Here is a 115,022-nt window from a genome sequence, read left to right as displayed (position 1 = left end):
TGGCGGACTCGACGCCGGTCGCGTTGACGACGGGCAGCGAGCCGGGCATGCCGAGGCAGGTCGGGCAGGTCTGCGAGTTGGCGTCCTGCTTGAGTTCGGTGGAACACCCGCAGAACATCTTGGTCTTGGTGCCGAGTTCGACATGGACTTCGAGGCCCATGACGGGGTCGTACGACGCCAGCGCGTCCTCGTACGACACCAACTCGTCGGTCGTGGTGGTCACGGTGAAAACTTCCCTCTCAGCCCAGCAGGACGTCGTCGTCGCCCAGGCGCTTGAGCTCCCGGTAGAGGATGGCGAGGCCAGTGATGATGGCGGCGGCGGACACGGCCGCGTCGATCAGGCGCAGCGTGTCGTGCTCCGTGCGGGCCTTCCTGGCCTGCTTGGCGACGCCGACGGCACCGAACGCGGTGGTCGCGATGGACAGGTACGTACCGGACTTGGACTTCTTGAAGCCCTTGGCCTTGGACAGTGCCTTACTCACAACGACGGAGCCTCCTCGAGCAGCGGGTGCCCCCACTTTTCCACGAAGGCGGCCTCGACGGCGGCGCCGACCTTGTAAAGGCGGTCGTCCTTCATCGCGGGGGCGATGATCTGCAGACCGACCGGCAGGTTGTCCTCCGGCGCGAGACCGCAGGGCAGCGACATGGCGGAGTTGCCCGCCAGGTTGGTCGGGATGGTGCAGAGGTCCGCGAGGTACATCGCCATCGGGTCGTCGGCACGCTCGCCGATCGGGAAGGCGGTGGTGGGCGTGGTCGGCGAGACGATCACATCCACCTGCTCGAACGACTTCTCGAAGTCGCGGGTGATGAGCGTACGGACCTTCTGGGCGCTGCCGTAGTACGCGTCGTAGTAGCCGGAGCTGAGCGCGTACGTGCCGAGCATGATGCGGCGCTTCACCTCGGGGCCGAAGCCGGCCTCGCGGGTGAGGGAGGTGACCTCCTCGGCCGACTTCGTGCCGTCGTCGCCGACGCGGAGGCCGTAGCGCATGGCGTCGAAGCGGGCGAGGTTCGAGGAACACTCGGACGGCGCGATCAGGTAGTACGCCGCGAGCGCCAGGTCGAAGGACGGGCAGTCCAGCTCGACGATCTCGGCGCCCAGCTCCTTGAGGACGGCGACGGCCTCGTCGAAGCGCTGCACGACACCGGCCTGGTAGCCCTCGCCGCGGAACTGCTTGACGACGCCGACGCGCATGCCCGCCACGCTGCCGTTGCGGGCGGCCTCGACGACCGGCGGGACCGGGGCGTCGATGGAGGTCGAGTCGAGCGGGTCGTGCCCGGCGATGACCTCGTGCAGGAGGGCGGCGTCCAGGACCGTACGGGCGCAGGGTCCGCCCTGGTCGAGGGAGCTGGAGAACGCCACCATGCCGTAACGGGAGACCGCGCCGTACGTCGGCTTGACGCCGACCGTGCCGGTGACGGCCGCGGGCTGGCGGATGGAGCCGCCCGTGTCCGTGCCGATCGCGAGGGGCGACTGGAAGGAGGCGAGGGCTGCGGAGGAGCCACCGCCGGAGCCGCCCGGGATACGGGTGAGGTCCCAGGGGTTGCCGGTCGGCCCGTACGCGCTGTTCTCGGTGCTGGACCCCATGGCGAACTCGTCCATGTTGGTCTTGCCGAGGATGACGACGTCGGCGGCCTTCAGCTTCTTGGTGAGGGTCGCGTCGTACGGCGGGATCCAGCCCTCGAGGATCTTCGAACCGACGGTGGTCGGGATCCCCTCGGTGGTGAAGATGTCCTTGAGCGCGAGCGGAACGCCGGCGAGGGGGCCGAGCGTCTCGCCGCGCTCACGCTTGGCGTCGACGGCACGGGCCTGGGCGAGCGCCCCTTCCCTGTCGACGTGCAGGAAGGCGTGCACCTTCTCGTCGACGGCCTCGATACGGGCGAGGTGGGCCTCGGTGACCTGGACGGCCGTGAGCTCGCCGTCCGCGATCTTCTGGGCGATCTCGGCCGCGGTGAGCTTGATGATGTTGACGTTGGTGTCCGTCATGGTGATTAGTCCTCCCCCAGGATCTGCGGCACCTTGAAACGCTGCTGCTCCTGGGCCGGGGCGCCGGAGAGCGCCTGCTCGGGGGTGAGCGACGGACGGACCTCGTCCGCGCGCATGACGTTCGTCAGCGGCAGCGGATGAGAGGTCGGCGGTACGTCTTGGTCGGCGACCTCGCTGACGCGGGCGACCGCGCCGATGATGTCGTCGAGCTGGCCTGCGAAGTGGTCGAGCTCTTCGCCCTTCAGCTCCAGACGCGCCAGCCGTGCGAGGTGGGCGACCTCCTCGCGCGTGATGCCAGGCATGCAGCGATCCTCTGGGGTGAGTGTGTGTGGTTTGGGCCCAATCCTATGGGGCGGGGACCCGTGCCCGTGAAACGGTTTGTCTGCGGGGGGCGTGGACGGATTGTCTGTGGGGGGTGGGGGCGGATTCGGGCGGGCTCCCTGACGGGCTGCGTGCGGGCTGCGTGGATGTTTGTCCGCAGGGGCGCGCGCGGTTTGCCTGCGGGCCGGGCGGGCGGATACGCGCGGGGGCGCGGGCGGATTCACGCGGGCCCCTGACGGGCTGCGTGCGGGCTGCGTGGATGTTTGTCCGCAGGGGCGCGGACGGTTTGCCTGCGGGCCGGGCGGGCGGATTCCCTACGGCCCGCCCGGACCCCCGATGGGCTGCGCGCGGGCTACGCGATTGCCTGGCGCCACTGTCCTGCGCGGGTCTGCACCGCCTCGGCCTCGTCGTCCCTGCCGAGGGCGCGCAGGGTGCGGGTCTGGCCGTCGAGGACATCGAGGAGCTCGAGGCCGTACTCGTGCGGGTTCTGCCGGGCCAGCGGGTCGAGGAGGACGGCGGCCTCCTCGTACGGGATCAGCGCCTGGGCGGGCTGCCCCAGGTGCAGATGGCACAGGGCCGTCTGGGTCTGCGCGGCGACCAGTTCCAGGATGATGTCGAGGTGGGCGCCGCCGAATCCCCGGAAGATGTCCGCGGCCTCGCGCAGCGGGCCCAGCGCCTCGGCGGGCTGCGCGAGGGCGGTCAGGGAGCAGCCCACCAGGTTCAGCACCGAGCCCAGGCCGACGAGCGCCTCCTGCTCGCCCGGCCACTCCCGGTACAGCTCCGCCGCCTCGGACGCCACCGCGACCGTCTCCTCGTACGCGGCCAGGGCGGCCTCCTCCGTCCCGGCCTGGGCGGCCGTGGTGAACCGGTGGACGGCCTGGACGCCGAGGGTCTTGGCGAGGACCAGGCGTACGGAGCGATCGTCGGCCGGCAGACCGCGCAGGAGCGCGACGGCGGCGTCGGCGTGGTCCCCGAAGGGCTCGCCGAGCTGATGACCGCACCGGGCGAGCACCAGGTGCGCGCCGCCCCGGAGCAAGACCTCCGCGGGAGCGTCCCTGGCACCCAGCAGCTCGAGGCCCTTCTCAGCCCCGTCGATCGCGTCCGGCAGCTCGCCGAGGCCCAGCAAGCTCTCCGCCAGCGCGACGAGCGTCCTGGCCCTCGATACCTCGACGGCCGCCGCAACCTCGGGCGGGAGGCTCTCGAACACGCCTGCGGACTCCGCGAACCGCTCTGCCGCCAGGTCGGCGCGGCCGAGCTGAACGTGGCAACTGCCCTGGGTGGAGAGGGTTTCGGCCAGGAACATGGCCTGGTTGACATCGGCGGCGTCCCGCACCAGATGCTCCGCCTGCCCCAGTTCCACCAGCGCCTCCGCGTGTTGCCCCAGTCCGGCGAGGCAGAGTCCGTGGGTGTAGCGGGTCCTGGCGAGGGCATGGCGGACGACCGGATTGTCCGCCGCGTACGGCCGCAGATCCTCCGTGGCCCGTGCCAGCGGGCCGAGCGCCTCTTCCGGGCGGCCGAGGTCGATCCGGCACTGCGCCAGGGTGACCAGCGCCTCCGCACGGTTCACGCCGAACTCGTCGTACGCCTCGCCCCGCTCCTCGAAGCCGTCGTAGACGGCGGATGCCTCGGCCGCCCGGTCTTCCGCCTCGGCCGGGTTCCCGACCAACAGCAGTCCGGCGGCCAGCGTGCCGAGCGCCATGCCGTGCATGAGGCGCAGCACCGGGCCCTCGACGGGCAGCTCGGTCAGGATGCCGACCGCCTCGCGGGCCGCGGCGACGCCGTCCTCGAGGCGGCCCAGACGCAGGGCGCATACGCCGACCAGGCTCAGTCCCCGCGCGAGCGCCTCCCGGCCCTCGTCGCCGCCGTCGGCCACCGCACGGCAGATCGCCACAGCCCGCTCGGCCGGGTCCGCCGCCTGCACCGTCCGGCCCAGGGTGAGGAGCGCGGTGCTCAGGGAAAGGAGCGCGTGGGCCTCGCCGAACGGACGGTCCGGTTCGGCTGCCCCGCGCCCTTCCAGTAGGCCGACCGCCCGTTCGGCGGCGGCGAGGGACCGCGCGGGTCCATCGCCGCCCGCGAAGAGCAGGAGGTCGCTGAGGTTCGTGAAGGCCTCTGCGGCGCGGCCCGTGTACTGCTCGTCCTCCGCGGCCAGCTCACCGAAGACCTCGGCCTCGGTCCGCAGAGCGTCCACCGCTTCGTCGGGCCGGTCGAGCTGGAACTGCAGGTCGGCGAACTCGGCGGCGATCTGCCCGAGGTCCCGCCGGTGCTCGGGATGGTGCTGAGCCAGTTCCGCGTACAGGGCGAACGCCTCACGGCCCGCCTCGACGGCCTCCGGCAGCCGGTCGGCGACGCGCAGCAGATCGGCCAGGTCGCCCAGCGCCCGGGCCAGCGCGGACCCCGGAGCCGGGGCGTCCAGCGCCCCGTGGGAGGCCGTGGCACCGGTCGGCGCGTACGCGACGAAGTCCTCGGGAAGCATCGCGCGACGCTCCGCGACCAGTTCCTGGGCATACCCGAGCGCCTCGTCGGTCCGGTCGGCCGCCCGGCTGTAGTCGACAAGGATGCCGAGGCCCCGGGCGAGCATCCAGCGTTGCGAGGGCTCCCCGGGAACGACGAGACGGCGCAGCAGCTCGACGCTCTCCCCGGCGGGCACGAGGGCTGCGTCGTACCGGTTCTGCAAGGTCATCATCCAGGCCAGTACGCGCAGTTGCTCGGCCTGGTCGAATGCCTGGTAGCGGGCCTGGTTCCCGGCCGCGCGCCGGGACAGCAGCGGTACGAGCGCGTTCCTGAGCCGGTCCGGGGCGCGGGCGCCGAAGCCCTCGACGACGCGCGCGAGCACGCGTTCGAGCGTCAGCGTGAAGCCCGCTTCATTGTGGGGCCAGTCCGGGTCGGAACCGGCGCACGGGCGGTAGCCGCCCGGGTCCGGCGCCAGCGACGGGGCGCCTTCCGGTACGGCGTCGAGGCTGCGGGCGAGATCGACGAGCAGCTCCCGCATGTCGACGATGAAGGACCGCTGCGCGCCGCTGCTCCTGATCGCCCGCGCGAGCGTCCTGGCCGCGTCTCCCTGCCGGCCCGCGTCGGCATGGCAGGCGGCGAGGTTGATCAACGCGTCGGCGCAGGCGTCCCGGTGGCGCGGGTCCTGGGTGGCGAGCTGCTCGTACTGCTCGGCCGCCCGGCCCAGCAGGCCCACCGCGCGGTCGCGGTCGCCGGAGCGCGCCAGGCAGGTGCCCAGGTTGTACGCCGCCCGAGCCCGGGTCGGCGGGTCGGCACTCTCGTTCTCCGTGTACGCCCGCTCGGCGTCCAGGGTCGCCGAGCCCAGGTCGCCTACGGCCTCGCGGTGGGCCACCAGGTCGGTGAGGAGGTCGGCGCGGGTGCGGAGTTCGGCGGGGGTGAGGAGGGGGCGGGCGTCGTATCCGGCCACCGCCAGCGCGGCGACGCGGCAGCGCAGGGAGGCCACCGTGCGGGCGGGGACCGGGCCCGGATGGCACACGGCGGCGGCCGCGGTGGCCAGGGCGCCGTCCGTGTCGAGCGCCGCGCCCCACTCGACGGAGGTCTCCAAAAGACTCGGCAACTGCGACTCCGGCTGGGCGGCGGCCTCTTCGGCCAGCCCGCCGAGCCGGGCCACGAGGAGCCCGCGCAGCGCGGCGCGCACGTGCCGGCGGCCGTCCTGGCGGGCGGCGAGCTGGAGGACTTCGAGCATGCGGACGGTGTGGTCGAGAGTGCGCGCGGGGTGATCGTGGAGGCGACGGACCAGGCGGGCGAGATCCACCCCGGTGTCTTCGAGAAGCTGCTCGGCGAGCAGGTCGGGGGCGAGCGGGGCCAGTTGGTCGCCCGGTCCGGGGAACAACTCCTTGAGCCACTCCGAGGTCCGCACACGGCGGGCGGTTTCGCTGCGGGGGGCTTCGGGGCGGGTGGATTCGGGGCGGGCGGATTCGGGGCGGGTGGATTCGGGGCGGGCGGATTCGGGGCGGGCGGATTCGGGGCGGGCGGATTCGGGGCGGGCGGATTCGGGGCGGGCGGTTTCGCTGCGGGGGGCTTCGGGGCGGGTGGATTCGGGGCGGGCGGTGTCAGGTTGGGCGGTGTCGCTGCGGCGGGTTTCGTTTCGGTCGGACTCGGTACGGCCGGACTCACTGCGATCGGAGTCGGCGCGGCCGGACTCACTGCCACCGATCCCAGTACGACCGTCCCCACCGCCACGGGTCTCAGCACGACCGTCCCCACCGCCACCGGTCCCAGCACGACCGTCCCCACCGCCACGGGTCCCAGCACGACCGTCCCCGCCGCCACCGGGCTCCCTGCCGTCGGACTCGCCGTGGTCATCCAGCTCGCGCAGCGCGGTGAGCAGGGCCTCCGCCTCGGTGCGGGTAGGGGTGGTGAGCGTGGTGAGGACCACCGCCTGGTGGGTGGTGGTCGGGTGGAGGTCCGCGATGCCGTGCGCGCCGAGGCGCCCCTCCCAACGGGTCCGTTCGCGGCCGACGAAGAGCTTCAGGGTGCCGCTCGCTGTCGGGGACGTCTGGCCGCGCAGGGCGAGGAGCACGGCGAGGTGCACCTTGAGCGGGTTGCTGTATCCGGCGTCGCTGAGATCGGGCAGCACCGCGGGCACCGTACCGCCGCCGAAGGCCCCCAGCGCCTTGCGCGCGTGCCGGACCCGGTCCGCCGGTTCCAGGCGCCCCGCCGCGAGGCGGATGAGTTCCCTGGTGCTGTGTTCGACCAGCCCCGAGGTGCTGCGGCGCAGGTCGGCCCACCAGGTGACCGAGTCGGGCAGCGGGAAGCCGACGCGGGGATCGCCGGCGTCCTGACCGGGCGTCCGGTCGAGCAGCAGCAGACGCAGCGGCGCACCGCGGCGGCCGGGGCGGCCGAACCCGGCGAGCAGCCGGCCGACAGAGTCCGTCAGACCGTCCGGATAGTCGATCACCAGCAGGGTGGGCCAGACGAGTTCGACCCGTGTGTCGTGCGCGAGGGTCAGCTCCCTGAGGCTGGCGAACCCGGCCGACCAGCCGTCCGCCACGGCCTCCCGGCACAGTTCCGCGGCCAGCCGGGTCTTGCCCGCGCCTCCGTCGCCGGTCACCACCGCCACGCTGAACCGTTCCGGCGCGGCCCACCAGCGCCGCAGCCGCCCGAGTTCCTCCTCGCGGCCGAGGAAGGGAACGCGGTGGTACTTCGCCTGGAGGAGCAGGAAGTCCGGAGCGCCCACCGGGTCGAGGTCCTCGTACGCCGGAGTCAGGAACCCGTCGGCCCGCGCGTCGAGTTCGGCGACCCGCGGCCACGGATACACCTCCTCGACCTGATGGGCGTACACCCTCACCAGGCCCGCGAACCGACGGTCCTCCAGCAGCCGCGACACGGTGACCGCCTCGAGCCTGCGCCCGCCGAACATCACCGGGTCGGCGACCACGACGCCGAGCAACTCCCGACCGGGGCCCAGCAGTACGGCACCCGACATGCCCTGCCAGGCGGAGGCGCCCGCGCCGAGGGAGACCGGGTGGGCGCTGGTGATGTCGACGTGGTACCGCCCGCCCAGGGCGCCGGTGGTCCTGCTGATCGTTCCTTGCAGGGTCTCCGGTTCGCGGGACCCGTCGGCCCGCCGCTGCGCCTGGGGGAATCCGTGCGCCCAGCACCGTACGCCGCTGTCCTTGACCCGGCCCCAGCGCAGCGCGCCCCGGTCCGGCGCGGTCCGCCAGGGCGCGGAGGGCACGCGCAACAGGGCGGCGTCCAGGGCGCCTTCGGGTTCCCAGGCGAGCCGGGCCTCGACGTCGTCCGCCTCGCCGAACATCCGCAGGCGGTACGGCGGCCCTTCGCGCAGCACATGCCGTGCGGTCAGGACGAGGTCGTCCCCCACCGCGTACCCCGACCCGTAGCTCACCCCGTCCCGGCCACCGGCCCAGACCTCGACCACCCGGTGAGCTCCCCGCCGCCGCTGCTCACTGTCCATGGCCCGACTCCCCCTTGCCGGCCTCGCCTGTCACCAGATCCGCGGTACGGACCCGCAGGGCCTCAGTCGGGCAGGACCACCGGCGGCCGCTGCGCCATCTCGTCCCCCACCTGGACCTTCTGCCCGTCGGGCGCTCCGGCGAGACGCGGCGCCAACGTCAGCGTCAGCCGATGCGTCGACCCCCGGCTCCGCTCCGCCGATGCCCCGGTCGTCACCACGCTCCACAACCCGGCCTTGGCGTTCGCCCCGACCCCCGCGCTGAGCGTGACCTCCAACTCCAGCACCACAGAGTCCAGTTCGAACTTCAGCGGCTGCCCCTCCCCCACCGCCATCGCCGTCTGCAACTCCACCCGCAACTTCGCAATCGCCTCGGCCAACGGGACTTCTGCCATCCACCCACCACCAGAGCCGATTTGAACCGACTTATCGCCACGTGAGGCGAGTCGAGTGTAGGGCGCGGGGCGGGCGCGGGCCCAGGGGTGTGCACGGGGAGGCGAGTTCGGCAGGCGGCGGCGCCGGTGCAGATGGCGCGGCGCTCAAAGGCCGCGGGGCCACGAACCCGCAGGGCCACGAACCCGCAGCCGTCGACGGCGGAACACCCCCAAGGATGGCCGCACTTTCCAACTGAGGAGCACGGACCGCAGAGCGGGCGGTGCCGGAGGTGCCAGCGGTGCCGGCGGGCCCCCTATTCGTCCGCCGCAGCCGCAGGCAACGATGCAGGCAACGAAGCAGCGGGCCGCTGCCACCCCCGCGACCCGCGGGCGCGCAGCCACGCCGTGGCTTCGTCGGCGGGCATGGCGGCAGCGACGAGCCACCCCTGCACCGCGTCGCACCCAAGGTCCCGCAACCGCTCCCACGTCTCGTCGTCCTCGACCCCCTCGGCGACGACGAGCAGCCCGAGCGAATGCGCGAGATCGAGGGTGCAGCGCACGATCTCCGCGTCCTCGTTGTCCACCGCGAGCCGGGCGACGAACGACCGGTCGATCTTCAGCTCGCTGACCGGCAGCCGGCGCAGATGCACGAGCGACGAATACCCCGTACCGAAGTCGTCCAGCGACATCTTCACCCCGTGCCCGGTGAGCGCGGCCAGGGTGTCCGCGGCCCGCTGCGGATCCTCGAGCAGCACATGCTCGGTTATCTCCAGCTGCAACGCCCCCGCGGGAACCCCGTGCCGGGCGAGCCGCGCGGCCACCGCCCCGGCGAACCCGGGAGTGTGGACATCGCGCGGCGAGACATTCACCGCGACCGGCACATACAGCCCCTGCGCCCGCCACCGCGCGACCTGCCCGAGCGCCGTGTCCAGCACGTACTCGGTGAGGTGCGGCATCAGCCCGGACGACTCGGCGATGGCGATGAACTCGTCCGGCGGCACCTTCCCGCGCTCGGGATGCACCCAGCGGACCAGGGCCTCAAGTCCGGCGACCTGCCCGTCGAAACGGACCTTCGGCTGATAGTGCAGCTCCACGTCACCGGCGTCGAGCGCCCGGCGCAGGTCGCCGAGCAGGCCCAGCCGGTCCGGCGTGTTCGAGTCCCGCTTGGACTCGTACACCTCCACCCCGGTCCGGTCCCGCTTGGCCTGGTACATCGCGACGTCCGCGCGCCGCAGCAGCCCCTCCGCGTCCAGCGCGTGATCGGGGAAGACGGCGAGCCCGGCGCTCGCTTCCAGGACGAGGGTGAGCCCGTCGAGGTCGAGCGGCGAGCCGAGCGCGGCGACAAGGTTGCGGGCGACCCGCGTGGCCGACGTCGTGGAGTCGGCGACCGGCAGTAACACGGCGAACTCGTCGCCGCCGAGCCGCGCGGCCTCCGCCCCGCGCGGCAGTGCGAGCCGCAGCCGGTCTGCTATCTGAAGGAGCAGCCGGTCCCCCGCGAGATGCCCCAACGTGTCATTCACGGAACGGAAACGGTCCATGTCGATCAGCAGCAGGGCAGAACGCGCCCCAATGCGCTCGGCATCGTCCAGGGCCGTCCAGGTGCGTTCGAGCAGCCACTGCCGGTTGGGCAACCCGGTCAGCGGATCTAGCAGCTGCTCCTCCGCCCGCGCGCGAGCGATCCACAGCGTGGAGTCGAGCGCGATCAGGGGGATCGAGAACAGCGGCAGCAGCACCGGCAGCGCGACCGCGACCACACAGAGCAGCGGCGCGATCCCGAGCAACGCACCCGCGACGAGCCCCTGTCTGACCAGGGCCGTACGCGCGACGGTGGGCAGACCGCTGGTGCGCGGTGCGTGCAGGTACCAGAGCAGGGCGCGGGTGACCGCGAGATACGCGACCGCGACCAGCACCACCTCGGGTGCGGCGGAGACGCTCCAGGTCTCCGGGTTCCAGGGCGTCTCGACGGACGGGAACCGCCCGAACGCGGCCAGGACCAGCGCTCCGGCGCCGATGCCGAGGATGTCGACCGCGCCGTGCAGCACCCCCTGCCGCCAGCGGTTGCGGCGCGCGACGCCGACCAGGACGACGACGGTCAGGCTGACCATTCCGGCGGGCACCCAGCCGTACAGCAGCAGGACCGCGAGGGTGAGCGCCGCGCCGGATCCGGTGCCGCCCCACCAGCGGGCCCGGCCGAGGGCGACCAGGTGGCCGACGATGATGCCGGTCAGCACAGCCAGCGCCCAGCCGACGGCGCCGGACGGGAAGAGCGCGTGGTCGCCGCTGAACGCCCGGTAGAAACCGGCGCCCAGGACGAACCCGGCCGCCGCGACGACCGCCGCGGGCAGCGCGGGCCAGGAGACGTGCCGCTCGGGATCGTGGCCGGGCAGGCCGGGATCGCGGTCGGCGCCGAGTCCGCCGACACCGGGGCCGGTGCCGTCGGTGAGGTACGTCGAGCCGCGCACGCCCGTGCCGGGCTGCTCCGAGGACCGCACTGTCCGGCGGCCTCCCCCAAGCCATGCGCCGGTCATCCGGCGCAGCCGTGAGTCAGGGGCGGCGCTCTCGGTCGGTTCCATTCCCGTCCCTCTCACAGCCGGCGGTGCCCACGCCACGCGGTCCGATGCCCGACAGACCATCAACGGCACCGCGTCTGAAAACCCTTCCCCAGGCTCTCGAAGAGCAGGGGATGCCCCAACCGCAGCTGGGCACGGCAGGTGCACACCTCAACAGTAGGCCGCAGAAGGCTTCCACGGGCAGCCGTCGTCTACGGTTGCCCGAATGCGACCCGGCCACCCGTATGCATCTGATATGCGCCGAACGGGTGGCCTTCAACCGCTACTCCTCGATCGGAAGCGCGACTTCCGCCGCCGCCTCCGGCCCTTGTTCGAGCAGGACGGCGAAGCCCCCCTCGTTCAGAACCGGCACCTTCAGCTGCATCGCCTTGTCGTACTTCGAACCAGGATTGTCACCTACGACGACGAAAGATGTCTTCTTCGAAACAGAACCGGTGACTTTCGCTCCCCGGCTCTGCAGGGCCTCTTTCGCGCCGTCCCGTGTGTGGTGTTCGAGCGTGCCGGTGACGACGACGATGAGCCCTTCGAGCGGGCGCGGGCCTTCGTCCTCGCCGGAGCCCTCGTCCTCCAACCTGACTCCGGCGGCCTTCCACTTGCGCAGGATCTCGCGGTGCCACTCCTCGGCGAACCACTGCTTGACCGAGGCCGCGATGATCCCGCCGACGCCGTCGACCGCGGCGAGTTCCTCCTCCGTGGCCTGCTCGATGCGGTCGATGGAGCGGAACTCGCGGGCCAGCGCCTCGGCGGCCACCGGGCCGACGTGCCGGATGGAGAGTCCGTTGATGAAGCGGGCGAGCGGACGGTTCCTGGCCTCGGCGATGTTGGCCAGCAGGGCGAGGGTGTTCTTCTTCGGCTCGCCCTTCTGGTTGGCGAAGACCGTGACGACCTTCTCCTCACCGGTCTTGGGGTCCCGCTTGGGCAGCCCGCTGTCCTGGTCGAGGACGTACGCCTTGATGGGGAGGAGCTGTTCGACGGTGAGGTCGAAGAGGTCGCCCTCGTCGACGAGCGGCGGTTCGGCGGGCTCCAGCGGACGGGTCAATGCCGCCGCCGCCACATTGCCGAAGTGCTCGATGTCGAGACACTCCCGGCCCGCGAGATAGGAGACGCGCTCTCTCAACTGGGCCGGGCAGGTACGGCCGTTGGGGCAGCGCAGGTCGATGTCGCCTTCCTTCATGGCACGCAGCGGCGTCCCGCACTCCGGGCACTCGGCCGGCATCACGAACTCCCGCTCGGTGCCATCGCGCAGATCGACGACCGGCCCGAGGATCTCCGGGATGACGTCTCCGGCCTTGCGCAGCACGACCGTGTCCCCGATGAGGACACCCTTCGCCTTCACCACTTCCTGGTTGTGCAGGGTGGCGAACTCGACTTCTGACCCGGCGACCGTGACCGGTTCGACCTGTGCGTACGGCGTGACGCGACCGGTGCGGCCGACACCGACCTTGATGTCGATCAGCTTGGTGTTGACCTCTTCCGGCGCGTACTTCCACGCGATCGCCCAGCGCGGGGCTCGGGCGGTGGAGCCCAGCCAGCCCTGAAGGCGGATCTCGTCGAGCTTGACGACCACGCCGTCGATCTCATGCTCCACGGAGTGACGGTTCTCCCCGTAGTACGCGATGAACTCCCGTACGCCGTCGAGGTCGTCGACCACCTTGGCGTACTGCGTAGTCGGCAGGCCCCACTCACGCAGCAGGTCGTACGCCTGGGAGAGGCGGTCGATGTCGAAGCCCTCGCGGGCGCCGATGCCGTGGACGACCATGTGCAGCGGCCGGGTCGCGGTGACGCGCGGGTCCTTCTGGCGCAGGGAACCCGCCGCCGCGTTGCGCGGGTTGGCGAAGGGCTTGTCGCCGGCCTCCACCAGGCGGGCGTTGAGCTCCTCGAACTTCTCCATCGGGAAGTAGACCTCGCCGCGGATCTCCACGAGGTCCGGGACGCGGTCGCCCTTCAGACGGTCCGGAATCTCCGCGATCGTACGGACATTGGGGGTGATGTCCTCGCCCGTGCGGCCGTCGCCGCGGGTCGCCGCGCGCGTGAGACGGCCGTGCTCGTACGTGAGGTTGACCGCGAGGCCGTCGACCTTCAGCTCGCACAGGAAGTGGTAGTCGGAGGTGCCCACGTCCCTGGCGACGCGCTCGGCCCAGGCCGCGAGCCCCAAGTCGTCGAAGGCGTTGTCGAGCGACAGCATGCGCTCGCGGTGCTGGACGGAGGTGAACCCCGTCTCGTACGCCCCCGCGACCTTCTGGGTCGGCGAGTCGGGCGTGCGCAGCTCGGGGTATTGCTCCTCCAGCTCCTCCAGTGAGCGCAGGAGTTGGTCGAACTCCGCGTCGCTGACGACCGGCTGGTCCTTCACGTAGTACCGGAAGCGGTGCTCCTCGATCTGCTCAGCGAGCTGCGCGTGCTTCTCCCGTGCCTCGGCGGGTACCGATGTGGGCTCTGCGTGCTTTTCGCCGGCCACCGTGTTGTCCTCCCGTTACTCAGGGTTGTCCGCGAGGGATCTCGCCGCCCGGACGCACTGGGCGAGTGCCTTGCGGGCATAGTCGGGGGAAGCCCCCGCGAGCCCGCACGACGGAGTGACCGTGACCGCCTCCGCGAGAAGGCCCGGTTGCAGCCCCAGCCTGCGCCACAGCGTCCTGACACCCATGACGCTACCGGCAGGGTCTGACAATGGGCCGTCCACGCCCGGGACGACACCTGCGAAGAGCCGCGTCCCCCCTTCCACGGCTTCCCCGATCGCGTCGTCGTCACGCTCGGTGAGCAGCGCGAAGTCGAACGAGATCGCCGCGGCGCCCGTCCTGCGCAGGAGGGCGAACGGCACGTCGGGGGCGCACGAGTGCACCACGACGGGGCCGCCGCCGTGTACCCCGATGACGTCCCGCAGCGTCGCCTCGACGACCTGCCGGTCCACGGCCCGGTGGGTCCGGTAGCCGCTGGCGGACTTGACCTGTCCGCGCAGTACGGCGTTGAGCGACGGTTCGTCGAGCTGGAGCACGAGCTGGGCGCCGGGGACGCGCCGCCGCACCTCGTCGAGATGCAGGCGCAGTCCCTCGGCGAGCGATCCGGCGAGATCCCGGCACGCGCCCACGTCGGAGAGGGCCACCTCACCGTTCTTCAACTCCAGCGCGGCGGCGAGGGTCCAGGGACCGACGGCCTGCACCTTCAGCGGCCCCTCGTACCCCTGCGTGAACTCTTCAAGGGCGTCGAGGTCCTCCCCCAGCCATGACCTGGCCCGCTTGGTGTCCCGCCCCGGCCGGTCCCCGAACCGCCAGCCGCTGGGCTCCACGCGCGCGTACAGCTCGACCAGCATCCCGGCGGTCCGCCCGATCATGTCCGCCCCGGGGCCCCGGGCGGGCAGTTCGGGAAGGAAGGGGAAGTCCTCGAAGGATCCGGTGACGGTCTTCGCGGCCTCCCGCGCGTCACCGCCCGGCATGGACCCGACCCCGGTCGCGGAACCGAACCTGAACTCGCTGTTTTCGCTCACCCCGGCAGCCTACGGAATGACCAGGGGGAGGTCAGCGGCCCGGTCGCACCGTCAGGTCGTTGACCTCCGCGTCCCGCGGCAGGTCGATGGCCATCAGGATGGTCGTCGCGACGGACTCCGGGTCGATCCACTTGGCGGCGTCGTACTCCTTGCCCTCCTGCTGGTGGACCTTGGCCTGCATGGGGCTTGCGGTGCGGCCGGGGTAGACGGAGGTGACGCGGACGCCGTTCGTGTGTTCCTCGTGGCGGAGGGAGTCGGCGAGGGCCTTGAGGCCGTGTTTGGAGGCGGCGTACGCGGACCAGTCGGCGTGGGCGTTCAGGCCGGCGCCGGAGTTGACGAACACCACGTGGCCCTGGGCGAGGCGGAGTTGGGGCAGGAAGTGGCGGGTCAGCTCGGCGGGGGCGATCAGGTTGACGTTGAGCTGGTGGCGCCAGGACTTGGGGGTCAGCTCGCCCACCCGGCCCAGGTCGACCACGCCCGCGATGTGCAGCAGCGAGTCGATCCGGTCGGGCAGCGTCTGGTGCGAGAACGCCCAGGAGAGCTTGTCCGGGTCCGCCAGGTCTCCGACGAGGGTCTTCGCTCCCGGGTACTCCCCCGCGAGTTCTTTCGCACGGCCCGCGTCGCGCGCGTGCAGCACGAGTTCGTCCCCGCGCGTGTGGAGGCGGCGGGCGACGGCGGCGCCGATGCCGGAGCCCGCCCCGGTGATCACATGTGTAGCCATGCCCGCCATGCTCGCATCACCGGGTGCCGTGACTCTCCTCCAGGTAGGCCAGTGCGCCCACCGGCTCCTCCGCGAAGAACACCAGGTCGGCGAGCGGGCGCGGCAGGAAACCCTCGCCCTCCATGCGCCGGAACTGCTCCTTGAGGCCGTCGTAGAAGCCCGCCGTGTTGAGCAGGACCACCGGCTTGTCCGTCTTCCCGTGCTTCTTCAGCTCCAGGATCTCGGTCGCCTCGTCGAGCGTCCCCGTGCCGCCGACCATGATCACCACCGCGTCGGCCTTCTCCAGCAGCAGCGCCTTGCGCTCGGCGAGGTCACGGGCGATCACCATCTCGTCGGCGCCCGCGCGGGCCTTGGCCGCCAGGAAGTCCACGGAGACGCCCAGCAGACGCCCGCCCGCCTCCTGCACACCGTCGGCGACCACCTTCATCAGACCGACGTCCGAACCGCCCCACACCAGCGTGTGGCCGCCCTTGCCGAGCAGCTTCGCGAACTCCCGCGCGGGGCGCGTGTAGCGGTCGTCGAGGTCGGCGGCGGAGAGGAAGACGCAGATATTCATGCGCCCACCGTACGGGGGGAAGAACTACGGGCCCACCGGTGCTTTCCCTGTATGGCTGAAGGACACACGATCACCATCGAGCAGGGCACGGACCATGTACGCGTCGTGCACGGCGACCAGGTACTCGCGGAGAGCGACCGCGCCCTGGTGCTGCGCGAGACCGGCTGTCCGGTGCGCTACTACCTCCCGGCCGAGGACGTCCGTCTGGATCTGCTGACGCCCTCCGACACCCACACGTACTGCCCCTTCAAGGGCACGGCGTCCTACTGGTCCCGCCCCGACGCGGCCGACCTCGTCTGGGCCTACCCCGATCCCAAGCCCGACGTCGCCGAGATCAAGGACCACCTCTGCTTCTACGAAGCAGAAGTCAAGAAGTAGAAGTCAAGAAGTAGAGGTCCCGAAGCAGCCGTCACGAAGCAGCTGTGTCGTGACCCGATGAGTTCCGGGATCCCCGGCAGTCTCTACAGACATGGACAAGAAGACCCTCTCGCGCGACGGAACCCCCCTCGCGTACGAACGCTACGGTGACGGCCCGGCGGTCGTCCTGGTCGGCGGAGCCATGTGTACGGGCGCCACGCTGGCGCCCCTGGCCGAGGCCCTCTCGGACCGCTTCGGCGCCGTCACCTACGACCGCCGGGGCCGCGGCGACAGCGGCGACACCGTCCCCTTCGCGGTGGCCCGTGAGATCGAGGACATCGCGGCGCTGATGGAGGCGTCCGGGGGCAGCGCGGCGCTCTACGGCATCTCGTCGGGCGGCGCGCTGGTACTGGAAGCGGCGGCGAGCGGGGTGCTGCCCGTCAGCAAGGTCGCCGTCTACGAAACGCCGTTCGCCGTCTACGAAGGGGGCGGAAAAGAGCGTCTGGAGTACACGGAGCGGCTGACCGAGCTGCTCGGCGAGGACCGACGCGGGGACGCCGTCGAGCTGTTCATGGCACTCGCCGGTACGCCTCCGGAGATGATCGCGGACGCCCGCCGGTCCCCCGGTTGGCCGGACATGGAGGCGATCGCGCCCACACTGGCGTACGACAACGCGGCGATGGGCGACGGCCTGGTGCCCCGGGACCGGCTGGCCTCGGTCAGCGTGCCCGTGCTCTCCGTCGCCGGCGGGGCCAGTCCCGAGTGGATGCGCCAGGCGGCGCGGGCCGTGGCGGACACGGCGCCCGACGGGACGTACCGCACGCTGGACGGCCAGACCCACAGGGTCGATCCCCAGGCCCTGGCACCGCTCCTGAAGGAGTTCTACTCGCAGCCCGGCGCCTAGGCGCCGGCCTCCGCCTGGATCGTCCGCCGATCGGCGATCGGCGACAACCGGCTGATCAGGAAGTTGGGGCCGATCCGGGCCCGGACGGCCCGGAGCAGTGCCTAGACAGCCGCCGTCGCGCGCGTGGTCGTCGCGATCGTCGCCGAGCCGACCACGCGCGTGCCGTCGTACAGGACGATCGCCTGGCCGGGGGCGACGCCTCGGACGGGCTCGGCGAAGCTGACCTCGAGCGAGCCGTCGACGAGCTCGGCGGTGACCGTCGTCTCGCCGCCGTGGGCGCGGAGTTGGGCGGTGTAGGTGCCAGGACCGGTCGGGGCGGCGCCGCACCAGCGGGGCTTGATGGCCGTCAGCGCGTTCACGTCGAGCGCGTCCGCCGGGCCGACCGTCACCGTGTTGTTCACCGGCGAGATGTCCAGGACGTAGCGCGGCTTGCCGTCGGCGGCCGGGGTGCCGATGCGCAGCCCCTTGCGCTGGCCGATCGTGAAGCCGAACGCGCCCTCGTGGGTGCCCAGCTTGGCGCCGGACTCGTCGACGATGTCGCCCTCCGCCTTGCCCAGGCGGTTCGCGAGGAACCCCTGGGTGTCGCCGTCGGCGATGAAGCAGATGTCGTGCGAGTCGGGCTTCTTGGCTACGGCGAGGCCCCGGCGCTCGGCCTCGGCGCGGATCTCGTCCTTCGTGGTGACCGTGTCGCCGAGCGGGAACAGCGCGTGGGCGAGCTGGCGGTCGTCGAGCACCCCGAGGACGTACGACTGGTCCTTGGCCATGTCGGAGGCGCGGTGCAGCTCTCGCGTGCCGTCCTCGGGGACGATGACCTGCGCGTAGTGGCCCGTGCAGACCGCGTCGAAGCCGAGCGCGAGCGCCTTGTCGAGCAGGGCGGCGAACTTGATCTTCTCGTTACAGCGCAGGCACGGGTTCGGGGTGCGCCCCGCCTCGTACTCGGCGATGAAGTCCTCGACCACGTCCTCGCGGAAGCGCTCGGCGAGATCCCACACGTAGAAGGGGATGCCGATGACGTCCGCCGCGCGACGGGCGTCGCGCGAATCCTCGATGGTGCAACAGCCGCGGGCGCCGGTCCGGAACGATTGCGGGTTGGCGGAGAGCGCGAGGTGCACGCCCGTCACGTCGTGGCCTGCTTCCGCCGCGCGGGCTGCGGCTACGGCGGAGTCCACGCCGCCGGACATGGCGGCGAGGACGCGGAGGGGGCGCTGCGAGGTCTCAGTCATAACCCCTCCAGGGTACGGGGCCGTGGGAACCGAAGCCTGCGAGTATCCGTTGAAGATCGCATGGGGGAGAAAACGGGGAAGAAAAAGGCAGAGCCACCGGGCCGCAAGGCCAGGGACGGGGACCGGCGGATCGGGCGCCGGACGCTGCTCATCGGCGGTGCGGCGGCCGCCGTGGGCACGGCGGTGCTGGCTCGGGACGAGCTCGGGCACCTGTGGTGGCGGCTGCCCGGCGTGGACAAGCCGCGGGTGGCGGGTGCGGTCGACTTCCGGGGCGCGCAGTGGGTGGCAGCGTCGGAGGCGAACTGGCGGCGGGCGGACCGGCCCGACGACTACGGGATAGACCGGGTGATCATCCATGTCACCCAGGGCAACTTCCAGAGCGCGGTGAGGGTCTTCCAGGACCCGGGGCACGGCGCCGCCGCGCACTACATCGTCCGCAAGGACGGCCACATCACCCAGATGATCCGCGAGCTGGACGTGGCGTTCCACGCGGGGAACCGGGAGTACAACGAGCGCAGTGTCGGCATAGAGCACGAGGGCTTCGTCGAGCGCGCCTCCTCGTTCACGGACGCGATGTACGCCGCCTCCGCGCGTCTCACGGCCGAGATCTGCGCGCGGTACGGCATAGCCGTCGACCGCGAGCACATCATCGGGCATGTGGAGGTGCCGGGCACGGATCACACCGATCCCGGGCCGTACTGGGACTGGGACCGGTACATACGGCTGGTGCGGGAGGCACATACGGCGAAGTCCTAGCCCCGCGTACGGTGCCGGGCCCCGCGTACGGCGCGAGCGGCGAGGGCGTGCCCGGCCGGGGTGCCTAGCTGAGCCCCGCCGTCCGCGCCCGTTCCACCGCCGGGCCGATCGCGCGAGCCACCGCCTCGACGTCCGCCTCCGTGGAGGTGTGGCCGAGGGAGAAGCGGAGGGTGCCGCGGGCCAGGTCGGGGTCGGTGCCGGTGGCGAGGAGGACGTGGCTGGGCTGGGCGACGCCCGCCGTGCACGCGGAGCCGGTGGAGCACTCGATGCCCTGCGCGTCCAGGAGCAGCAGCAGGGAGTCGCCCTCGCAGCCGGGGAACGTGAAGTGCGCGTTCGCGGGCAGGCGGCCCCCGGTGGCGGGGTCGCCGCCGAGGATCGCGTCGGGCACGGCCTTGCGTACGGCCTCGACCAGGTCGTCGCGCAGGGCGCCGACCTCGCGGGCGAACCACTCACGCTGCTCGGCGGCGAGCCGCCCGGCGACGGCGAACGACGCGATCGCGGGCACGTCGAGCGTGCCGGAGCGCACATGGCGCTCCTGGCCGCCGCCGTGCAGGACGGGTACGGGGCTGTACTCGCGGCCGAGCAGCAGCGCGCCGATGCCGTACGGGCCGCCGATCTTGTGCCCCGAGACGGTCATCGCGGCGAGGCCGGAGGTGCCGAAGTCGACGGGGACCTGGCCGAAGGCCTGGACGGCGTCGGCGTGCAGCGGAATGCCGAACTCGGCGGCGACGTCGGCCAGTTCACGGACCGGCATGACCGTGCCGATCTCGTTGTTGGCCCACATGACCGTGGCGAGGGCGACGTCGTCGGGGTTACGGGCGATGGCCTCGCGCAGGGCGTCCGGGTGGACGCGGCCGTACGAGTCGACGGGGAGGTACTCGACCGTCGCGCCCTCGTGTTCGCCGAGCCAGTGGACGGCGTCGAGGACGGCGTGGTGCTCGACGGGGCTGGCGAGGATGCGGGTGCGGGTCGCTGCCGCGTCTCTGCGGGACCAGTACAGGCCCTTCACCGCGAGGTTGTCGGCCTCGGTGCCGCCGGAGGTGAAGACCACCTCGCTGGGGCGTGCGCCGAGGGCGTCCGCCAGGGTTTCGCGGGCTTCCTCGACCGTCCGCCGGGCGCGGCGGCCGGCGGCGTGGAGGGAGGAGGCGTTGCCCGTGATGCTCAGCTGCGCGGTCAGTGCCTCTGCCGCCTCGGGGAGCATGGGTGTGGTCGCGGCGTGGTCCAGGTAAGCCATGGTGGGCCCGATTCTACGGGCCGCCGCTCCACGGCCTCGGCCCCCACCGTGGGTGGTCGTCGGTCTGGTCGGCGCCCGGGGTTCCCAGTGCGCCTTCCCGGCGCCGGGGCGGGACCCCTCTGCAGCGCACCCGGCGCTGTCAGCTGTGCCCAGCCTCCCCCACTCTCGGCTCAGCTCGAGCGGGGGGACCCCCCTCGCCCTGCGGAACGATTGCCCACAGCGGTACTCAGAAGTTCCAGGACAACGTGCTGTCGAACTGCATGAACGCCGCCAGTACCACCAGGTCGGCGATGCCCAGGCCGAGGCCGAGGAAGGCGCGGCCCCGGCGGGCCGTGCCGCGCCAGAGGGCGACGGAGGCGAGGGCGATGGCGATGGGGCCCAGGAAGACGTTCAGGACCAGGAGGCCGAGGAGGCCGAGGATGAAGGAGGCGACGGCCATGCCGTCGGTGTCCCGCGTACCGGTGCGGTGGGCCTGAGCAGCGGTGAGTTCCATGACGTAAGTCAGCTCCCGACAATCAGTTGGTGGAGGGCTGGCGCCGGCGGGCGTTCCGCTCGCGTACCGCGAAGACGGCCAGCCAGATGCCGATGACGGCAGCGACGACGAGGGTGACGGGCAGCGGCACGTGGGCCACCGAACCCATGACGACACCCAGCAGCAGGAGGGCGGCGACGAGGAACAGCATGAGATGCCTCTCGTGGAAGTCTCGAAGTCCCGTCCCCGGGGCCGGAGCCTCGACGGTGAGGTCCCGAATGTTTCGGGGACTTGACGACTCAGTGAACGGTTGTAGTAACAGTTGTTCACTGACTCTTGAGTCTAGCGCGTCCCCCGGCTTTCCAATTACAGAGAACAGTTGTTAACTGCATGGCATGAGTCACACTCTCGGCATCCGACAGGCCCAGAAGCAGAAGACCCGACAGGCGCTCCTGGACGCGGCGTTGGCACTGCTGGAGGAGCAGAGCCTGAGCAGCCTGGGCCTGCGCGAGGTCACCCGCGCCGTCGGTGTCGCCCCGACCGCCTTCTACCGGCACTTCCGCTCGACGGCGGATCTCGGCGTGGCGCTCGTCGAGGAGGCGCTGGGCAGCCTGCACCCGATGATCGGGGACACGGTGTCCGCGGCCGGGGACAGCGACGAACGCATCACGCGCGCCGTCGATCTGATCGCCCGCCATGTCGAGGCGCACCCGGCGCATGTCCGTTTCATCGCGCGCGAGCGGCACGGCGGCGTCCAGCCGGTCCGGGAGGCGATCACGGAGCAACTGGCCCGGTTCGCCGAGGAGGTGAAGGTCGAACTGGCCAAACACTCCGAGTCGGAGGGGTGGAGCGACGACGATCTGCTGATGCTCGCGGGCCTGTATGTCGACCACATGCTGATGGCGGCCTCCCAGTTCCTGGAGGCACTGGAGGCGTCCGAGGAGGAGCGGGACCGGGTGGCCTGCGTGGCAAGCCGCCAGATGCGGCTGATCGCGATCGGCCGCCGCAACTGGCTGGGGTGACGCGTCCGTCCGCCGGACGCGTCACCCTTGTCGCACGTGTGAGGAAAGCAGCTGTCACACGTGGGGAAAGCGGCCCCGGTCAGCCCTGAGCGGCCTGCTGGCTCTGGCCGCCCTGCTGCCCACCGGGACCGCCGCCGCAGCCACCCTGACCGCCACCCTGGCCACCGCCGGGACCGCCGCTCGGCATCCCCGACGGGGCGCCGGACCCGGCCTTCCCCGTGGGCATGCCCGACGGCGACCCGGTCGGCATGCCCGACGGCATCCCGGAGGGCCCGCCGCTGGGCTGCCCGGACGGACCACCGCTCGGCATGCCTGACGGCCGCTGACAGTTCTGGCCGGAGTTGCCGCTGGTCGAGGAGGACGACGAGTCGTCCGAGCCGCAGGCCGCCAGCAGGGGCGAGAGCGCCAGTAGGGCGACGGCCGGGACGAGTCGTGCACGACGGTTCATGAGGGTAACTCCCAGTCAAGTCACGGGATCCGGTTTATGAATGCCGGATGAGTGCCGGATGAGCGGAGGACAGAGGACCAGACCCACGTGAGGCCGCGCTGTGCCGAACCTGTGGTTTCCTGTGGACCACGCGCTCCGGTCGGGGTCAACCCGCCCCGTACAACGCCGTGATGGATGCCGCCGTCCCGGCCAGCTCCGCCCGCACCTCCGGCGGCGAGACGACCTCCAACCGGTCCGCGAAGGCCAGCAGGGCACGGGCTTCGCGGACAAAGCCGTACGACAGATGAGCGGTTACCCACTCGCTCGCGCCGTCGTCCTCCGGCAACGCCGTGAGCGAGGAGGCGTTGAGGCGCAGGAACATGTCGAGGCGGGAGCGCTGTACCCGAACTGTGACATCGAGTCCGCCGGGCCGCTCCTCCACCTGGCGGCGCAACACCTCCCAGACGTGGGCGAGTTCCACGCCCGGCCGCCGCTTCACCGGATCCGGCAGCAGCGTGGCCGACCGCACCCTGTCGGCCCGGAACTGGCCGAGTTCGCGCTCGCCATCGCCCGTCGCGTCCTGCCCGACGAGCAGCGCGAGGGCGACGACCTGCCCTTCGACTCGGCGGCGCCGGCCCCCGAAGGGGCCGACGCCTACGGGCGGTTGGCGGCCTATCTCGGCCGGCGGCCGCTCAGCTGAGTCGTACCCTCGCGAGCTGCCGGGACTGCGCGACCAGCCGGTCCGCGCTGTCCCACACCTCGGCGTCCTCCTCCAGGAAGCCCCCGGCGAGGTTACGCGTGGTGATCGACACCCGCAGCGGACCGGGCGCCGGACGGGAACGCACGTGCACCGTCAGCTCGACGGTCGGCACCCAGCCGGACAACCCGATCTCGAAGGCGGTCGGCGGCAGCGCGTCGACCGCGAGGAGCAGCGACAAGGGGTCCGCGTCGCGGCCGTCGGCGAGGCCGAACCAGGACCGCATCTCGCCCTTCCCGGACGGCGATCCGAGCGCCCAGCCCAGCGTCGACGGGTCGAGCTTGAGCATCAGCCGGTCGGCGATGGCGGAGCTGCCGGAGACGGGGGCCGGGCCGTCCTGCGGTCCGAAGCACTGGTCCATGGGCGGGATCGCGGGCGGTTTCGCCGTCGTACGGACGTCGTCGGGCAGGGTGTCGAGATCGCCGTACGAGGCGAGGACGCGGATCCGCTCGACCTCGCGGCCCTCGTCGTCGTACTGGAAGAGGGACGCCTGGCCGGTCGACAGCGTCCGCCCCGTGCGCACGACGTCCGTGCGGACGACCGCGGGGCCCGGCTGGGACGCGGTCAGGTAGTGCGCGGAGATCGTGAACGGGTCGGGGTGCGGCAGGGCGTCCGCGAGCGCGCGGCCCAGGACGGCCAGCAGATAGCCGCCGTTGACGGCGCTGATGATCGTCCAGCCGGCGGAGAGGTCGATGTCGTAGACGCCGGGTTCGCGCAGGGTCACCGCGGTGTCCCGGTCGAACTCACTGTCGCCGATCGTGGCCCGTACGGCCTGTACCGAAGCTGCTTCTGGCATGCATGAACGGTACAACAGGAAATTACTAAGCGGTAGCTTTGACTGTTTCGGGCGCGTGACACCTGAACGCAAGCCCAAGGTGAGGAGTCGGCAATTTCTTGGTAAGTGTCCGCACTCGTCCGTAACCTCCGCAGCCGACATCTCCTCTGAAGGGACATGAGCCTCACCGGGACGCCGTTCCTCTTCACCGCGACCGCGCTGTTCGCCCTCGCCCTCGTCCTGCCCCTGGCCCTCTGGTCCCGAGTCCGCGGCCCCGCGCCCGTGCGCAGCGCCGCCCGACTGCTGATGCTGCTGTTCGCCCAGGGCACCGCGGTCACCCTCGTCTTCGTCCTCGTCAACAACGCCAACAGCCTGTACGACAACTGGTCGGACCTGCTCGGCACCGGCAACCACGTCCAGCGGGCCGCCGACCTCGGCAGGGACGGCACCGGTGGCATCGCGCTCGAACAGCTGCCGAAGGTCCGGCAGACGTTCACCCAGGCCGACGGTCCCGGCATGCACCAGGCGGGCGGGGTGCGCGTCACCCAGCTCAAGGGCCTGGTGTCGGGGGTGGACGCGGAGGTCTACGTCTGGCTGCCGCCGCAGTACCACGAACCCGCCTACCGCCACCGGAAGTTCCCCGTCGTGGAGCTGCTGCCGGGCTATCCGGGCTCCGCGAAGGCGTGGTTCGGGTCGCTGAAGGTGCATGAGCAGCTGCTGCCGATGATGCGCTCCGGCCAGGTCGCGCCGTTCATCCTGGTCGCGCCGCGCACCACGCTGCTGGCCCGGGTGGACACGGGCTGCGCGAACATCCCGGGCACGGTGAACGCCGACAGCTGGCTCAGCCTCGACGTGCCGAAGATGGTGACCGACAACTTCCGTGCCGAGGCCGCCCCGGACGGCTGGGCGACCGCCGGCTACTCGGCGGGCGCGCACTGCGCGACGAAGCTCGCCGTCGCGCACCCCGACCGCTACCGGGCCGCGGTGAGCCTGTCCGGCTACAACGACCCGATCGGCGAACGCCATTCGCTCGCCGCGCAGAGCGTGGCGCTGCGTCGCCAGAACAACCCCTACCTGTTGCTGCGCGCCTACCGCACCCCGCCCCGCCTCGCGCTCTACTTCTCCGGCGAGTCCGGCGACGGCTACCAGGCGGGCGCCGCGCTCGAGCAGGTCGCGAAGCCGCCGACGAGCGTGCACGTGGTGCTGCTGCCGCGCAGCGCGGGCGGCCATGACATGGCGCTGTGGCGGCCGCAGGTCCCGGACGTGTTCCGCTGGCTGACCCAGCAGATCGGGACCGGCGCCAAGGGAGCCAAGGGATTTACGAGCTCTACCGGGGCCACCGGGCCCGTCGGGTCCGTCGGGGCCACCGGGGCCACCGGGTCCACGGGGTCTAGGGGGTCTCTCCCTCGGTCGCCGTCGAACGACGGTGCCACGCGCGCGGCGCTCGCCAGTGGAAGCGCATCGCGAGCAGGCGCAGGACAAAAGCGGTGACGACCGCGAGCCCGCTGGTGAACGGGGACAGCACGTCGTAGCGGATGCACAGCGCGACCATCGTGGCACCCACCATCGCGGGCACCGCGTACAGGTCGCGGTCCCAGCGCAGCAGCGAGGGCACCTCGTTGGCGAGGACGTCACGCAGCACACCGCCGCCGACGGCGGTCGCGAGGCCCAGGGCGGCCGACTGGGGCAGGCCGAGCCCGTACTCGTACGCCTTTGTGGTGCCCGCGACAGCGAACAGCCCGAGCCCGGCCGCGTCGAAGACGTTGACGCCGACCTGGATCCGCTCCACCTCCGGGTGGAGGAAGAAGACGAGGAGGGCGGCGAGCAGCGGGGTGCTGAAGTAGCCGAGGTCGGTGAACGCGGCCGGGGGCACGGCCCCGATGATCAGGTCCCGGAACAGCCCTCCGCCCAGTGCGGTGACCTCGGCGAGTACGGCGATGCCGAAGACGTCGAAGTTCTTGCGGACGGCCAGCAGCGCGCCGGAGATCGCGAAGACGAAGATCCCCACGAGGTCGAGCACATGCTGGACGGAGGGGGTGAACAGTTCCTGAAGCACCTGGACATTCTCACCCGCCGACGGGTGTGAACCTTACAAAGCAAGGCTCGCGGCAGGCGCCAATGCCTACACCGTGGGCTTGCCCGTGGTGTAGATCCAGGTCTGGAAGAGATCGTCGAGCCGCTGGCCCGAGATCTTCTCGGCGAGCTTGATGAAGTCGGCCGTGCTCGCGTTGCCGTAGCGGTGCAGCTTCGTCCAGGCGGGCAGCAGCGTGAAGAAGGCGGTGTCGCCGATGCGTTCGCGGAGCATCTGGAGCGTCATCGCACCGCGCTGGTAGACCGCCGAGGCGAACATCGTGTCGCGCTGCGGGTCGGCGACGGTGATCTGCCAGAACGCCGCGTCAGCGGGCCGCGCGTTGTACCCGGCCAGGAACGAATCGTGCGCCGAGCGGATGCCCTTGTGCTCGGACCACAGCCACTGGGCGTAGGTCGCGAAGCCCTCGTTGAGCCAGATGTCCTTCCATCGGTCCACCGAGACGGAGTCGCCGAACCACTGGTGGGCCAGCTCGTGCACGATCGTCGACTCGGAGCGCACGGCGGAGTACGCGGGCTTCGACTGGACCTCCAGCGAGAAGCCGGCCTCCGGCATGTCGTCGACGATCGCGCCGGTCTCCTCGAAGGGGTAGGGACCGAAGACCTGCGACCAGTAGTCGGTGGCCTCGGCCGTGACGCCGTACACGTCGACGCTGTTGCTGTTCGCGAGCACCGGGTCGATGGCGACGTAGATGGGCGTTCCCGCGGGGGTCGTCCCGGTCTTCACGTCGAACTTGCCGATGGTCGCGGTCGCGAGATAGGTCGCCATGGGCCTGGACTCGCGCCAGTGCGTGACGGTGGCGTCGCCCCGGTCGTACGTCGATATGAGGCGTCCGTTGGAGACGGACGTCAGGCCCTTGGGGGCCTTGATGCGGATGTCGTACGTCGCCTTGTCGGACGGATGGTCGCTGGACGGGAACCAGGTGGACGCGGCGTTGGGCTCGCAGGCGACGAAGACGCCGTCCGCCGTCTTCATCCACCCGTAGTCGGAGCCGAAGACGATGGGGCCGTTGAGGGGTTCGGGGACACCGCCGTACGTGACGGTCGCCGTGAAGGTCTTTCCCTTGGGCAGTGTGCCGCGCGGGGTGATGCGGATCTCGTCGCCCGTGCGCGTGAAGTCGGCGCGTCTGCCGTTCACTTCGACCTTCGTGACGTCCAGCTTCTGGAGGTCGAGGTCGAAGGAGGAGAGGTTCTGGGTGGCGCGGGCCGTGAGGGTCGTACGGCCGTCGAGGCGGTCGGAGTCCGGGTTGTACGCCACGTCGAGGTCGTAGTGGCGGGCGTCGAAGCCGCCGTTGCCGAGCTGAGGGAAGTACGGGTCCCCGACGCCGTCGGCGCCCGGGGTCGGGGCGGAGGAGGCGGCGATGACGAGGAAGGAGGCCGCCGCGGTCGCGAGGGCCCCTAAGCGTGCCGAACGGGAGAGTGCCATGAGCGTCCCTTTCGAGCGTGTTCCGAAGTGTCGGACACGCGAGACTCTGCACTCTCCCGTTCGAGCATGTTCATGGCTTTGCCAAGTCGTCACGGCCTACTTGCCGGTTGACTCCTGACGATCAGCGTCCTCGGCCTCGGTTTCCGATCCGGCCGAGGCATCGGCTTCGGCTTCGGCTTCGGCTTCGGCTTCGGCTTCGGCTTCGGTGTCGGTGTCGGTGTCGGTGTCGGTGTCGCCAGAGGCTTCCTCTTCGGCAGACACTTCCGAGACTTCCTCTTCAGCCGGCGCTTCCGAGGCGTCCTCGGACACCGCGGGCTCCTCCGAAGAGACCTCCTCCGAGAGAGCCTCCTGCGAAGCGGCCTCCTCCGAAGGGGCCTCCTTCGAGACCTCGGCCGGAGCCTCCCCCGACACCTCGGCGGCGTCCACCGCGGACACCAGCTCCACCGCTTCCCTCGCCGCCGACAGCAGCACCGTGTCCTGCGGCGCCTGGTCCTCGAAGTTCTCCGGGTGGTGGCATGCGACCTGCTGACCGGGCCTCAGCTCGATGAGCGGGGGCTCGGTCGTCTTGCAGATCTCCGTGGCCTTCCAGCAGCGCGTGTGGAAGCGGCAGCCGCTCGGCGGCGAGATCGGCGAGGGCACGTCGCCGCGGAGCAGGATCCGCTCGCTCTTGGCGCCCCGGCGCTTGGGGTCCGGGACCGGCACGGCCGACATCAGGGCCTTGGTGTACGGGTGCATCGGCGCCTCGTACAGCGAGGTGCGGTCGGCGAGTTCGACGATCTTGCCGAGGTACATCACCGCGATGCGGTCCGAGACATGGCGGACGACGGAGAGGTCGTGCGCGATGATCACGTACGTCAGGCCGAGCTCCTGCTGGAGGTCGTCCATGAGGTTGACGACCTGCGCCTGGATCGACACGTCCAGCGCCGAGACTGGCTCGTCCGCCACGACCAGCTTCGGCTTCAGGGCGAGCGCGCGGGCGATGCCGATGCGCTGGCGCTGGCCGCCGGAGAACTCGTGCGGGTAGCGGTTGTAGTGCTCGGGGCTCAGGCCCACCAGCTCCAGGAGCCGCTGGACCTCCTTCTTCACGCCGCCCTCGGGCTCCACGCCCTGGAGCCGGAAGGGCGCCGAGACGATCGAGCCGATGGTGTGCCGGGGGTTCAGCGACCCGTACGGGTCCTGGAAGATCATCTGGATGTCGCGGCGCAGCGGGCGCATCTTCCCCGCGCTGAGCGAGGTGATGTCCTGGCCCTCGAACTCGATGGTGCCGCCGGTCGGGTCCTGGAGCCGGGTGATGACCCGGCCCATGGTCGACTTGCCGCAGCCGGACTCGCCGACGACGCCGAGGGTCTCGCCCTTGCGGACCTCGAAGTCGATGCCGTCGACCGCCTTCACCGCGGCGACCTGGCGCTGGAGGATGCCCTTCCGGATGGGGAAGTGCTTCTTCAGCCCCTGGACCCGGAGCAGGACCTCGCGGTCCTCCGAGCCCTTCGCGGAATCCGCTCGGTCCTCGGTGGCCGCTGCCTGCTGCGGGATCACCGCGTCGGCGGCGTCCGTCTTCTTTGTCTCACTCACAGCTTCGGCGCAATCTCTTCGGTCCAGATCCGCGTACGGTCCTCCTGCGAGAGGTGGCAGGCGGTGTAGTGCCCGCTGCCGACCAGCTGCAGTTCGGGGCGCACGGTACGGGTGACATCGCCCTTGGGCAGGTCCGCGTACGGGCAGCGCGGGTGGAAGGCGCAGCCCGAGGGGACGTTGATGAGGCTCGGCGGCTGGCCCTTGACCGGGATGAGCCGGTCGGAAGTCTCCCGGTCGATGCGCGGCATCGAGCCGAGCAGACCCCAGGTGTACGGGTGCTGCGGCTGCTCGAAGATCCTGTCGACGGGACCGCGCTCCGCGCACCGGCCGCCGTACATCACCAGGACCTCGTCGGCGATCTCGGCCACCACACCCAGGTCGTGGGTGATGAGGACGACCGCGGAGCCGAACTCCTTCTGCAGATCCCGGATGAGGTCGAGGATCTGCGCCTGGACGGTGACGTCGAGGGCGGTCGTCGGCTCGTCCGCGATGAGCAGCTCGGGGTTGTTGACCAGCGCCATCGCGATCATCGCGCGCTGGCGCATACCGCCGGAGAACTCGTGCGGGTAGCCGTCGACGCGCTTGGCGGGCTCGGGAATGCCGACCCGGTCGAGCATCTCGATGGCCCGCTTGCGCGCGACCTTCTTGCTGACGTTGTTGTGGACGCGGTACGCCTCCACGATCTGGCTGCCGATCGTGTAGTACGGGTGCATCGCCGAGAGCGGGTCCTGGAAGATCATCGCCATCTCGCGGCCGCGGAGCTTGCGCACCTCGTCCGGAGCGGCATTGACCAGTTCCTTGCCGTCCAGCCAGATCTCGCCGGACATCTGGACGTTCTTGCCGCGCGCGCCGAGCCGGTGCAGGCCCATGATCGCCAGCGAGGTGACGGACTTCCCGGAGCCCGACTCGCCCACGATGGAGAGGGTCTTGCCCTTCTCCAGCGAGAAGCTGAGCCCGTCGACGGACTTGACCAGGCCGTCGTCGGTCGGGAAGTGCACCTTGAGGTCGCGCACTTCGAGGAAGGCGCTCGGAGCGTCGGAGGGCGAGGTGACGGGCTCGCCGACCGCGGCGCCGGTCTTGGACAGTTCGGTCACGAGAGCCTCACCCGCGGGTCGGCGGCGGCGTACAACAGGTCCACCAGGAGATTTGCGATCACGACGAAGAAGGCGGCGAGGAGGGTCACGCCGAGGATGGGGGGCAGGTCGTTGTCGGTGATGCCGTCCACCGCGTACTCGCCTACGCCGTGCAGCGAGAACACGGTCTCGGTGATCACGGCACCGCCGAGCAGCAGGCCGAGGTCCATGCCGAAGACCGTGATGATCGGGGTGAGGGCAGCGCGCAGTCCGTGCCGGACCACCACGTTGCGCTCGCGCAGGCCCTTGGCGCGGGCCGTGCGGATGAAGTCCTCGTTCATCGTCTCCAGCATGCCCGAGCGGGTGAGCCGCGCGTAGATGGCGGAGTACAGGAGTGCGAGAGAACACCAGGCGGGGAAGAGGGTGTTGGCCCACTGCGCCGGGTTCTCGGTGAACGGGACGTAGGTGCGGCCGAAGATCGGCCACTGGTAGGTGAAGAGCAGCAGCGCCAGGTTGCCCGTGAAGAACATGGGCAGCGAGACACCGGCGAGCGCGACGCCCATGAAGGTGCGGTCGAAGATCGAGCGCGGCTTCAGCGCGGAGACGACGCCGACCGCCACACCCGAGACAAGCCACAGGACGGCGGCCCCCGCGGCCAGCGAGAGAGTCACCGGAAGGCGGGAGGTGAGCTGCGGCCAGACAGCCTGGTGGGTCTTGAAGGAGTACCCGAAGCAGGGTGCGTCGCAGTGCGCCGTGGTGGGGCCGAGGTCATAGGTGGCGCCGCCCACGATCCCCTTGATGAAGTGCCAGTACTGGACGTAGACGGGCTGGTCCAGACCGAGGTTGTGCTTGACCGCGAGGATGTCGGCCTTCGACGGGCTCTTACCGATGTACTGCTGCGCCAACTGGTCGGCGGTCTGGCCGGCCATCCTTGGCAGCAGGAAGAAGATGGCGAAGGTGACCGCGGAGACGACCAGCAGCAGGATCACTGCCGCTACCGTCCGACGGAGAATGTACGAGATCACGGGGATCGGCGCTGGTGCCCGCGGGCCGCGAAGCCCGCGGGCACCAATGCCTTCACCTGCCTTCCGGGGCTGCTACTTCTTCGTGGTGCCGATGTTGAGGTAGTCGTACTGACCGCTGAAGGCCGCCGTCGACACCAGGTTGGTGTTGGTCGTCGGACGGGCCAGCAGCACCTTGAAGTAGGTCAGCGGGACCAGGACGGCGTCGTCCATCGTCTTCTTGTCGATCTCGGTGTACAGGCTGTTGCGCTCGGTGTCGTCCTGGGTGCCGATCGCCTTCGCCAGGAGGGCGTTGACATCCTTGCTGTCGTACTGCGACAGGTTGGTGTTACCGGACTGGCTGATCGCCTGACCGTTCAGGATCTGCTGCAGGAAGCCGTAGCCGGACGGCCAGTCGGCGCCCCACTGCATCATGATCAGACCGATGTTGTTCTTCACGGTGAACTTCGGGACACCGGCGTAGTCGGTGAAGTACTTGCCCGACGGGTACTGCTTCAGGCTGGCGTTGATGCCGACGCTCTTCAGCGAGTTGATGATCGCGGTGGCCGCGTCGATCTCCTGCGGACGGTCGCTGCGCGCCGAGATGTTCGTCGTGATCGACGACTTGCCGCAGGCCTTCAGCTGCTCCTTGGCCTTGGCCGCGTCACCCTTGTTGCCGGCGGACGCGTAGACGTCCGACTTCGCGTAGCCCGGGATGTCGGGCGGGAGGACGGTGGAGGCGACGTCACCACGGATCGGGCCGCCCTCGGCGGTCTGCACCGAGACCTTGTCGATCGCGTACTGCACGGCCTTGCGGCACTCGACCTTGTTGAACGGCGCGACCTTGGTGTTGATCGCCATGTAGACGAGACGGCCACCGTAGGTGTTGTCCGTGTTGGCCTTCTTGTCGGCCGAGCTGAGCACCTGCGCCTGAGTGGCGGCCTGGACACCCGTACCGCCGAGGTCGATCGCGTCGCCGGCCAGGACGTCCTTGTCGATCGTCTCGGCGTTGACCTTCAGGTTGACGACGATCTTGTCCGGGTACTGCTTGCGCAGCGGGTCGGTCGAGGCGTCCCAGTTCTCGTTGCGCACGAGGACGGCCTGCTTGCCCTCGGAGTAGCTCTGGAACTTGTACGAGCCCGAGGACACGATGTTCTTGACGTAGTCGACGCCCGTGTCCTTCGCCTGCGGCACCGGAGCCGTCTGCGGGGCCGCGACCAGGTAGTCGAACTCCTGGAAGGCCTGCTTCAGGTGGAACACGACCGTGGTGTCGTCGGGGGTCTCGATCGACGACAGGCCCTTGGCGCTCTTGTCCTTGTAGGGACCCTTGTACTTGTCGCCGCCCACGAGGAACTGCTGGAAGTAGTTCGGGCCGAGGGAGAGCACGTCACGCGCGAAGTTGGAGCGCTCGACGGCGTACTTCACGTCCTTCGACGTGATCGCCGAGCCGTCCTGGTACTTCAGGCCCGAACGCAGCTTGTACGTCCAGGTCTTGCCGCCGTCGCTCGGGACACCCTTGCTCGCGGCGAGGTCCGGGACGAGGGTGTTGCCCTTCTCGCCGGCGCCGGGCTCGAACGTCATCAGCGGGCGGGCGTACAGCCGGCTGAAGTTGTACATGTACGCGTAGTACGTGTTGCCCGGGTCGAAGGAGTCCGGGACGTCGGAGTACTCGTAAGTGACCGTCCCGCCCTTCTTCGTGGAGGCGTTGACGACATCCTTGGTCGCTGCGTTGGCCCCAGCTGATTTGGTGGTGTCGTCGTTCTTGTTGTCATCGGCCTTGCTACAGCCTGCGAGAAGCAGGCTCGCGGAGCCGATGGCCGCAACTGCGGCCAGCGCTGACCTTCGCATGATGGTCGGGTTCCCCTCCATAGTCGGAAACTTGTTGGGCTCTCGGTGTGCGGCAGGCTTCAGCGGCTGCGCGGGTCGAGAGCGTCGCGCAGACCGTCGCCGAGCAGGTTGAACGCCAGCACGGTCACGAAGATGGCGAGACCAGGCACGATCATGAACTGCGGGTCGACCTCGTAGAAGGTCACCGCTTCCCTGAGCATGCCGCCCCACGACGCCTGCGGGGGCTGGATACCGACCCCGAGGAAGCTCAGGGACGCCTCGAAGAGGATGTTGGTCGGGATGAGCAGCGTCGAGTAGACGATGATCGGGCCGACCAGGTTGGGCAGCAGCTCCCGGAAGAGGATGTACGGGCCCTTGGCGCCCATGCCCCGGGAGGCGTCCACGAATTCCCGCTCGCGCAGCGCGAGGGTCTGGCCGCGGACGATCCGACCCAGGTAGGGCCAGTTGAAGAAGCCGATGACGAAGATCAGCACGCTCAGGTGGAGCGGGAGCCCTTCGAGGCCGAACGCGCCGCCCTGCAGGGTGGCGGAGATGGCGATGGCGAAGAGCAGGAGGGGGAAGGCGAGGAAGGTGTCCATCAGCCGGCTGATGATCGAGTCGACCCGTCCGCCGTAGTAGCCGGCGACGACGCCCAGGATCGCGCCGATCACGTTGGACAGGACCGTGGCGCCGAAGGCGACCACCAGCGACACCCAGGAGCCCTCCAGGACGCGGGTGGCGATGTCGCGGCCGAACTTCGGGTCCACGCCGAGGGGGTGGTCCCAGCTCATTCCACCGAAGCCGCCCTTGGGCAGCGAGGTGTTGGGGTCGATCAGGTCCTGGTGGAAGGCGTTCGGGTCAAGGCCGAACAGGGCCTGGATGGGCCGGGCGAGCACGGCCAGCAGGATGAGCAGCACGACGATGACACCGCCGGCGACCGCCACTCTGTCGCGCTTGAAGCGCGTCCAGGCGATCTGTCCCAGGGAACGGCCCTCGATCTGCCCCTTGTCGACTCCGGCAAGCACGGCCTCAGGCTGTACTTCCGATGCCGCCCCGGTGGTCTCGATCGGTGCGGTCACAGTGACCCGACCCCTCTGACCGGTGGTGACCGGCCTACGCCCGCCGCTGTCTGCGGCTTGGTTCACTTGCACGCCGGGTGGTGGCCACAGATGGTGCGGCCTGGTGACCCGGCTGATCCGTCGACTTGCATTCGCGCACAGGATCGATGACCCCATGTCTGATGGGCGAGTCTTCAGTGCCGCCACGATCACGTGCCAGGTCTGATGGAGAAAGTATGCGCAACCGTGATGCGGTTAAGGGGATTCCGTTATCCGAACAGTGGGTAACGCGGGCCGGACAGGGGTCAGTTGGGCCGGAAAGGCCCATCAGGCACCCTTTCGGCAGGTGTCATCCCCAAAGGGGACATCCAGCCCTTACGTCTTCTCGCGCGCAGGTCAGAGGCGAGGCCGCGGCAGGTCCGGGGTGTGCGGAACCGGGGTCAGTAGGACCTGGGCTGCGGATAGCCGTACCCATCCGCCATCGGCGCCTGTGCCGGAGCCGCGTGCGCCTCACGGTCGTAGAACGGCCGCGCGTTGGCGCGCAGCCACATCGCCACCGGGTCGAACTCGTCGGACATCGCGACGGTCGAGACGGGCAGTCCGTCCGGCACCGCGCCGATGGACTGCTGCATCATCGCCCGCACCGAGTCGACGGCGGACGGCGAAGTGTCGTACACATCAAGACCGATGGCGAGATACGGCGCCCCGAGCGCGGGCTGTACCCAGGCGCGGCGCAGCGAGCGCACGGCGGGTGTGCGGTGCGCGTTCTGCGTGAGCAGGGCGTAGAACTGGGGAATCTCGATGCCCGGTTCGGACAGCCGCAGCGGACCCGCGGGCTGGCGCTCCAGACCGGCCGCGATGCGGCGCAGGTCCAGCCAGGGGATGCCGACGCCGCCGCCGGGGGCATGCGGGTTCAGCCAGAGGCCGAACTGGTCCGGGTACAGGGTGCGGGCGACGTCGAGGCCGTCCACCACCTCGTACGAGCGGTTCCAGCCGCTGGCGGAGAGCTCCTGAGCGGAGGTCACGCACGGCGCGTACCCGAAGCCCTCCACCTCCATGTTCCCGTACTGCGCGTCAGGGGAGCCGGCCTGGCCGTGCCAGAGCAGCATCCAGACCTGGCCGGCGGACGGGGTCGCCAGCGCGCGAAGGAGCGCCTCGTAGGCGTCATAACGCCCGGGCGTCACCTGGCGCAGCATGTGCTCGACCTGCCCGGCCGCGGTGCCGCTGGCGCTCACCTGTACCGCCCCTTCGAGAAGTTGCCCCGGATATGAAACCAGCTTAAGTGGAGCCGCCGACAGCAACCGCCCAAGAGCTCGGGGCTTCTTGCCCGTCGGCGGGTGCGGGTTGTTCGTGGTTGATCGCGCAGTTCCCCGCGCCCCTTACGGGGCTGCTCAGTGGCCGTGTTGGTAGAAGGGCCGCACGTTTTCCCTCATCCAGTCGCCCACCGGGTCCTGGGCCACGTCGAGGAGGACGAGGTTGACCGGCCACTTCACCGCGACCCTGCCCAGTGCGCGGCCGAGGGCGTCCATGGGCAGCGCTCGCAGGTCGCCCTCCCACTGGGACAGTTCGACGCCGATGAACATCACGGGGTCGCCGCCCTCGATACTGGCGAGGCAGCGGCGGGCGCTCAGGACCACGCCGGTCGCGGCGAACTCGGCGGAGGCCGCGGACAGGAAGTCCACCGGGTCGTCCTGCCAGTCGGGCTCGAACAGCCGCACCCGGCCGCCGCTCGCGGGCCCGTCCAGCGGGGTCCGCCCGGCCTTGCACAGCTCGGCGACCGCGAGGGGCGGCAGCGGTACGCCGACCACGCCGTCCGGATTGACCGCGATGCCGACCTGCGGGGGGAGCCCGCGGGCGAACTCGACGGCGGGCGCGATCGTGTACGCCATGTGGCCGCCGGTGACCTGGCGGAACTGCTCCTCGGAGCTGAAGACAGGGACGTACGCCTGCCCCTCGAGCTCCAGCGTGGGCAGGTCCAGCGGGCCGGTGTGCGGGCCGCCGCCGTTCGGCAGGGGCACCCAGACGAAGCTGCGGCCGAGGACCTCGATGATGCGCGCGCCCGCAGAGGGCACGCCGAGGGACGAGGCGAGCACCTCCTCCAGCTCATTGCCGGGCCATCCGCCGTGCGGGTGGGGGTGCGCCTGTGCCGGGAAGTCGGGGAAGTCCATCTGTCTACCGCCTGCTTTGAACCGCTGTTCCGGTGTTCCGGCTGGCAAGGTTAGTGGGCTCCTACGCGGCTCCGCCGCCGAAGTCGATCCGGCGCAGCACGTCCGCCGCGTCCCGGTCGATGAGCACCGCCGAGCCACAGCCCTCCGGCAGGTCGCCCTGCTCGACGGAGCGCAGCAGCCGGGCCACCGCGCCGCGATGCCGGGCGAACGCGTACCGCGAGACGCCGCGGCCGCGCTCGCGCTGGCCCTCCAGGGCCGTGCCCGGCATGACGTCGAGCAGCAGCAGGTGCAGCGCGCCGCCCCGGCGCCGGGCCTCACGGGCGAGCCAGCGCCGCACCCAGGCCTGCGTGCCGCAGTCGTGCACGACGACTCCGGCGCCGGAGCGCAGCGCGCGGCGCAGACCCGCGTAGTGCGCGAGGCGGACGAGGGGGCGGTAGACGGCGTACGGGAGCCGGCGGGCCAGCAGCCGGCCGTCCCAGCGGTCCCGGGTGTCCTGCGAGTCGACGCGCGCGCCGCTCACGGCGCGGCGCATCAGCGTCGACTTGCCGCTGCCGGGCAGGCCGGTGACCACGACGAGGTCCGATGCCCCGAAGTACAGACCGTGCGGGCTGTGTCCCGCGCGGTCCCTGAGGTCGCGCACGACGGCCGTCGGCAGCGGGCCGCACGCCTCCCGGGCCGGGGCACCGGGCTGCTTGGGCAGCGCGACGGCCGAGGTCGTGGCGTACGCCGTGGTCCTGTTCACCGTGATCGTCCTCCCCTTGGGTGTGGAGTCCCATCCCCGTCGAGTGTAAAGAGAAGGTAATGCGCGGCGCTTCCTGTTTCCGTTCTCGGACTGCCACAGGCCGGTTACAGATGCGGACTGCCGTGATCGGACAGCGCGTGCAATGATGTGCCCGCCAACTGCATACCGGCCGCTTGAATCCGCGCGGGAGAGTTCTCAGTCACGTACGTCGTGTGCTGAGGCGCCGAAGGAGCAAGTCCCTCCCTTGAATCTCTCAGGCCCCGTTACCGCGCGGGCGAGGCACATCTGAAAAGCGGGCCGCTGACCAGTGGCTCCACCCAAGGTGCAAGTCAGGACCACCGCCGTGCGGGGTCGTGATGAACCTCTCAGGTTCCGATGACAGATGGGGAGGAACGACCTCGCCGTCATGCCTTGGGAGCCCTACCGATGAGCAGTAACGCACCCCGTCATACCGCGCTCGATGCCCTGCATCGCTCGCTCGGCGCGACGATGACCGACTTCGCAGGCTGGGACATGCCCCTGCGCTACGGCTCCGAGCGCGACGAGCACCTCGCCGTCCGGACGAAGGCCGGTCTCTTCGACCTCTCGCACATGGGCGAGATCACGGTCACCGGCCCCGAGGCCGCGGCGCTCCTGAACTACGCGCTGGTCGGCAACATCGCCTCCGTCGGCGTCGGCCGCGCCCGCTACACCATGATCTGCCAGGCGGACGGCGGCATCCTCGACGACCTGATCGTGTACCGGCTGGCCGACACCGAAGCCGGCTCTTCTCACTACATGGTCGTCGCCAACGCCTCCAACGCCCAGGTGGTGCTGGACGCGCTCACCGAGCGCGCGGCGGGCTTCGACGCCGTCGTGCGCGACGACCGTGACGCGTACGCGCTGATCGCCGTGCAGGGCCCCGAGTCCCCCGGCATCCTCAAGTCGCTCACCGAGGCCGACCTGAACGGCCTGAAGTACTACGCGGGCCTGCCCGGCACCGTCGCGGGCGTCCCGGCGCTGATCGCGCGCACCGGTTACACCGGCGAGGACGGCTTCGAGCTGTTCGTCGCTCCCGCCGACGCCGAGAAGCTGTGGCTGGCGCTGACCGAGGCGGGCGCCCCCGTCGGGCTCGTCCCCTGCGGCCTTTCCTGCCGCGACACGCTGCGCCTGGAGGCGGGCATGCCGCTGTACGGGCACGAGCTGAGCACCTCGCTCACCCCCTTCGACGCGGGCCTGGGACGGGTCGTGAAGTTCGAGAAGGAGGGCGACTTCGTGGGGCGCGAGGCGCTCACCGAGGCCGCCGCGCGGGCGCTCGCCAACCCGCCGCGGGTGCTCGTCGGCCTGCTCGCCGAGGGCCGTCGCGTCCCGCGCGCCGGGTACCAGGTCGTCGCCGGCGGTCAGGTGATCGGCGAGGTCACCTCGGGCGCGCCGTCCCCGACGCTGGGCAAGCCGATCGCGATGGCGTACGTCGACGCCGCGCACGCCGCGCCGGGCACGGCCGGGGTCGGTGTGGACATCCGGGGCAGCCACGAGCCGTACGAGGTCGTTGCGCTGCCGTTCTATAAGCGCCAGAAGTAACTCCGAGCGCGAGCGCGCCTTACGTTACGAGCGTGCGCGCGCCCTGCGTGACGAGCGCGAGCGCGCCGTGCGTCACGAGCTCGCGGCTTGCGTCACGAGCTCCGGGCCTCGCCTCACGAGTTCGCGGCCTCACCTCACGAGCTCGAGCGCGTCCTACGTGACGTACATCCCTGTGTGACGTCTCGTATCCCAAGACCACCCGTTCATCACCACTCCCCCGCGTACAGGAGAATTCAGGCCATGAGCAACCCCCAGCAGCTGCGCTTCAGCAAGGAGCACGAGTGGCTGTCGGTCGCCGAGGACGGCGTCTCGACGGTCGGCATCACCGAGTTCGCGGCCAACGCGCTCGGCGATGTCGTCTATGCCCAGCTCCCGGAGGTCGGTGACACGGTGACCGCGGGCGAGTCCTGCGGCGAACTGGAGTCGACCAAGTCCGTGAGCGACCTGTACGCGCCGGTCACCGGCGAGATCGTCGAGACCAACCAGGACGTCGTGGACGACCCGTCCCTGGTGAACTCCGCCCCCTTCGAGGGTGGCTGGCTGTTCAAGGTACGCGTCGCGGACGAGCCGGAGGACCTGCTCACCGCTGACGAGTACACCGCCTTCACCGCCGGCTGAGGAGTCACCGCATGTCGCTTCTGAACACGCCCCTTCATGAGCTCGACCCGGACGTCGCCGCCGCCGTCGACGCCGAGCTGCACCGCCAGCAGTCCACCCTGGAGATGATCGCCTCGGAGAACTTCGCTCCGGTCGCGGTCATGGAGGCCCAGGGCTCGGTCCTGACCAACAAGTACGCCGAGGGCTACCCGGGCCGCCGCTACTACGGCGGCTGCGAGCACGTCGACGTCGCCGAGCAGATCGCGATCGACCGGGTCAAGGACCTGTTCGGCGCCGAGTACGCCAACGTGCAGCCGCACTCGGGCGCCTCCGCCAACCAGGCCGCGCTCTTCGCGATGGCCCAGCCCGGCGACACCATCCTCGGTCTGGACCTGGCCCACGGCGGCCACCTGACCCACGGGATGCGGCTGAACTTCTCCGGCAAGCAGTTCAACGTGGTCGCCTACCACGTCGAGGACTCCGGCATGGTCGACATGGCCGAGGTCGAGCAGCTCGCCAAGGAACACCGGCCGAAGGTGATCATCGCCGGCTGGTCGGCGTACCCGCGGCAGCTCGACTTCGCGGAGTTCCGCAGGATCGCGGACGAGGTCGGCGCGTACCTGTGGGTCGACATGGCGCACTTCGCGGGCCTGGTCGCGGCCGGTCTCCACCCGAACCCGGTGGAGTACGCGGACGTGGTCACCTCCACCACCCACAAGACGCTGGGCGGCCCGCGCGGCGGCATCATCCTGGCGAAGAAGGAGTTCGCCAAGAAGCTGAACTCCTCGGTCTTCCCCGGCTTCCAGGGCGGTCCGCTGGAGCACGTGATCGCCGCCAAGGCCGTCTCCTTCAAGGTCGCCGCCTCGGACGACTTCAAGGAGCGCCAGCAGCGCACGCTGGACGGCGCGCGCATCCTGGCCGAGCGTCTGGTCCAGGACGACGTCAAGGCCGTGGGCGTGGATGTCCTGTCCGGCGGTACAGACGTGCACCTGGTCCTGGTCGACCTGCGCAACTCCGAGCTGGACGGGCAGCAGGCCGAGGACCGCCTCCACGAGGTCGGCATCACGGTCAACCGCAACGCCATCCCGAACGACCCGCGCCCGCCGATGGTCACCTCCGGCCTGCGCATCGGCACGCCCGCCCTCGCCACCCGCGGCTTTACGGCCGAGGACTTCACCGAGGTCGCGGACATCATCGCCGAGACGCTGAAGCCGTCCTACGACGCGGAGTCCCTGAAGGCCCGGGTGTCCGCTCTGGCCGACAAGCACCCGCTGTACCCCGGCCTGAAGTAATTCGGAAGTAATTCGTACGGAACGTACGAATCCTCGGGGCGCCGAGCACACTGGAGGTGTGCGCGGCGCCCCACCCCCTGCACCACCCCCGCTTTGAGGAGTTCCCGTGGCCATCTCGGTCTTCGACCTGTTCTCGATCGGCATCGGCCCGTCCAGCTCCCACACGGTGGGCCCGATGCGCGCGGCACGCATGTTCGCCCGGCGGCTGCGCAATGAGGAGCTGCTGGACTCGGCGGCGTCCATACGCGCCGAGCTGTACGGCTCCCTGGGCGCGACCGGGCACGGGCACGGCACCCCGAAGGCGGTCCTCCTCGGCCTGGAGGGCGCCTCGCCGCGGACGGTGGACGTGGAGGGCGCCGACGACCGCGTCGAGGAGATCAAGTCGGCGGGCCGCATCAAGCTGCTCGGCTCGCACGAGATCGGCTTCTCCTTCGCCGACGACCTGATCCTGCACCGCCGCAAGGCACTGCCGTACCACGCGAACGGCATGACGCTGTGGGCGTACGACGCCCAGGGCGCGGAGCTGCTGTCGAAGACGTACTACTCCGTCGGCGGCGGCTTCGTGGTCGACGAGGAAGCGGTGGGCGAGGACCGCATCAAGCTCGACGACACGGTCCTGAAGTACCCCTTCCGCACCGGCGACGAGCTGCTGCGGCTGACCCGCGAGACGGGCCTGTCGATCTCCGCCCTGATGCTGGAGAACGAGCGGGCCTGGCGCACCGAGGAGGAGATCCGCGAGGGTCTCCTCGCGATCTGGCGCGTGATGCAGGCGTGCGTCTCCCGGGGCATGTCCCGCGAGGGCATCCTGCCGGGCGGCCTCAAGGTCCGCCGCCGCGCCGCCGTCTCGGCCCGTCAGCTGCGCGCCGAGGGCGACCCGCTGGCCCACGCGATGGAGTGGATCACGCTCTACGCGATGGCCGTGAACGAGGAGAACGCGGCGGGCGGCCGCGTGGTCACCGCCCCCACCAACGGCGCCGCGGGCATCATCCCGGCGGTCCTGCATTACTACATCAACTTCGTGCCGGGTGCCGACGAGGACGGCGTCGTCCGCTTCCTGCTGGCCGCGGGCGCGATCGGCATGCTCTTCAAGGAGAACGCGTCCATCTCCGGCGCCGAGGTCGGCTGTCAGGGCGAGGTCGGCTCGGCCTGCTCCATGGCCGCGGGCGCCCTCGCCGAGGTCCTCGGCGGCAGCCCCGAACAGGTCGAGAACGCCGCCGAGATCGGTATGGAGCACAACCTCGGCCTGACCTGCGACCCGGTCGGCGGCCTCGTCCAGATCCCCTGCATCGAGCGCAACGGCATGGCCGCGGTCAAGGCCGTCACGGCCGCGAAGATGGCCATGCGCGGCGACGGCTCCCACAAGGTCTCCCTCGACAAGGTCATCAAGACCATGAAGGAGACCGGCGCGGACATGAGCGTCAAGTACAAGGAGACGGCCCGGGGCGGGCTCGCGGTGAACATCATCGAGTGCTAGCGAAATAGGCCCTGACCTGCGCGTTCGTGTCTTTCAGCGCTGTCAGGGCCTTCCCTGCTTACACGGCAGAAAGTCCCTGGAAACGCCCTGGGACAGACGTGAAAGTCCCTGAAAAGTCCCTGGGAAATCTCACGGGATGGGCGTCTGGCCTGTGGGTTCGTGGCACATAGCCAACGACGGGAACTCCGCCCCCGCCATCTGGATGTATCGAATCGACCCCCTAAGCCCACTGGAGGGGTACCATTCGATACATGAGTGCTGCGGAAATCTCGCGCCTGGAGCAGCGGCTGGCCGGCCTCCCCCCTACGTTCACGACAGCGCAGGCACGTCAGGCCCTGCTCTCCGCTCGCGATCTGGCGTACCTGGTCGCCGAAGGGGAGATAGACGAACTGTCCCGTGGTGTGTACCGGCGGGCAGACGCGCCGGAGACCGCATACGCAGACCTACTGGCCGTGTGTACGCGGGCGCCTCACGCTGTCCTGTGCGGGGAGTCCGCCCTGGCTCTGCACGAGCTGATCGACGACATCCCTAGCGCCGTACACATCGCCGTACCACGCGGATCACGCCGTCCCACGATCTCTTATCCCCCGACCGTGGTGGCGCAGTACGCGGCGAAGACCTTCAACCTCGGCGTCGACCGGTTCGAGGCCGCACCAGGAGAGACCATTCCCGCATACAACGCCGCCCGCAGCGTCGTCGATGCGATGCGCCACCGTGGCAGAATCGGCGAGACCATGGCCCTGTCCGCACTCGGCCGCTACCTGCGTCGCAGCGGACGGAGCGGGATCGGCGAACTCCAGCTCATCGCCCGCGAGCTGGGTGCGCTCTCCGTCATCCGCCCCGCCGTAGAGGCGGTGCTCGCCTGATGGTCAACCCAACTCGCGATACCACCGCAGGCCGCGTCTACAACGACCTGCGCAATCTGGCTCGTCGCAACGGCCGTTCAACGGACGAGGTCATGGTCGAGTACGTACTCGAACGCTTCCTCTACCGCCTGGCAGCATCCCCCCTCGGCCGCGAGCACTTCATCCTCAAGGGCGGCCTGCTGCTCGCCCAGTTCGGCGCCCGCCGGATGACCCGTGACATCGACATCCTCGGCCGCGCGTTCTCCGGCGAGGAAGCCGAGATCTTTCGCAGAATCGCCGCGATCGCCACCACTGAGGTCGACGACGGCGTGGCATACGACTCCGCCACGCTCAGAACCGTACCCATCCGAGAGGAGGACGAGTATCACGGCCTACGGCTGTCCATGGCCGCATCGATCGCCCGGGCGCGTCTCAAGCTCCAACTGGACATCAGCTTCGGCGACCCCATCACTCCCGGACCTCAGACCATCAACTACCCGCAGCAGCTCACCACGGAAAGCTTCCAACTCTTCGGCTACCCGCTCGCCACCGTCATCGCCGAGAAGCTCTCCACCGCCGTCTCACTCGGCGATCTCAACACCCGCGACCGGGATTACGCGGACCTCTACCGCCTGCTGACGCTCAACAATCTCAACGGCGGAGAACTGGCCGCAGCACTGACCGCCACCGCCACACACCGCGGCATCGAGCTGAAGCCCCTCAGCGCCGCGATCACCGACCTCGCCGAGCGCCGCCAATCCTCCTACGCCGCTTGGCGCCGCCGACAGGGGCCTTCCTCGACCGGCTATCCGAATCTCTTCACTGACGTGGTCGGCCTGGTCATCGCATTCGCAGACCCACTGCTCGTAGGCACTGCCGCCACACGTAGTTGGAACAGCTCAGCCAGTACGTGGACGTGATCCAACTCCCTCACAAACCGCAGGAGATGCCCCACGCCCCGAAGCGTCAATGGCGTCCTGTCACTGATTGTCGGAAGCACCCGACATACGGAGTGGTGGATGCCCACTCGTTCGTGATGCCGAGGAAATGCGGGAACTTCCCATCCGTAGAGCAACGTTGCGAACCGGGGCTACATGGGTCCGGAACAGTGGCCTGGAGCCCGGCGGCCAAGGCAACGAGGCTGCGGGCGCAAGCAGGAAGCAAGGTGGACCCGTTCGGCCCCGGCGGTCACACTGATCCGGACCCCACCCACAACTTGTCAATCAGACGCATCAGGACATCGTATGTCTCTCCACGGCGATATTTGATCACGGGGGATTCCCTGCCATGCCGGTCCGCCGAGTACGGAGTCAGATAGACGACCCGTTCGGTTGCGATAATCCGGCCGATGTGTGGAATGCCATAACCACGTGCTTCGAGGTGTCCCGCGACCGTGAGCGGAGCAAGGTAATCGTAGGTCGCCGCGATCTGGCGGCGCAGCAGACCGGTACCGAAAGCGGAGTCGAAGACTTGGATCTCCTCTTCCCGGTCGGTGATCCAATCCGGCTCGCCTGCGGGAACATCAAGTTTCGGCAGCAGTATGCGGCAGCGACAGCGGCGAGCCCGACAGCGAAGGACCAGTTCCTCGAACAAGTCGCGCTGTAGTTCAGCACCGCGGCCTGTCAGAATGGACACCTCCCTCGCCCGACCGAGTTCCCGCTTGATGTCGTGCGCCGCATCTCGACTGTTGGCGAAGACCTCTTCCACATCCAAGTGTAGTAGATGGGCAGCAAGGCCACGCAGAAAGCGACGGGCAGTCTTCGAAAATACCCATACCAATGCCAAGAAAAGAGCGCTGGCAAGCAGCGATGTGCCAATATCGCGTAGAAAAACCATTCCTCATCCCCCGCTGCGCCACTCGCTCCGCCCGATCAGCGTCTCATGCCGACCGGCTCTTGCGTACCGCAAGCAGAGCCCTGAGCGGTTCCAGAGCTTTCTCGTCGGGACGGGCTTGTTCCAGTGCCGTGAGCAGGGCAAGCCGGGCCTCCGGACCGCCCTCGCCGTAGGCGTACCCGGCGATCGCCCGCAGATGGTCGTACGCCATGTTGTGGTCCGCGATGGGCAGGAGTCGGTCAGAATTCATGAGCCGCTGCACATCCCGCACGATCCCCTCGCGGAATTCGTGGCTTCCCATGTCCTGGAAGGCTTCCAGCACCTCAGCGAGTTCGGCTTCGACGAGCGTGAACTCGGAAGCGACGGCTACCCCGGCCAGGATGGCGACGACCTCGTCGAGGTCCGCTGGAGTCCACGTCGCCGCAAGGCAGTTGGCCCGTGCCGACACCAGCGCGGCTCGCAGGTTCAGGCGAGCGGGAAACTCGGCTGCCAGCGTCTTCAGCTGGTCGACCGCCTCCGGAGTGCCGCGGCGGCTCAGCGTCCCGGGCAACGCTTCGCGCCAGTCCAGCGCCTCCATCTCGGGAGTCATGCTGTATACCCCGAGCGGTCGGCTGTTCCGGTCCTGAGGGAAGAGTGCGTCGAGCCACCGATAGAGCGCGCTCAGCCCCTCTTCATCGGCGTGTACCTCGACATTCCCACGCTCGGAGCGCCCGGCGCATTTCAGAGCGAGATCCCGGCTGAAGCGGTCCGATGCGTCGATCAGTGCCCTGAGACTGGTCCAGGCCTCGAAGCCGTCAACCTCAAACAGAGCGCAGGCGACGAGCACCGGCAACTCGAGATCCACGGCTTCGCCGTCCCGCTCCACAGCCATGAGGGCGAACTCGGCCACAGACCGTGCAAGAGGGTTCTCAACAGTGAGAAGGTCGGCGAGGAGACCGGACCACGTACGAACTAGCCCTGCCCGACCCTCGCCTCCCTTCTCGAATGCCTCTGCGGACACCGACCACACACCCGCTGGACGCGTCGCGCGGAAGTCGGGCAGTAGGGCAGCGGACAGCGCCGCCAGGAAGTCTTCCCACATCTCGGTGACGACCGAGGACCAGGTCGCCTCGACTCGTTCCAGAACTAACGGTTGTACGCCGCTGGCCAGTTGCGCCCTGGCAGCCGTCCCGATCGCACGAGTAAGACCCTGGGGGTCATTGACGACCGCCCTCCGGAGCAGTAGCGCCCACGTCGTGGACGAGAGGACGTACCACGGGTCGGCGATCGCGCCCACCCAGGCACTCCACCGGTCTGGTTCGAGGTCGTCCAGCCGACCCGCGTCGTCGAGCAGCGACAGCGACAGGACGCCGGCCCAGGCGCGCTTGTCCTGCTTCTCCAGTCCGAGCCATTCATCGGCGTGGTCGTTCTCACGGCGCAGGAATTCCAGAGCGCAGCCGGGCAAGTCGGCGAGTTCCTCTGCGTTGAACATGGAGCATCCCGGCCAGTCGCTGATCTTGTCGTCGAAGCGGAGCTGTCCCTCTCCGGTGTTCGGATCGCACTGCAGGTTCCAGAGCAGAGTCCAGAAACTGTCGGTGTCATGCTGACGCGCCCTCTGGAGGCGCTCCCGCTGCCGTGCGATGAACTTCGCGCTCTCGGGCCAGGTTGCCGGGGAGGTGGCACAGTGGTTCCTGCGCCAGTTGTCAGCGAGATCACCACGGATCTCGATCGGCTCGTAGAACCATCGCAGATACGGCCAGGCAGGATTGTCCTGGCTCTGGTAAGCGAGTTCGAAGTGTTCTTGGCTCCGCTGATCGAAGAGGATCTCCGCGAGCCGCGCATACGCGTCTGCCTGCTCGGTCTTCTCGGCGCAGTCAGCGGCCGTTTGCAGCGCCCAGGCGAAGTCACCTGAGTCGAGCAGGGTGTGCCGGTCCCCGTGCGATCCTTCGGGCTCCCCGAACGACGTGCGGTGGGACTGCCATTCGCGCACGATGAGCCACGCGAAATACCTCATGGCCTGTCCCGCCAAAATTCCCCGGGCGAGCAGGGCGTCGGCGAGCTTGCGTCGCAGATCACGTACCTGGGCCGGCTCCAGCCCATCGGGCGTGATCGGGTTCAGCGCGTGGGGGAACTCCGCCTTCTCATGGCCCAGCATGCGAGCCGTCACGATCCGGGCGATGTCGGGCAACAGCGACTCTGCACCCGGAATACTCAACGCCCTGTCGACTGTGCCGGAAACAAGCCTGTCTTCCGCGAACCGCTTCCTGCGACCGTCGGGTACCGCTGTCTGGTCCTCCACGTCCTGCGCCAGCCATGACACGATGCGGTGCACATCCTCCGCGGGGCACGTGACTCCCCAAGACCTCGTCCCAGGTGGTGGCGGTCAGATCAGGGCCGTCGATCCACACGCAACGGTCCGCCCCGTTGAGGATGAAGGGGTCGTCCCACATCGGTAGCCCCTGCACCAGCAACCTGAACACTGAGGTTTTTCCGGCACCCGGCTCACCCAGCAGTACGGTTGCCCCCTCACGGGCGACGTCACCCGGGGCAGCGAGCACACCAGCGGTGGCCTCCGACCCTGGGGGCGCCAAAATGTGCTCGTCGCCCAGGAATCCGTCGTCGTCCAGCGGGAATAGGTCCCCGTCGGGAGAACTGTCGGCACGTACGCGGCACCAACGCGGGGCCTGCACAGTAAAAATCTCATTCGTCATGGCAACAACCGGCTCAGCCCTTCGAGGGCCCCGTCGTCAGGTCGAGCGCACTCAAGAGCGGTGTAGAGGGCCGTGCGTGCAGCAAGAGGATCCCGATAGGCGTTCATCCGGCGAACGATCTCCCGGACATGATCACGAGCCACCGATGATTCCGCGGCCATGAATGCATGGGGCAGGCCGAGTGTGCGCCCCATGTCGGCGAGAAGGCTGTGCCGGAAGTCCCCCCTGGCTATGTCGTCAAAGGCCATCAGGGCCTTCACCCACTCGGCATCCGGTACTGATGCCTTGTCAATAGCTTCGGCAGAGCGTACGGCGCGGCTCGAACCGCCAGGTCCAGCCGTCTCCGGCAGCAGCTCACACACGAGGGCCGCCGCCGCGGCGGCGGCATGTGCGGACGCCCGATGCTGCGAACCCGACGCATCGTCTTCACCTTTGTTGGCATCGGCGTGGTCGCTGATGCCTCGAAGGGTGAGGATCCGAAGGCCCTCCGACAGGTCGGCGGCACGGGCGACGCCGGCGGACTCCATCTCGATGGCCAGGGCGTCACCGTAGTGGAACGTGATCTGGTCATGCAGAGGAGCGACCGAGGAATTCAGGACGACCTCACCGGCGATGATGGGCTGGAAGTGAACGTGCGGACCAGTTCCCTGCCAGGTCGCTCGCACTTCATCGGGCACCCACTTGCGCCAGGTTTCCGAGCACAAGGCGATTCCTGCCGCCTGCTCCAGCCTGTGCGACACAGCGCCTGGCACCGGTCGGGCGTTGAAGCCTTCGGGTGTCTCTTTGCCCGGATGCAGATAGTGAACCTTCGTCGACACCACAACGTCACCGAGTCGGGCCTCTGGCTTCAGCCCACCCGCAACGCCGACGAACAGCAACGCCTGCGGGCGCAGCCACTGGCGGACACGCTCAGCCATGACGGCCGCCGTCAGATTGCCGGCTCCGATTCTTGAGATGGCAACGGTCCCCGCAACTCCAGGCAGCGCCCCCTGCACGAAGCGCGTGCCTTCCGGATGAACGAGCGTCGACTGGTCGCGCAACAGCAGCAACACGGCCTGGAACTCGACTGGTAGTGCGGTGAGAACTACTACGTCTGCACTCGGCTCCACGTACCCTGCCCTTGGCCTCCGCCGACAATCTCACGCAACACTAGCGCGGACGGGTCATGCGCTGTAGGCCGAAAACCCGTGAGGCATGGTGCATGAGCGATCTCCGCCTAAAGGATCTCCCCGATGGGGCAGGAAGGTGTCGACGTGTACATCTTCCAGTGCACCACCCCGTTCGCATTGGTCCTCGGATCCCGGAAGTACTCAGCGGTCGCGGACGTGCTCGGGCGTACGACGGAGGAGCCTCCTGCCCCCGACGAGGTGGACGAGGGCGGGAGGCCCACCGGTTCAGCGCTGCCGTTCGTCGTGGCGGAGGCTGACGGCGAGGCGCTGGGTGAGCGGGAGGCCGAGGGCGACGCGCCGGTGCTATGGGCACCGGACGCGGAAGTGGACGCGGAGATGGAAGTGGACGCGGAGGCCTCGTTGCCGCGTGTGCTCGTGTGGGATCGGAAAAGCGAGGGGTCGATGAGCACGACACCTCCGACGACCACCGTGACGAGGCCTCGGAGCGGTCTTCGGCCCCCTTGGGCAAACCCCAGTGTCCGAGGCCACCCTGAACGAGGTCCGTGCGGCGATGGGCACCACGTACTGACGGCGGCGTCGAGCGGGTCGGGGTGCGGATCTGCCGGACAGGCCTCTCGTCCCGGGGAGGGCTCAGCGCTTGAGCGTGAAGGTGAAGTCGCCGGAGAGCTTGCCGCTCAGCCGGACTGCCGACACGAGCTTCCCGTCCGTGATCAGTCTCTCGACCTCGGCCCGCGAAAGACCGCAGCCCTCGGCGATCAGTCGCACCGGCCGGACAGGGATCCGCGCCGCGAAGCGGACCGAGATGTCGATCACCTCGCGGTCCAGGTGATCCGATCCGCCGGTGTCGAGGCGCCAGGCGTCATCCCAGTCGAGGGCTATGTGATTGCGGCGGCGCACGACCGGATCCTGGAGCAACTCGGCTGCCAGCTTGGGGTCGTTGTCGTGCAGCCGGTCCAGCAGCTCGGGCCGGACGGAGCGCACATTCATCCGCTCCATGATCGCGAGCTTCGTAGTCTCCCCGCACCCGGTGCAGAGAGCGAGGAGCCAGACGTCGATGAGTTTATGGTTCGCGTTGATACGGAATTTGCCGCTTGTCCGGAAGCTGTCGGACGCACACACATGGCAACGACGGCGAATGAGCGGAATACGGACAGGTTCGACTACCCAGTTCTCGAGCACAGAAGCACACCTGTTTTCAGTGAGAAGTCCGCGGCGAAAAGCAGCACGGCGCACCCGCACGACGCGCGACGAATTGGTACTCGGGAGGTCTCACACGGTGCACAACGGCATGTCTTGACCGGACGACGTGGCTCGACAACACGCTATTGACAGACAACGGAACTGGTTCGCGGACATCTCACCACCAGATTCTGCTTATCGATCGGCGTGTCGACACCGGTGGGCCCGGGGTGACGTGCACCAGCCGTGCCGGCCAGCACGACGGACGCTACGGACACCCGGGCACGCTGCGCGTCCGCGCCGAGTTGAACCGCCAGGACGCATGGCGCCGACTTTTCCCCACCGCGGCTACGCCTCTCGCTTACCCGGCTCCGCACCCCGCCCGTGAACGAGAGCGGCCTCAAGTCCCTTGCCAGGAACGGGGCTTCGGCAAGGCGGGCGAGGCCGCCCGGCGGGGGGACGGGAAAGGGACCGGGGCGGGAAGACCGCATTAGACAGTGGCGTGTATGTGTGCACACTCTCCGAGAAGCTCGCAATCCAGACTGCTCCTGGTGATGCCGAGCCATCAACTCGTCCAAAAAGCCGCCAAGTTGGGGCTCCTCGTCTGGTCGCTATGGGATCCGTCGCAGCTTGAGGCCGACTTCGCGCCGTACGTCGACGCGGACTCCGAGGAGCTGCTGCTCGCCGATTTCACCGACCAGACCGGACTGCGCGAGGCCATCGCGCGGACCGCGCGGCGCCATGGCATCGACACCGTGCTGCACTGCGGACACGGCAGCTCCGTCCTGCCTGTGGTCCGGGAGGCATGGCAGCTGGGCCTGTCTCCCAACCCTCCGGCGGTGTACGAACGGCTCCAGGTCTACGAAAGAGACGACTGGGCCCCCGCGGAGGCTCCCCGGGTGAGCGTCGAGACGCTGACTGTCGACGGGATCCACCACGTCGTGGGGCTGACGGCTCAACGCACCACCGGGCCACCGCACTTCCTAGTGACGGGCTACCTCCATCCGGCGCCGTTGACCGACGACGAACGAAAGTTCATCGAGGTGGTGGTCGATGAGCGGCTGACGGCGAGCGGTTACCGCTTCGGTCCGGCCCACACACAGGTCGCGCTGTTGCCCGACGGGCCGCGGATCGTGTCCTGCCGGGCGCACCTGGGCGCCGACCGCATCCCCCTGCTCGTGGAGATCGCGCGCGGGTTCGACCTGGAGGCGGCGGTCCTCACGGGTCTCCTGGGCAGCCGCCCGGTCGTGCCGAGCGCTTCCCGGTACGCGGAGGTCGGCTTCTTCCTGCTGCCCGAAGGGCTACTGGAGACGTACACCGGCACGGAGGACATCGCCGTCACCCCGTGGGTCCGCGGAGCCCGCTTCCCGTACACCGTCGGCGACCGGATCGCTCCCGTCGGCGACCCACGCGCCCGGCGCGCCTATGTGGTCGTCGAGGCCGACACACCGGAGCTCACCCGCGAACGCGTCGCCAGGGCGCGCAACGATCTCGTCGCCGACATCCGGCCCGCAGACCGGTGACACGCGCCCCGTAGTCGTGTTCTCCTTCTGGAGCGGGCAAAGGTTGGGGGGTTCGGTCTCATAAGTCAATATGGCTAGTGCATAAACTCCACACAATGATCTACTCTCGCGCGAGCGGTGTCCCATCTCATCGCTGACGGGGGAGGTCAACGTGCGGGCCGTGCAATCGAGACTTGTTGAAGACGTGACAAGTCCTCAACCGGAGTTCGCCATTCTGGGGTCTCTGGAGGTCCGCAGCGGCAACGCTCTCATACCGGTCAACGGAGCTGTGCAACGACGTGTCCTCGTGACGCTGCTCCTCGGGGCCGGGCACGTCGTCCCCATCTCCCGGCTGGTGATGGCCGCCTGGAACGAGGATCCGCCGGACAGCGCCGAGCACCAGGTACGCAAGACGGTGGCCAAACTTCGCAGTCGCATACCCCACGGCCCCGACATCATCGTCACCGACGGACCCGGCTACCGCGTGGTGGTCGGCGCCGGACAACTGGATCTGCTGCGCTACCAGAAGCTGCTGCGGCAGGCCAGGGAAACCCTGGACATGGGGGAGACGGGGCGGGCCGCCGCACAGTTACGTGAGGCGCTGGCGCTGTGGCGAGGGCCCGTGCTGTCCGGTTCCGGCGGCCGGGTGGTCGACGCCGCCTCGACGGCCCTGGAGGAGCAACGGCTCACCGCCGCCGAGCAGCTCTACGACCTGTGCATCGACGCGGGCGAGGCCGCCGGGATCACGGCCGAGCTGCGTGTCCTCGTCGACGAGCATCCCCTGCGCGAGACGCTGCGCGGCCGGCTGATGATCGCCCTCTACCACTCCGGGCAACAGGCCGCCGCTCTGGACGAGTTCACCAGCGTCCGCGCTCGGCTCGCGGACGAACTGGGCATCGACCCCGGCGCGGAGCTGACCGGACTGCACGAACGCATCCTGCGCCAGGATGCGTCGCTCACCCGCCCGGCACGCGCCGCGTCCCGTGTCCCGCGCCCGGCGACCGAGACCCCGCACGCACTGCCGTTCGACGTACCCGACTTCTCGGGCCGCAGCTCCGAGCTGCAATGGATCTGTGCGGCGGCCAGACGCTTCCCGGAGGGGGCGCCGTCGGTCCTGGCCCTCGACGGCATGGGTGGCGGCGGCAAGACGGCGCTCGCCATCCGCGCCGCCCATCAACTGGCCGAGCAGTATCCGCACGGCAGTCTCTTCATCGATCTGCACGGCTTCACGCCGGGTCAGACGCCGCTCAGCGCGTTCCACGCGCAGGGAGACCTGCTCGCCACCGCCGGCATCCCCAGCGAGGAGATACCCACGGTGCCTGCGGGACGCGCCGCGCGATGGCAGGCCTACATGCGAGGCCGTCGCATGGTGCTGATCCTCGACAACACCGCCGCCTCCGCACAGGTACGGGAGCTGATCCCCGCCTCCTCCGACAGCCTGGTCCTGATCACCAGCCGTCCGCGCCTGACCGGACTGGACGGAGCTGAGTGGCTCTCCGTGGGCGCCCTTCCGGACCTGGACAGCCACCAACTCCTGTGCAACACCCTGGGTGTCGAACGCGTCGAGAAGGAACCGGACGCGGCCCGTGAGCTGCTGCGGCTGTGCGGAGGACTCCCGCTGGCGGTCCGGATTGCCGCCGCCCGGCTGGCGAACCGCCCGCACTGGACCGTCCAGCGACTCGTCGAACGGCTGCGGGACCACAGCAGGCGCCTGGACGAACTCACCAGCGGAGGCCGAGGGGTGGCGGGCGCGCTGCTCCTGTCGTACCAGTCCATGCCCCGGGAACAGCAGACAGCCTTCCGGCTCCTGGGGCACCACCCCGGACGCTATCTGGACGCCGAGGAAGCCGCCGCACTGCTGGACACCGACGTTCTGACGGCCGAGGACGTACTGGAAGAGCTGGTCGACGTACGGCTGTTGGAGGCCAGGGAGCCGGGGGTGTACGCGCTGCACGACCTGGTGCGCAGCTTCGTGCAGCGGGTCGCGCAGAGCGAGAGGGCGCCGGAGGACGGGCAGGCGATGCGGCGCCTGCTCGATCACTACCTGAACACGGCGGAACGCGCGTGCGACACGCTGTTTCCCGGACGGCACCACATCGGAGACCGCGGCGAGGAAGCCGGGGCACACCCCGAATTCGACCACAAGGACAAGGCACTCCAGTGGCTCGACCAGCACCGCGACAGTCTGCTGGCGGCGGTGGAGGCCGCATATCAGGGGGGACTGCTGTGGCACGCCGCGCGGCTGCCGCACGAGCTGGGCTTCCACTCCAGCATCCGCGGCTACGACACCAGGGCGAACGCGGCGCTGGAGACGGGGGTCTTGGCGTCGCGGCAGCTCGGCGACCAGACGTTGACCGCCCGGAACCTGATGAACCTGGGCATGGGCAAGTGGCGGCTGGGGCGCCTGCGCGAAGCGGTCACCCGGCTGGAAGAGGCCGTGGAACTGTCCCGGCAGATGGAGGACATGCCCAGCGAGGCGGCGTGCCGGGCCCGGCTGGGACAGGTGTACAGCAGCATGGGGGAGCTGGAACGCGCACTGCGGTTGAACCAGGAGGCCAAGGAACGGGCGCAGGAGCTCGGTTTCACCCGGCTCGAAGCGTCGTCGCTCAGCATGCTGAGCCTGATCCTGACGCGGCTCGGGCGCTTCGAGGAGGCGGTGGAGTCGGCGGTGCGGGCGGTGACCATCTTCGACTCGATCAAGGAGATCCAGCTCTCCGTCGGCGCGCTGAGCAATCTCTCCCAGGCGATCGAGGGCCTGGGCCGCTTCGAGGAGGCGCTCGCCCGGGCCGACGCGGCGCTGGAACGGTGCCGGCGCATGAGCATGCCCTCCGTGCTGCCGCTCGTCCTCGCGCGAAGGGCCGACGTACTGGTGCGCCTGGGCGACCTGGAGGAGGCGGCGGACAGCGCCGACCACGCCCTCGCCATGGCCAACAGCAGTACCGGCGACATCTACCGCGCCCCCGTGCACCTCTCGGCCGGGCGCGTGCGGTACGCGCAGGGCGACCTGGACATGGCGCAGACTCAACAGCTGCTGGCCCACGAGATCGCCTGCCGCATGGAGCTGCGCTACGACGAGGCATGTGCGCTGTGGGGCCTCGCCCGTACCGCCGAGGCCCAGGGAGACCGGCAGGCGGCCCTGCAGCACCGCTCGGCGGCGGATGTCCTCTTCTCTCTCATGAAAGTGCCGGAGAGCGCCCGGTGACGTCCTGCGCGTCGAGCGGCCCACGACGCGGGGATCGGCCGGGTGTCCGGAGGGGAACGGGCCGGGAAGACGGTTCGGCAGCATCAGCGGAGTCGAATAAGACCTGCGGTTCTGAAGGAGTTCACTCATGCGCGTCACCTCTGTAGCTGCCACCGTCATTGCTCTCGGGGTCCTTCTGGGCGGCTTCACGGCCTCCGCGGCCGCCGACGCGCCGGGGACCGGGCAGCGCACCGTCGCCTCCGCCCTCTCGTCGAGCGGGCTCGTCTCCAGCCCGCTCGACGACCACGGCAACGGCTGACCGAGCGGGCCGCGACCACTGGTTGCGGCCCGGCACTCCGGCCACCCGGAAGAGCCACTGTCGAGAGTCGACACCGCGTCGGGCGGTGGACCCGCGTCCGGTCTTCCCTCGTGTCACCCGCACCGCTGCTCGTCACGCCGATGAGTCCGGACAGATGCCTTCCGCGGCCAGCCTCGCGCCGTCGCGCGCCGCGGTCCCGATCGGGACAGCAAGGCTTCTTCGTCATCCTTATCAAGGGGTAACACCATGACCATCCGGGTGCTCATCTGTGACCCGTTGCCCATCATCGTGGACGGTCTCAGGACTCTCTTCGACGCGGTGCCGGACATCGACGTGATCGGCACGACCGACAACGGCATGGAGGCCATCGTCTCCGTGCGCACCACGCGGCCCGACGTCGTGGTCACGGATCTGAACCTCCAGACCATCTCCGGACTCGAGATGATCCGCAGAATCGGCAAGGAGGAAGAGCCGCCCAACGTTGTCGTGTTCACCGCGTCCGACGCAGACAAGACGGTGAGCGACGTGCTGCACGCCGGCGCGAACTGTCTGCTCGGCAAGGACGCGAGCCCCCAGGAGCTGATCACCGCGATCCAGGCGGCGGCCGCCGGGCAGACCATGCTCGCGCCGAACATCGCGCGGCGCCTGGTCACCTGGTTCCGTGAGCAGCCGGAGCGTCAGGAGACCGCGTCGCTGTGCCCCGAGGTCACCGAATTGACCTCGCGGGAACGGGAGGTGACCCGGATGGTGGCGGGCGGCATGTCCACCGAGGAGGTGGCCCGCGAACTCATCATCGGTGAGGCCACGGTCCGTACCCACCTCTACCGTGTGCGCACGAAGCTCGGCGTCCGCGACCGCGCCGAGCTCGTGTCGCTGGCCTACCGGACCGGGCTCATCAACTCGGCGGGGCACTCCTTCGGTGACCGGAGACTGGAGCCGGCGGGCGGCCTGCGGGCGAGCTGAGCGCTACTGCCGGGCCGCCGCGCCCGCGAAGTCCGCGCCGACGGCGGCGCGGCGGGCCGCCCGGACGCGGTCCGCGCCGACGATCCGCCACAGTGCGGCGGGATCGCCGTACCGGGCGGACTCGGCCGCGGCCAGCCGGAAGTACCGGTGCAGGCCCAGTTCCGCCGTCATCGCGCGTACCCCGCAGCTCTGCATGCTCACCCGCACCACGTCGCGCGCGGTCTCGGCGGCCATCGCCAGCGCGACGACCGGCGCGGTGCCGACGGCGTCCGGCTCGGAGTCGACCAGCCAGGCCCCCTGGTACACCGCCGCACTCGTCGCGCGCAGGGCCACCAGGGCCCGGGCCAGGGGAAACGACACCGCCGGCAGATCACGCAACCGGGTGCCGGACTGCCGGCGGAAGCCGACGTATCCCACCGCGATCCGGTGCGCGCCGCCGGCGATGCCCAGCAGATAGGCGGCCTGCCGCAGCCGTGCCCGCGCGAGCGGACCGCCGGGAGAGTCGTCCAGCGTCCCGACCACGTCCGCCGCGGTGACCGGCGTGGACGCGAACCGGACGACCGCGGGCCAGCACCCGCTCTCCACGCCGACGCCGGCCGCATCGCGCGGCACCGCGACGAGCACCGGCTCGACGCCCGTCCTGGTGGCCACCAGCAGTGGCCCGGGACCCACGTGGTCCACCGTGACCGTGCCGGTCAGTTCCCAGCCGCCCGTCCGCGGAGTCGCGGTGACCCCGGTGTCAGCCGGCAGTGCCTCCAGTCCGGCCAGTGCCGCGCCCGGCGGGCCGCCCATGTCGGCTGCCATCGCATCGGCCCGGTAGGAGTTGCCGCAGGCCGCGCGGCCGAGTTCCTCGCTGACGAGCACCCCGGCCGTCAGGCCGAGGCCGAGACCGCCCTCGGACGCCGGCCGTTCGAAGCCGGCCGCGCCCAGTTCGTCGAGCACCGTCCGTGTCGGGCCCAGGGCCCCGTCGGCCACCGGCGCGCCGTGCAGTTCCCTCCGGACGGGGACGCCGGCAAGACCCGTACGCAACGCCTTGCGCAGCTGGATGCCGAGCGGATCGGGGGTGAGGTCCATGTCAGTGCTCTTCCTGTCCGATGGAGTCGAACGCGGCGGCCATGATCTGGAGCATCACCTCGGAGGTCCCCGCCGACAGCGTGAGCCCCGGCGCCTCCCGGTAGGCGGAGTCCAGGATCACGGCAGGACCGGTGCGGTCCGCCCGCTGGGCGGGGCTGGGGGTGTCGGCGGCCCAGGCCGCGATGGCCTGGGCGAGCTCGCTGCTGTGGTACTTGGCGACCGCGGCCGAGACCTGATCGACCTGGTCCGACGCCAGGCCGGTGAGCACCTCCCAGGCGAGGACGTGGTCCGCCGCGAGCGCGCCGTGCCAGCGGCCGATCTGTTCGAGGCGGGCCTCGTGCGGGGAGTCGCGGTCGCCGTCGATCAATGCGTCCAGCGCCGCCTCCAGCCAGTGCTCCGCCTTGAGGTAATAGTCGAGACCGGTGCGCTCGATGGCCAGTGCCTCGTTGAGCAGCGGCCACCCCTCGTCGCGCGGTCCGAGCAGGGCAGCGCCCTGCACCGGGACCCCGTCGAGGTCGACCCGGTGGAAGTGCTCGTCGCCGATGCCGGGTATCACCGTGACCGTCACACCGGGGGCGCCCATGTCGACCAGGAACAGACTGATTCCCTGATACTTCCCGGCGCCCGGCGTCGTACGGGCCGCGCACAGACCGAGATCGACGAACCGGGTCTTGAGGCTGAACACCTTCGTACCGGTGACCCGGTAGCCGTCGCCGTCCGGTTCGGCCACGGCCCGCAGCGCACCGAGGTCCGATCCCGCGTCCGGTTCGGTGTAGAGCACCGAGGCGAAACTCTCCCCGCGGGCCAGCGCGGGCAGGTACCGGCGCTTCTGCTCGTCGCTGCCCGCCATCAGCAGGAACTGCCCGACGATCTGGATGGTGTTGACGTGGAAGGTGTCCGGCACCCCCGCGCGCACCAGTTCCTCCGCGACGATGGCGGCGTCGGTCAGCAGGCGGCCCTCCCCGCCGAACTCGACGGGCCAGTGCACGGCGAGCAGCCCCAGCTCCCCGAGCAGGCGGTAGAGCGGACGCCCGTCCGGCTCGACGCCGTCCGCGCCGGTGGCCTCAGCCGCCGCGGCACGCACCTCGGCGGAGCGCAGCGTCTTGCGCACGTCCGCCCGGAACCGTTGCTGATCCTCGGTGAATCCGAACCGCATGTACGTCTCCTCAAGGGGCGAGCGTCTCTTCGATCGCCGCGACGACCCGGCTCAGTGCCGGTTCCGCGAAAAGGGTGTAGTGGTCGCCGGGCACGCTTTCGGCCCGGAACGGGCCCGTGCACACCGTCCGCCACTGCTCTTCCATGGCGATGTGCGGCGAGGCGGTGAGCACGGTGACCGGTCCGCCGTACGGGCCCGGTGGGCGGTACGCCCGCAGGGACAGGGCGGAGGAACGGAAGGTCTCGAAGCGGGAGACCAACTCCCTTTCCGGGAGGTCCAGTTCGACGCCGAGGTCCATCAGGGTCCTCCCGACGTCGGCCGCGCCAGCTGCCGGGTCGTCGAGGACCGCGCGTACCGCCGAGCCGTCGCGTCCCGTCAGCCTGGCGACATCGTGGACGAATCGCTGCCGTACCGTCGGCTCGTCGAGGGGGACGGAGTCCTCGTCGTAGGCGGCGTCCAGCAGGACCACCGGCGGCCGATCTCCGGTCTTCTGCTCGATCTGCCGGGCGACTTCGAAGGCGAGCACCCCGCCGTACGACCAGCCGGCCAGGCAGCACGGCTCCGGCAGGCCGGTCTCGATCAGGGACTGCGCGATCCTGGCGGCGGTCGCTTCCATCGCGTCCCGCGGAGGCGCGGAGGTGTCGCGTGGATCGGCGGCGAAACCGGTCACGCCGATGTTCTCGGGCAGCGCCCTGGCCAGCGGTATGTAGCAGAACAGTTCGCCGCCCGACGGGTGCAGCAGGATCACCTGCGCCGGTCCCGACGCCCGCATCACCACGGGCGCCCGGTCGTCACCCGGCGCGGCGGTCCGGGCCGCTTCCTGCCCGGACACGCTCTCCAGCGCGTCGAGCGGATCGCCGTCGTCGCGCCGTGCGGCGTGGACCGTGTCGATGGCGGCGGCCAGGTGAGCGACGGTGGGCGAGACGAAGAAGTCGCCGAGGGTGATCTCCACCCCGAACCTGCGGTTGATCGCCGACATCAGCTGAACGGCCTGGAGACTGTTGCCGCCCGACAGGAAGAAGTCGTCGTGCACGCCGAGCCGGTCGTCGCGCAGCAGGGGGGCGAGCACGTCGCGCAGCAACGCGCGTTCCGTCGCGGTGAGCGACTCGTCGCCGTCCCCCTCGCTCGTACGGCTCAGGTCCGGCGCGGGCAGCCTGCGCCAGTCGACCTTGCCGCTGCTGGTGAGCGGAAGCTCGTCGAGCACCACGAAGTACGACGGGATCATGTACGACGGCAGGAGCGTGCCCAGGTGTTCGCGTACCGCCGGCGTCTGCAGCCCGGTGACCCCGGTCAGGTAGCCGACCAGGTGCTTGTCCCCGTGATCGTCGGTCCACGCCCGTACGCTGACCGGACCGATTCCGTCGAAGGCGGTCAACGCCGACTCCACCTCGCCCAGCTCTATCCGCAATCCGCGGATCTTGACCTGCTGGTCGATCCGGCCGAGGAAGACGAGGCGTCCGTCCGCCAGCCGCTTCACCAGGTCTCCGGTCCGGTACAGCCGTCCACCGGGCGCGGTGCCGAATGGGTCGGCGATGAACTTCTCCGCGGTCAGCCCGTCCCGGTTGAGGTATCCGCGCGCCAACCCGGCGCCGCCGATCACCAGTTCACCCGGTACGCCGACCGGCACCTGCCGCAGGTCGCGGTCGAGCACATGGGCCACGTGGTTGGTCATGGGCAGGCCGATGGGCGGCGAGGCGTCCCAGGTGCCCAGGCACTCCTCGACGATCATCGTCACCGTGCACTCGGTCGGCCCGTAGCCGTTGAAGAGCCGCCGGCCAGGGTTCCACCGGTTCACCAGCTCACCGCTGAACGCCTCGCCGCCGACGAACGCGATCCGCAGGCCGGTGAACTTCTCGGGCGTCAGCAGCGGCATCACGGTCGGGGGCAGGTCGATGACCGTGATCCCGGCGCGTTCCATCAGCGACTGGAGCCGGTCGACGGACAGTCGCTCGTCCTCGGTCGCCAGGCACAGGCGTGCTCCGGTCAGCAGTGCCGAGAACGTCTCGAACACGGAGACGTCGAAGGTCACCGAGGCGAACCCGAGCACCCGGTCGGCCGGTGTCAGGTCGAACAAGTCCCGTGTGGAGTCGATGAAGTTGACCACGCCGCGGTGTTCGAGCAGCACACCCTTCGGCTTGCCGGTGCTGCCGGAGGTGTAGATGACGTACGCGACGTCGCCGGGCTCCGCCGCGAGCGGAGGATTGTGGCCGGGCATCGCCGCCAGTTCCTCGCGGACGTCGTCCAGCATCACGACGGGCGCGTCGACCCCGCTCACGGTCCTGGCGGCCTCGGCGTGCGCGATCACCACGCGCAACCCCGCGTCGGCGGCGATCTCCGCGACCCGCGCCGGGGGGTGCGCCGTGTCGAGCGGCACATAGGCCGCGCCGGTCTTGAGCACCGCGAGGATCGCCGTCGGCACGTCCACGTTCCTGCGCAGACACAGGCCGACCCGCGAGCCCGTCTCGACGCCGTGTTCGCGCAGCAGGACGGCGAGCCGGTTCGCCCGGGCGTTGAGTTCCGCGTAGCCGGTCTCGACGCCGGCGACCACGACGGCCACGCTGTCCGGAGACTCCTGCACGCGCGTCTCGAACTCCTCCACGATGGTGGATTCGCGTACCGGCCGCGCCGGCCCCCTGCCGGCCTCGGCCAGGAACTCCTTGTCCGCCGGGCTCAGCACCTCGGCGGCGGACAGCGGAGCGTCGGGGGCGGCGGTCAGGGTGTCGAGCAGTCCGTCGTAGTGCCGGGCGAGCCGGGCGATGGTCTCGGCGTCGAACAGGCCGGTGTTGAACTCGACGGCAAGGCGTGCGTCGCCGCCGGGCGCCGTCCGCTCCGTCAGGTTCCAGCTCATGTCGAACCGGCAGGTGCCGGTCCGGACGGTCTCGTACGAGGTGGTGACGCCGGGCAGGCCGGTCGTGGGGCGCGTGTCGTCCGCGCCGAACACGATCTGGAAGACCGGTGAGCGTGACCGGTCGAGGACCGGTTCCACCGCGTCGACGAGCTTGTCGAACGGCAGGCCGCCCTGTTCGTACGCCTCGGACGACACATGTGCGACCCGCCGGACCAGCTCGCGGAACGTCGGGTCGCCGGAGACGTCCGCGCGCAGCACCGTCATGTCGGTGAAGAGTCCGATCACCGACGACAGGGCGTCGTCCCGCCGGTTCGCGTCCGGCGAGCCGATCACCAGGTCGTCCAGGCCGGAGTAGCGGTGCAGCAGGGTGAAGAACGCGGCGACGAGGACGTCGAAGGGGCGCGCGCCCTCGTCCTGGGCCAGTCCCCTGGCCCGCTCCAGTCCTTCGCGCCGGACGGGGAAGCTCCCGCTGTCGCCCGCGAAGGTCCGTGTCTCACCGTGTGGCCGGTCGGTCGGGAACTCCAGTACTTCGGCGCCCGCCAGCTTGTTCCGCCAGTACGCGGCCGCCTTGTCCAGGTCGCCGCCCGCGCCTCGGCCGCGCTGCCACACCGCGTAGTCCGGGTACTGTACGGGGAGATCGGGCAGCCGCGGCCCGTAGCCGTCGCGCAACGACCGGTAGAACTCGGCGAGTTCACGCATCAGCACGCCCCGCGACCGGTCGTCGCACACGATGCGGGGTACGTCGAGCACGAAGAGATGGTCGTCCGGCTCCACCCGGACCAGCAGCGCGCGCCACACCGGCGTCCTGGCCAGGTCGAACGGTGTCCCGCTCCGCCTCTCCACCAGGGCCCGCGCGGCGTCGAGCCGCTGCTCGTGGTCGGCGCCCTCGGCGTCGACCAGCGGCAGTTCGACCCGGACCTCGGGCACGACCACCTGCATCGGGCCGCCCTCGCGCTCCACGATCTCGGTCCGCAGCGCGTCGTGCCGGGCCACGACCGCGGCCAGCGCCGAGCGCAGCGCGTGCGTGTCCAGACTCCCTCGCAGGCGCAGGCACAGCGGCGCCCCGGTGACACGGCTGTCCGGCGCCGGGCGGTCGAGGAACAGGAGGGTCTCCTGCGCGTGCGACAGCGGTACCGGACCCGTGTCACCGCGCGGCGTCGGGCCTCTCCGCGCCGCGGCGTCCGCCTGCTCCCTCAGCCGCGCGAGGAAGTGTGCGCGGCGCTCCGCGGGCAGCGCGGCGAGACGCTGGGTCATGTCGGTCACCGAAGGCTCCTCACGGGCCGCGGTCCGTCGCTCGCGTGGTCGCCGGAGCCCGCGGGCAGGTGTGCCAACTCCGAGATGGCGATGGTCAGCACGTCGATGCCACGCAGGTACTCCGACAGCACGATGTGCTCGTCGTCGGCGTGATCGAGGCTGCTGTCGCCCGGACCGTAGGTCGCCATCGGGATGTCCCAGACTTCGGCGAGGGTGTTCATGTCCGAGGTGGCGGTCTTCACCACCAGCCGTGGCTGGGCATGCTGCCGGCGGATACCGGACACCAGGGCGCGGACCGTCGGGTCGGCACGGCCCACCCGGCAGGCCGCCACCGAGTTCAGCACGTCGAGGTCGCCGGCCGGCAGACGGTCGCGCAGCGCGCGCACCAGCCCGTCGACGTCGAATCCCGGTGGGATACGGACGCTGAGGTCCGCCGTCGCCTTGGTCAGGTCGCCGTTGAGGCGGCACAGCGTCGCGCCCGGCTGGCCGAACACGCCGTGACCGGCGCCCGGCCCGAGCAGATCGACCAGCGCGTCCCAGCAGGCGACGGCCAGTTCGGACGCCTTCGGCGCCGGGTTGCTGGGGTGCGTGGCGGCGCACTTGACGGTGTAGCGCAGGTCGAGCTTGCCCTTGTAGCCGAGCACCACGCTCGACCAGCCGCTCGGTTCGCCGATGATCAGCGCGTCCGGCCGGTCGTGGGTGGCCCTGATCGCCATCGCGCCACGCGAGCGCGGGGTCTCCTCCTCGACGACGCCGATCACCACGATCCGGCCGGGGAAGTCCACCGCGCCGGCCGCGGCACAGATCATCGCCGCGAGCGGTCCCTTCGCGTCCACCGCGCCGCGGCCGTAGAGCCTGCCGTCCTCGGAGCGGACCGGGAGCTGACCCGAGACAGTGTCCAGGTGGCCGAGGAGCATCAGGGTCGGGCCGGCACCGCGTTCGATCACGCCGATCACGTTGCCCACGGCGTCGATGTGCGTCCGGAAGCCCAGGTCCGCCATCGCGTCGGCCAGATAGTCGGCCAGCGCGCGCTCCTGGTAGGACGAGGAGGGGATCTCCAGCATCTTGCGCAGCAGCCCGGCGGCGTACGTCTCGGTGACGTTGCCCGATGAGGTGAACGCCCAGTTCATCGTTGCGCTCGTTCCAGTAGGTGGTCGACGATGTGGTCCGCGACGTCGACCCGGTCGCCGAGTGCGGACTGGAAACCGGTGAACTCGACCCGGTGATTGACCTCCAGAACCAGCAGCCTGCCGTCGCGGTCCTCGATCAGATCGACACCGGCGATGTCGGCGCCGACCGCGGCGGCCGCGGCGAGGGAGAGCTCGGCGATCTCGGGTGTCACCTCGCACGGCAGGGTCCGCCCGCCGAGTGCGACATTGGTGCGCAAGTCCTCGCCGGTCCGGTAGACGGCGCCCAGCACGCGGCCACCGACCACGATCACCCTGATGTCCCGGTCGGGCTTGTCGATCAGCTCCTGCACGTACCCGAGGTGCGACTGCGGACCGGGCAGCGCGGCGGCGTACTCGAGGACACTCTCCGCCCCGGCACGGTCGGGCAGCCGGACCACCAGCCGGCCCCACGAGCCGACCAGCGGTTTGATCAGCGCCGGATAGCCGAGGGAGTCCAGGGCGGCCAGCGTGGCCTGCGGGGTGAGGCCTAGCACGGTGCGCGGTGTCGGCACCCCGGCCGCTTCCAGGGCCACCGTGGAGCGCCACTTGTCGCCGCACGCCTCGGTCGCGTCCGCGCTGTTGACGACGTCGACACCCGCCACGGCGAGGCAGCGGGCCGCGTACGCCGCGCGGACCTGGCCGATCTCCCGGTTCAGCGCGAGATCCCAGGGCAGATCACGCTGCCCGGCCAGGAACCACTGTCTGCGCGTGTCGACCTGCTCGAAGGGGACCCCGCGCCGGTCGAATGCGTCGAACAGCCTCTTCTCGTCGGCGCCGACCCGGCTGGCGAGTACGGCGATCCTGCAGTCACCTAGGCGCTCTGGTGTCCCTGGCACGTGACCTCCGCATTAGAACCACTGACAGATCGGACGGCATGAATGGCCTGCCTCGCAAAAAGGAAACTATGAGAGCACCGACGCTGTGCGCGTCCGCGACAAGTTCATTCACGACGACGCGTCGCGTTGACTTTTCTCCCCTGCGACGGCGAATTCTGCTTACTCGGTTCCGGCCGCTTCTGTGCCACTCTTGATCGGATTCGAATACCTGCCGCAATAGATCACTGCGCGCATTCCGCTGGCTGGAGCCGGGCGGCGCCAGAGAAGAGGGGGAAACGTGGGAAACACACCGGAGCGGATCCCGGTGCTCGCACTGTGGAGCGCGCCGCGCTGCCGCTCCACGGCGTTCGCGCGGATGATGACGGAGCGGGACGACCGCGTCGTCGTGCACGAGCCGTTCTCCCGAGTGGTCGACTTCGGTGAGGTGGAGGTCGGCGACCGGGTCGCGCGCTCGGAGCAGGACGTCCTCACGGCGCTGGGTGCCATCGCGGCACAGAAGCCGGTGTTCTTCAAGGACACCACGGACTTCCACTACCCGGCGCTGCTCGCCGACGAGGCCTTCCTCGCGGCCGCGACGCACACGTTCATCATCCGCGACCCCGCCGAGGCCATCGCGTCGCACCATGCGCTCAACCCGGACCTCGGCCGCGACGAGATCGGCTTCGCCCGGCTGTACGAGATCTTCACCGCCGTGCAGGCCGCCACCGGCACCACGCCGGTCGTGATCGACTCCGAGGACCTGCTCGACCGGCCGGCCGAGACCGTGCGGGCGTACTGCGCGGCCGTGGGCATCCCCTTCCTCCCGGACGCGCTGAAGTGGGAGCCGAGCATGCGGCCGGAATGGCGGTCGACCGGCAAGTGGCACAAGTCGACCAGTGAGACCGCCGGCTTCTCACGCGGCAGGAACGGCGGAGCCGGGGCGGCCGAGGCGGTCGAGGCGGACCCGACGCTGCGGGCCTACCGCGATTACCACCTGCCGTACTACGAGAAGCTGCGCGCCGTCGCGCTCCGGCCGTGACCGTGCCGACCGGAATAGTCGACATGATTACCCGCCGAGCGCACCGAACGGCGATTCGGGTATTCAAGGTAGTTGTGCTGCGGACGAAAAATTTGAACGACCGGGCTAGATTCGGAATATAGGGCGGTGTTTCAGTGAGGTGGGTCACTTGACGGACGTTCCGGTGTCCTCTGCCAAAACAAGGATGTGTGAACCGGTCGACATTTCCGGCCATCGCAACAACACGGCCATCTCCGCGGCGACGGAGACCGAAGCGGGCGCATTCAATGTATGGAGAAACTCGTTCGCCGCCGAATACCTTCCGGCGGGCAGGAGCCTCGTCCACGTGGACGGTGTTCCCTTCGAGTTCCCTCCCGTCTGCGACGGACCGGACAATGTCCGCTGCGCCGGGCAGTTCATCCGTGTCCCCGAGGGCCGCTACGACTGGATCCACGTCCTGACGGCGTCCGAACGACGCTGCGAGGACACGGTCGAGCTGAGTTTCGCCGACGGCTCGATCGACATGGAAGCGCTGAGGGTCTCCGACTTCTGGGCGGCACCCGCGTGGTTCGGCGAGGTCAAGGCGTTCGAAAGCCTCGCCATGCACTACCCGCACCACGTGCAGCGCGGTGTTCCGGCGGTGATGTGGGCGCAGCGCGTGCCGGTCACCCGGCGGGCCGGTCTGACCGGCGTCCTGCTGCCCCGCAATGTCGCCGTGCACGTCTTCGCGGTCACCCTCCAGCGGACGGAGCTCTGACATGGCCGTCGACGTGACGACACGGACGTACACGATCACCGGACCGGAACCCGAGTGGTGGTACCGCGACCTCGTCAGCTGCCTCCACTCCACGTTCGGTGCGCTCCTGATACGGGAGGGGGCCGACCCGCTGGCCGTGCTCGGCGCGGGGTGGCGGTTCCTGCACCTGCCGGGTGACGTCAGGTCCGAGGAGTTCTACTACCCGTGCCCCACCGACGAGTCCGGTGGCACCGACCTCGGTGCCGCTCTGGCACCCCACCACGAACTGCACGCGCGCTGGTGGCAGCCCGCCGACGAGAACGACGTCTGGCGGGAGGTGCGCGCGGCGCTGGCCGACGACCGTCCGGTCATCGCGGCCGTGGACAACTACCACCTGCCGTTCCGGCCCGCGTACGGCGACGTGCACGCCGCGCACCTGGTGGTGGTCTACGGCCTGGACGAGACCCGCGGGGTGGTCCACGTCTCGGACGCGATGCCGCCCGCGTTCCGCGGTGCCGTCCCGATCGAGAAGTTCCTGCTGAGCTGGGACTCGGCGAACCCGACCGACGTCCAGGACGCGTTCTTCAGCGACTCGCGGATCGGCCGGCGCTGTCTCGGCGTCCGCCTCGGCGCTCCGCCGGCACCCTTGACTCCCGAACTGCTCGGCGGCTACCTGCGCACCGACGTCGACGGCTTCACCACGGCCGGCTCCGCCCGTACCGGTCTCGCCGGATACGACGAGTTCGCCGCGGAACTGCTCGGCCGGTGCCGGGCCGCGGATGCCGACGCGCTGCGCGAGCTGTACCCGTTCGGCTGGGCCATGCAGGCCCAGGCGTCACTCCACGGTGAGCTGCTGCGCCGCTGCGGTCACGAATGGGACGATCCGGCGCTCGCCGGGGCGGGCCGCGCGGTCGAGGCCGTCGCGCACGCGTGGACCGGACTGCGGTTCACCGGTGCGCACGGACTGGAGAACCCGAGCGCGGTCGCATCCGACATCGCGCACCACGCCACGACGCTGCGCGGCGCGTACGAGCGTGCGGTCGCGGCCGTCGGAGCGGCGGCGGCGCGGCTGTGACCCCACACATATCGACGACCGTGGCCCTGTGGAGTGGAGAGTGATGAGCAAGCTGGCAGCGTTCGGCGGCACGGCGGCCGTGCCGAAAGACCGGCGCCGTGTGCAGTGGCCGTTGGTCGAGGAGGAGGACCGCAAGGCCGTCCTCGACGCACTCGACGGCGCACGGCTGGTGTCCGACACCGACGGGGTGAACCCGGTGTCCGGCCTGGAGGAGAACTGGGCCCGTCGTTTCGGTTTTGAGCACTGCGTCGCGGTGTCCAACGGCACCGCGGCACTGGCCCTCGCGCTGGCCGCGCTCGGCGTCGGACCGGGCGACGAGGTGATCGTGCCCGCGCTCAGCTTCATCGCGACCGGGCTCGCACCGGTGCACCAGATGGCCGTCCCGGTCTTCGCCGACATCGACCCGGTCACCTTCAACATCGACCCGGCCGACATGGAGCGCCGGATCACGCCCCGGACCAAGGCGATCATCCCCGTGCACCTGCACGGCGCGCCCGCCGACATGGACCGGATCACCGCGATCGCCCGCAAGTACGGCCTCGCGGTGATCGAGGACGCCGCGCAGGCTCCCGGGGCCACCCACCATGGGCGGCCGGTCGGCGGGATCGGCGACGCGGGTGCCTTCAGTCTCCAGGTCAGCAAGAACATACCGACCTGCGGCGAGGGCGGCCTGCTGGTGACCGGCGACGCCGAACTGGCCGAGGCGATGCGCCGCGGCAGGCAGTTCGGCGAGGTGATCGAGGCCGGCCGCGAGCGCGCATACGTGTCCCACGGCCTGGGCTGGAACTACAAGATGAACGCCCTCCAGGCCGCGTTCACCGACGCGCAGCTCGCCCGGTTCGACGGATACGAGCAGGCGCGGCAGCACAACGTCACCGCGTTCCTCGCACGGCTCTCGGAACTGCCCGGCCTGCAGGTGCCGACCGCGCTGCCGGACACCACCCACGCCTGGCACATCCTGCGGTTCCGGTTCGAGGGGGCCGCGTTCGGCCTGGACGGGGTGCGGCCGGAGGCGCTGCGCTCGGCTCTGCGGCGGCTGCTGCGTGCCGAGGGCGTACCGATGTCGCAGTACCAGCTCATGCCGCTGCCCGACCAGGACGTGTTCGTGGACCGCGTCGGCTTCGGCTCGGGCTACCCGTGGGCCGTCACCGGTGCGCGCGGAACGGTCGCGGGCAAGGGCTACCCGGTGACGCGCGCGGTCATCGCCGACTCCCTGACCATCCAGAAGCGTCACCTTCACCCCGGGGCGGGCGAACTGCTCGGCCTGTACGCGGACGCCTTCGAAAAGGTGTGGGCCGACAGGGACATGGTGGCCACGCTCGCGAAGGCGGCCTCATGACCGTCACCCCGGTCCTGGAGCGGGACATCCTGGGCACGGTCGCCGCACGTGTCCGCGCGCATGTCGTCGACATGTGCGCGGGACCCGAAGGCGGCCACCTCGGCGGTGCGTTCTCCTGTGCCGACGTGCTCGCTGCCCTGTACTTCTCGGTGCTGAACGTGGACCCGCTGCGGCCGGACGATCCGGATCGCGACCGCTTTCTGCTCAGCAAGGGGCACGCCGCCGTCGGCCTCTACGCGACGCTGGCCGAACGGGGCTTCCTCCCGGTCGAGGAACTCGCCGGATACGGGCGCCCCGGCAGCAGGCTGATGGGCCATCCGGTGCGTGCGGTGCCCGGTGTGGAGATGCCGACCGGATCGCTCGGCCACGGACTCGCGCTGGGCTGCGGGTTCGCGCTGGCCGCCCGGTACGCCGGGCGTGACGCGCGCACCTTCGTCCTGCTCGGCGACGGCGAGCTCCAGGAGGGCTCGGTGTGGGAGGCGGCCATCGCGGCCGCGTCGCTGCGCCTCGACCGGCTGGTCGCAGTGGTGGACCGCAACGGGCTGCAGCTGACCGGTTCCACCGACGGCATCGCGCCGATGGAACCGCTGGCCGACCGCTGGCGCAGTTTCGGCTGGGCGGTCCGCGACGTGGACGGCCACGACCCGGACCTGCTGGCGGACCATCTGGGCGCCGCGCCGTGGGAACCGGGCAAGCCGAGCGTGCTGATCGCCCGTACGGTCAAGGGCCACGGGCTGCCGTTCCTCGCCGGCCGCAGCGCCAGCCACTATGTGACCCTGTCACCGCGCAACCACGCGCGGGCGGTCCGCGCCCTGCGAGCAAACGAGGCCGCCGGATGAGCCGCGCGACCCGGGAGGCGTACCGGGACAGTCTGCTGCCGCTGCTGCAGCGGCATCCCGAGCTGATGTGCCTGGACTCCGACACCGGTCTGTTCAACGCCGAGTACGCCGAGGCGGCCGGCGACCGGTATCTCAACCTCGGTATCGCCGAGCACAACCTGATGGGCATCGCCGCCGGGATGGCGGCGTGCGGACGGGTCCCGTTCGTCAACACGATGGCCGCCTTCGCCACGTCCCGGGCGCTGGAGGCGATCAAGATCGACATCGCCTACAACCGGTTGCCGGTCCGCATCATGGCCACCCACGGCGGTCTCGCCGCGGGCCATCTCGGTCCGACGCACCAGGCCCTGGAGGATCTCGCCGTGATGCGGGTGCTGCCCGGGATGACCGTGGTGGTGCCCGCCGACGCCGCCGCCACGGAGGCGTTCGTCGAGCAGAGCCTGAACCTGCCCGGACCGCTCTACGTCCGGCTCGGCCGCAAACCGACGCCGGCCCTGCCCGCGGCTGGGCCACCGGTCATCGGGAAGGCGCAGACGCTGCGGCAGGGCGGCGACGTGGTGCTGGCGAGCTGTGGTCCGTACCCCGTGCTCGCCTGCCTCGCCGCGGCGGACGTCCTGGCCGGACAGGGCATCGAGGCAACCGTGCTGAACATGCACACCCTGCGGCCGTTCGACACGGAGACACTGGCGGCCGCGGCCCGGCCGGCCTCGCTCGTGGTGACGCTGGAGGAGCACTGGCGCGGCGGCGGTCTCGGTGGCGCGGTGGCCGAAGCACTGGCGGAGGCGGCGCCCACGAGAGTGCTGAGACTCGGCATGCCGGATCAGTTCGTCGACACGGTCGGCAGCCAGGAACACCTCGTCAACCACTACGGCCTCACCGCGGAGCGGGTGGTGAGGACGGTCCGTACCGCCCTCGACACGGCTGCCGCCTCCGGGAGGCCCGACCGGGAGAACGTCACCACGAGGCCCTGATCGCGGTCGCCCTGTGGATCGCGCCGCACAGTTCCGGGCGCCTGCACTCCGACGACGACCGGTGCGTACGCGCCGGCCCGGTCGTCTCCCACCCGTGACAGTCATCTCCCACCCGTGACAAAAGAACCTCCGAAGGAGACAAGTGCCGTGGACACCACGAGCAGCCATGTAGTCCATCTCGGCTTCGCCGAGCAGCACATCGGTTCGATCGAGTTCGGCGAACACCAGGTGTCCCTGCTGGTGCACCGGCATGTCGCCGAGCACATGTCGGACGCCGCGCGGCAGCGGTTCGCCCGCATCGGCGTTCTCGACGTGCCGCACACGCTGGACTTCGACGCCTACGATCAGGCCCTCGACCAGATGATCCGCCTGATCGACGAGTTCGCCGAAGAACTCGGCCCGCCGACCGCCGTCGTCGCCATGTACGAACACGTCACTCTGCCTGCGGCGCGATTGCGCGACCACTTCGGTGTGCCGGGAGTCGACACCGAAACGGCGATGCTCTGCCGCGACAAGGTCCGTATGAAGGAGGTCGTGCGGAGCAACGGCGTACGCGTCCCAGCGTTCTGGGCGGTGGACGCGGCCACTCCGTACGCCGACCTCGAGAAGATCGCGGACGCCGTTCCGGGCCGGCTCGTCCTCAAGCCGCAACGCCAGGCCGGCAGTTTCGGCATCATGGTCTTCCGCGACGGACCGGAGTTCCTCGCTCATACCCGGACCCACGGCATCCCCGACGATCACGAGGTCGAGGAGTTCGTCGAGGGCGACGTGTGCCATGTCGATGGAGTGGTACGGGACGGTGAGATCCGTTTCATCAGCGCCTCTCGGTACATCGGCGACTGCCTCGGCTTCCAGAACGGCCAACAGCATCTTTCGGCCGTCACGTTCGACGACGCCTCGACCCTGGCGCGGATCACCGATTTCACCGCACTCGTGCTGAAATCGCTGAGGCTCCACACCAGCACCTTCCATCTGGAGCTGTTCCTCACCCCCGACGACGAGCTGGTCTTCCTCGAGGTCGGCAACCGCTTCGGCGGTGCCTACATCAGCGATTCCCTCCGCGCGGTCTACGGCGTGGACCTGGTCCGCGAGTCCGTCCTCGCCTGCATGGGGCTGCCGTCCGAGGTCGGGACCGTCACCGGCATCCTGGACCACGAGGGCGTCGGCGCCTCCGGCTGGCTCTACTCCGCACTGCCGGAGAACGAGCCCCGCGTGGTCAGGCAGATCCGGGGTCTCGACACGTGCCCGGACTCCGTGGTGCTGTCCGACATCCCCAACATCGGCCAGACGGTCAACGACGACATCACCGTCTTCCCCACCGCCGGCAAATTCGCGCTGTCCGGAGCGAGCACGGCGGAAGTCGAGCGGGACATACGGCGGCTGGCCGCTGCGTACGCCCTCGAAACAGCCCCCCGGAGGATCCCGCGCATCTGATCCGCACCACACGGAAAGGTGTATCCATGATCACAGACAGTGCCCCCCGCACCACGCTCCACCTGGGAGATCTGCACGGCTCCTTGTCCGACCCGGTGCTGAGTTCCATGACGCTCCTCAACGAGATCGCGGGACGGTTCCCGGAGGCTGTGTCCTTCGCGGCCGGGCGGCCCTACGAGGAGTTCTACGATCCGCTGCAGCTTCACGACTACCTGGAGCGCTTCCGCAAGTACCTCGAGGTGGAGCGCGGCCTCGGCCCCGACCGGGTACGGACTGCGCTCTTCCAGTACGGCCACACCAAGGGCCTGCTGACGGACCTCCTGGTGCGGCACCTGGCTGTCGACGAAGGGGTGAGTGCCGTCCCCGAGTCCGTCGTGGTGACCACCGGCTGCCAGGAGGCGATGATCCTGCTGCTGCGTGCCCTGCGTACGGACAGCAAGGACGTGATCCTGGCTCCGGCACCGACCTACGTGGGTTTCCTCGGGGCGGCGCGTCTGATGGACATGCCGGTCCTGCCCGTCGCGGAGGGCACCGGGGGCATCGACGTCGAGGACCTGGTGGTGCAGTTAGGCCGGGCCCGGCAGCGGGGACTGCGCCCGCGGGCCTGCTATGTGGTGCCGGACTTCGCCAACCCCAGTGGGCTCAGCATGAGCCTCGCCGATCGCCGGCGGCTCCTCGAAGTGGCGGAGCGGGAGGAGATCCTCGTCATCGAGGACAACCCGTACTCCCTGTTCAACGCCGACGGCCGACGCCTGCCCGCGCTCAAGTCACTGGACACCGCTCAACGCGTCGTCTACGTGGGCTCCTTCTCCAAGACGGCCTTCCCCGGCGCTCGCGTGGGCTATCTGGTTGCCGACCAGCCGGTCTCGGGCGCGGACCCCGGTGAAGGCCCGCTGCTGGCCGACCAGCTCGCCAAGCTCAAAAGCATGCTGACCCTGAACACGTCGACCGTCTCCCAGGCCGTGATCGGCGGAAAGATGCTGGCGAACGACTGCAGCATGACCAGGGCCACCGAGCGCGAGGCACAGGTCTACCGTCGCAACCTCGCCGCGGTCATGACCGGCCTGGACAGATACTTCCCCACCCCGGACGACGGCTCGCGGCCCCGGACGACCTGGAACGTCCCGGGCGGCGGAATGTTCGCGGTGCTCTCCCTGCCCTTCGAAGCCGACGATGCGATGCTCGAGTACTCGGCGAGCCGGTTCGGGGTGCTGTGGACCCCGATGCGCTACTTCTACCCCGACGGTGGAGGCACCCGCCAGATCCGCCTCTCCTTCAGCGTGCTCACCCCCGCGCAGATCGACGACGGTCTCTCGCGGCTCGCCGCCCTCGTCCGTGACCGTACCGCCTGACCCCGCACGCATCGGAAGCCCCGCAGGTTCTTGACCTGCGGGGCTTCCGCGCTGTCCACGGTCCGTCCGGTTCCGGCTCAGCCCAACCGCAGCCGCAGGAAATCGCTGATGACGCCCAATGCCTCCCTGGCGGTGTCGAGCACGGCCGCCATGGACAGAAAACCGTGCGGCAGATCCGCGTACCGGCGGCAGTCCACCGGCACGCCGGCGAGCGAGAGCGCGTCCGCGTAGGCCTCTCCCTCGTCACGCAGGGGACAGAACTCGGCCGTGATCATCAGCGCCGGGGGAAGTCCGCTGTAGTCGGTCGCGCTGAGCGGTGAGGCGTAAGGGGAGTCACCGTCGGCGGGATCGGGGAGGTAGTGGTTCCAGAACCAGGGAACCGAGTGGCCGTTGAAGAACATCGGATCCAGGTTTTCGCGCATGGAGTCCGTCGCCGAACCGAACTGCATCGCCGGGTAGATGAGCACCTGGGCACTGATCCGCGGTCCGTCGTCGTCCCGGGCCATCAGGGAGACCGCGGCGGACAGGGTGCCGCCGTTGCTGTCTCCCGCGACGGCGATGCGTCCGCCGTCGGCGCCGAACTGGGAAGCGTTGTCCGCCACCCATTTCACGGCGGCATAGCAGTCGTCGATGGCCGCCGGGAACGGATGCTCGGGCGCCAGCCGGTAGCCCACGGACACGACCACGCAGGAAGCCATGGTGGACAGCGCGCGGCAGAACGCCTCCGACGTGTCCAGCGAGCCGACGACGAAACCGCCGCCGAAGAAGTAGACCAGGACGGGAAGCGGACCGTCGCTTTCGACCTGCGGGCGGTACACGCGCAGCGTCAGGGGGCCGGCCGGTCCTGTGATGTCGAGATCGAATATCTCTTTCGGTTGTTCGATCCAGTCCCAGACCGCGGCCTCGGTTTCGCTGTCCGCTTTTCGTGCCTCGTCGACCGACATCGTATAGAGCGGGGTGAAACCGATTGCGACACGAAATTTCCTGATACCTTCTACGATTGGATGAAGCGGCATCAGAACGCCTCCAGTTCTTCGGTATCAACGGTGCATAATCTCCGCGCGATGCGCACGGGCCCAGGACGCGTTCTGCCGCGCCGCGAAGAACAGTACGATCGCGCTGCCGCTGCACACGTCCGCGGCAAGTTCGTTCGCGGGGACATATTGAGTTCACTTTCCTCTCCTGCGGCTAAGCATCTTGCTTACCTCGGCGCGCCCTCCTTCCGTGCCACTCTTTTCTTGCCAGTTGTCCATCGAGCCGAGTCTGAGGCAGTGACCTGCCGCGGGTCGATGATGCGAGTAAGTGGACATACGGACTTGAGGGGAAACACGCCGCGCCATGAGCATTGAGAACGCGACTCCACAGACCGCCGGGGACAGCGGCTTTCTGGAACGCCCGGACGCGCACCCCGCACGCGTCTACGACTACTTCATCGGCGGCGAGAACGGCTTTGCCGCCGACCGGGCGGCCGGTGCCTGGATCGGCTTCCAGGCTCCCGACCTGATCGCGACGATGCAGGCGAACCGTGCCTTCCTCTCACGGGCGGTGCGCTGGCTGACCCGGCAGGGCGTCGACCAGTTCATCGACATAGGTTCGGGCTTCCCCGTGTCGCCGAACACGCACGAGATCGCCTTGTCGGCGGCCCCTTCGGGTTCCGTCGTCTACTGCGACGTCGATCCCGCGGTGGGACAGCGCACGCAGGCGCTCATCTCCGGACAGGCGGGGGCCTCCTTCGTACTGGGCGACATCTGCAGCCCCGAGGAGCTGCTGGCCCGGCCGGCCGTCCAGGACCTGATCCGTTCCGGCCGCCCGGTGGCCTGCGTGCTGGCCGCGGTCCTGCACTTCGTGCCGGAAGGCGCGGACCCCGCCAGGATCACCGCGGTTCTGCGCGACGCCCTGCCCCCCGGCAGCTATCTCGTCGTCTCCCACATCGCGGGCGACATTCCTTGGGGAGATCGCAACGACGAGGAGACCCTGAAGCGCGCCTTCGAGGACATGTACCCGCGCTCCCGGGAACAGGTCACCGATTTCTTCGGCGATTTCGAACTGGTCGCGCCTGGTGTGGTCCGGGCGTCCGAATGGCATCCCGCCGAGGAGACCGCAGGCGAAAACGCCCACTCCGCCATCTACGGCGGAGTCGCTCGCAAGATCTGAGCCCGGATCCGGCGCACAGGGGGGCGCCGACGGAACCGGACAAGATCACTTCACGCGAAAGCACCGCGGGCCGCAGGGGAGAATCCCTGCGGCCCGCGGTGCTTTCGCTACGCGATCACCCGTCCGTCGGCCCGGCCGGCTCCGCCGAACGCGCGACGACGGGCGCCGACCAGTTCCGCGCCGCTGCGGACGGACAGCGGCATCCCGGGTCCGAGCACCGCGAGCGACCCCACGTACGGGGCGGGCAGCGGGAGATCCCGGAGGGTGTAGTCCTCCGGACGGCCGAGCTCCTCGGGAAGCGCGAGCAGCGTCGACCCGAGGACCTCGATGCGTCCCGGGTGGACCGCGAGTCCCTTGCCGACCGCCTTGAGCACGGCTTCCTTGCGCGTCCACAGCCGTGCGAAGCCGGCGTAGTCCGGGCAGGCCGCGCGTTCCCGCTCCGTCAGCGCCGCGGCCAGGGGCCGCTCCCCGGCCGTGGCGTCCTCGACGTCCAGGCCGACGGACCGGTCCGAGACGGCGACGACGGCGAGCTCCCCGGCATGGGAGAGCGAGAAGTCCAGACCGGGGCCGGCATCCTCCACGACCGGCTTCCCGTGTCCCGTGTCACCGCAGTGGGTACAGGTCCGGTCGAAGCCCAAGGCTCCCGGATCCCGTCCCAGCCTCTCACCGAGGACGAGTCGCGCCAGCACCCATGCGGCGAGAAAACGGTTCCGGTCCGCCGCGTGCATGATCCGCCGGCGACGGGCGCGGTCGCGCCCGTCCAGGAGTACGGCGAGTGACTCGGGCACCTGGTCGACGCGGACGTACCAGACGTCAGCCACGGACGCCCTGCTCCACGGGCACGAGGTCCACGACGCTCCTCCGTTCCTCTCGTCGGGCCCCGGCGGTTCAGGCCACCGGCGCCAGGAAGTTCTCGTTGATCCGGTCGATGGTGCGGAAATCGTCGACACTCAACGAGCCGACGTCGATCGACTTCCCGGAAAGGTCCTCCAGCAGACCGATGAATTCCAGGAACGAGATCGATGCGATGAGCCGGGACTCGATGAGATCGGTGTCCCCGGAAATCTCTCCGTCCAGCTCCGGGTTCTTGGACCGGATCCAGGTGATGATTTCGTCCATGGTCATACCTTCCTAAGCTGTCGTTTCGTGGAGGGCGACGAGCGCCCTCTGAGGGTCGCCGTGCACCTGCAGCAGCGCATGGACCCAGCGCTCCACACCGAACGCCAGGCACCCGCTGTAGGCGGACTCGTCCCCGAAGCGGATGCCCAGACGCTCACCGAAGAAGTTGCGGTGACGGTTGACCGACGCGATGGCGGTCCCGTCGTCCGACACGAACTCGAACTTCACCGGGTCCAGTTGGTTGAGGAGCGCCCGCGAGCCGTCACCGAGGTAGAAGGGATCGGTCGCCGGCTCCCGGCGCACCTTGATCCCGAGCCGGTCCGCCAGGGCCAGTACGTGCTCCGTCGCCCGGCTCAGGTGGTCCACCACGCCGTCCTGACTGCCGACATAGAGCGCTTCCCGCATGTGGAAGGCGCGCAGTCGGCGCAGGCCGTCGTAGTGGTCCTCGTTCCTGAAGCAGCGGCCCACCGACGTGATGACCTCGGGGGTCTCGAAGGCGCGCTCCTTCAGCGACACCAGCAGGCCGTAGCAGGTTGCGGTGGGCAGATAGCAGCCGGTCGAGGTGAGCGGGTGCTCGGGGGACGGAGTCGAGACCTCCCCTCGTGCCAGTTCCCCACGGGCCTGCTCCGTGAGCGTGGCCACGGGGAGCCCGAGGTGAGGGAAGTTGCGGAAGAAGTCGAGGCGCGCCAGGTCCGCCTCGGGGAGCAACGCCGGGCCGGCCACCTGCCGGGCTCCCAGAGCGGCGGCGATGTCCTGGAATCGGGCCTCAAGAGCGTCGAACAGGGCGGCTTCCTCGGGTTCGAGGACCGCGACTCCGGGTGCGACAAATGTCGGCATGAGATCTCCCGTCAGTGGAACAGGCCGATGCGTCGGTAGAAATTGTTGGTTCGTTCGATGATGCGAGCGTTGATCGCCGCCCTCGCCGGATCAGCCATGACAGAGGCACGGAACCGCCCGGGATTCTCGATACCGGCGTCCTGGTAGGCGTCGCGGCTGTACAGCATCTGGATGATCAGATCGATGTAGCCGCGCAGATAGTGACCGACCTCTTCGACTTCCTCGGCCGTGTGCGTCCTGCGGACCTCTTCGAACAGCGCCTTCACGAGCTTGCCGCCGAAGGCGATGTGCCGGGACTCGTCGCGGTGGTGAATGCGGTTGACCGCTCGCACCGTCTCCGGAAGCTCCGTGTCCGCCGCCATCTTGGCGTTGAAGTAGTCGCCGATCTGCTCGAAGATGAGAATCTGGCTGAAGACGATGAAGTTGTTCATCTCCGGCGCGCGCTCATCCGTCGGGAACACCATCCGCCGGTCCGGATAGATGCGGCCACCGTAGCGCAGGCAGAATTCGGCGAAGAACCACATGTGCTCGTTCTCTTCGCCGATGAAATGGTGGAAATACGGTGTGGGAATCTCGTACCCGGGTGTGTGAATGCGGCGCATCACCTCGATGAGCAGTTCCCTGATGCCGTGAGCGATCAGACTGTAGAGGTTGACGCTCTCCCAGCGCGAGAGTTCCACGAGCTGTTCGGGGCTGAGCTCCCGTTCTGCGGAAGTGCCGTGAACGGAAAGCAGCTCCCGACTCATCCACAGGCCGTCCGGCGTGATCGATTCGGGCCACTCGAAGGTACGGTACGGATTGTAGTAGTCATCGACGGAGACATCTATGAGCCTGTGTACGGCCCGGGCGAATTCGTCCGTCCACTCGATCGTCGACGCTGCTGACACGTAACCTCCTCGATAGTGCCGATATTGACCGAAACAGCCGGTCCGGCGTGCCAAGAAGGACCGTACGACCACGCCGACAGCGTGCGCGTCCGCGACAATTTCAGACGTGGGAACGCATTGCGTTGACCTTTCTCTCCCGCGGCTCATCACCTCGCTTACTCCGGCACGCGGGGACGATTCGAATGCGTGGCCCCCCGCCGGCGGTATGCGTCAGTAATCGGAGTGCGTCATCACGCGGGGGAAAGTCAGCGTGGCGCGTCCTGCGGAGTGCGTATGCCGCGGACGCGTGGGGCGGGGGTGAGTTCGTAGTTTCCCTGTTGGTGGAGCGGACGGTGGAGCCCCGTGTCCAGCCAGGTGGAGCCGACGGCCACGCCCGTGGCGGAGCCCACCGCATTCGGCCCACCGCATGGGGGGCGCCGCGACGTCATCGATTCGTTCAGCTCGTCGACCCGAGGGAGACCGACGTCGTTCCGTCACACGGGTCGACGGTCACCGTCTGCGCGCCTCCCTCCCGTGCCCTCACCGTGACGAGCATCCGGACGGTCCACCGCTCCCCGGACGATCGACGCCGCCACCCGGCCGGGACTCGTGTCCCCCGTCTCCGGCGATCCGGCACGGATCGTCACCGCCCGGCGAGAGCTGCGGCAGATCGGGCGGGTCCATCTCTTCGACACCGGCCCCGACAGGGAGCCGAAAGGAGTATCGCCATGACAGTGGACGTCCTCTCCTCTCAGGACCACATAGCCCTCGCCGAGCGCTATGGCGCTCACGACTCCGTGCCGTTCCCCGTGGTGCTCACCCATGGGGAAGGCGCCTGGATGAACGATCTGGAAGGCCGCCGCTACCTCGACTTCCACGGGGGCTACTCGGCGTCCAACTTCGGCCACCAGCACCCCGATCTCATCGCCGCGGCCAAGGCTCAGCTCGGCCGGTTGACGCTGAGCACCCGGGCGTTCCACCACGATCAGTACGCGCCGTTCTGCCGTGAACTGGCCGAGCTGACGGGCACCGAGATGGTGCTGCCCTCCAACTCCGGCGGCGAGGCCGTCGACACGGCGGTGAAGATCGCCCGGAAGTGGGCCTACCAGGTCAAGGGTGTACCGGACGGAGCGGCCGAGATCATCGTCGCGGGCGCGAACTTCCACGGCCGCACCACGACCATCGTCTCGTTCTCCACGCACCCGAACCACCAGGCCGGGTTCGGCCCGTTCACGCCGGGCTTCAGGGTCGTGCCGTTCGGCGACATCGACGCGCTGCGCTCGGCGATCACCGAGAACACGGCGGCGGTCCTGCTGGAACCGATCCAGGGCGAGGCCGGTGTGCTGGTTCCGCCGAAGGGATACCTCGCCGAGGTCCGCGATCTGTGCGACGAGAGCAACACGTTGTTCGTCGCCGACGAGGTCCAGTGCGGACTGGCCCGTGCCGGCACGACCCTGGCACTGGACCACGAGGGTGTCCGCGCGGACATGTACACCCTGGGCAAGAGCCTGAGCGGCGGGATCCTGCCGGTGTCCGCGGTGATCGGCCGCGCCGACGTCCTCGGGGTGATCACGCCCGGCGACCACGGTTCGACCTTCGGCGGCAACCCGCTGGCGTGCGCGGTCGGACTGGCGACGGTACGGCTGCTGGCCACCGGGGAGTTCCAGGAACGCTCCCGCGAACTCGGCGCGTACCTGCACTCCCGCCTGAACGAGCTGGACGGTGTGACCGAGGTCCGTGGACGCGGGCTGTGGGCCGGCGTACAGCTCGCCGAGGAGCGGATCGCCGGGCGTCGGGTGACCGAGGCGCTGGCCGAGCGTGGCCTGCTGTGCAAGGAGGCCAAGGGGCACCTCCGGGTGGCGCCCCCGCTGGTCGTCACCCGCGAGGAGATCGACCTCGGCGTCGACATGATCGCCGACGTGCTGTCCTGAACCGGACCCGGGCAGGACATCCGCGTCGGGCCGGCTTGACCATCGATGGGATGGAGGGAATTCGTGAGTGACTTCGCAGGACTGGTCGCGATCGTCACCGGCGGTGCGTCGGGCATCGGTCTGGCCACGGTCAACCGGCTCCGCACCTGGGGGGCGCACGTCGCCGCTCTCGATCTGAAACCGGAGGGGCTCCCGGACGACGTCATGGGCGTCCAGGTCGATGTCACGGACGACATCCAGGTCAAAGCCGCCGTCGATGCCGTCGTCGAGCGGTTCGGCAGGCTGGACGTCGTGGTGAACAACGCCGGCATCGGCGCCGTCGGGGACGTCACCGTGAACGGTGATGAGGAGTGGTCGCGCGTACTGGACGTCAACGTGATCGGGATGGTCAGGGTCGCCCGGCACGTGATACCGCACCTGCGGCGCTCACCTGCCGCGTCGATCGTCAACACCAGCTCGATCGTGGCGTGGGCCGGGGTGGGGCAGCGGGCTCTGTACTCGGCCAGCAAGGGCGCGGTGTACGCGCTGACGCTGGCCATGGCCGCGGATCACGTCCGCGAGGGCATCCGGGTCAACTGCGTCGCCCCCGGCTCCGCGGACACCCCATGGATCGGCAGATCGCTGGAACAGTCGGAGGATCCCGTGGCAGCCCGGGCCGCGCTCGACGCGTTCCAGCCCACGGGCCGTCTGGTGACGGCCGACGAGGTGGCGGGCGCGATCGCCTACCTGGCGAGCCCGTTGGCGAGCGCCGTGGTGGGCACGGTGCTCGCCGTGGACAACGGCATGCACGGCCTGCGGTTGCGGCCCCGGAACCTGTAGGGCCGGACGAGAGCACACCGCCGCGGGCCGCAGGGGTTCTCCCCCGCGGCCCGCGGCGCTTTCGTGCAACCACGACGGCAACAGGAGTACGAACCGTGCCACCCGCCGAGCAGCCGGCGTGCCGGTCCGGCGTCAGGCGGAACCCGGCGGGCGCGGCAACTCCACCGACCGGGCGGGGCGACCGCCGGGTCGGTGGAGTTGCCGTGCGGACGGCCGGCCCCCGTCACCACCGGGCCGAGCGTCAGGAAGCCGGTTCGCCGGCCGTGGCCTCGGGGCGACGGAGCCCCAGACTGAGCTGGGCGCCCAGCAGCCCCATGACACCGACCAGGGTCCACAGCGCCCAGGGGGCAACCGCGTACACGGCACCGCCGATGACCGGTCCGGCGCCCGTACCGACCGCGTACGCGGCGCCGTACACCCCCTGGTAACGCCCGACCATCCCCGGCGGAGTCAGACTCGCCAGGTGGGCCTGGACGACGGAGGAGTACGCCATCTCGCCGAACGTCCAGATCATCACCGTCGCCGACAGCATGACCATCTCGGTGGTGAACCCGGTCAGCGCGAGACCGGTACAGACGAGCAGGTTGGCGAAGGCGAGGACGTACTCCGGCCGGAACCGGGAGACCACGCTGGTGATGGGCAGCTCCAGCAGCACCACCAGCAGACCGTTGAGCCCCATGAGAAGACCGAAGTCGCGCTCGCTCAAGCCCGCGTCGTCGACGTGCAGGGGCAGGCCGACGGCGGTCTGGGTATAGGCGAACATGGAGAACACGGTCATCAGCAGGAAGCGCACCAGGACGCGGTCGGTGAGCATCTGCCGGTACCCGACCGCCGGCTCCGCCGGTTTTTCCGCGGTGCCGGCATCGGACGGCGACTGCGGCGCGTCCCGCAGCAGCACCGCCACGATCACGCCGAACAGCAGGAGTGCGGCGGCCTCGATCAGGAAGAGCCCCGTGTAGGAGATGGTGGCCACCACGCCGCCGAGCACGCCGCCCAGGGTGGAGCCGATGTTCTGGGCGAACCGGAGCACCCCGAAGGCGGCGAGCCGCTGCTGGGTGGACGTCACGGCGTCGACCAGCACCGCGGCCATGGCCGGCCGGTAGACCTGCGACACCACGCCGATGAGACCGACCACCACGATGATCGTCGGGAGGCCTCCGAGGAACGGCACGATCGCGGTCAGGCCGGAAGTGGCCACGACGGACAGCAGGATGGCCCGCCGTCGGCCGATGAAGTCGGTGAGGTAGCCGCCGACGACGTTGCCGAGCACTCTGCCCAGACCGGCCGCGCCCAGCACGAGCCCCGAGGCCGCGCCGGACTGCCCTCGCTGGGTCAGATAGAGCACGATGAACACCGGCAGGAAGCTGCCCGCCTGGAGGATCAGGTTGCCGAGACTGATGACCCAGACCCGGCGGGGCAGGCCGCGCAGAGCGTCACGGAATCGCGGCTCCTCGGCGCGCGACCGGTCCGATGTCCCGGTACTCATGCCGCTGCCCCGGTGTGCATGGGTACGACAGTGCTGGTCAACGTGGTTCCTCCGTGTCGTGTGCCGTACTGGGACCCAGCGGCTTCCTGTCCGTTCACAGGTCTCCTACTGCGGGCCGCCTGCGTAGAGGTGATCACGTTCGATCTCCCGGAGCTTGCGGTAGTCGGCACGAAGCTGTTCCGGATCCTCGGAGATGAGAATCACGTACCCCGGCTGGGTCGCGACGTCGATCGTCCGGGGAAGCGGGGCCCCTTCCGGATGCGTCGTGACGGCGTGGGCGTAGGACGGGAGTGCGCGGATGGCGGCCATCGCCTCGGAGGACGGGGCCACGCCGTGATCACCCGGGTTGATGAGATGCACGTACCGCAGACGTCGCAGCAACTGGTAGGCCGTGGTCGGCAGTTGATCGAACTCTGCGGGGTTCGCCACGGCCAGGGCGATGAGGTCGATCTGGTTGGTGCCCAGACAGCGATTGCCGATGTCCGGAACCTGTCCCCCGCCGAAGCGTGCGGCACACTCGACGAGCACCGGTCCTCCGGCGGTCATCATGACCTCGGTGTGGCCGGCCCAGTTCCGGACCTCCAGGGCGTCGAGCACCTGGTGGGTGTAGGACTCCACCCTCTTGGCCTCCGGATCGTCCGGTGCCAGCGGCTCGTTGTAGTCGTAGATGATGTTGCCGCCGGGAAGCCGGGTCTTGAAGTACCGCCAGATCTCGACGGTGTGATGCCTGCCGTCACGGCTGACCGTGTTGACGAAGTACTCGTCCCCGTCCAGGAACTCCTGCGCGAGCACGACCGTGTTGGGCTTGGCGTGGCGGTCCGTGCTGGACATGATCTGCTCGTGGACGGCGCGCACCTGATCCGCGGACGAGCATGCCACGACGTTGTCGGTGCCGGAGCTGGCGACCGGCTTCAGGACGACCGGGTAACCCGCCGTCGTCTCGGCCCACTTGATGATCTCGTCGGCATCGGACGAGACGATGGTGGCCGCGTGCTCGACTCCCGCGTCGCGCAGGGCGAGGACCATGTCGTACTTGTTGCGGCGGGACGTCGGCCGGCTCATCCCGTTGCCGGGAGTACCCAGTTCGGCGGCGAGCCGGTCGGTCAGCTCGACACCCGACTCCCCGACGGAGATCACCCAGCCGACCCCGTGCTCGCGCAGCGCGGCTGCCGTGGCCGCGATGTCACCATCGTGCCGGACCTTGTCCACAAAGCCCTCGGGGAACGGCAGCCGGGATATGTGGACGTCGGGGTTCGGCGACTGGACGTGCACGCACTCCACGCCGAACCGGTGCAGCGCGGGCAGGAGATGGCGGCCCAGAGAGAACGCGTCGACGAACGCCACTCGCTTCGACCGTGCACCGGAACTGTTCGGCATCATCAGCTACTTCCCTTGTGAGTCGGACAATTCACGGACGGAAGGGCTCTGTTCGTGCCGGTGGCCGGATCGCGAACTCGTGGTGATCGCGGTGCCGGATCCGGCCAGTGCCCGGCTGACGGGGTCGGCCGCCCGCCCGTCCGCTATGCGGACCGACAGCACCCCGCCGGTCAGCGCCTCCCGTGCCGCGACGAGCTTGAGCGCCATGCCGCCGCCGGCGAACCGGCCGGGTGCGCCGGTCGCCGGCACATCGTAGGTACTCAGCACGCTGGTCTCGTCGCCGGGATCGGAGAGCACCCCTGGTGCGCCGGTCAACAGCACCAGCCGGTCGGCGCCGAGTGCCGCCGCGAGCGCGGCCGCGACACGGTCGGCGTCGACGTTCACCGGATGACCGTGCTCGTCGATCGCGGGCGGCGAGACCACCGGCACGAAGCCGGACCGCAGCAGGGCTTCGGGGAGTTCGGTGCGCACCTCGCCGAGCCGGCCGCTGAAGTTGTCCCGGACCAGGGTCGTCCGGCCGTCCACCACGGACCGCACGGCGGACTTGCGGCGGGCGCGCAGCATGCCGCCGTCCAGGCCGGTGAGGCCGACCGAGGGCACCCCGAGCCGGGACAGCTCTGCGACGATCTTCGGTTTGACCCCGCCGGCCAGCGCGAGGGTGACCACTTCCAGCGTCGCCGGGTCGGTGTACCGGGTGGACACCCCGTCCGGGGCGACGAGGGTGCGCTGCGGGACACCGAGTCTCCCGGCCAGTCGTGCGATCTCCCCGGAGCCACCGTGCACCAGGAGGACCGACTGTCCCTCACCGACGATCCTGGCGACGTCGGCGCAGATGCCCGCGGCGTCGACGGACGGGTTGCCGCCGCACTTGACGACCGTCAGCGGTCTGGTGATCACGGTTTCTCCGGTTTCGCCGAGGTTCGGATGGAATGGATGCGGGCCGGGGAGGGCCGGCCACCGCCCGGGCGGACCGTGGCCGGCCCCGGTGCATGCCGCGTGCCCGCCCGCGGCCGCTACTCTCCCCAGTCCTCTTCGACCTCGGGCGCGCGGGCGAGCACCGCCGGACTCAGCGCCACGATCTCCAGTTCGCTTCGGCAACCCGCGCAGTCGATGATCTCGTTGAGCCGCGCAGACTGGCTGATCTGCACCTCGTCCTCACACTCAGGACAGGCCTGCATGGTGGGCATGTGACGAATTCCTTTCGATCGGTTGTTCCAGAGCGGATCGCCGGACCGCCGCGTCCAAAGGGACGCTACGACCGCACCGACGTCAGGTGCGTCCGCGGCGAGGGCATTCGGGGAGACACGTCGTGCTGACCCTTCTCCCGCGCGGCTAAGCGCCTCGCTTACCTCGGGGGCGAAAGATCAACGCCCCGCATCTGCGCGATTGAATTTTCCGCGGACGCACACGACGTCGGTGTGCTCGTAGGGTCCGTTCCACGCGGCAGGCCGGGTGGGATCGGCGCGTACAGCGACACGCAGGTCGTACCGAAAGACGACGTCTGCTCTTCGAGCGAGAGGAACCAGTCGTGAAGGTGCTGTCTGTACTGCGTTCCTTCATCGCGCGTCGGCAAGCCGCTGAGGACCACGGTGGAGAGGGGGACCGGGCCGCAGTCTGCCCGTGCGGTTCGGGGCCACCTGACTTCCCGCGGACGACAACAGTCTGGGCACGGCGGGGTTATCCGTCCTCGTGCTGGTCGTGCCGGTGCCGGTGACCGGCACAGCAGGCAACCCTTCGCCTTCATCGATCGGAGAGCCATGCGTACTCCACCCCCCTTCGGATACCAGCAGCTCCACGAGGGATCCGTCCTGATCACCCGTAAGTGCCGCACCGTCAACATCGTGCGCGGCAAGGAGCAGGTGTCCGAGCTGCTGTCGGCTCTCAGGAGCGAGGACACTCAGCTCGTGCTCTCCCGCTATGCGGACCGTCCGCGCGAGACGAACGCCTCGCGCCGGACCGGGACATGACCCGTACGTGAGTACGCCGCCTGCCCGGGGTGTCACCTCCTTGGAGGTGACACCCCGGGCAGGCTCCGGCGGCGCCGGTGATCCGTCAGCAGAATTCCAGGAAGAACATGTCGCGGTGCCCCTGCGGAGTCGCCGGGGACACCCGCACGCGGGACACGGAGTGCAGACCCGTGCGGTCGTCCAGGAATATGTAGTCCCCGGGCTCGCTCAGGGTGTGGCTGAGCACCGGGGACTCGGCGTTGTCGTAGAGCGTGCTGATCCCGCCGGTGACGGCCTTGCGCGCGACCAGCATCATGACGATGTGCTCGACGCCGTCCCGGTGGATTCCCTCCGGGGTCGGATTCCCCAGCTCCTCTTCGGAGGCGACGATGCGGTGCTGATGGACGTTGATCTGCCGGACAGGGGCCACGGGTTCGCCGTCGGGTGCGGTCTCCGCGATGCGTGCAACGAAATGGGCCAGCATCCGCCGGAACACGGAAGTGTCCAGCAGCGCCTGGTCGACCGGTTCGAAGCGGCGGACGATGCCACCGTTCAGCCGGTTGATCTCCTTGCTCTGGTGAAAGCCGTCCCGGCCGGCCGACCGGACGGTGCCGTCGGCGACGTCGTACGAGATCAAGGAGTGCTTGCGGCGCCGATAGGTACCGCCGTCTCCCATGTACGGGTCCAGTGGCAGGCCTTCCCAGAACTGGCTGAACTTGTCCCAGTCGTCGCCGCCCCGCAGCAGGTCGTCACGCACATTGCCAAGCGAAAACTTCGGTCCGCCCACTCTCTCGGTCTCCTCTGGTCAGGTTGGCGGTTCTCGGACTTCGGGCTGCCCGGGGGTTCGGCGCTGTCACGGAGTTGTCACGTCACTCGCCATCCGTCCACGGCGCTCAGGACGTTCGCCACGCGGGCGCGCAACTGCCCCACGGAGTCGGCGGTGATCGCGAAACGGAGGAAGTAGTTCTCCTGCTCCAAGTCACTGACCTGGTAGCCGTCGACGACCACCGCCTCGATGACGCCCGGGAGTTCACACAGGTCGTCCTCCGTGGCGTCGATCTCGACACGGCCGAGCTCTTCCGCCTCCACATCGACCCAGCCGATGACCGCCCGGTCGCGAAGCGGGCCCAGCCGATCCAGCGTGAACTCGCCCAGCGACATGGAGACGACCGCCTCCGCCGGGTCGATCCCGCTGATCTCCCGGATCGCCGTGGGGTACATGCCGCCGCCGAACCGGGGATTGATCTCCACCAGCTCCGTCCGGCCGTCCTCGTCGGCCCGGCCCTCGACGTGCAGCCAGAGCTGGTCGAGGCCGAGGTCGGAGCAGAGCGCGCTGATCATCTCGCTCAGGACGCGCACACCGTCCCGCACGTGATCGCGCTGCGGCGGATGCACCCGAAGCCCCGCGTCATGGTGCCTGACGTCGTCGTGGTCGGGTTTCTCGACCGCCAGGACCGGATGGAAGCGGCCGCCCACGACGGGTCCGTCCACGGAGAACTCGACACCGGGCAGATACTCCTCGGTGATCATTTCCGTGTCTCCGAAGCCGCGCGCGACCAAATGGCGCCGGTAGGCGCGGAGTTCGTCCTGGCTGTCCACCCGGCGCACCAGCCGAGAGGCAGTGGAGTCGCGTGAGGGCTTGACGATGGCGGGAAAGAAGTCCGCCTCCGCCGGGTCGCCACAGAAGCTGATGGTGGACAGCCCCAGGGCCCGCATACGTTCCCGGACCAGCGTCTTGCTGGCCAGCACGTCGAAGCCGACGCCGGCGCCCGGAAGGTCGTAGTGCGCGACAAGGCCGCCCTGCCAGGGGAGCAACGGTTCGATCAGGTTCACGACAGCCATGGGGACGATGCCGCGCTGGTCGAGCCGGGTGACGAGCGTGGGCAGGTTCTCGCTGTCCCAGTCCACCACGACATGGTCATCGCATGTGTCGCGGTTGGGGGTGTCGGGAATCTCGGAGATCAGCACCGACCGCAGACCACGGGCTCGCAGCTGTTCCGCGGCAAGGGCCACGGCACCGGCATTCCATTTGGAGAGGATGAGTACGGATTTCACGCAACGACCTCCAGAGGTGAAATCGAGGGCTGGCATCGAAAAGCACGGACGAGCATGAAAAGCGGCACGGGGGCGGCCGTTTCGAAGCGGCCGTGAAATCGGCCGCGGGAGAGAGGCCGGCACGACGTGTCCCCGCGAACGCACATGACGCCCATACGGTCACACGTCCCGCCGGTCCTTCACCGGAGCCGGATCCGGCTGAACCGTCGAGGTCAGCCCTCCACCGGGGCGGGCGTGGAGTCCGGGACGCCGGCGACGACTGCGACGGTGGCTGCGGCGTCGGACGCCGAGGGCGTCAGCGGAGCGTTGCGCGTACCCGCCGTCCGGACGTCGGAGAACAGCACGATGAGGAACGACAGGGCGCCGACCCCTGCCGACACCCACATGGCGCGGTGCAGGCCGATACTCGAGGCGAGCGCACCGGAGCACAGCGATCCGACGGGAAGAGTGCCCCATACGACGAACCGGATCGTGGCCGTCATGCGGCCCATGAGCGGTCGGGGGGTGACGCCCTGACGCAGGCTGACCTGGTTCACGTTGAAAAGCACCACACCGAACGACTGCACGAACACGCCGCAGGTGATGACCACTTCGCGGGCCGAGGCGGGCGCGGCGGGGGTGAGAAGCGGGCCGAGTCCGTCGATGAGCGCGCCCAGCACGATGCTCGGTCCGGTTCCCAGGCGCTGTGACAGCCTGCGGGCGACGGTGGCCCCGAGGACCACACCGAGAGAGCCGATCGCCATCACGATGCCGAGTTTGGCGGCGGAGAAGCCCAGTTCACGCACCGCGTAGGTGGTGAAGATGGCCGCGACCATGCCGTAGGAGAAGTTGAGGAGCGCCCCGACACCGGCCACCGGAGCCAGCAGGCGGTGGCGACGCACGAAGGTCAGCCCCTCGCGGACCTCCTTCAGCAGAACCGGCCAGGTCGCCCGGTCGCCGTCCTTCGTCACCGCCTTCTCCCGGTCGCGCGGAATGCGCGACACCATGAACGCGGAGAACAGGAACGACAAAGCGTCGGCGCACAGCGCGAACGGGGCCTTCAGCACCGAGACCAACCAGCCGCCCACACTGGGTCCGACCAACTGTGACGCGGACCGAGCAAGCTCCAACTGGGCGTTACCGTCCGTCAGTTGCTCGGCATCGACGATATCCGGCAGATAGGACTGGTAGGCCACGTCGAAGAACACGGTCGCAACACCCTGGATGAACGCGACCGTGTAGAGCTGGCCGAGCGTGAGCATGTCCAGCGCGTAGGCCAGCGGGACGGTGAGCAGCAGCACCGCACGCGTGAGGTCGCTGATGATCAGAACGGGCCTTCGGAGCATCCGGTCGATCCAGACCCCGGCAGGCAGCCCGATCAGCAGGAAGGGCGCGACCTGCGCGGCGATGAGCGCACTGACTTCGAACGCGCCCGCGTTCAGCACCTGGAGCGCGACGAGAGGAAGCGCCAGGAAGCCGATCTGGCTGCCGATCTGGCTGACGCCCTGCGCAGCCCGCAGCCGCCGGAAGTCGGGATTCTGGGTGACGCTCATCTGGTCCGTCTCTCTCGGTGACTTGATGACCGCTGACGTGACGAGGCCGGCACACCCTCCCGGAGCCGCGGAGTCCGTGCCCGTCGCCGCGCGCCCGTGAGGACGCCGTGCCGCCTTTTGACCTTTGTTCTCCGAAATGGATCCCCGGCCTGTCGGCCGCGGACCGCGACCGGAATACGGGCCGATCCCAAGACTGGCACACGCGAGGTGCGCGCCGAGTAATCGGTGTGCTTAGTCGATCGGCAGGGAACTAAGTCCGGCGCCTCCTTCACGATCTGTTTGTCGCGGACGCGGATGAGGCGGAAAGGTTCGTAGTTTCCTTTCGCAGGGGTGATTGGTCGGACCGGAGGGAGTCGTGGTGGTGGGCCGGAATATCTCAGCAAGGGAGGGGTGGTCGTGATACGGGTGGCGGTGGCCGGTGCGGCCGGTTATATCGGCGGGGAGTTGCTGAGGCTGCTGCTGGGACATCCCGAGGCCGAGGTGGTGGGCGCGGTCTCGTCCCGTTTCCCGGGAAAACGGGTCGACGGTGTGCATCCGAATCTGCGGGCCACCACCGATCTGACATTCTGTTCGGCCGACGAGGTCGGAGAGTGCGACGCGGTGTTCCTGGCACTGCCGCACCGGGTGGCGATGACCCAGATCGATCACTGGGCTCAGCGGTCCAAGCTCGTCATCGACCTGACCGGGGACTTCCGGCTCGGTGACACCGACGTCTTCCGGCGTTACTACGGCGAGGAGCACCAGGCCCCGCATCTGCTGGCCGACTTCGTGCCCGGGCTTCCCGAACTGCACCGCGAGAGTCTGCGCACCGCGGACCTGATCAGTGTTCCCGGCTGCATGGCCGCGGCCGGCGTACTCGCCCTGTACCCCCTGGTGGCCCGTGATCTGATCGATCTCGGCCAAGGGGCTCAGTTCGACGCCCGCACCGGTTCCAGCGGCTCGGGCGCCACCGCCGGTCCGGCCAACCTGCACGCCGAACGCAGCGGTGCCATGCGCGTGTTCGCGCCCACCGGGCACCGCCACGAAGCCGAGATCTCACGGCATCTGGGCCTGTCGGCCGCGATGACCGCCACCGGCGTCGAAGCGGTCCGCGGGGTCCAGACCATCTGCCATGCCACCCTGCGCCCCGGCGTGGACAAGCAGACCGTGCGCCGGGCCTTCCGCGAGCAGTACGCCGAGGAGCCCTTCGTCCGCGTCGTCGCGCACCAACGCGGCATCTTCCGCTACCCCGACCCGAAGATCCTCCTGGGATCCAACTACTGCGACGTCGGCTACGCGGTCGACGAGGACAGCGGCCGTCTGACCACGATCGCCGCCCTGGACAACCTCGTCAAAGGCGGCGCGGGCAACGCCCTGCAATGCCTCAACATCCGCATGGGCCGGTCCGAGACCCTCGGCCTGACCTTCCCCGGTCTCCACCCCCTGTGAACCCCGGCCGACCGGAGGGAACCGTGACCACCAATCCGCCGACCGTCGTCACGTGAGGCCGCGATCCGGCCGCACGGACACCGGAAAGGGAGATCCGCACATGAGAGAACCGAAGGGCACACCAGCCGAGTGGCAGGGCGGCACGGTCTGGCTGACCGGACTGCCGAGCTCGGGCAAGACCACCATCGCGACGGGTCTCGCCGAGCGACTGCGCGCCGGTGGACACCGCGTTCAGGTGCTCGACGGTGACGAGGTCCGTGCCGCCCTCTCCGCGGAACTGGGATTCTCGAAGGAGGACAGGGACACCAACGTGCGGCGGATCGGCTACGTGGCCGGGCTGCTCGCCGGGCACGGCGTCACGGTGCTGGTGCCGGTCATCGCCCCCTACGCACTGTCCCGCGCGGCGGTCCGGGACCTGCACGCGGCGCGCGGCGTCCCCTGCATCGAGGTGTACGTGGCGACTCCGGTGGAGATCTGCGCCGACCGGGACGTCAAGGGTCTCTACGCCAGGCAGGCGACAGGTGAACTCAGCGGTCTCACCGGCGCGGACGACCCCTATGAGGTGCCGGTCGACCCCGATCTGCGTCTCGACACGCAGCACCGGACGGTCGACGAGTCGGTCCGGCAGGTGCGAGCGCTGCTCACCGCACGGGGTCTGTCGTGATCGCCGCCACGCGGACCGTGCCCACCGGCCGTCCCGGACGCCTCGGCCCGCGCGTCGATCCGGTGCCCCCGCTGTCGCACCTCGAAACGCTGGAGTCGGAGGCCGTCCACATCTTCCGTGAGGTGGCGGGCGAGTTCGAGCGGCCGGTGATCCTGTTCTCCGGCGGCAAGGACTCCATCGTGATGCTGCACCTGGCGCTGAAGGCGTTCGCCCCGGCGGCCGTGCCCTTCTCGCTGCTGCACGTGGACACCGGCCACAACTTCCCCGAGGTGCTCGACCACCGCGACCGTGCGGTGGCCGAGCACGGACTGCGTCTGCACGTCGCGTCCGTACAGGACTACATCGACCGCGGTGTGCTGCGTGAGCGCCCCGACGGAGTACGCAACCCGCTGCAGACGCTGCCGCTGACGGAGAAGATCCAGTCGGAGCGGTTCGACGCGGTGTTCGGCGGCGGTCGGCGCGACGAGGAGAAGGCGCGGGCCAAGGAGCGGGTGTTCTCGCTGCGCGACGAGTTCTCGCAGTGGGACCCGCGCCGCCAGCGCCCCGAGCTGTGGCAGCTCTACAACGGCCGCCACGCGCCCGGCGAGCACGTCCGCGTCTTCCCGCTCTCCAACTGGACCGAGCTGGACGTCTGGCAGTACATCGCCCGCGAGGGCATCGAGCTGCCGGAGATCTACTTCGCCCATGAACGCGAGGTGTTCAAGCGCAACGGCATGTGGCTGACCGCCGGCGAGTGGGGCGGCCCGAAGGACGGCGAGAGGGTCGAGAAGCGGCTCGTCCGCTACCGCACGGTGGGCGACATGTCCTGCACCGGCGCCGTCGACTCCGGCGCCACCACGCCCGAAGCCGTGATCGCCGAGATCGCCGCCTCCCGGCTCACCGAACGGGGTGCGACCCGCGCCGACGACAAGCTGTCCGAGGCCGCGATGGAAGACCGCAAGCGCGAGGGGTACTTCTGACATGGCCATCACCACCGAACCGAACGATCCCCTGTCGGTCGAACACCTCTCGGCGACCACCCTGCTGCGCTTCGCGACTGCGGGCTCGGTCGACGACGGCAAGTCCACCCTCGTGGGCCGGCTGCTGCACGACTCGAAGTCGATCCTGACCGACCAGCTGGAAGCCGTCGAGCACGCCTCCCGCAATCGCGGCCAGGACACCCCCGACCTCGCACTGCTCACCGACGGCCTGCGCGCCGAACGCGAACAGGGCATCACCATCGACGTCGCCTACCGCTACTTCGCCACGGTCCGGCGCCGGTTCATCCTCGCCGACACCCCCGGCCACGTGCAGTACACCCGCAACATGGTCACCGGCGCATCCACCGCCGAACTGACGGTGATCCTGGTCGACGCCCGCAACGGTGTCGTCGAGCAGACCCGCCGGCACGCGGCGATCGCCGCCCTGCTGCGCGTCCCGCACGTGGTGCTCGCCGTCAACAAGATGGACCTCGTCGCGTACGCGGAGCCCGTGTTCGCCGCCATCGCCGAGGAGTTCACCGCGTACGCCGCATCGCTCGGCATCCCGGAGATCACCGCGATCCCGATCTCCGCACTCGCCGGCGACAACGTCGTGGAGCCCTCCGCGCACATGGACTGGTACGGCGGCCCCACCGTCCTCGAACACCTGGAGACGGTCCCGGCCGGCCACGACATGACCGCCTGCCACGCGCGCTTCCCCGTGCAGTACGTGATCCGCCCGCAGACCGCCGAGCACCCCGACTACCGCGGTTACGCGGGCCAGATCGCCGCCGGTGCCTTCCGCGTCGGCGAGCAGGTCACCGTCCTGCCGTCGGGTCGCACCAGCACCGTCTCCGGCATCGACCTGCTCGGCGAATCCGTCGACATCGCCTGGGCCCCCCAGTCCGTGACGATCCGTCTCGCCGACGACATCGACGTCTCGCGCGGTGATCTGATCGCCCCGAGCGACGATGTCCCGGCCCTGGTCCAGGACGTCGAGGCGACCGTCTGCCACGTAGCCGACGGACCGCTCACGGTCGGCCACCGGGTCCTGCTCAAGCACACCACCCGTACGGTCAAGGCGATCGTCAAGGACATCCCGTCGCGCCTCACGCTGGACGACCTCTCCCAGCACCCGAACCCCGGGCAGCTGGTCGCCAACGACATCGGCCGGGTCGTCGTACGCACCGCAGAGCCGCTCGCGCTCGACGTGTACGCCGACTCCCGCCGCACCGGGTCCTTCCTCGTGATCGACCCCGCCGACGGCACCACACTCTCCGCAGCCATGGCGGGCGAAGCCTTCGCCACGACCGCGGAGCACGTCCACGAGACCCCTCAGCACCAGGACGAGGAGAGCTGGGACTTCTGATGGACGCCCTTCACCGGGACCACTACGCGGAGTCCGTGAGGAAGGACTGCCGCCCCTACGAGACCGAGGCACCCCACGCCCGGCCTGTCCGGCATCCACCACCTGACGCTGCTCGACAAGGTCCTCAAGGCCGCCGGACAGCCTGCGGTCTCCGACGCCGGTCCCGGCGTCAAGCAACCACTGCACACCCGTTCCCAGGAGGAATCCAGTGGACATAAGGCAATTGACCACCTTCCACAAGGTCGCGACGCTGCTCAGCTTCACGCGTGCGGCCACCGAACTCAGGTACGCGCAGTCCAGCGTCACCGCCCAGATCAAGAGTCTGGAGACGTCCCTCGGCGTCGAGCTCTTCGAGCGGCTCGCCGGAAAGATCCAGCTCACCCCGGCCGGCCAGCGGTTCCTGCCGTATGCCGAGCAGATGCTGACGCTCGCCGGCGAGGCCCGCGGCATCGCGTCCGGTGACGGTGAGCCCTCCGGTCTGCTCACCATCGGCACCATGGAGAGCATCACCTCGTACCGCATGCCGCCGGTACTCGAACTCTTCCACCACCGTTACCCGCAGCTGCAGTTGGTGCTGCGCCCCAGCCTCTGCGCGGAGACGCTGCACTCGCTGCGCCAGGGCACCTTCGACATGGGTTTCCTGATGGAGGCCGAGACCCGGCACCCCGGTGTGGAGAGCGAGATGCTCGGCCCCGAGCCACTGGTCGTCGTGGCCGCTCCGGACCACCCCCTGGCCAAGGAGACCAAGGTCGACCTCGACCAGCTCCGCGACGTCCAGGTGCTGGCCCCGGAGGCCGGGTGCGCCTACCGGGAGCTGTTCGAGGCCGAGTTGAACGACGGCTCGGGCGAGCCGGTGCCGTTTCTGGAGTTCGGCAACATCGAGTCGATCAAGCGTGGCCTGACCGCCGGGCTCGGGGTCAGTCTGCTGCCCACGATGACCGTGGCCGACGACATCGCCGCGGGCTCGCTGGCCGTGCTCGCCTGGGAGCCGCCCTTCGAGGTCTACACCCAGTTGGCGTGGCGCCGAGGCTGCCGGCAGACCCGCGAGATGCGCCTGTTCGTCGACCGGACGCTGGAATGCATGGCGAGCGAGTACAGCGCGACGACCGGCTCGGCCGACTGACCGCCCGACGCGTCGGCCGCAAGCGGCTGGCGCCCGGGCCGTCCGAGCGGTGCCCGGGTCGCCGGCCACGTGGCTCCGAGGTTCTGGGTTCCAGATCTCCGGACCGAGACCGGAACGGCGGAGTGCGGCCGGTGTGATCGAGCATCGCGATTCTTGGTATCGATCATTCCCGGCCTTATTGCTGGACGTGGATGTCGCTCCCCGGCGAGGATTTCCCTATCACTCCCTCACGTTTGCGGAGAAGCCGATGTCGAATGTAGCGCGCCCGGCAAAGAAATTCATCGTCTCAAGCGTCTCCTCGGATGCCCACATGTGGAACCTCGTGTTTCTCCAACTACTTCTGGAGGAACACGGAGGGGAGGTCATCAATCTCGGCGCCTGCGTCCCTGACGACCTCATAATCGAGGAATGCCGACAACAGCGACCGGACGTGCTTGTCCTCAGCACGGTCAATGGACACGGTCATCTCGACGGAATGCGACTCATACGCAAAATACGCAGCCAGCCCGATCTCCAGGATCTGCGGGTCGTCATCGGCGGGAAACTCGGTGTGCGCGGCAAGGACAACGTCCGATTCATCGAGGGCCTTTCCGCCAGCGGATTCGACGCCGTTTTCGAATCCGAGGGTGCCTTGCAGAACTTCAACGAGTTCCTGCGTGATCTCGGCCCCGGTGCACAGCGCGCCCTTCCGATGACGGAGGCCGCCGCATGACCGTCACCGTCCCCGTCTCCCCCGCCCGGATCCGCACCAACCGCTTCTCCGCGTTCGTGCACCGGACCAAGGAAGCGGGTGGCCTCGTCGTCCAGCCCCGTATGGGTTTCGCCGAACTCCCCGTCATGCGCGAGGGACTGCTCGGCGTCCGCGGGGCCCGGGCCACCTCCGTCGGCACCGTCACCCTGGACAGCTACACGCGGGTCAACGACCACGACTCGGCACGGGAAGCCCTGCGCACCGGTGACGACCTCAACGGCTTCCCCCTCGTCGCCCACGGCCCGGCCGCCACCCGGCAGATGCTCGAAGGAGTGGCCGGCGAGGACTTCCCGATCCAGGTACGGCACGGCTCCGCCCTGCCCTACCCGCTCTTCGAGGCCATGGTGGCCGCGGACATCGACGCCACCGAGGGCGGCCCGGTCTCCTACTGCCTGCCCTACAGCCGGGCCCCGCTCACCGAGGCCGTCGACGCGTGGTCGCGCTGCTGCGAACTGCTCGCCGCCCAGGACCGGCAGATGCACCTGGAGAGTTTCGGGGGCTGCATGCTCGGCCAGTTGTGCCCGCCGAGCCTGCTGGTGGCGCTCAGCGTCCTGGAGGCGCTGTTCTTCGCCGAGCACGGCCTGCACAGCATCTCGTTGAGCTACGCCCAGCAGACCAACGCCGGGCAGGACCTGGAGGCGCTCGCGGCCTTGCGCAAGCTCGCCGGCGAACGCCTCGGCGAGCTCGACTGGCACGTCGTCCTTTACACGTACATGGGGGTCTACCCGCGGACGCCGGTGGGTTCCTACCGGATCCTCGAGGACAGCGCCAGGCTCGCGATCCGCAGCGGCACCGAGCGGCTGATCGTCAAGACCCCCGCCGAGGCGTTCCGGATCCCGACCGTCGGCGAGAACGTGGACGCGCTGGAGTTCGCCGCCCACGTGGCCGCCGACGAGGCACTGAACGGACAGCCCGAACCGCCCACCGAGACCGGCCTGTACGAGGAGGCCCGGATGCTCGTGGACAGCACCCTCGCGCTCGCCCCGACGGTCGGCCAGGCCCTGGTGCGGGCGTTCTCCCGGGGCCATCTCGACGTGCCGTTCTGCCTGCACCGGGACAACGCCAACAAGTCCCGCGCATACGTCGACGCGCGGGGACTGCTGCGCTGGGCCGAGCCCGGCGGCATGCCCCTGGCGATCGATAGCACGGCCGCCGGGCAGCCGCTGTCCGCCCAGGGCCTGATCGACATGCTCGGCTACAACGAGCGCCGCTTCGACCGTGAGCAACTGACCCGCGTGCCCCAGTGGAGCCTGTCATGACCACCTTTGCCCCGGCCCCGGCCACCTCCCCCACCCTCGACGCGATCCGTGACCGCGGTGCGCTGCGCGCCGTCGTCAGCCGTGGCATCCGAGGCCTCTCGCTGCCCACCGCGACCGGTGCGTGGACCGGCCTCGACGCGGACGTCGCCCGGGCCGTCGCCGCGGCCGCGCTCGGCGACCCCGAGGCGGTCGAGTGGCTGCCGTCCGACCCGGCCGACCGTCTCGAGCCCCTGCGCGAGCGCACGGCCGACCTCTCCGTCTGCAACCTGACCTGGACGCTGGGCCGCGAGGCGCACTGGCCCGTCCTCTTCGCGGGGGTGACCTGCTACGACGGCGAGGGGTTCCTGGTCCGCGCCGACAGCGGCATCGAGGACCCCGGGCAACTGGCCGGCCGGCGGGTCGCGGTACAGCGGGGCACGACGAGCATCGCCAACCTGGCCGCCTGGTACGGGCGGCGCGGACTGTCCGTCGAGCCGGTGGAGTACGCGACGCCCTCGCGGACACTCGCCGGTTACGCGTCCGGGGAGTGCGCGGCGTACGTACTGGACCGTACGGCGCTGGCGGGGGAACGGGCCGCGCTGTCCGACCCGCAGGCCCACCGGATCCTCGACACCGCGATCTCCCGCGAACCGATGGCCGCCGCGGTGCGCGACGACGACCCCCAGTGGTACCGGCTGTGCCGCTGGGTCCTGCAACTGCTGCTCGCGGCCGAGCACCACGCCGACGAGGCGGGGCCCGCCGGCCGGTCGCGTGCGCTCGCCGAGGCGGCCGCCCTCGCCGGCGCGCACGGAGCGGCCATCGGCCTCGACAGGGGGTGGGCGGCGCGCGTCCTGGACGCGACCGGTACGTACGCCGAGATCTACGAGCGCAATCTGGGCGCCGCCTCCGGGCTCGGCGTGCCGCGCGGGCTCAACGAGCTGTGGACCCGCGGCGGGCTGCACTTCGCCGTGCCCCTGAACTGATCCCCCGATCCATCCATTCCGAGCGAGAGGACTCTCATGTCAACCGAACCACGCGCCATGAACACGGAGACGAAGGGGGCGGTCGAGCTCACGCTCGCCATGATGCTCTCCGGCACACTCGGCATTTTCGTCGTCGAGTCCGGTGCGTCGCCCTTCAACGTGGTGTTCTTCCGCTGCCTGTTCGGCACGATCGCGCTCGGTCTGTACTGCCTGGTGCGCGGATTCTTCAAGAACCACGGCTTCACCCCGAAGAAGATCGGCCTCGCGGCTCTCGGCGGTGTCTTCATCGTCTTCAACTGGGCTTTCCTCTTCGAGTCCTACGAGTCGACCTCCATCACCGTCGCGACCGTCGTCTACCACACCCAGCCGTTCTACGTGATGATGCTCGGCGCGCTCTTCTTCCGCGACAAGATCACCGCCGCCAAGCTGGGCTGGCTCGTCGTCGCCTTCGGCGGACTGATCCTGGTCGCCGGCGTCTCCGTCTCCGATTTCCAGGACAGCGGGAAGAGCGGCTACCTCACCGGACTCGGGCAGGCCCTGCTCGCCGCCGTCTTCTACGCCTTCGCGACCGTCATCACCAAGCGCGTCACCGGCGTCCGCCCCCATCTGGTCGCGCTCGTACAGGTGATGCTCGGCATCCCGCTGCTGCTGCCGTTCACCTCGTTCGGCGCGATGTCGGGAATGGGCGGCGACTGGGGCTGGCTGGTCGGGCTCGGCCTGATCCACACCTGCCTGATGTACGTGCTCATGTACTCCTCGTACCAGAAGCTGCCCACCTCGAAGATCGCGGTCCTGGCCTTCATCTACCCGGCCGTCGCGATGCTCTGCGACTGGAGCGTCTACGGGCACCGCATCAGCCTTCTGCAGGCGCTCGGCATCCCGCTGATCGTGGCCGCCAGCCTCGGCATCAACCTCGGCTGGAAGTTCGGCTCCCACCGGACCGAGACCCCCGCCGCCCCCGCCGCCGTCGCCGCCGTCGCCCAGCCGCCCGCCGCACAGACCCCCGTCGCCCAGCCCCCGGCCCCGCAGGCAGCCGAGGCCGACAAGATCAGCATTGGAGAGTCCCGATGAGCTCTGCTCCGGACCGGACCGCCGCCGCCGCCGCGCCCCGCATCGCCATCGTCGGTGCCACAGGCGCCGTGGGCACCACGATGATCGAGATCATCGAGGAACGCGCCCTGCGCTACTCGGAGTTGTACCTGGTCGCCTCATCCCGGTCGGCGGGCCGCAAGCTCACCGTCGCGGGCCGTGAGTACGAGGTCCAGGCCATCGAGGAGTTCGACTTCGGACAGGCCGACGTCGCCTTCTTCTCGGCCGGCACCGCCGTCAGCGAGAAGTGGGTGCCGGTGGCCACCGACGCCGGCGCCGTCGTCATCGACAACACCATCGCCTTCCGGATGGACCCCGACACCCCGCTGGTCGTGCCGCAGGTCAACGCCCACGAACTGGACCGCCGCCCGAAGAGCGGCATCATCGCCAACCCCAACTGCTCCACCATCCCGCTGGCCCGCCTGCTGCGCGGCATCGAGGACCGCTGGGGCATCCGCAACGCCGTCGTCAGCACCTACCAGGCCGCGTCCGGCCTCGGCTACTCCGGAGTGGAGGAGCTCCAGGAGTCCACCAGGGCCTCCCTGCAGGGCCCGGACGCCGACTTCGAGCCGCACCACTTCAACCCTCCGCTCGCCTTCAACGTCATCCCGAAGATCGACCGCTTCCTCGACTCCGGCTTCACGCTGGAGGAGGAGAAGATGCTCCAGGAGACCAGGAAGATCCTGGGCCTGCCGCACCTGGACGTCACCACCACCTGTGTCCGGGTGCCCGTCGCCAACTGTCACTCCGAGTCCGTCTACGTCGAGTGCCAGTCGCCGGTGGACCGCGCCGAGCTGGTCGAGGTGCTCGCCGCCCTGCCCGAGGTGCGGGTCCACGACCGCGAGACGGTGTCCGCCTTCCCGACCCCGGCCGTGGTCGCCAGCTCCGACCTGGTCCACGTCGGACGGGTCCGCGCCACGCAGAACAACCCCCGCGCCTTCTGGCTCTGGCTGGTCGCCGACAACCTGCGGATCGGCGCGGCACTCAACGCCGTACAGATCGCCGAGGAACTCATAGAACGAGACACGCTGTGAAGGCACCGGCCGTCCTGAAGTTCGGCGGATCCAGCTTCCGTACCCTCGCGGCGTACGGAGACCTCGCCAGGGCGCTCAGCGACCGCGTCGAGCGGGAGGGCACCAAACTCGTCGTCGTGGTCAGCGGCCAGCCCGGCGAGACCGAGCAGTTCCGGGACCGGCTCAGCCAGGTCAATCCGCACCCCGAGGACGAGAGCGTCGCCGGTCTGCTGACGCTGGCCGACACCGTCGGCGCCCAGCTGCTCGCCACCGCGCTGCACCGGGTCGGGCGCACCGCCACGGTGCTCGCCGGACACCAGCTCGGTCTGGTCACCAACTCGGCTTTCATGTGGGCCCGGTTGGAGCACACCGACTCGGAACCGCTGCTCACCGCGCTGTTCGACAACGACGTGGTCGTGGTGCCAGGTGGGCAGGCCGCGGACTCCCGGGGCCGGCCCACCTGGCTCGGCAAGAACAGCTCCGACCTGTCGGCGGTGGCCATCGCGGCGGCGGTCGGCGCGGACCGCTGCGAGATCCACTCGGACGTGGACGGCATCTACAGCACCGACCCGCACCTCGTCAGCGGCACCCGGCTGCTGAAGGAGGTCTCGTACAACATCGCGGCGCTGATGTCGCTGTACGGGGCGAAGGTGCTGCACCGCAGGGCCGTACGGCTCGCCCAGAAGCACCGGATCGAGATCGTCTGCCGGCTCAACCGGGCGCCGTTCCCGGTGGGTTCCGTAATCGGGACCGGTGGCGCCTCGGCCTCCGCGGTGGTGCTCAACCAGCGCTCCATCGCCCTGTCCTACGACTCCGACGCCGAGGCCGACGTCGCGTTCGCCGCCTTCCACGGCGCGAACATCGACACCATCCGCCTCACCACCGGGCCGCAGGTCGCCGTCATGGGCGGCTTCGTCGACCTGGCGGAGTTCCAGCGCCGGCAGGGCCTGACGCCGGGTGTCTACGCCGGTGTCCCGGTCACGGCGCTGCGCGGCAGCAAGGTCGCCACCCATCTGGCGGCCGGCGAGGACGACGCCCTGCACCTGGCGCAGTGGCTGCACGACGAACTCCAGGACCCCAACGCGCGATTCCCCGAACCCGTACTGCAAGGAGTGTGACGCATGACCACCTTCGTCGAGAGTCCGCTCGATGCCGGAACCGGCGTGAGCCGGCCGGCCACAGCGACCTTCGCCGAGATCAATCTGCCGGACGACGTCCGTGACACCCTCGGCGCCGGGCTGGCGACCGTCGGCCGCCCGGACACCGACATCGACCATGCGATGACCCGCTACCTCCAGGTCTTCGCGGGCCTGCCCACCGGACTCCTCCAGCAGATCCTGGACTTCGGCCGGCACATCGACACCCCCGGCGTCGCCCTGATCAACAACCTGCCCGTGGACCCGGACCTCCCGCCCACCCCGGTGGACGGCGGTCCCAGCAGGCAGAAGGAGACCTTCGTCGCCGAGGGCGTGCTGCTCGGCCTCAGCGGGCTGCTCGGCGAGCCCATCGGGGTGACCACCGAGAAGGCCGGCCGGCTGGTCCACGACGTCATCCCGGTCTCCGGCGGCTCCAAGACCCAGACCAACCAGGGGTCCGAGGTCTTCCTCAACTTCCACAGCGACATCACCCACGACATCATCGGCCGGTACGACGTCGCCAACCCGGACTTCCTCGTGCTCAGCTGCCTGCGCGCGGACCACGAAGGGGCGGCCGGCACGTACTACGCGGACGCCCGCGACGTCTCGGCGGCCCTCGCCCCGGACGTTCTGGAGGTCCTGCGCTCGCCGCTGTTCCGGCTGAACGCGCCCGGCAGCTACACCCGTGACACCGCCGCCGACGCCGAGGTGCTCTCCGACCCGGTGCCGCTCGTCAGCGGGACATCGGCGCACCCCGAGATCGTCATCTCGGCCAACGGGGTGCGCGCGCTGACCAGTGGGGCCCAGGCCGCACTCGACCAGCTCCAGGGCGTCTGCGGGGCGGTGGCACACGGTGTCCATCTCCGCCCGGGCCAGGTCCTGTTGATCAACAACCGCAAGGGCGTCCACGCCCGGTCCACCTTCACGGCCCGCTACGACGGGCAGGACCGCTGGCTCCAGCGCACCTATGTGCGCCGGAACCTGTGGGACATCCGCTACCGGGTGACACCGGAGAGCCGCCGCGTCCACTACTGACCGTCACCGGCGGGTCGATGTTCAGATCTCAGCCAATCAGGGGAGCCCACGACAGAGATGTTCAGTTTCTCCGTAACTGCGAACACGTCGGAACTCGCGGAGGCCCACGCCCTGCGCCTCCTGCGGTACGAACCGAGGTTCCCGGACGACGAGTTCTGGTGGCTGGACCGGGACCGGGATACGGCGGGAGAGGTGTTCCTGCTGCGCAATGACGACCGGGCCGCCGCCACCCTGCGGATCGTTCCGGTCACCGCCTGCACCACGGAAATCGACGAACTCGGTCTGCTCCCGCCTGAGTTGGCGGGCGACCCGGGCGTCTGGGAGCTGGGACGGCTGGCCGGCCTCCCGCGCCAGGGGCGCGATCTCCCCTATTCGCTGCTGCTGTTCGGCTGGGCGTCGGCCTGGTCCCTGGAGCGGCTGCCGATCGAGCGCGTCGTCGCGTACTGCCGGGGCGGGAAGCTCTCGGGCTTCCAGGCCGCGGGCGCCGAGGTCGTCGCCGGCCCCTACGACATTCCGGGACGCGGTACCGACTACTACACGATCGTCGCCGACGTCGCGAAGGTCGTGGAGAACATCCGGGCCTACGGGTTCGGAGAACTGATGGAAGCCGCCACCGCGGGGCAGGGCGAGTTCGCCCTCGACGACCTCCTGGCGGCCGCCGGGATGGCCCGCCCGGTGGCCTCCCACAGCTGAGCTGCACGACAACAACCCACACACACAAGGGGAAGTGGCATGAGTGACGGCGCGATCATCCGCCCTGAGCTGTACACGAAGGTCAACAACAAGCTCGACGCGTTCATCGGCGACTTCTACCGCGAGGTGCCCTACGCCCAGCACTTCCTGAACGGCTCCGAGATCGACATGCCGTACTACAAGCGGCACACGATCGAGACCATCCTGCGGATCCGGCGCAAGCGCACCATCGACGCGCACGCCATCCGCTACTTCACCCTCCACGACCCGGCGACGGCCAAGAAGTGGGCCGCGTACACCGACGACGAGATGCTCCACGACCAGCTGTTCCTGGCCGACCTGCAGAAGGTCGGCGTGGAGGCGGACGAGGCGTACGCCACGGAGCCGTTCCTGGCCACGAAGCTGCTCAACGGCTACTTCCTGTACTGCCTCGAGTTCGAAGGATCCCCGCTCGCCTCCATCGCCAGCAGCTACTTCCTGGAGTACACCACGCGGCTGACCCAGCCCGACTGGCTGGACAACCTGGAGAAGACGCTGGGCGAGGAGATCGTCGAGGGCGCGCGCACCCACGTGAACTACGACATCGAGGAGGACCACACCGGCGATGTGTGGAACGTCCTGATGACGCTGGTGAAGACGCCCGAGGACGAGGAGCGCCTGTCGCGCCACTTCGACCACCTCTTCAAGCTCTTCACCATGTACTTCGTCGAGGCCTACGAGGCCACCTCGAAGGCGGCGGCGCCGGCGGGCGTCTGACCCGGGGGCCGGGCGCCGCACCCCGCGGCGCCCCGCCCCGCCCCTGTCCTTCGCCCCCGCTCACAGACAAGGACCGGCATGACCGATCGTGATGCTCCGGCATCCTCACATCTGCTCGGACTGCTCATGGCAGGCACCGGAGTACTGGCGTTCTCCCTGACCTTCCCGGCCACGCAGAAGGCGATGGCCGTCTTCGACGCCTGGACGGTTGGCATCGGCCGGTCCGTCGTCGCGGCCGCCCTCGCCGGTATCTGCCTGCTGGTCGCCCGGGCCCGCTTCCCCCGCCGGGAACACCTCCTGCCGGTGGCCCTGGTCGGCGCAGGCATCGTCGTGGGCTATCCGATCTTCACCGCGCTCGCCCTGGAGCACGTGTCCTCGGCGCACGCCGCCGTGGTGACCGGCCTGCTGCCGCTCGCCACCGCCGCCATGAGCCGGCTGCGCGGCACCGAGCGGCCGAGCACGCTGTTCTGGGCGGCCTCGATCGCGGGCGCCGTCGTGATCCTCGCCTTCACCCTCCGCAACGGGATCAGCGGCTTCGGCGCCGCGGACCTCCTGCTGATCGGCTCGCTGATCACCGGCGGCATCGGATACGCGGAAGGCGGCCGGATCTCCAAGTCGATGCCCGGCTGGCAGGTGATCTCCTGGGGCCTGGTCCTCTCGCTCCCGGTCACCCTGCCGATCACGGTGGCCTCGCTCGTCCTGGCGCCGCCCCGCTTCGAGCACGCGGGGGCGTCGGCGTACATCGGCCTCGGCTACGTCGCGGTGTTCTCCATGTTCCTCGGCTTCTGCGCCTGGTATCCGGGCCTCGCCCGGGTCGGCGTCACCCGCGGCAGCCAGATGCAGCTCCTCCAGCCCCTGCTGACGGTGGGCTGGGCGGCACTGCTGCTCGACGAGTCGATCGACACGACGACGCTCACCACGGCCGTGCTGGTGCTGGGCTGTGTGGGTCTCGCGCAATGGGCCAGGCTCGGCGCACCGGCGGCCCCGGCCCTGGCCGCGCCCGCGATCCGCCCGTAACCCCGCCACCGCCCTCGTACCACCTCACTCGTACACATCGACGCGCAAGGAGCAGGACGATGGACTGGGAGATCGACGGACGGCTCGCTGGAGCCTGCAACTGCGGGACCCCGTGCCCGTGCTGGTTCGCCGAGGAGCCGACCCACGGCTCCTGCGACGCCATCGGCGTCGGCTTCATCGACAGTGGCCACTACGGCGACGTCGATCTGGCGGGTTGCAAGCTGGGCGTGGCCTACCGCACGGTCCGGCACGTGTGGGACGGCGGCCTCCAAGTGGCCATCTACATCGACGAGAAGACACCCGAGCCGCAGAGCGAGGCGCTGGGCCAGATCCTGACCGGCAAGGCGGGCGGACTGCTCGCGGCGCTTTTCACCCTGGTCGAGGACTTCAAGGGGATCCGCCGGGTTCCGATCGAGCTCGACGAGACCGGGGAGAAGCCGTCGTTCACCCTGGGCCGCGACGCGGTGGTGCCCCTGCGGCCCCTGATAGGCCAGGACGGCAAGACGCCGATCGAGGTCAACAACGCGCTGATGTCGTTCGGCGGGGCCCGGCTGCTCGCCAAGACGGACAGCCGGTTCGTCGACGACGAGCTCGGCTGGAACTGGCAGCTCGAGCACGCCGACTTCGGCCCCATGAAGCTGACCTCGGCATGAGCAGCTCCCTCCGTACGCCGCCCACGCCGCCCGCGCCTCAGGCGCTCCGGCCGACGTCGACGCCCCAGCAGTGGACCCGCCGGGTCGGCTTCACCACTGCGATCTGGGTGTGCGCGGCCTCGGCCCTGGCCTGGTGGTGGATGCTGGGCGGCCACCACGCCGAGACCCCGGGCGGGCACGACGCCATAGCCGAGACGCCGGGGATGGCGGACATGCCCGGCATGGCGCACCACTCGGCGGGCGCGGCCGGCCAGGGGGCGTCCGCCGCCGAGGCGGGCATGTTCCTCGTCATGTGGACCGGCATGGTCGTGGCGATGATGTTCCCGGTCGCCATCCCGCTGATCGCGGCCCACCGCTTCATCACCCGTACTCGCGGTGCGCGGGGCAAGACGGAGACGGGGTGCCTCGTCGCGGGCTATCTGCTGGCCTGGGTGCTGGCGGGCGCGGTGCCGCTGCTGCTCATGGTGGGCAAGCGTGCCGTACTCCCCGAGTCCTTCGACGGGCCCTGGCGGGTGGCGTCGACCGGACTCGTCCTGGCCACCGCCGGGCTCTTCCAGTTCAGCGGCCTCAAGACCAGGTGTCTGACGGTGTGCCGCAGCCCTCTCCAGTTCGTCCTCACCCACGACTTCGCCGCGGGAGCAGCCGGCGCGTTGCGCGCCGGCGTCCTCAACGGCCTGTACTGCCTGGGCTGTTGCTGGGCGCTGATGCTCGTACAGGTCGCGGTGGGGCTCGACAACATCGCCTGGATGGGAACGCTCACCCTCCTCTTCCTCGCCGAGCGGACACTCAGGCGCGGTGCGGCGGTGGCCCGGCTCACCGGCACCGTGATGACCGTCCTCGGCGCGGTGCTCATCATGGAGCCGCTGCTGCACACCCCGCTGGCGAACCTGATCTGAGGCCCGGGTCCGGAGTCCCCCTCGCAGTGCCCCCGCTGTCAATCCAAGGGAGAACCAGAACCATGTCCGTGCTCTTCGACCGCCTGGACGGTCTGCTGCCGGACCTGGAGGACGTCTACCGGGACCTGCACGCGCACCCCGAACTCGCCTTCCAGGAAAAACGAACCGCCACCGTCGTGGCGGGCCTGCTGACGGAACAGGGCTGGGACGTCACCTCCGGCGTCGGCCGCACCGGCGTCGTCGGGGTCCTGCGCAACGGCGAGGGCCCGGTCGTGATGCTCCGCGCGGACATGGACGCGTTGCCTGTCGAGGAACGTACCGGACTGCCGTACGCGAGCACCGACACCGCCATCGACGAGAGCGGCGAGAAGGTCCCCGTCATGCACGCCTGCGGGCACGACATGCACGTCGCGGCCCTGCTCGGCGCGTGCGCCCTGTTCGCGGCGGCGCGCGACACCTGGCACGGCACCGTGGTCGCGGTCTTCCAGCCCGGCGAGGAGAGCGGCTTCGGGGCGCGGGCCATGGTGCAGGACGGCCTGTTCGAGCGCTTCCCCAAGCCGGAGATCATCCTCGGCCAGCACGTCGGTCCCGGCCCCGCCGGACTGGTCGCCACCTGCCCGGGCACGGTCATGGGCGGCACCGACAACATCAGGATCCGCCTCTTCGGCCGCGGCGGCCACGGCTCCAAGCCGGAATCGGCGGTCGACCCGGTCGTGATGGCTGCCTCGGTCGTCACCCGGCTCCAGACGGTGGTCTCGCGGACGGTGGCCGCGAGCGAACCCGTCGTGGTGACCGTGGGCTCGATCCGCGGCGGCACCACCGCGGCGACCATCCCCGACGAGGCCGAACTCGCCGTCAACATCAGGACGTCGTCGGCCGCGACCCGGGACCTCGTCATGGCCACCATCGAACGGCTGGTCGCGGCGGAGGTGCTGGCCTCGGGCGCCCCCAAGGACGCCGAGATCACCTCGGTGTGCTCCCTGCCCAACACGGTCAACGATCCCGCCGCCACCGAGCGCGTCGCCGGCGCGCACCGGGCGCACTTCGGGCAAGGCGCGGTGATCCCGGTGGGCCCCAACAGTGCCAGCGAGGACTTCGGCCTCCTCGCGTCGGCCGCCCACGTCCCCGCCGTCTTCTGGTTCTTCGGCGGCCTCGACGCCGAGGAGTACACCCAGGCCTTCCTGGCCGGCCGGGTCGCCGAGGACATCGCGCAGAATCACTCGTCCCACTTCGCGCCCGTCATCCAGCCGACCCTCGCCACCGGCGTCCGGGCCCTGGTCAGCGCCGCCCTGGCATGGCTGGAGCCCCGATGAACACGTCGAAGCGGGTGGTCGTGATCGGCAACGGCATGGCCGGGGCGCGCGCCGTGCGCGAACTGCGCCGCCGGGACCCGTCCATCGCCGTCACCGTTCTGGGCGCCGAGCGCTGCGCCCCGTACAACCGCATCCTGCTCACCGACGTCCTGGCCGGCCAGATCGACGAGGACGATATCTTCGACCGCCCGGCGGACCAGCGCGGCACGACGGTGCACACCGGGGTGAGCGCCGTACGCATCGACCGCGAGCGGCGGGAGGTGATCGCCGGCGACGGCGGCACCCACCCGTACGACAGCCTGATCCTGGCCACCGGGAGCAGGTCCACGATCCCCGACATCCCCGGACTGCGGTCGAAGGACGGCGCGCTGGTGCGGGGCGCGGTGGGCTTCCGCACCCTGGAGGACTGCCACGGCATTCTGCGGGGCGCGCACCGCGGCTCCCGGGCGCTGGTCCTGGGCGGCGGGCTGCTCGGGGTGGAGGCGGCGCGGGCACTCGCGGGACGCGGCGTCCAGGTGACGGTCCTGCACCCCACCGACACCGTGATGAACCGTCAACTCAGCCGCCAGGCGGCCGACATGCTGACCGACCAGCTGGTGGAGCTCGGCGTCGCGGTGCGCCGGGGCGCGGTGGTGAGTCGCGTACGCGTCGGACTGCACACCGGGACCGGAGAGGAGCGGATCACCGGCGTGGAGCTCACCGACGACACCGTCGTCCCCGCCGATCTCCTCGTCGTGGCGTGCGGGGTCACCCCCGAGACCGGCCTGGCCGCCGCCGCCGGGCTGCCGGTCGGCGACGGCGTCGCGGTCGACACGTCCATGCGCACCAGTGACTCCGCGATCTACGCGATAGGCGACTGCTCCCAGCTGGCCGGCCGGGTGTCGCGCCTGGTCGACGACGCCTGGTCCCAGGCGAAGACAGCCGCCGACGCCATCACCGGCACCCTCAGGGGCGCCCCCGCGCCCATGGCGCCCGTGACCCGCCTCAAGGCCGACGACATCGACCTGACGCTGATCGGCGAATGCCATCCGCAGGATTCCCCTGACGGTTCCTTCGAGGTCCTGACCGACGCGGACCCGGCCGCGGGCCGCTACCAGCGCATCGTGCTGAGCCAGGGCCGGGTCCTGGGCGCGACCCTTCTCGGTGACCACCCGGACACCGGTGTCCTCACCCAGGCCTGCCGGGACCACCGCGTCCTGACCCCCGACGAGCTGGCCCGGCTCGCCCGGCTCCCCGGCCCCCGGGGCGACCTGGCGCCGGACAGTCCGGGCGCCGGCCAGGAGACGCCGGTCTGCTACTGCCGCAACGTCCCCAAGTCCCGCATCCTGGAGTCCTGGTCGAGCGGCGCCCGTACGGTCTCGGCGATAGCCCGCACGACACGGGCGACGACGGGCTGCGGAATCTGCCGCACGGCGGTGAAGCAGATCCTGAAGACGGCCTCGGCCGAGCCCGGCGGCACAACATGAACCGCCCCGCTCCTCCGGGCACCGGAGTGACCGGATGACCGCTCCAGCCCTCCCCCGACACCCCGGCCACACGTCACGCCGGCCCGGAACGACGGTGGACAACGACGCTGAGCATGAGTTCCCAGGTCAAAGACCTGATCGGCTTGGGCGCGCACCTGAACGTGAAGTACAAGGAGACGGCGCGGGGCGGGCTCGCCGTCAACATCATCGAGTGCTGAGGAAAATGGCCCTGCCGTCGTAGCGGGAGGCGTCTTTGTGATATCAGGTCCGCAGGGCCCATGACGGGGCGAGGCCGCCACACCTGGGGTGCGGCGGCCTCTTCGGCGCTGCTGCGTCGATTCAGCCGCGGAATCCGGCGAGGATGTGCTGCTGGAGGTCTCTGAGGCCGGCGCCGGGCTCGAGGCCGAGCTCCTCCCTGAGCGTCCGGCGGGCACGCTGGTAGACCTCCAGGGCGTCGGCGCGGCGGCCGCACTCCCGGAGGGCGATCATCTCCTTCATCCAGAGCCCCTCCCTGAGCGGGTTGGCATCGCGGAGCGTGCGGAGTTCGGCCAGAGTTGCCGCGTATCTGCCGTTATGGTGGCTGGCGTCTATCCTCATCTCGGCCGCGGCCAGCCGGGCCTCCTCCAACCGCTCCACCTCGGCGAGCACGGTCGGCGAGGCCGGGACGCCCTCCAGGGGGGCACCGCGCCACAGGTCCAGCGCGTCGCCGAGTACGTTGAACGCCCGCTTGTAGACTCCCGCGGCGAACAACTTCTGGCCTTCGGCATGCAGCTCCTCGAACCTGCGCGCATCGAGCTGGGACGGCTCGAAGTTCAGGCTGTAGCCGGGCGCTTTGGTCACCAGCACGCTGTGGTTCCGGTCGCCGAGCTGGCGCCGCAGTCTCATCACGTACTGCTGCACCAGGTTGCGCTGGTCTCGCTTCTGCTGCGGACCGTTGTACCAAAGCTCATCGATGAGCCGCGCCAGCGACACCACGCGGCCATTGGCGGTCAGCAGGACTGCCATTACGGTCCGAATCTTTGGCGCTTCAACCAATTTCCAGTTCTGCCCGTCGTAGATCTCCAACGTTCCGAGCATCCTGAATTCGTTCAACTTGCTCGACTCCGCTCGCATCTCTTGGTGTTCGCGGTTGTCGGGCGGCATCTGAGCGCAGCATTGCTCAGCGGCCTCCCCCCGTTAACCCTTCTATAGGGATCTTCGCAAGAGGGAGTCGCCACCGGAAGTCACGGCGGATTTTTGTCCGATAGTCGGCGCTCCCACGGACCTTACGATCCAGGTGGCCACTTAGGTCGTTGAAATTGCGACAGCCGCCGGAGACTTTCAACGGCACCTTGGCCATACGGATGTCCTGCTCGGCCTGGTTGTTGGTGAAGGGCACTTCCAGGTCGTGCAGGAAGCACAGGATGTCGTCGAGTCGGCGGTGCAGGCGGTCCACGAGTTGGCGGGCGACGGTTTTCGTCGTCTTCGGCGGCGGGTCGGGGTCGGCTGAGCGTCGGCAGCGGATCGCGGGGTTGAACTCCGCTTCCAGGGCGGTGATTTGACCATCCGGACGATCACCCGCAGGTCGCACAGCCTCCCGCGCAGTCACCGGTCCAGCATCGACGGGGCTTTCAAAGACGTACGGGACGTAACACGGGTGCGCTGCATTCAGCCGCATCCTCCCGCTGTGTCGTGGTCGTAGCCGCCGATGCGGTCGGCAACGGCCGCGGGAATCCCGTTGTCCTCCTCGTCGGCGTCGTCCGTACGCAGCCCCGCCGCCGACAGCTCCTGGAGGAAGCCGTCGAGCCGGTCAAGACCCCAGTACCGAAAACGGCCGATTTTGAAGTACGGGATACCGAAGGCGTCGTCCTCGTACACCTGGACAAGAGCTTCCAGCCCCTCGGCCCGGATCTCCGGGTCGTCCACCGCGGACACGATCGGCAGCGGATCGAGCCCCGCCTCCTCGGCGACCGCACGCAGCACATCCGGATCGCAGATGTTGGCGCCGCGCTCCCACCGGGCCGCCATGAGCGCGGCCTGCAGCTGCCGGTCCTGCCCACTGCGGCGGGCCGCCAGCCAGCCCAGATGCGGCACCTCCCACCACGGGTCGATGTCGATGGGCCAGGCGACCTTGAAACCCATCCCCTCGGACAGCCGTTTGACGTCCTGGAGGATGTAGAGGTGCTTGGCCTTGCTCATCGGGATGTACGGGAAGGGGGCCCCGCGCCCGTCCAGCGCCTTCCTCGTCGGCTCGTCGGGTTCCCACCACGGGCGGTACTCGACGGCCTCGGGCGCCTCGGGGAAGCGCGCCTCCAACTGCCGCAGCGCAAGCCAGCTGTACGGGCTGCGGAAGGAGAAGTACAGGACGGGCTTGGCGGGCTTGCGGCTCACCGCTGCCACCCCCTGACCACGGCAGCGCCGACCCCGCCCTCCGGAGTGAAGGAGGTGATGAGGGCGGGCCGGCCGTCGAGTGCGGCGTCGTGCCGGTGGTGGGCGAGCACGGCGGCCAGCTGCAGCGCGCCCTGCGCGGCATGGCACTCACCGATCAGCCGCGCCACGGGAAGCCGCCGGACCGTGTCCGCGCCGAGCGCGGCCGCTAGCGCCTCGGTCTCGATCGCGGACTCCGGGCCTGATCCGGGCGCCACCGCCCACAGGTCGCCCGGCCCGACGCCGGCGTCCCGCAGCGCGTTGCGTACACAGTCGGCGAACGCCTCGGCGAAGGCCGGGCGGTCCTCCGGGTCGGCCGAGGCCGAGGTCACGGCCATGATCTCGGCATCGGGACGGCGGCCCGATGCCAGCAGGGCCTCCCCCGTCTCCAGCATGAAGAAGGCGGCTCCCTCGCCGGCGGGCGCCGAACCACCGGGCAGGTGCGTCAGCCAAGCGTTGTGCGGGCTGAACTCCTCCACCGCACCGACCAGCAGGGCGTCCGCGTCTCCCCAGCGCAGGCTGCGGGAGGCGTAACGCAGAGCGGCGACGCCGGCCATCCGGCCGCCGGCGACGGTGGTGTTGACGCCTTTCAGGCCGTACCAGATCGCCGCCTGGCCCGCGGCGCAGTTCATCACCGCGTTCGGGAAGAGCACCGGGTTGACCAGGTAGGGGCGTTCCTCGGTGACGGTCTCGCGGCTGAAGTCGGCCGTGGACTTCACGCTGCCGCTGGTGGTGCCCAGGATCAGACCCACCTGGCCGCGGTTCTCGTCCGTCACTTCCAGCCCGGTGTCCTTCAGCGCCTGGTCGCAGGCGACCAGGGCCAGGGCCGTGGTGCGGTCGAAGAAACGGGTTCCCTTGCGGCCCAGGTGGTCGCGGACCTGGAAGTCCGCAAGGGCGAAGGCCTGGTCGGCGGGCAGCTTCTCCTCGAACATCCCGGTGACATCGGCGAGGGCGTCGCGCTCCTCGACGACCGCCGTGCTGAACTCGTCCGCCCCCATGCCGAGCGGCGAGGCGACTCCCCAGCCCGTGACGTAGACCGCGTCAGGAGCGATCTCGGCTGTCTGACGTACCGTCATGAGACCTCCCCCAGAATGGTGATGGCGTTGTTGCCGCCGAAGGCAAACCCGTTGTTCTGGACCACCCGCAGGCGAGCCGGACGCGCCTGGTTGGCCACCGGGTCGATCCCCGGCATGTCCGAGTCGATGTTGCGGAAGTTGATCGTCGGCGGCATGAACTGGCGGGCGATACCGAGGGCGGAGGCGATGGCGCCGAAGCCGCTCGCGGCCCCCATGGTGTGGCCGAGCATCGACTTGATGGAGCTGATGGGCGGCGGGGAGTCGCCGAAGACCTCCCGGACCGCACGGGTCTCCGCCGCGTCGTTGGCCGGCGTGCCGGTGCCGTGCGCGCAGATGTAATCGACCTGGTCGGCCGTGACGCCGGCCCGGCTGTGGGCCCGCCGCATGCACTCGGCGATGCTCACCGGATCCGGCGCCACCATGTGGCCGGCGTCGCAGTTCAGTCCGTAGCCGAGCACTTCGGCATAGACCTCGGCACCGCGGCGCTCCGCGCTCTCGAGGGACTCCAGGAAGAGCGCGGCACCGCCCTCGCCGGTGAGCATCCCCTGCCGGTCGCGGTCGAACGGCGAGCAGTGGTCCTCGGCCATCGCCCCGAGCCGGTAGAAGCCGGCGTGCGCCCACCGGTAGACGCCCTCCGCACCGCCGGCGATCATGTAGTCCGCTTCGTCGGCGGCAATCGCCGCGTAGGCGTAGCCCAGCGCGTAGTTGCTCGCCGAGCATGCCGTGGAAATGGTCACCGCCTCGCCGGTCAGGCCGAGTTCGCGGTTGACCGCGACCGCCAGCCGGGAGGACGGGACCTGCTGCGCAAGGTCCGCCTGCCAGCTCTCGAAGCCGCCCGCCACCTCCTGCTCGGCAAGCTGCTCGACCGCGCCGGCCTCGCCCCCGGTGGTACCGATGCAGGAGCCGGACCGCGCCGCGGCCAGGAGCTCCGGGTCGATCCCCGCGTCCTCCACCGCAAGGCGGGCCGCCGCGGCGGCGAACTGGCTGCTGCGCCCCCACGCCTCGGGCTTGATGGCCTGCAGCATGTCGTGCGGCACGAAGTCCGGCACCTCGCCGGCCATCCTGTACGGGAAGCCCGAGGCGTCGAAGGAGGAGATCGGCGAGATGCCGCTGCGCCCCTGCTGGAGCCCCTCGGCGAAGGCCTCGACCCCTGTGCCGATGCTCGAGACGGGGCCGAGCCCCGTGATGACGACCCTGCGCTTCATTTCAGGAGTCCCAGTTGGCGCGCTCGGCGACCACGTCGTACACGGCGCGCAGATTGCCCATCTTGGGCAGCTCCGACTGCGGGATCTCGACGCCGTACCTCTTCTCCAGCCGCGCCAGGATCTCGATCGCGCGGAGCGAGTCGCCGTCGTGGTCCTCGACGAAGGAACTGGTCTCGGTCATCTCGTCGGGCTCGATCTCCAGCGCCTCTGCGACGATCTCCCGGATCTCGTCTATGTACTGCTGCGTAACGGGCATGGTGTCTCCTCCAGTCGAGCGATTCATCTGTGCTGTCGGGTCGGACGGGGCTGTCGGGCTCACTGCGAGAAACCGCCGTCCACCTGGACGACCTGGCCGGTGATGTACGAGGCCTGCTCCGAGACCAGGAAGGAGACCAGGTCGGCGACGTGCGAGACGGCCCCGAAGCCGCGCAGCGGGATGGTCTCCAGGGCCTTCTTCCGCACCTTCTCGGAGAGCTGGCCGGTCATGTCGGTCTCGATGAAGCCCGGTGCCACGGCGTTGACGCGGATCCCGTAGGGCCCCAGCTCCCGCGACAGGGACCTGGTCAGGATGTTGACGCCTGCCTTGGAGGCGGCGTAGTTGGACTGTGCCGCGTTGCCGTACACACCGGCCACCGACGAGACGTTCACGATGACGCCGCTCCGGCGCTTCATCTGGCCGAAGGCCACGCAGTGGCTGAAGTTGAAGGTGCCGGTGAGATTGGTCCCGATGACCGCGTTCCAGTCCTCGGGCGGCATGAGCACCAGCGGGTTGTCCCGGGTGATCCCGGCGTTGTTCACCAGCACCTCGACCGGCCCCAGGGCCGCTTCCGCGTTGCTGACGAACGCCTTGACCTCGGCGAGGTCCGTCACGTCGCAGCGGTCGTGGAAGCAGCGCGCCCCGGCCCGCTCCACCGCCTCCCGGGTCTCGTCCGCCGCCTCCTTTCCGGACCGGAAACAGAAGGCGACGTCGTAGCCCTCCTCGGCGAGCCGTACGGCAATACCGCGGCCTATCCCCCGGGAAGCGCCCGTCACCAGCGCCGTCGGCTTGTCCGGCATCACTGTTCCGCCTTTCGATATACCAGGCTTCGTCTCGTCGACCGATCGGCGCGCGCCTGCTCCCAGGTGCGCACCGCGCCCTCCACCATGTGTTCATGGCCGGCGAAGATCTCGCGGAGCAGTTCTTCGGCACGGGCCGTGGTCTCGATGAACTCGGCGCTCACGCGCCCGTTCGACGCGCGCAGAAGGTTTTCGCCGATCATGATCAGCTTTCCGTCCGGTACGTTCCGGGAGCACAGCACCGTCCCGACCAGCGGCGAATCCTCGGCCGTCTTGTGGAAGTCGATGATCCATTCGTAATCGGCGCGCTGCTGCGGCTCGTCCCGGTACCGGTAGACCGCCGTCCAACTGCCGTCCGGCCCTTGGTGCGAGACGGTCGGGAAGCTCTCCTCCTCGGCGACCCGGAACCGCCAGCCGGACTGCTCCTGCGGCCCCTCGGTGACCTTCAGCGGCTCGGTGAAGGTCAGCATCAGGAAGCCCACGTCGAGCAGCCAATCCTCACCGTCCACGGTGACAATCAGCAGCAGATGGTCCCAGGCCTCCCACCATTCGCCGCTGACCTTCCAGATCTGCGCCGGGACCAGCCGGACCGCAAAGCCGGCCTGACGCAGGAATTCGCCGAACAGGGGTGTCGATTGAAGGCAGTTGCCGCCCCGCTGCCGGTGCACCAGCCTGTCGAACGATTCCGCGTGGCCCAGCACTGGCGGCGTTCCGTCGAAGGAGTCGAGCATCTCGTAGGGGACGGACCGCAGATGCGCCGTGTAAAGCTCGCGCAGGCATTCCAGGGAGTTCTTCAACTCACCGTGATAACCAATGCGGTCCAGATATTCCCGCCACGGCAGTGACACCGTCTCCAAGACATCCTCCGGATTGCTGCGATGGGAACCCGGGCAGGTTCCGGCTTTCGGATCCGGCTTGAATTCTCGGCGGTCCCGCCCGGTCGCAGGAGGCCCGACCGCCCTGCTCGAAAGTCCACCCCGACGCAGCGACCCATCACGCCGGCCGGCGTCGCGGGCAGACCGAAAAGCCGCGTGGGGGGGGGGGGGGGGGGGGGGGGCGGGGAGACGGGGGGGGGGGGGGGGGGGGGGGGAAAACTAGAAGAAACAGGGGGAGAAAAAAAG

General features: G+C 69.7%; 103 protein-coding genes, 1 pseudogene and 2 riboswitches (1 of these 106 running past the window's edge). Of the genes and pseudogenes, 47 read left to right on the top strand and 57 right to left on the bottom strand.

What is annotated here, in order from left to right:
* The 11 genes from gatB to ACZ4WS_RS33745 form a co-directional block, all read right to left on the bottom strand.
* Positions 1-223, bottom strand: the beginning of a protein-coding gene (gene gatB / locus ACZ4WS_RS33795) for an Asp-tRNA(Asn)/Glu-tRNA(Gln) amidotransferase subunit GatB (protein ID WP_467986536.1). The gene continues 1,295 nt to the left of window position 1, outside the view; 223 of the gene's 1,518 nt are visible here — the first part of the coding sequence; it begins with the start codon at positions 221-223; its stop codon lies beyond the left edge, outside the window.
* Positions 224-239: 16 nt separating this feature from the next.
* On the bottom strand, positions 240-482 hold the full coding sequence (locus tag ACZ4WS_RS33790; RefSeq protein WP_467986535.1) for a hypothetical protein: 243 nt from the start codon (positions 480-482) through the stop codon (positions 240-242).
* Positions 479-1,984, bottom strand: a complete 1,506-nt coding sequence (gene gatA, locus ACZ4WS_RS33785; protein WP_467986534.1) for an Asp-tRNA(Asn)/Glu-tRNA(Gln) amidotransferase subunit GatA — start codon at positions 1,982-1,984, stop codon at positions 479-481. Before gatA ends, ACZ4WS_RS33790 begins: the two co-directional genes overlap by 4 nt.
* Before the next feature lie 5 nt (positions 1,985-1,989).
* A complete protein-coding gene (gene gatC, locus ACZ4WS_RS33780) occupies positions 1,990-2,286 on the bottom strand; it encodes an Asp-tRNA(Asn)/Glu-tRNA(Gln) amidotransferase subunit GatC (RefSeq protein ID WP_015036350.1) in 297 nt (98 codons plus the stop codon).
* Between the two features lie 371 nt (positions 2,287-2,657).
* Complete coding sequence (locus ACZ4WS_RS33775) at positions 2,658-8,231, bottom strand: trypsin-like peptidase domain-containing protein (protein WP_467986533.1); 5,574 nt, start codon at positions 8,229-8,231, stop codon at positions 2,658-2,660.
* 62 nt (positions 8,232-8,293) lie between these two features.
* Positions 8,294-8,623 (bottom strand): trypco2 family protein, encoded by a 330-nt coding sequence (locus ACZ4WS_RS33770; RefSeq protein WP_467986532.1) that lies wholly within the window; start codon positions 8,621-8,623, stop codon positions 8,294-8,296.
* A 293-nt stretch (positions 8,624-8,916) separates the two neighbouring features.
* Positions 8,917-11,175: a putative bifunctional diguanylate cyclase/phosphodiesterase gene (locus ACZ4WS_RS33765; RefSeq protein ID WP_467986530.1), complete on the bottom strand. Its 2,259-nt coding sequence runs from the start codon at positions 11,173-11,175 to the stop codon at positions 8,917-8,919.
* 259 nt (positions 11,176-11,434) lie between these two features.
* Positions 11,435-13,627 (bottom strand): NAD-dependent DNA ligase LigA, encoded by a 2,193-nt coding sequence (ligA, locus tag ACZ4WS_RS33760; protein WP_467986529.1) that lies wholly within the window; start codon positions 13,625-13,627, stop codon positions 11,435-11,437.
* Between the two features lie 15 nt (positions 13,628-13,642).
* Positions 13,643-14,650, bottom strand: a complete 1,008-nt coding sequence (locus ACZ4WS_RS33755; protein ID WP_467986528.1) for a methionine synthase — start codon at positions 14,648-14,650, stop codon at positions 13,643-13,645.
* A gap of 31 nt (positions 14,651-14,681) precedes the next feature.
* Positions 14,682-15,380, bottom strand: coding sequence for an SDR family oxidoreductase (locus ACZ4WS_RS33750; RefSeq protein WP_467986527.1), 699 nt, complete (start codon positions 15,378-15,380; stop codon positions 14,682-14,684).
* Between the two features lie 7 nt (positions 15,381-15,387).
* A complete protein-coding gene (locus ACZ4WS_RS33745; protein ID WP_467986525.1) occupies positions 15,388-15,927 on the bottom strand; it encodes an LOG family protein in 540 nt (179 codons plus the stop codon).
* 51 nt (positions 15,928-15,978) lie between these two features.
* On the opposite strand from ACZ4WS_RS33745, the gene ACZ4WS_RS33740 reads away from it, so the two are divergent.
* Together ACZ4WS_RS33740 and ACZ4WS_RS33735 are read left to right on the top strand one after the other, a co-directional pair.
* Positions 15,979-16,305: a DUF427 domain-containing protein gene (locus ACZ4WS_RS33740; protein WP_467986524.1), complete on the top strand. Its 327-nt coding sequence runs from the start codon at positions 15,979-15,981 to the stop codon at positions 16,303-16,305.
* A 91-nt stretch (positions 16,306-16,396) separates the two neighbouring features.
* Complete coding sequence (locus tag ACZ4WS_RS33735) at positions 16,397-17,188, top strand: alpha/beta fold hydrolase (RefSeq protein WP_467986523.1); 792 nt, start codon at positions 16,397-16,399, stop codon at positions 17,186-17,188.
* A 101-nt stretch (positions 17,189-17,289) separates the two neighbouring features.
* Here the strand turns inward: ACZ4WS_RS33735 and mnmA are convergent, their stop codons facing one another.
* A complete protein-coding gene (mnmA, locus tag ACZ4WS_RS33730; RefSeq protein ID WP_467986521.1) occupies positions 17,290-18,411 on the bottom strand; it encodes a tRNA 2-thiouridine(34) synthase MnmA in 1,122 nt (373 codons plus the stop codon).
* Positions 18,412-18,471: 60 nt separating this feature from the next.
* On the opposite strand from mnmA, the gene ACZ4WS_RS33725 reads away from it, so the two are divergent.
* Entirely contained in the window at positions 18,472-19,167 is a 696-nt protein-coding gene (locus ACZ4WS_RS33725) for an N-acetylmuramoyl-L-alanine amidase (RefSeq protein WP_467986519.1), read from the top strand.
* Positions 19,168-19,231: 64 nt separating this feature from the next.
* Here the strand turns inward: ACZ4WS_RS33725 and ACZ4WS_RS33720 are convergent, their stop codons facing one another.
* The 3 genes from ACZ4WS_RS33720 to ACZ4WS_RS33710 all read right to left on the bottom strand — a co-directional run bounded on the left by ACZ4WS_RS33720 (position 19,232) and on the right by ACZ4WS_RS33710 (position 21,084).
* The gene (locus ACZ4WS_RS33720; protein ID WP_467986517.1) at positions 19,232-20,401 is read right to left on the bottom strand and encodes a cysteine desulfurase family protein; all 1,170 of its coding nucleotides are present in this window, start codon (positions 20,399-20,401) and stop codon (positions 19,232-19,234) included.
* A gap of 226 nt (positions 20,402-20,627) precedes the next feature.
* Positions 20,628-20,894, bottom strand: coding sequence for a DUF4190 domain-containing protein (locus ACZ4WS_RS33715; RefSeq protein WP_467986516.1), 267 nt, complete (start codon positions 20,892-20,894; stop codon positions 20,628-20,630).
* A 22-nt stretch (positions 20,895-20,916) separates the two neighbouring features.
* On the bottom strand, positions 20,917-21,084 hold the full coding sequence (locus tag ACZ4WS_RS33710; RefSeq protein WP_467986515.1) for a hypothetical protein: 168 nt from the start codon (positions 21,082-21,084) through the stop codon (positions 20,917-20,919).
* A 184-nt stretch (positions 21,085-21,268) separates the two neighbouring features.
* Here ACZ4WS_RS33710 and ACZ4WS_RS33705 point away from each other — a divergent pair, with 184 nt between their 5' ends.
* Positions 21,269-21,895 (top strand): TetR family transcriptional regulator, encoded by a 627-nt coding sequence (locus ACZ4WS_RS33705; RefSeq protein ID WP_467986513.1) that lies wholly within the window; start codon positions 21,269-21,271, stop codon positions 21,893-21,895.
* 79 nt (positions 21,896-21,974) lie between these two features.
* Here the strand turns inward: ACZ4WS_RS33705 and ACZ4WS_RS33700 are convergent, their stop codons facing one another.
* On the bottom strand, positions 21,975-22,343 hold the full coding sequence (locus ACZ4WS_RS33700; RefSeq protein ID WP_467986511.1) for a hypothetical protein: 369 nt from the start codon (positions 22,341-22,343) through the stop codon (positions 21,975-21,977).
* A 145-nt stretch (positions 22,344-22,488) separates the two neighbouring features.
* Positions 22,489-22,866 (bottom strand): annotated as a pseudogene (locus tag ACZ4WS_RS33695) (WCX domain-containing protein); the annotation flags it as partial.
* Here ACZ4WS_RS33695 and ACZ4WS_RS33690 point away from each other — a divergent pair.
* Positions 22,789-23,022, top strand: coding sequence for a hypothetical protein (locus ACZ4WS_RS33690; RefSeq protein WP_467986510.1), 234 nt, complete (start codon positions 22,789-22,791; stop codon positions 23,020-23,022). The pseudogene ACZ4WS_RS33695 and the gene ACZ4WS_RS33690 sit on opposite strands and share 78 nt — an antisense overlap.
* Here ACZ4WS_RS33690 and ACZ4WS_RS33685 read toward each other — a convergent pair.
* Positions 23,015-23,875 carry a thioesterase family protein gene (locus tag ACZ4WS_RS33685; protein ID WP_467986509.1) on the bottom strand — a complete coding sequence of 287 codons (861 nt, stop codon included), beginning with the start codon at positions 23,873-23,875 and terminating at the stop codon, positions 23,015-23,017. The two genes, ACZ4WS_RS33690 and ACZ4WS_RS33685, sit on opposite strands and share 8 nt — an antisense overlap.
* Before the next feature lie 156 nt (positions 23,876-24,031).
* Between ACZ4WS_RS33685 and ACZ4WS_RS33680 the strand changes: the two genes are divergently transcribed.
* A complete protein-coding gene (locus ACZ4WS_RS33680) occupies positions 24,032-25,345 on the top strand; it encodes an alpha/beta hydrolase (RefSeq protein ID WP_467986508.1) in 1,314 nt (437 codons plus the stop codon).
* On the opposite strand, the gene ACZ4WS_RS33675 is transcribed toward ACZ4WS_RS33680, so the two are convergent.
* The 10 genes from ACZ4WS_RS33675 to ACZ4WS_RS33630 all read right to left on the bottom strand — a co-directional run bounded on the left by ACZ4WS_RS33675 (position 25,245) and on the right by ACZ4WS_RS33630 (position 36,815).
* Positions 25,245-25,910, bottom strand: coding sequence for a trimeric intracellular cation channel family protein (locus ACZ4WS_RS33675; protein WP_467986507.1), 666 nt, complete (start codon positions 25,908-25,910; stop codon positions 25,245-25,247). The genes ACZ4WS_RS33680 and ACZ4WS_RS33675 overlap by 101 nt on opposite strands.
* A gap of 66 nt (positions 25,911-25,976) precedes the next feature.
* Complete coding sequence (locus tag ACZ4WS_RS33670) at positions 25,977-27,368, bottom strand: M1 family metallopeptidase (RefSeq protein WP_467986506.1); 1,392 nt, start codon at positions 27,366-27,368, stop codon at positions 25,977-25,979.
* 96 nt (positions 27,369-27,464) lie between these two features.
* The gene (locus tag ACZ4WS_RS33665) at positions 27,465-28,940 is read right to left on the bottom strand and encodes an ABC transporter ATP-binding protein (RefSeq protein WP_467986505.1); all 1,476 of its coding nucleotides are present in this window, start codon (positions 28,938-28,940) and stop codon (positions 27,465-27,467) included.
* Complete coding sequence (locus ACZ4WS_RS33660; RefSeq protein WP_467986504.1) at positions 28,937-30,034, bottom strand: ABC transporter ATP-binding protein; 1,098 nt, start codon at positions 30,032-30,034, stop codon at positions 28,937-28,939. Before ACZ4WS_RS33660 ends, ACZ4WS_RS33665 begins: the two co-directional genes overlap by 4 nt.
* The gene (locus ACZ4WS_RS33655; RefSeq protein WP_467986503.1) at positions 30,031-31,038 is read right to left on the bottom strand and encodes an ABC transporter permease; all 1,008 of its coding nucleotides are present in this window, start codon (positions 31,036-31,038) and stop codon (positions 30,031-30,033) included. Before ACZ4WS_RS33655 ends, ACZ4WS_RS33660 begins: the two co-directional genes overlap by 4 nt.
* Positions 31,039-31,110: 72 nt before the next feature.
* Positions 31,111-32,862, bottom strand: a complete 1,752-nt coding sequence (locus ACZ4WS_RS33650) for an ABC transporter substrate-binding protein (RefSeq protein ID WP_467986501.1) — start codon at positions 32,860-32,862, stop codon at positions 31,111-31,113.
* Between the two features lie 59 nt (positions 32,863-32,921).
* Positions 32,922-33,920, bottom strand: coding sequence for an ABC transporter permease (locus ACZ4WS_RS33645; protein WP_467986500.1), 999 nt, complete (start codon positions 33,918-33,920; stop codon positions 32,922-32,924).
* Between the two features lie 419 nt (positions 33,921-34,339).
* Complete coding sequence (locus ACZ4WS_RS33640; RefSeq protein ID WP_467986499.1) at positions 34,340-35,134, bottom strand: enhanced serine sensitivity protein SseB C-terminal domain-containing protein; 795 nt, start codon at positions 35,132-35,134, stop codon at positions 34,340-34,342.
* 156 nt (positions 35,135-35,290) lie between these two features.
* A complete protein-coding gene (locus ACZ4WS_RS33635; RefSeq protein ID WP_467986497.1) occupies positions 35,291-36,067 on the bottom strand; it encodes an enhanced serine sensitivity protein SseB in 777 nt (258 codons plus the stop codon).
* A gap of 61 nt (positions 36,068-36,128) precedes the next feature.
* Positions 36,129-36,815, bottom strand: a complete 687-nt coding sequence (locus ACZ4WS_RS33630) for an AAA family ATPase (protein WP_467986620.1) — start codon at positions 36,813-36,815, stop codon at positions 36,129-36,131.
* 168 nt (positions 36,816-36,983) lie between these two features.
* A riboswitch (glycine riboswitch) is annotated at positions 36,984-37,088 on the top strand.
* A riboswitch (glycine riboswitch) is annotated at positions 37,089-37,201 on the top strand.
* Positions 37,202-37,235: 34 nt separating this feature from the next.
* Between ACZ4WS_RS33630 and gcvT the strand changes: the two genes are divergently transcribed.
* From gcvT to ACZ4WS_RS33600, 6 genes are all read left to right on the top strand, one after another.
* Positions 37,236-38,369, top strand: a complete 1,134-nt coding sequence (gene gcvT, locus ACZ4WS_RS33625) for a glycine cleavage system aminomethyltransferase GcvT (protein WP_467986496.1) — start codon at positions 37,236-37,238, stop codon at positions 38,367-38,369.
* Positions 38,370-38,609: 240 nt separating this feature from the next.
* On the top strand, positions 38,610-38,987 hold the full coding sequence (gcvH, locus tag ACZ4WS_RS33620; RefSeq protein ID WP_467986495.1) for a glycine cleavage system protein GcvH: 378 nt from the start codon (positions 38,610-38,612) through the stop codon (positions 38,985-38,987).
* An 11-nt stretch (positions 38,988-38,998) separates the two neighbouring features.
* On the top strand, positions 38,999-40,258 hold the full coding sequence (glyA, locus tag ACZ4WS_RS33615; protein WP_467986494.1) for a serine hydroxymethyltransferase: 1,260 nt from the start codon (positions 38,999-39,001) through the stop codon (positions 40,256-40,258).
* A 106-nt stretch (positions 40,259-40,364) separates the two neighbouring features.
* Positions 40,365-41,732 carry an L-serine ammonia-lyase gene (locus tag ACZ4WS_RS33610; RefSeq protein ID WP_467986492.1) on the top strand — a complete coding sequence of 456 codons (1,368 nt, stop codon included), beginning with the start codon at positions 40,365-40,367 and terminating at the stop codon, positions 41,730-41,732.
* Positions 41,733-41,983: 251 nt separating this feature from the next.
* Positions 41,984-42,598, top strand: coding sequence for a type IV toxin-antitoxin system AbiEi family antitoxin domain-containing protein (locus ACZ4WS_RS33605; protein ID WP_467986491.1), 615 nt, complete (start codon positions 41,984-41,986; stop codon positions 42,596-42,598).
* Positions 42,598-43,497, top strand: a complete 900-nt coding sequence (locus ACZ4WS_RS33600; RefSeq protein ID WP_329364093.1) for a nucleotidyl transferase AbiEii/AbiGii toxin family protein — start codon at positions 42,598-42,600, stop codon at positions 43,495-43,497. Before ACZ4WS_RS33605 ends, ACZ4WS_RS33600 begins: the two co-directional genes overlap by 1 nt.
* A 268-nt stretch (positions 43,498-43,765) precedes the next feature.
* Here the strand turns inward: ACZ4WS_RS33600 and ACZ4WS_RS33595 are convergent, their stop codons facing one another.
* From ACZ4WS_RS33595 to ACZ4WS_RS33580, 4 genes are all read right to left on the bottom strand, one after another.
* A complete protein-coding gene (locus ACZ4WS_RS33595; RefSeq protein WP_467986489.1) occupies positions 43,766-44,413 on the bottom strand; it encodes a hypothetical protein in 648 nt (215 codons plus the stop codon).
* Positions 44,414-44,456: 43 nt separating this feature from the next.
* Positions 44,457-46,721: a hypothetical protein gene (locus ACZ4WS_RS33590; RefSeq protein WP_467986488.1), complete on the bottom strand. Its 2,265-nt coding sequence runs from the start codon at positions 46,719-46,721 to the stop codon at positions 44,457-44,459.
* Between the two features lie 375 nt (positions 46,722-47,096).
* Entirely contained in the window at positions 47,097-48,209 is a 1,113-nt protein-coding gene (locus ACZ4WS_RS33585) for a phosphorylase family protein (protein ID WP_467986487.1), read from the bottom strand.
* Between the two features lie 651 nt (positions 48,210-48,860).
* Positions 48,861-49,409: a DUF1062 domain-containing protein gene (locus ACZ4WS_RS33580; RefSeq protein WP_467986619.1), complete on the bottom strand. Its 549-nt coding sequence runs from the start codon at positions 49,407-49,409 to the stop codon at positions 48,861-48,863.
* Between the two features lie 554 nt (positions 49,410-49,963).
* Between ACZ4WS_RS33580 and ACZ4WS_RS33575 the strand changes: the two genes are divergently transcribed.
* From ACZ4WS_RS33575 to ACZ4WS_RS33560, 4 genes are all read left to right on the top strand, one after another.
* Complete coding sequence (locus ACZ4WS_RS33575; protein WP_467986618.1) at positions 49,964-50,932, top strand: phosphoribosylglycinamide synthetase; 969 nt, start codon at positions 49,964-49,966, stop codon at positions 50,930-50,932.
* Between the two features lie 268 nt (positions 50,933-51,200).
* Positions 51,201-54,113 carry an AfsR/SARP family transcriptional regulator gene (locus ACZ4WS_RS33570; RefSeq protein WP_467986485.1) on the top strand — a complete coding sequence of 971 codons (2,913 nt, stop codon included), beginning with the start codon at positions 51,201-51,203 and terminating at the stop codon, positions 54,111-54,113.
* A gap of 127 nt (positions 54,114-54,240) precedes the next feature.
* Positions 54,241-54,411 (top strand): hypothetical protein, encoded by a 171-nt coding sequence (locus ACZ4WS_RS33565; protein WP_467986484.1) that lies wholly within the window; start codon positions 54,241-54,243, stop codon positions 54,409-54,411.
* Positions 54,412-54,657: 246 nt separating this feature from the next.
* Positions 54,658-55,374 (top strand): response regulator, encoded by a 717-nt coding sequence (locus ACZ4WS_RS33560; RefSeq protein ID WP_467986483.1) that lies wholly within the window; start codon positions 54,658-54,660, stop codon positions 55,372-55,374.
* A gap of 3 nt (positions 55,375-55,377) precedes the next feature.
* Here the strand turns inward: ACZ4WS_RS33560 and ACZ4WS_RS33555 are convergent, their stop codons facing one another.
* From ACZ4WS_RS33555 to lysX, 5 genes are read right to left on the bottom strand one after another with little or no spacing between them, the layout of a single operon-like run.
* Positions 55,378-56,448, bottom strand: a complete 1,071-nt coding sequence (locus ACZ4WS_RS33555) for an acyl-CoA dehydrogenase family protein (protein WP_467986481.1) — start codon at positions 56,446-56,448, stop codon at positions 55,378-55,380.
* Between the two features lies 1 nt (position 56,449).
* The gene (locus tag ACZ4WS_RS33550; RefSeq protein WP_467986479.1) at positions 56,450-57,604 is read right to left on the bottom strand and encodes an acyl-CoA dehydrogenase family protein; all 1,155 of its coding nucleotides are present in this window, start codon (positions 57,602-57,604) and stop codon (positions 56,450-56,452) included.
* A 10-nt stretch (positions 57,605-57,614) separates the two neighbouring features.
* Positions 57,615-61,706: a non-ribosomal peptide synthetase gene (locus tag ACZ4WS_RS33545; RefSeq protein WP_467986616.1), complete on the bottom strand. Its 4,092-nt coding sequence runs from the start codon at positions 61,704-61,706 to the stop codon at positions 57,615-57,617.
* 5 nt (positions 61,707-61,711) lie between these two features.
* Complete coding sequence (locus ACZ4WS_RS33540) at positions 61,712-62,836, bottom strand: M20/M25/M40 family metallo-hydrolase (RefSeq protein ID WP_467986478.1); 1,125 nt, start codon at positions 62,834-62,836, stop codon at positions 61,712-61,714.
* Positions 62,833-63,711 carry a lysine biosynthesis protein LysX gene (gene lysX / locus ACZ4WS_RS33535; protein ID WP_467986476.1) on the bottom strand — a complete coding sequence of 293 codons (879 nt, stop codon included), beginning with the start codon at positions 63,709-63,711 and terminating at the stop codon, positions 62,833-62,835. Before lysX ends, ACZ4WS_RS33540 begins: the two co-directional genes overlap by 4 nt.
* A 277-nt stretch (positions 63,712-63,988) precedes the next feature.
* On the opposite strand from lysX, the gene ACZ4WS_RS33530 reads away from it, so the two are divergent.
* The 8 genes from ACZ4WS_RS33530 (at position 63,989) to ACZ4WS_RS33495 (ending at position 72,454) form a co-directional block, all read left to right on the top strand.
* The gene (locus ACZ4WS_RS33530; protein WP_467986475.1) at positions 63,989-64,729 is read left to right on the top strand and encodes a sulfotransferase-like domain-containing protein; all 741 of its coding nucleotides are present in this window, start codon (positions 63,989-63,991) and stop codon (positions 64,727-64,729) included.
* A 325-nt stretch (positions 64,730-65,054) separates the two neighbouring features.
* Complete coding sequence (locus ACZ4WS_RS33525) at positions 65,055-65,465, top strand: hypothetical protein (RefSeq protein ID WP_467986473.1); 411 nt, start codon at positions 65,055-65,057, stop codon at positions 65,463-65,465.
* A 1-nt stretch (position 65,466) separates the two neighbouring features.
* The gene (locus ACZ4WS_RS33520; RefSeq protein WP_467986472.1) at positions 65,467-66,519 is read left to right on the top strand and encodes a BtrH N-terminal domain-containing protein; all 1,053 of its coding nucleotides are present in this window, start codon (positions 65,467-65,469) and stop codon (positions 66,517-66,519) included.
* A 43-nt stretch (positions 66,520-66,562) separates the two neighbouring features.
* A complete protein-coding gene (locus tag ACZ4WS_RS33515) occupies positions 66,563-67,858 on the top strand; it encodes a DegT/DnrJ/EryC1/StrS family aminotransferase (RefSeq protein WP_467986470.1) in 1,296 nt (431 codons plus the stop codon).
* Entirely contained in the window at positions 67,855-68,697 is an 843-nt protein-coding gene (locus tag ACZ4WS_RS33510; RefSeq protein ID WP_467986469.1) for a transketolase, read from the top strand. Before ACZ4WS_RS33515 ends, ACZ4WS_RS33510 begins: the two co-directional genes overlap by 4 nt.
* Positions 68,694-69,668 carry a transketolase family protein gene (locus tag ACZ4WS_RS33505; RefSeq protein WP_467986468.1) on the top strand — a complete coding sequence of 325 codons (975 nt, stop codon included), beginning with the start codon at positions 68,694-68,696 and terminating at the stop codon, positions 69,666-69,668. Before ACZ4WS_RS33510 ends, ACZ4WS_RS33505 begins: the two co-directional genes overlap by 4 nt.
* 147 nt (positions 69,669-69,815) lie before the next feature.
* Positions 69,816-71,102, top strand: a complete 1,287-nt coding sequence (locus tag ACZ4WS_RS33500; RefSeq protein WP_467986467.1) for an ATP-grasp domain-containing protein — start codon at positions 69,816-69,818, stop codon at positions 71,100-71,102.
* 26 nt (positions 71,103-71,128) lie between these two features.
* Entirely contained in the window at positions 71,129-72,454 is a 1,326-nt protein-coding gene (locus ACZ4WS_RS33495) for an aminotransferase-like domain-containing protein (protein WP_467986466.1), read from the top strand.
* A 77-nt stretch (positions 72,455-72,531) separates the two neighbouring features.
* On the opposite strand, the gene ACZ4WS_RS33490 is transcribed toward ACZ4WS_RS33495, so the two are convergent.
* Positions 72,532-73,398, bottom strand: coding sequence for an alpha/beta hydrolase (locus ACZ4WS_RS33490; protein ID WP_467986465.1), 867 nt, complete (start codon positions 73,396-73,398; stop codon positions 72,532-72,534).
* A gap of 394 nt (positions 73,399-73,792) precedes the next feature.
* Here ACZ4WS_RS33490 and ACZ4WS_RS33485 point away from each other — a divergent pair, with 394 nt between their 5' ends.
* Positions 73,793-74,608 carry an SAM-dependent methyltransferase gene (locus ACZ4WS_RS33485; RefSeq protein WP_467986464.1) on the top strand — a complete coding sequence of 272 codons (816 nt, stop codon included), beginning with the start codon at positions 73,793-73,795 and terminating at the stop codon, positions 74,606-74,608.
* A gap of 107 nt (positions 74,609-74,715) precedes the next feature.
* On the opposite strand, the gene ACZ4WS_RS33480 is transcribed toward ACZ4WS_RS33485, so the two are convergent.
* From ACZ4WS_RS33480 to ACZ4WS_RS33465, 4 genes are all read right to left on the bottom strand, one after another.
* Positions 74,716-75,429: a 4'-phosphopantetheinyl transferase family protein gene (locus ACZ4WS_RS33480; protein ID WP_467986463.1), complete on the bottom strand. Its 714-nt coding sequence runs from the start codon at positions 75,427-75,429 to the stop codon at positions 74,716-74,718.
* Between the two features lie 67 nt (positions 75,430-75,496).
* The gene (locus ACZ4WS_RS33475; protein WP_467986461.1) at positions 75,497-75,727 is read right to left on the bottom strand and encodes an acyl carrier protein; all 231 of its coding nucleotides are present in this window, start codon (positions 75,725-75,727) and stop codon (positions 75,497-75,499) included.
* A 12-nt stretch (positions 75,728-75,739) separates the two neighbouring features.
* On the bottom strand, positions 75,740-76,564 hold the full coding sequence (locus ACZ4WS_RS33470) for an aminoacyl--tRNA ligase-related protein (protein ID WP_467986459.1): 825 nt from the start codon (positions 76,562-76,564) through the stop codon (positions 75,740-75,742).
* Between the two features lie 11 nt (positions 76,565-76,575).
* Entirely contained in the window at positions 76,576-77,451 is an 876-nt protein-coding gene (locus tag ACZ4WS_RS33465; protein WP_467986458.1) for a diiron oxygenase, read from the bottom strand.
* Between the two features lie 707 nt (positions 77,452-78,158).
* On the opposite strand from ACZ4WS_RS33465, the gene rocD reads away from it, so the two are divergent.
* Both rocD and ACZ4WS_RS33455 read left to right on the top strand, forming a co-directional pair.
* Positions 78,159-79,361: an ornithine--oxo-acid transaminase gene (rocD, locus tag ACZ4WS_RS33460; RefSeq protein ID WP_467986457.1), complete on the top strand. Its 1,203-nt coding sequence runs from the start codon at positions 78,159-78,161 to the stop codon at positions 79,359-79,361.
* 63 nt (positions 79,362-79,424) lie between these two features.
* Entirely contained in the window at positions 79,425-80,180 is a 756-nt protein-coding gene (locus ACZ4WS_RS33455) for an SDR family NAD(P)-dependent oxidoreductase (RefSeq protein WP_467986455.1), read from the top strand.
* Between the two features lie 241 nt (positions 80,181-80,421).
* On the opposite strand, the gene ACZ4WS_RS33450 is transcribed toward ACZ4WS_RS33455, so the two are convergent.
* The 4 genes from ACZ4WS_RS33450 to ACZ4WS_RS33435 form a co-directional block, all read right to left on the bottom strand.
* The gene (locus ACZ4WS_RS33450) at positions 80,422-81,666 is read right to left on the bottom strand and encodes an MFS transporter (RefSeq protein WP_467986453.1); all 1,245 of its coding nucleotides are present in this window, start codon (positions 81,664-81,666) and stop codon (positions 80,422-80,424) included.
* 105 nt (positions 81,667-81,771) lie between these two features.
* Positions 81,772-83,046 carry an ATP-grasp domain-containing protein gene (locus tag ACZ4WS_RS33445; RefSeq protein ID WP_467986451.1) on the bottom strand — a complete coding sequence of 425 codons (1,275 nt, stop codon included), beginning with the start codon at positions 83,044-83,046 and terminating at the stop codon, positions 81,772-81,774.
* A 3-nt stretch (positions 83,047-83,049) separates the two neighbouring features.
* Positions 83,050-83,940, bottom strand: a complete 891-nt coding sequence (locus ACZ4WS_RS33440) for a [LysW]-aminoadipate kinase (RefSeq protein WP_467986450.1) — start codon at positions 83,938-83,940, stop codon at positions 83,050-83,052.
* A 116-nt stretch (positions 83,941-84,056) separates the two neighbouring features.
* Positions 84,057-84,230, bottom strand: a complete 174-nt coding sequence (locus tag ACZ4WS_RS33435) for a lysine biosynthesis protein LysW (protein WP_328451071.1) — start codon at positions 84,228-84,230, stop codon at positions 84,057-84,059.
* Between the two features lie 570 nt (positions 84,231-84,800).
* On the opposite strand from ACZ4WS_RS33435, the gene ACZ4WS_RS33430 reads away from it, so the two are divergent.
* Positions 84,801-85,010: a hypothetical protein gene (locus ACZ4WS_RS33430; RefSeq protein WP_467986448.1), complete on the top strand. Its 210-nt coding sequence runs from the start codon at positions 84,801-84,803 to the stop codon at positions 85,008-85,010.
* 85 nt (positions 85,011-85,095) lie between these two features.
* Here ACZ4WS_RS33430 and ACZ4WS_RS33425 read toward each other — a convergent pair whose 3' ends face one another.
* From ACZ4WS_RS33425 to ACZ4WS_RS33415, 3 genes are all read right to left on the bottom strand, one after another.
* Positions 85,096-85,746 (bottom strand): 2OG-Fe dioxygenase family protein, encoded by a 651-nt coding sequence (locus tag ACZ4WS_RS33425; RefSeq protein ID WP_467986446.1) that lies wholly within the window; start codon positions 85,744-85,746, stop codon positions 85,096-85,098.
* 107 nt (positions 85,747-85,853) lie between these two features.
* Complete coding sequence (locus ACZ4WS_RS33420) at positions 85,854-87,044, bottom strand: ATP-grasp domain-containing protein (RefSeq protein ID WP_467986444.1); 1,191 nt, start codon at positions 87,042-87,044, stop codon at positions 85,854-85,856.
* A gap of 212 nt (positions 87,045-87,256) precedes the next feature.
* Positions 87,257-88,576: an MFS transporter gene (locus ACZ4WS_RS33415; protein ID WP_467986442.1), complete on the bottom strand. Its 1,320-nt coding sequence runs from the start codon at positions 88,574-88,576 to the stop codon at positions 87,257-87,259.
* Positions 88,577-88,972: 396 nt separating this feature from the next.
* Here ACZ4WS_RS33415 and argC point away from each other — a divergent pair, with 396 nt between their 5' ends.
* The 19 genes from argC to ACZ4WS_RS33320 all read left to right on the top strand — a co-directional run bounded on the left by argC (position 88,973) and on the right by ACZ4WS_RS33320 (position 108,158).
* A complete protein-coding gene (gene argC / locus ACZ4WS_RS33410; protein WP_467986615.1) occupies positions 88,973-90,004 on the top strand; it encodes an N-acetyl-gamma-glutamyl-phosphate reductase in 1,032 nt (343 codons plus the stop codon).
* A gap of 100 nt (positions 90,005-90,104) precedes the next feature.
* Entirely contained in the window at positions 90,105-90,668 is a 564-nt protein-coding gene (cysC, locus tag ACZ4WS_RS33405) for an adenylyl-sulfate kinase (RefSeq protein WP_467986441.1), read from the top strand.
* A 62-nt stretch (positions 90,669-90,730) separates the two neighbouring features.
* Positions 90,731-91,627: a sulfate adenylyltransferase subunit CysD gene (gene cysD, locus ACZ4WS_RS33400; protein WP_467986614.1), complete on the top strand. Its 897-nt coding sequence runs from the start codon at positions 90,731-90,733 to the stop codon at positions 91,625-91,627.
* A 1-nt stretch (position 91,628) separates the two neighbouring features.
* The gene (locus ACZ4WS_RS33395; RefSeq protein WP_467986439.1) at positions 91,629-92,996 is read left to right on the top strand and encodes a sulfate adenylyltransferase subunit 1; all 1,368 of its coding nucleotides are present in this window, start codon (positions 91,629-91,631) and stop codon (positions 92,994-92,996) included.
* 208 nt (positions 92,997-93,204) lie between these two features.
* A complete protein-coding gene (locus ACZ4WS_RS33390; protein WP_467986438.1) occupies positions 93,205-94,119 on the top strand; it encodes a LysR family transcriptional regulator in 915 nt (304 codons plus the stop codon).
* A 133-nt stretch (positions 94,120-94,252) separates the two neighbouring features.
* Positions 94,253-94,831, top strand: coding sequence for a cobalamin B12-binding domain-containing protein (locus tag ACZ4WS_RS33385; RefSeq protein ID WP_467986436.1), 579 nt, complete (start codon positions 94,253-94,255; stop codon positions 94,829-94,831).
* A complete protein-coding gene (locus tag ACZ4WS_RS33380; RefSeq protein WP_467986435.1) occupies positions 94,828-96,129 on the top strand; it encodes a methylaspartate mutase in 1,302 nt (433 codons plus the stop codon). The genes ACZ4WS_RS33385 and ACZ4WS_RS33380 overlap by 4 nt, the downstream gene beginning before the upstream one ends.
* Positions 96,126-97,091, top strand: coding sequence for a transporter substrate-binding domain-containing protein (locus tag ACZ4WS_RS33375; RefSeq protein WP_467986433.1), 966 nt, complete (start codon positions 96,126-96,128; stop codon positions 97,089-97,091). The genes ACZ4WS_RS33380 and ACZ4WS_RS33375 overlap by 4 nt, the downstream gene beginning before the upstream one ends.
* A 36-nt stretch (positions 97,092-97,127) precedes the next feature.
* Positions 97,128-98,162 carry a DMT family transporter gene (locus ACZ4WS_RS33370; protein ID WP_467986432.1) on the top strand — a complete coding sequence of 345 codons (1,035 nt, stop codon included), beginning with the start codon at positions 97,128-97,130 and terminating at the stop codon, positions 98,160-98,162.
* Positions 98,159-99,214 (top strand): aspartate-semialdehyde dehydrogenase, encoded by a 1,056-nt coding sequence (locus ACZ4WS_RS33365; protein ID WP_467986430.1) that lies wholly within the window; start codon positions 98,159-98,161, stop codon positions 99,212-99,214. The genes ACZ4WS_RS33370 and ACZ4WS_RS33365 overlap by 4 nt, the downstream gene beginning before the upstream one ends.
* Positions 99,211-100,311: an amino acid kinase family protein gene (locus ACZ4WS_RS33360; RefSeq protein ID WP_467986428.1), complete on the top strand. Its 1,101-nt coding sequence runs from the start codon at positions 99,211-99,213 to the stop codon at positions 100,309-100,311. The genes ACZ4WS_RS33365 and ACZ4WS_RS33360 overlap by 4 nt, the downstream gene beginning before the upstream one ends.
* Before the next feature lie 3 nt (positions 100,312-100,314).
* Complete coding sequence (locus ACZ4WS_RS33355) at positions 100,315-101,364, top strand: TauD/TfdA family dioxygenase (RefSeq protein ID WP_467986427.1); 1,050 nt, start codon at positions 100,315-100,317, stop codon at positions 101,362-101,364.
* Between the two features lie 57 nt (positions 101,365-101,421).
* Positions 101,422-102,057, top strand: coding sequence for a hypothetical protein (locus ACZ4WS_RS33350; protein ID WP_467986426.1), 636 nt, complete (start codon positions 101,422-101,424; stop codon positions 102,055-102,057).
* Positions 102,058-102,096: 39 nt separating this feature from the next.
* A complete protein-coding gene (locus ACZ4WS_RS33345) occupies positions 102,097-102,813 on the top strand; it encodes a hypothetical protein (RefSeq protein WP_467986424.1) in 717 nt (238 codons plus the stop codon).
* Between the two features lie 78 nt (positions 102,814-102,891).
* On the top strand, positions 102,892-103,830 hold the full coding sequence (locus ACZ4WS_RS33340) for a DMT family transporter (protein ID WP_467986423.1): 939 nt from the start codon (positions 102,892-102,894) through the stop codon (positions 103,828-103,830).
* Between the two features lie 59 nt (positions 103,831-103,889).
* The gene (locus tag ACZ4WS_RS33335) at positions 103,890-104,483 is read left to right on the top strand and encodes a DUF1326 domain-containing protein (protein ID WP_467986422.1); all 594 of its coding nucleotides are present in this window, start codon (positions 103,890-103,892) and stop codon (positions 104,481-104,483) included.
* Positions 104,480-105,379, top strand: coding sequence for a DUF2182 domain-containing protein (locus ACZ4WS_RS33330; protein WP_467986421.1), 900 nt, complete (start codon positions 104,480-104,482; stop codon positions 105,377-105,379). The genes ACZ4WS_RS33335 and ACZ4WS_RS33330 overlap by 4 nt, the downstream gene beginning before the upstream one ends.
* A gap of 62 nt (positions 105,380-105,441) precedes the next feature.
* The gene (locus tag ACZ4WS_RS33325; protein WP_467986420.1) at positions 105,442-106,692 is read left to right on the top strand and encodes an amidohydrolase; all 1,251 of its coding nucleotides are present in this window, start codon (positions 105,442-105,444) and stop codon (positions 106,690-106,692) included.
* Positions 106,689-108,158, top strand: a complete 1,470-nt coding sequence (locus ACZ4WS_RS33320; protein ID WP_467986419.1) for an FAD-dependent oxidoreductase — start codon at positions 106,689-106,691, stop codon at positions 108,156-108,158. Before ACZ4WS_RS33325 ends, ACZ4WS_RS33320 begins: the two co-directional genes overlap by 4 nt.
* Before the next feature lie 339 nt (positions 108,159-108,497).
* Here ACZ4WS_RS33320 and ACZ4WS_RS33315 read toward each other — a convergent pair whose 3' ends face one another.
* The 8 genes from ACZ4WS_RS33315 to ACZ4WS_RS33280 are packed head-to-tail and all read right to left on the bottom strand — an operon-like array spanning position 108,498 to position 114,749.
* Entirely contained in the window at positions 108,498-109,301 is an 804-nt protein-coding gene (locus ACZ4WS_RS33315; RefSeq protein WP_467986417.1) for an AfsR/SARP family transcriptional regulator, read from the bottom strand.
* A 16-nt stretch (positions 109,302-109,317) separates the two neighbouring features.
* Complete coding sequence (locus tag ACZ4WS_RS33310; protein ID WP_467986416.1) at positions 109,318-109,746, bottom strand: IS66 family transposase; 429 nt, start codon at positions 109,744-109,746, stop codon at positions 109,318-109,320.
* A gap of 59 nt (positions 109,747-109,805) precedes the next feature.
* The gene (locus ACZ4WS_RS33305; protein WP_467986415.1) at positions 109,806-110,528 is read right to left on the bottom strand and encodes a DsbA family protein; all 723 of its coding nucleotides are present in this window, start codon (positions 110,526-110,528) and stop codon (positions 109,806-109,808) included.
* Entirely contained in the window at positions 110,525-111,640 is a 1,116-nt protein-coding gene (locus ACZ4WS_RS33300) for a beta-ketoacyl synthase N-terminal-like domain-containing protein (RefSeq protein WP_467986413.1), read from the bottom strand. Before ACZ4WS_RS33300 ends, ACZ4WS_RS33305 begins: the two co-directional genes overlap by 4 nt.
* Positions 111,637-112,845: a beta-ketoacyl-[acyl-carrier-protein] synthase family protein gene (locus ACZ4WS_RS33295; protein ID WP_467986411.1), complete on the bottom strand. Its 1,209-nt coding sequence runs from the start codon at positions 112,843-112,845 to the stop codon at positions 111,637-111,639. Before ACZ4WS_RS33295 ends, ACZ4WS_RS33300 begins: the two co-directional genes overlap by 4 nt.
* A 1-nt stretch (position 112,846) precedes the next feature.
* Positions 112,847-113,101, bottom strand: a complete 255-nt coding sequence (locus ACZ4WS_RS33290; protein ID WP_467986409.1) for an acyl carrier protein — start codon at positions 113,099-113,101, stop codon at positions 112,847-112,849.
* Between the two features lie 59 nt (positions 113,102-113,160).
* Entirely contained in the window at positions 113,161-113,901 is a 741-nt protein-coding gene (gene fabG, locus ACZ4WS_RS33285; RefSeq protein ID WP_467986408.1) for a 3-oxoacyl-[acyl-carrier-protein] reductase, read from the bottom strand.
* The gene (locus ACZ4WS_RS33280) at positions 113,901-114,749 is read right to left on the bottom strand and encodes an arylamine N-acetyltransferase family protein (RefSeq protein ID WP_467986613.1); all 849 of its coding nucleotides are present in this window, start codon (positions 114,747-114,749) and stop codon (positions 113,901-113,903) included. The genes fabG and ACZ4WS_RS33280 overlap by 1 nt, the downstream gene beginning before the upstream one ends.
* Positions 114,750-115,022 lie beyond the last annotated feature (273 nt).

Source organism: Streptomyces sp. NPDC029292 (genome assembly GCF_055569295.1).
Note: the sequence above shows the minus strand (reverse complement) of the source record. Positions and strands in the feature narration are given on the sequence as shown.

Bases quoted from the DNA above. Each gene is read 5' to 3' on its own strand.
- gatA (WP_467986534.1), bottom strand. From the start codon at position 1,984: ATGACGGACACCAACGTCAACATCATCAAGCTCACCGCGGCCGAGATC.
- gatC (WP_015036350.1), bottom strand. From the start codon at position 2,286: ATGCCTGGCATCACGCGCGAGGAGGTCGCCCACCTCGCACGGCTGGCG.
- ACZ4WS_RS33775 (WP_467986533.1), bottom strand. From the start codon at position 8,231: ATGGACAGTGAGCAGCGGCGGCGGGGAGCTCACCGGGTGGTCGAGGTC.
- ACZ4WS_RS33770 (WP_467986532.1), bottom strand. From the start codon at position 8,623: ATGGCAGAAGTCCCGTTGGCCGAGGCGATTGCGAAGTTGCGGGTGGAG.
- ACZ4WS_RS33765 (WP_467986530.1), bottom strand. From the start codon at position 11,175: ATGGAACCGACCGAGAGCGCCGCCCCTGACTCACGGCTGCGCCGGATG.
- ACZ4WS_RS33750 (WP_467986527.1), bottom strand. From the start codon at position 15,380: ATGGCGGGCATGGCTACACATGTGATCACCGGGGCGGGCTCCGGCATC.
- ACZ4WS_RS33745 (WP_467986525.1), bottom strand. From the start codon at position 15,927: ATGAATATCTGCGTCTTCCTCTCCGCCGCCGACCTCGACGACCGCTAC.
- ACZ4WS_RS33740 (WP_467986524.1), top strand. From the start codon at position 15,979: ATGGCTGAAGGACACACGATCACCATCGAGCAGGGCACGGACCATGTA.
- ACZ4WS_RS33735 (WP_467986523.1), top strand. From the start codon at position 16,397: ATGGACAAGAAGACCCTCTCGCGCGACGGAACCCCCCTCGCGTACGAA.
- mnmA (WP_467986521.1), bottom strand. From the start codon at position 18,411: ATGACTGAGACCTCGCAGCGCCCCCTCCGCGTCCTCGCCGCCATGTCC.
- ACZ4WS_RS33725 (WP_467986519.1), top strand. From the start codon at position 18,472: ATGGGGGAGAAAACGGGGAAGAAAAAGGCAGAGCCACCGGGCCGCAAG.
- ACZ4WS_RS33720 (WP_467986517.1), bottom strand. From the start codon at position 20,401: ATGGCTTACCTGGACCACGCCGCGACCACACCCATGCTCCCCGAGGCG.
- ACZ4WS_RS33715 (WP_467986516.1), bottom strand. From the start codon at position 20,894: ATGGAACTCACCGCTGCTCAGGCCCACCGCACCGGTACGCGGGACACC.
- ACZ4WS_RS33710 (WP_467986515.1), bottom strand. From the start codon at position 21,084: ATGCTGTTCCTCGTCGCCGCCCTCCTGCTGCTGGGTGTCGTCATGGGT.
- ACZ4WS_RS33705 (WP_467986513.1), top strand. From the start codon at position 21,269: ATGAGTCACACTCTCGGCATCCGACAGGCCCAGAAGCAGAAGACCCGA.
- ACZ4WS_RS33700 (WP_467986511.1), bottom strand. From the start codon at position 22,343: ATGAACCGTCGTGCACGACTCGTCCCGGCCGTCGCCCTACTGGCGCTC.
- ACZ4WS_RS33685 (WP_467986509.1), bottom strand. From the start codon at position 23,875: ATGCCAGAAGCAGCTTCGGTACAGGCCGTACGGGCCACGATCGGCGAC.
- ACZ4WS_RS33680 (WP_467986508.1), top strand. From the start codon at position 24,032: ATGAGCCTCACCGGGACGCCGTTCCTCTTCACCGCGACCGCGCTGTTC.
- ACZ4WS_RS33670 (WP_467986506.1), bottom strand. From the start codon at position 27,368: ATGGCACTCTCCCGTTCGGCACGCTTAGGGGCCCTCGCGACCGCGGCG.
- ACZ4WS_RS33650 (WP_467986501.1), bottom strand. From the start codon at position 32,862: ATGCGAAGGTCAGCGCTGGCCGCAGTTGCGGCCATCGGCTCCGCGAGC.
- ACZ4WS_RS33635 (WP_467986497.1), bottom strand. From the start codon at position 36,067: ATGGACTTCCCCGACTTCCCGGCACAGGCGCACCCCCACCCGCACGGC.
- gcvT (WP_467986496.1), top strand. From the start codon at position 37,236: ATGAGCAGTAACGCACCCCGTCATACCGCGCTCGATGCCCTGCATCGC.
- gcvH (WP_467986495.1), top strand. From the start codon at position 38,610: ATGAGCAACCCCCAGCAGCTGCGCTTCAGCAAGGAGCACGAGTGGCTG.
- glyA (WP_467986494.1), top strand. From the start codon at position 38,999: ATGTCGCTTCTGAACACGCCCCTTCATGAGCTCGACCCGGACGTCGCC.
- ACZ4WS_RS33605 (WP_467986491.1), top strand. From the start codon at position 41,984: ATGAGTGCTGCGGAAATCTCGCGCCTGGAGCAGCGGCTGGCCGGCCTC.
- ACZ4WS_RS33600 (WP_329364093.1), top strand. From the start codon at position 42,598: ATGGTCAACCCAACTCGCGATACCACCGCAGGCCGCGTCTACAACGAC.
- ACZ4WS_RS33595 (WP_467986489.1), bottom strand. From the start codon at position 44,413: ATGGTTTTTCTACGCGATATTGGCACATCGCTGCTTGCCAGCGCTCTT.
- ACZ4WS_RS33575 (WP_467986618.1), top strand. From the start codon at position 49,964: ATGCCGAGCCATCAACTCGTCCAAAAAGCCGCCAAGTTGGGGCTCCTC.
- ACZ4WS_RS33565 (WP_467986484.1), top strand. From the start codon at position 54,241: ATGCGCGTCACCTCTGTAGCTGCCACCGTCATTGCTCTCGGGGTCCTT.
- ACZ4WS_RS33560 (WP_467986483.1), top strand. From the start codon at position 54,658: ATGACCATCCGGGTGCTCATCTGTGACCCGTTGCCCATCATCGTGGAC.
- ACZ4WS_RS33555 (WP_467986481.1), bottom strand. From the start codon at position 56,448: ATGGACCTCACCCCCGATCCGCTCGGCATCCAGCTGCGCAAGGCGTTG.
- ACZ4WS_RS33550 (WP_467986479.1), bottom strand. From the start codon at position 57,604: ATGCGGTTCGGATTCACCGAGGATCAGCAACGGTTCCGGGCGGACGTG.
- ACZ4WS_RS33545 (WP_467986616.1), bottom strand. From the start codon at position 61,706: ATGACCCAGCGTCTCGCCGCGCTGCCCGCGGAGCGCCGCGCACACTTC.
- ACZ4WS_RS33540 (WP_467986478.1), bottom strand. From the start codon at position 62,836: ATGAACTGGGCGTTCACCTCATCGGGCAACGTCACCGAGACGTACGCC.
- ACZ4WS_RS33520 (WP_467986472.1), top strand. From the start codon at position 65,467: ATGGCCGTCGACGTGACGACACGGACGTACACGATCACCGGACCGGAA.
- ACZ4WS_RS33515 (WP_467986470.1), top strand. From the start codon at position 66,563: ATGAGCAAGCTGGCAGCGTTCGGCGGCACGGCGGCCGTGCCGAAAGAC.
- ACZ4WS_RS33510 (WP_467986469.1), top strand. From the start codon at position 67,855: ATGACCGTCACCCCGGTCCTGGAGCGGGACATCCTGGGCACGGTCGCC.
- ACZ4WS_RS33505 (WP_467986468.1), top strand. From the start codon at position 68,694: ATGAGCCGCGCGACCCGGGAGGCGTACCGGGACAGTCTGCTGCCGCTG.
- ACZ4WS_RS33495 (WP_467986466.1), top strand. From the start codon at position 71,129: ATGATCACAGACAGTGCCCCCCGCACCACGCTCCACCTGGGAGATCTG.
- ACZ4WS_RS33490 (WP_467986465.1), bottom strand. From the start codon at position 73,398: ATGTCGGTCGACGAGGCACGAAAAGCGGACAGCGAAACCGAGGCCGCG.
- ACZ4WS_RS33485 (WP_467986464.1), top strand. From the start codon at position 73,793: ATGAGCATTGAGAACGCGACTCCACAGACCGCCGGGGACAGCGGCTTT.
- ACZ4WS_RS33475 (WP_467986461.1), bottom strand. From the start codon at position 75,727: ATGGACGAAATCATCACCTGGATCCGGTCCAAGAACCCGGAGCTGGAC.
- ACZ4WS_RS33470 (WP_467986459.1), bottom strand. From the start codon at position 76,564: ATGCCGACATTTGTCGCACCCGGAGTCGCGGTCCTCGAACCCGAGGAA.
- rocD (WP_467986457.1), top strand. From the start codon at position 78,159: ATGACAGTGGACGTCCTCTCCTCTCAGGACCACATAGCCCTCGCCGAG.
- ACZ4WS_RS33450 (WP_467986453.1), bottom strand. From the start codon at position 81,666: ATGAGTACCGGGACATCGGACCGGTCGCGCGCCGAGGAGCCGCGATTC.
- ACZ4WS_RS33445 (WP_467986451.1), bottom strand. From the start codon at position 83,046: ATGATGCCGAACAGTTCCGGTGCACGGTCGAAGCGAGTGGCGTTCGTC.
- ACZ4WS_RS33435 (WP_328451071.1), bottom strand. From the start codon at position 84,230: ATGCCCACCATGCAGGCCTGTCCTGAGTGTGAGGACGAGGTGCAGATC.
- ACZ4WS_RS33430 (WP_467986448.1), top strand. From the start codon at position 84,801: ATGCGTACTCCACCCCCCTTCGGATACCAGCAGCTCCACGAGGGATCC.
- ACZ4WS_RS33415 (WP_467986442.1), bottom strand. From the start codon at position 88,576: ATGAGCGTCACCCAGAATCCCGACTTCCGGCGGCTGCGGGCTGCGCAG.
- cysC (WP_467986441.1), top strand. From the start codon at position 90,105: ATGAGAGAACCGAAGGGCACACCAGCCGAGTGGCAGGGCGGCACGGTC.
- ACZ4WS_RS33395 (WP_467986439.1), top strand. From the start codon at position 91,629: ATGGCCATCACCACCGAACCGAACGATCCCCTGTCGGTCGAACACCTC.
- ACZ4WS_RS33380 (WP_467986435.1), top strand. From the start codon at position 94,828: ATGACCGTCACCGTCCCCGTCTCCCCCGCCCGGATCCGCACCAACCGC.
- ACZ4WS_RS33375 (WP_467986433.1), top strand. From the start codon at position 96,126: ATGACCACCTTTGCCCCGGCCCCGGCCACCTCCCCCACCCTCGACGCG.
- ACZ4WS_RS33370 (WP_467986432.1), top strand. From the start codon at position 97,128: ATGTCAACCGAACCACGCGCCATGAACACGGAGACGAAGGGGGCGGTC.
- ACZ4WS_RS33365 (WP_467986430.1), top strand. From the start codon at position 98,159: ATGAGCTCTGCTCCGGACCGGACCGCCGCCGCCGCCGCGCCCCGCATC.
- ACZ4WS_RS33355 (WP_467986427.1), top strand. From the start codon at position 100,315: ATGACCACCTTCGTCGAGAGTCCGCTCGATGCCGGAACCGGCGTGAGC.
- ACZ4WS_RS33350 (WP_467986426.1), top strand. From the start codon at position 101,422: ATGTTCAGTTTCTCCGTAACTGCGAACACGTCGGAACTCGCGGAGGCC.
- ACZ4WS_RS33345 (WP_467986424.1), top strand. From the start codon at position 102,097: ATGAGTGACGGCGCGATCATCCGCCCTGAGCTGTACACGAAGGTCAAC.
- ACZ4WS_RS33340 (WP_467986423.1), top strand. From the start codon at position 102,892: ATGACCGATCGTGATGCTCCGGCATCCTCACATCTGCTCGGACTGCTC.
- ACZ4WS_RS33335 (WP_467986422.1), top strand. From the start codon at position 103,890: ATGGACTGGGAGATCGACGGACGGCTCGCTGGAGCCTGCAACTGCGGG.
- ACZ4WS_RS33330 (WP_467986421.1), top strand. From the start codon at position 104,480: ATGAGCAGCTCCCTCCGTACGCCGCCCACGCCGCCCGCGCCTCAGGCG.
- ACZ4WS_RS33325 (WP_467986420.1), top strand. From the start codon at position 105,442: ATGTCCGTGCTCTTCGACCGCCTGGACGGTCTGCTGCCGGACCTGGAG.
- ACZ4WS_RS33320 (WP_467986419.1), top strand. From the start codon at position 106,689: ATGAACACGTCGAAGCGGGTGGTCGTGATCGGCAACGGCATGGCCGGG.
- ACZ4WS_RS33315 (WP_467986417.1), bottom strand. From the start codon at position 109,301: ATGCCGCCCGACAACCGCGAACACCAAGAGATGCGAGCGGAGTCGAGC.
- ACZ4WS_RS33300 (WP_467986413.1), bottom strand. From the start codon at position 111,640: ATGACGGTACGTCAGACAGCCGAGATCGCTCCTGACGCGGTCTACGTC.
- ACZ4WS_RS33295 (WP_467986411.1), bottom strand. From the start codon at position 112,845: ATGAAGCGCAGGGTCGTCATCACGGGGCTCGGCCCCGTCTCGAGCATC.
- ACZ4WS_RS33290 (WP_467986409.1), bottom strand. From the start codon at position 113,101: ATGCCCGTTACGCAGCAGTACATAGACGAGATCCGGGAGATCGTCGCA.
- fabG (WP_467986408.1), bottom strand. From the start codon at position 113,901: ATGCCGGACAAGCCGACGGCGCTGGTGACGGGCGCTTCCCGGGGGATA.